Below are 89,840 nucleotides of genomic sequence, written 5' to 3'. Positions count from 1 at the left end.
ACTCTCTTGCTCATTTCGCACTCCTGTTGGTTCAGATTTTACCAAACAGGCGTGTCTACGGAATTCAGGCTACCTCATCATGGTTTATCTCTCCTTCGTCGCAAAGGCTGCAGTTGTTGCTGGCATCCGCTAACTTTCTGCCATCACCATTTTTCTGGCCGCGATGCATCACACACCTGAACCTTGCTTCTGGATTACACAGTACGCCTGTGGCATGCTTATTCCGAAAATTCCCCTAATTTTTTCGAGAACGGTGATGTGGCCCTTTTTTCTCCGATCAAAGACTGTTGACGCATCTGAACAGACAGCCCCCCAGGCACGGCACGCCTTGAGGTTTTCAGAACTACTGGAGGGATTGGGCGACTTTAGCGATCTGGCAACGCACGACATTTCCCTGAAGTTCTGGCTGCCAGAGCCCGCCAAGGAAGCATTGGAAGACCTAGCTGCGCTCAATGGAAATTCAGTCAGTGAAGCGTTGCGGCAGTTTTTTGCTCAGCACTGCTATGGTGTGTATGCCTTCCAACTGATGTGCAATACAGACCCGTCATTGTTCCGCGATCACCATGTCTTGTTTTCAAGAAGTCACCCGGCCTCGCCCCCTGGAAAAAAGCGGATCGACACCTACTGGGTGCCAGAGCTTGGCAAAAACATCATGCCGATAAAGCTCTGGATTCCGTCGCGCATGCGAACGGAACTGCAAATGCTCGCAGACCATGCGGAGATCAAGTTGTCACAGTATGTTCGGGAGATCGTGATTTCCCGACTGCTGGGTCATGGTACTTTGCCCATGCGACCGCAGATGGTCGCAGTCACTCCTCTGCCAGAAGCGGAAGATTGGTGTGACGATCGCGAGGTCCCGATGCGCCAAGTGGATCGGGAAGAATATTATCGAGTCGACGGTGGCGATGTACGCACTGACTGGGTGGATGTTGATCCGAATGAGTAGACCTTGCGCGTTTCCATGACTTGCCATCGCTGTGCACTCCGGAAGACGATCGCTTTTCTTTGTCTTGCCCGGGGATCAATGTTCTCGCCCAAACTCTAATTGGCCTCCCACATGTTTGATGGCATCGAGAGCGTTGAGCTTGGCAATCAAGTCGGCGGGAGGTAGCCAGCCTCTTGTGGCAGCTAATCCACCTGCAATCCCGGCAATGCTGTCACTGTCGCAGTCCACCCCGAAGCAGCAGGCTTCTCGAATCACGCTCAGATAATCCGTTCCGGCCAAGAGCGCACGAATCGCCAAGGCCAGCGCTTCTTCGGCAATCCAGCCCCGCATGGCGTTCAGTGCAGCGTTTCCCTCCAAGGCATAGAAGCAGGATTGGGTGATTTCTTCTGGCACTTTGCCGCGCATAGCTTTCACTGCTTGATGGATGGCGGGAAGGCATTCCTGCCCGTTGAGCAACTGCAGGTAAATCGCGGTTAACTGCGTTGATGCCCCGGCAGCGTTCGGATGCAGATGGGTGACGCGGGCATCGGTCGCTGCCATGGTCAACGCCCATTCATCCGGGAGGCTGAAGCTCTGGGCGACAAAGGCAAACGGCGCGGCCCGCATCACCGTGCCATTACCCTTGGAGTCATTGTGCACTTTCATGCCAGCAACCAAGGCTGCAAGGGATCTCATACAAGTTTTGCCGGGGGCTTCCACCGAATACAGAGACTGAAACTGCAACAGCCCCTCGCCCTGCGGCGTGCGGGAGATCTGTGTCTGATACCAGCGGCGATAACCAGCTTCCAGATCCTGCTCCGTCACTTCGCCGTGGGCTTGTATAGCTGTTAGCAACGCTTCTGCACAGAACAGGGTCATCTGGGTATCGTCGGAGATGCGCAGCACTGGCTGGGTCACGGCATGCTGGAAATCCAGTAGGGTCACGTGATCCTTGAATTCCAGCGGATTGCCAATGGCGTCGGCGACCGCGATCCCGTACAGCGTGTCACGGAAGGAGGGTGTCATGTCTTTTCCTCCTTCCGCTTCTGGATAACAAAACCCTTTTCCAGTACCGCTTGGGTCATGTCATTTTCTTCCTCAGGCTCCGCCGCTCGGCGGTCAGGGCAAGAAGGGTGGGCCTTGTGACGAATCAGATAGTCGCGCAGAGACTCTCCAGGGTTGGGCTTATCAAACATATAAGTCATGATGAAATGCTCCGTTCTGAATGGGCCTGGTATCTCAGTGCTTCGTCACATTCGGCATCTCATCGGCAAATGCCGTTTCCCCGCCAAACTGTTCCTTGAGCAGGCCGTCCACATCATCGGCTACCTGGCAGAAGTGAGTGAAAGCACGGGCAACATGCTCGGTCACATAGGGCGAGGCAGAGATTTCGGTAAAGCACCAAATGGCGCCGTTATGGTGAACAAAGCGAACAAAGGGTTCATCTTCATGGATGGCATTCAGACAGCCCAGCAGATCAGGGCTGCATTCCACATGGCGCACGATCGGGGAGTAGATACGAACCGTCGGCGGATTGGGATTGGCATTCAGCCGGACGAAGGCAACGATGCTGCCATAGCGAATGGCGGCATCCCCCTCCGCATCGAATTTTAAGTCGGGAACATGGGTGATTTCGCAGAGCGTGTTTTTCAACAGCATTCTGAGTTCATCCTGTGACGGCTCATCTTGCACTTGCTTGAAACCGAGGGCAGGGAGGGCAATGCTTGTGCCTTCATCATCAAAAGCCAGGTACTCCAGATAACCCGGATGGGGAATCTGGAAAATCTCAACAAAGGTTTGCACTGTCATCTGTGCCGCGCGGCCAAAGGCGACGGGTGCTGCCATGTCCAGGAAGAAGTTGGGAGAGCCATCAGGATCCTGTTCTGGCGTAGCGGTTTCACTATCTCCGGTCGGAGCGTGCCAGCCTAAGTTGAGCAGGTGAGCGATCTGCTTCTCATCGAGCTGCTCCTGCGGTGGCAAATACGTATTACTGATTGCCTCCATCCGTAAACCGAAAGCGCCTTGTGCCGAAAACTGGACAAACCGATTGTGGTGCTTGACTGACAAAATCAGGAATTGGTCTTCCTTCAGTCCCGCCAAAGTGGCTGACAGTGCGTCGGTGAAAGATGACCAAGCCCGGGAACACGTAGGCTGTTCGGCACCAAAATCGAATCCGGCTTGGAGGGGGAGGGTATTGGGATTGCTGACGTGAGACATGATGTCACTCCTTTTCCAGAGTGCCCCGTTTAGCGGCCTTGTTTAACGTCGTGCGCAAGTAGGGCTAAATTCACGACGAGCAGGAATAAGAAAACCCGCCACAGCTTATCGCGCATGACGGGTTTCCATCTTCGCTTTAGCTGTATGTTTTACGTGCCCGCAAGCTGCTCTATCAAATCGGCACAGTTTCAATCTACTCTGTGATCCGGATGCTGTCAAAGTATGCTGTGGAATCGGCAGATATTCGGTTGGAAAACAGCCTGTGCAGACTAAGATTTGGGCCGATCAAATGGCAAGCTTGGGTATCTAGGTGACCAAGGTCCGTAACTTTGCCATCGCTTCGGCAGGGTTGTGAGGCAATGTGACAAAGCTGATCTTCTTACCACCATCAAGGCTCCACGGGCTGTTCTGCTCTGCGTGGGGCATATCGGGTTTGGATGGGTCGAAGGGATATGCCAAGAGTCCCCAGGTCAACAATCCTGCAGGAGCTTGAAAGCGTCCCAGATAGGCGGCCATCTGGTACAGGTCGTCGCGCTGCGGCCCATTTGGTGAGCTGGCAGACGGATGAAGGGACTTGTACTTGGCGTCAACCACTCCCCTGATGGTGGCCCCTGAGAGCAGGATGGCGTCGGGTATCAATGTGCCCAAGCCTTGGCCTGACACATCGCTGTGGAGAAGCTTCTTGGTGGCTGACTTGTCTCGGGTTCCATGAGTCACGGTAAGTGGTGCAGCGGCCTTGCGCAGGATGCTGAGGACGTACATTTCCCACAGCTCGGCGACGTCAAGCAACACACCCTTCGTTTCCGCGCTGGCATCAATATCGGCGGCCAGCCCCCTTCGGTTTGCAATCTGCCGCGACAACTCAGCGATAGGCGCAAAGCCTGCGGTTATCGGCGTGTAGCGAATCCGATCCAGTTCAGCCTTCGTCGGCACGCGTGGTCGCGCCCCGGTGACAGCCAGCAGATGGGGAAGGAGTTCCTTGGCACGTTTCGGTAGCCATTTTTCGTCCGGCACCCCAAGCCACCGTCGCAGAACTTCGTAGGCAGCAACGATGGCGTCAGATGCTGCGTGATCTAGCGTTCTCTCTGAACGGATGGAAACAACCTGCCCACCGCCAGTAGCGATCAAGCGCAGTGACGCTGGGACATCAAGCCGCCCCCTAACCGTCGCGCCTTTCGTCGCCACTTCGCGGCGAAGCGCAGGCAGCCCATGCCGAGCCGCCTCGACGAAGCCATGGGCCCAAACGGACGCGAGAAGTTGGGCAATGAACGATTCGTCCTCCCGGAGTTTTCCGGGCGCGTCGGTCAACACGACCGACGTTGCTTCAAAAAGCCAATTCCGAAGCGCGGCCAGGCCAAAACGTGGCTCAATGGTCAGGCTGTGCCCCTCGAAGGAAATCGAGCCGACGTACCGGCCTGCCCACCAAGTGCCGTCCCATGCACAGTAGACGATGGGCTCGTCCTCATCCCTCTCGCCCGAGATGGGAACGACAAGATCCGATGCTCGGACATTTGTTACGAGCTTACGGAGCCAGTTAACCTCTGCCGCTGTCGGTTGCGGGACGAGCGGCGAGCAGTCACGCGCGACTAGTTTCACTCGGCCACCGACGGCTTGAGCAGAACCTTGGATAGCCGGTCGAGCTCAGTGTTGCGCGCGGTCGCGTCCAGTCCGGCGAGATACTGCTCGAGCAATGGGCGAAGGGACAGATTCCACACCTGCACGACGGGCTCCAGCGCTTCACCCTTCTTGTTCCAAAGGTAGTTCTGCTTGCGTGTAGGTCGAGCACCGAGGAAATTGCGCAGAAACACGACCGCATCTAGCAGGTAGGTGTGCCCGATCTCGTACTGTGAGCCAAGCAGCGGGCTGTCGTGGATCTGCCTGTTCAACGCCGCCGCTGCTGCAGCCAATTTGCGGACGTCCGGTTCGATGCGACCCCACTCCAGGCCCGATTTCAGATCCTGCCACTTGGATTCCGCGGCCCCCACTAGAGCCTCGGCGTCAAACGGGCAAAGTAGCCACAAGAAACGGCGGCGCAGCGCGAAGTCGATCTGCTCGATGGACTGGTCGATCAGGTTCATGGTGCCGATCACGTACAGATCGTCGGGGATGCGCAGCTTCATTGCCGCCCCGTCACCATTGCGTGCCGGAAGCTCAATCGTCTGATTGCGATCCTCAAGCAAGGAAAAGCACTCGCCGAGCATCCGACTCAGGTCCGTCCGATTCATTTCATCCAGGATCAGGATGTGCGGCAGACGTTCAGCGCGTGGCTTCTGCTCGATGTCCTCAATCAGCTTTGGAAGGTAGCCAGATCGATATTCCGTGCCACCGCCATTCGAAATGTGGAGTGCGCGAATGAAGTCCTCGTAGCTGTAGGCCGGGTGCAGCTGCAGTCGATGCACGTTGTCGCGGATCGCGGATTCGATAGCAGATTGCGACTGGAAGTAGCGAGCCGGGCCCATTTGGCTCAGTGCCGCAGATCGGATGACACGCTCAGCCAGCTTCTTGGCGCGGAAAGTCTTGCCAGTACCCGGCGGTCCATAGAGGACGATCTGCTTCTTGTGCTGGATGATCTCCAGCGGCGCGCCTTCAGATGCGCCCTCGCTGTCGTCGTACCAAGCCTCGACAAGCGGCGACCAGTAAAAGTCCAGCTCCTGGTTGGGAAGCAGCTTTTCGAGCTCCTGGCGAATGGCCAAGATCGCCCGGTCATCATCCTCTGATTCGGCAGTGACCAGTCCCGAGAAAGCCTTGATGACTCTGCGCTTGTGATTGCCACTTGCTATGCGCTCGAAGTGCTCGGGGAACAGGAGATGAAGAAGCATGTGCCGGAGCTGCTTCGACTCTGCATCCTCAATGCTGTCCACGATCTCTTGAAAGAGCCACGGATCGGCGGCCACCTGTGCCTGTTGATCCTTCGGTAACTTCTTCCATGCGATGGCGAGCTCGATCAGAAAGGCGATCTCGAAGGGACGACGGGTGTTGTAGCCCTGGCCGCCACTGCCGATCCCGTTGGCGAAGGCTGCTGACACAGGGTGTGATTCCGGCAGGCTGTCACCGCCCCAGCCGAGCACCTCGTTCACAACCTGCCGCTTGCGCACGCCACCGACACTGGATGGGAACAGGAAGTACACGCTCAAGATCTCTGCTGCAAGGCGTGACACATCCTGCCCGGCCTTGCCCACCTGATCTCTGAACTTGTCGATGAACGTGCGGTCGCCTTCGTCAGGAGTTGCAACGAAGGCCTTGTGGATGCGATCCAGAACGTCAGGCCGCCAAACGGAAGCGTCGGCGAACAGTAGCGAGCCGTCGCTCAGTAGGCAGTTGGTCCGGAATGCATCAGCCGCTTGGTAGATCTTGGTTGTGTCGTGTTCTGAATAACGGGCCATAGCATCCTCAATTGACGTTCATGGACAGAAAGCGCTGACCGATGCACTTCCCAAGCGTTGGTTGCCAAGCTCCATCACCAGCAACAGCCAAGATTGGCCTTGGCTTCCGCCTCCTCTTGATGTAATGTAACATCCATCACATTACATTGTCACGAGTTCCCTATGAGCATCGGCAGCAGCGGCAGGATCGTCATCGAGGTTGAGCCCGAGGTCAAAAGACAGCTCTACTCAACCCTTGCACGGGAAGGTATGACCCTGAAGGACTGGTTCTTGCGTGAAGCGCAAAACTACATGAAAACCACGGCACAAATGCCTCTAGATTTGACTTCCGACGTCAAGTCGGCTGATCAGACGAAGAACACACTGTAGGCATGAAAATGTTTGCTTCGAATTTAAATCAGCTCCTTGAAGCCACCTCGGGAGTGGAAACTACATACAAAGTTGGAAAAAGCCTGGAGCAGCGATTAACTGGCAGGTTCTATACGCATGCCAGAATTGGAAAGGCAATGGCGATTGATGTCGCCAAACGCCTTGAGATGTCTGAAAGCCTAAAGATTATTGACCCGTTTTGTGGTGATGGAAGACTGCTGTGCTGGCTCATTGACGCTCTGTACGAACAAGGAAAAATTCCGTCGAAATCTCTTCAAATCGCCGCCTGGGATTGCGACCAATCGGCGATCAAAACCGCCCAAAAAGCAATCTCACAGAAAATTGAAACCCTTGATATCTCTGTCGCACGCATAGATGCACAAACAATTGATTCATTCGAGCATGCGTTAAAAAATCAGCAGTCCTTTGATATCTGTGTAACAAACCCACCCTGGGAAACGATTAAGCCCGATAGCAGAGAGCTAGCCGAGCTTGAGCAAGAAGACAAAGACGCATACGTTTCACTCTTAAAAGAGAAAGTATTTCGACTCGAAAAGGCTTATCCATACTCCAAGCCAACTAGGAAGTTTTCTGGTTGGGGTGCCAACTTGGCTCGTTGCGGCATCGAAGCTTCTGTGCGGTTGATCGCGCCGGGAGGATACTTTGCGATTGTTGCGCCCGCCACTATTCTCGGTGATCAAATTTCTGCACCTTTGCGTTCTTGGTTATTTTCACAAAATACCGTAGATGCAGTTCATCACTATCCTGCAGAAGCAAGGCTTTTTGAAGGAGTTGACCAGTCAGCAGTATATTTTGTTGGCCACAGGAGCATAGGGCAAAAAGATAAAAGGTCACTCGAGGTGATACAGCACTTTGAGAAAGAGCAGGAGGCGCAGCCACCCGTCTTGGAAATATCGATTTCTTCTCTAGAAGAAAATCACTATGCGATTGGGTTTAGTAGCTCTCCAGAAATCGCAAGAGCGATGCCTTTTCTCGCTGATCTGCCAAAGCTAGGTGACTACGAAACCGGAGCGGATATCCTTTTCAAATTGGGGCGGGAGCTAGACGAAACAGGGATTGCGAGCAAGCTATCGGACACGGGTAGTTATCGATTTGCCAAAGGTAGGCAGATCACTCGCTACTCTCCGGTCGGTGGCGAAGCGGCATTTTTGAAAGGGACGATCACACCTCCATCATCTTCCGATTTGCATCGCCTAGTTTGGAGAGACGTTGCAAGACAAAGCTCAGCTCGTCGAGTAATAGCGACAATCATTCCTCCTGGTGTAGTGACAGGGAACTCACTCAATGTCCTTATACCAAAGCGAATGCCCTATGAAGCGTTGCTTGCTGTCCTTGGCGTATTTAACTCAGTCATATTTGAAGCGCAAGTGCGGGCATCAATCAGCACAAATCACTTATCAGTAGGCGCAATTCGACGGATAAGGGTGCCAGATCTATCATCCAGAACGCATGTAGAACGAGTATCAAAACTGGTCGAGAAACAGCTACGAGAACCCTCCGAGTCCTATTCCGCCGAGATAGATGTTGAGGTGGCGAGCTGGTATGGCTTGCCCGATGACGTCTATTTGGACTTATTGACAATGCTCGAAGAGCACTCCCCCAATGACGTTTCGGAGATTAAAAGAACAATGGCAGTTCGCCAGCAGAAATCAAAAAATGAAGTGATACGCATTGAAAATCATTACGCCGCGACACTTAGTGAGCTTGATTTGCGCATCTGTCGTTCCGTTCCACCCGGAGGGAACTGGAAAGATATCCCTGAGGACATTCCTTCCGAGCGAATAAAGAACATCAGAATCAGTTTCGCCAAAGGAGAAGGAAGCCGATCAACATACTATGGACGATTGCACCCGGATAGGCCTTCGTACACGATCAACACCTATTTCACTAGGCCTGGAAATGGGTGCCATATCCACTACGATTACAGCAACGAACAGCATAGAACCCTTTCTCATAGAGAGGCCGCTCGACTGCAATCCTTTCCTGACAACTTTATCTTCAAAGGCAACAAAGGGTCGGTCACTACGCAAATTGGAAATGCCGTCCCTCCCTTGCTGGCATTTCAGATCGCTCGGCATTTGAACATCGTCGGACAAGCCGTAGACCTTTTTGCTGGTGCTGGCGGACTCGGCTTAGGATTTGGATGGGCAGGATGGAAAACGCTTGTCGGAAATGAGTTAGAGGCGAGTTTCGCCGAAACTTATCGAACGAATGTTCACTCGAACATTGTAGTGGGGGACATCACAGATGACAGCGTTAAAAAGCAGATTCTGCAGGCGGCGAAGGGGGCAAGAAATAAAGATTTGCCTCTTTGTGTTCTTGGAGGTCCGCCATGTCAAGGATTTTCGACCGCAGGTAACAAACGCTCTATGGAGGACGAGAGAAACTGGCTCTTTAGAGATTACTGCGGGCTGCTTGCAGCACTTAAGCCCGATGTTTTTGTATTTGAAAACGTCACAGGCCTACTCAACATGGAGGGCGGGCGCGTCTTCGAAATGGTTAAAGACGAATTGTCGAAGCATGCGAAGAGACTTATTGTGTGGAAACTACACTCCGAAAATTATGCAATTCCACAGCGGCGCAGCAGAGTGATCATCGTTGGTGATAACACTGGAAAAGTTCCTGAGTCTCCCCCGCAAATGATTTCGACTCTGTCTGCAAGAGACTTGATTTGCGATTTGCCGCAGCCACCGTCGGTAAAGGAAGCGCTAGACGATCTGCCCGCCCTTCAGCCCGGACAGGATGGCGGTGACCTTGGTTATCGCCACGAGTCCACCACGCCATATCAGGCACTAATGCGCGGCGAAATTTCAGCCGCGCAATATTTGGAGAAGGTCACTCGATAACTTCGCCAAGAGCCGACCGCACATAACGGTCGGCTCCCCACATGCTGTCTAGTTCCTTGCCAACCTCATGCATACCTTGTGCGAAATGTTCTCGAACCGCCGCAAATGCAGCTTTGTTAGCTGAAAGAATCTCGGGGAGTGAGTTTGCCAACGCCCGAAGATCCGCCTCGGACACCTTGGATTCACCCACGATTTCGGCAATTTTTTTATCGAGATCGTTTGTTAGGGGTTTCAGCCTCTCTAACTCTGCAAACCCTGCCGAGAACTCCGCTTCGGAGCGTTCGTTTGAGATAACAAATGCGCTTCGATTCTCCTTTCTGTGGTAGTCGATTAGAGATGTGAATGCGATGCGAATCCGCCTAGCTTTCTGCTCGGTCGCGTACTTTGTGGTTCGTGGATTTCTTGTTATGGAATTAAAATGCGTGAGGTGATTAATAGCACTTAATCCAACGAATTCAGGGTCGAAATCCGCTGCTTCCAGATGCAAAAGGCTAGCGAGGAATGTGTAATAACCACGATCCAAGAGTTCTTTCAGGAGGGACATATATGTATGGCGGTTGTCCCGAAGTAGTTTGCTGAGGCGAAGCGCCGTTTCAGCATCGCCAACAGAATTCTTTCGGCGATCCCAGATCTCTTTGGCAAACCACGAGATGACACTCTCTCCAGTCGCCTCGACGCCAATCAGCAATCTCACATCACTGGCGTACATACGATTGTTTTTTCCGCTGTTGCAGGTTTTGCACAGAAGTTGAAATTGTGGGCGATGCGTGAATCCGAGTGATATCGGACCGATGTGATCAGCTTGACATGGCTTGGGATGAACGCCGCCTTGCACCGCATTAAAGCAATTTTCTTGCTCGAAAATTGGGTTGGATCTCACTTGACCCATCAGGCGATCTGCAGCAACCCAATCCCCATCCACCCAATATTCAAAAACCCGCCTATCAGTTACATACGACTTTAAATTTTCCTTGGACCGGCCTGTATCAGCTGTAGCGCGACAGCAGCGGTTAAATGAGTGGAATCCGTCGAGCCGGTCAGGAGGGTTTGACATCGCACCAGGGCTGAGCATTCGTGGCTCTTGTGGGATGTACATTTCCCGTAAGAATTTCTCCCAAGCATCAAACGTCTTTGCCAGAGGTGGGATGTTAATAGATGTTGTTGCGAAGAGCTTTGGAAGATCATCGTACAATTTTGACCCAAAGCGCTCATCTAGACGCGCTAAGAGATCACAGACGTGCTCCACTTCAGATAGCTCAAACGTATCGTCTATGTAGGGTAGCTTGCGAATCCTGGCAAATAGGTGCTCATTCGGATATGCGTACGCGATCTGAAGCTCTTTTCCGCAAGTCTTACAGGGCTTCACCCCAAAAGGGTGAATTGCTTTTGCAGTTTTGCTAATCCACGTGCTATCGGTATTCGGATCAATTCCGATGGAAAGTGCTTTTAGCCGCCACCACTCGCGCCGTTTGTGATGGGTGTCTTTGAATTTTCCGGATTTTCGATTTGATGGAGCTTCCCACTGAATTTCGCCGCGCTCGCCAATCGTGTCGGGCATGTCGGCATAATTTGGGTGGTTGACTATTTTTTGCGCATATTCCAAAAATGTTGCGTCGCCATATTTTGGTTTTTTCTTGGCCATATGATCCCGAGCTTGAACAGAAGAAGCCCAGATGGGCTTGACAATCGTTCTTTATACAAGCAGCGTGTCAGATGGTCAATCAAACTGGCCTTCCCGACTAGCATGAAAGCATTAGTGTGATCTCGGCTTTCCTACGCGTGACTAGACCAGGCTGCACCCTCCCTCCGCCATAAACCCACCGGCGCAATTCCTGACTGACCGCATCCCAATCGCGTTGGTTGACCCGCCGCCGCAGTGTGGACGCCTGCAACCGCCCCGCACCAAGGTTGAACGTGAAATCCACGATAGCTGCGAGTCGTCCTGCTGGCTCTGTGGCCAGCACCGGGCAGTAGCGCAGCGTCGCTACCAGTGCTGTTTGCAGATCGCGCGCCAAGTAGGCCTCGGCTTCGGCCTCCGTGATCGGCGGATGTTTCGGGTCGCACAGGTGGCCGTACCCAATCGTCCAAAAGCCTGCCGGGCAGATGTAGGGGACGGCTGTGATCTCGATTCCGCGCTTCACCTTGCGCTCGAATCCTTCGAAGCGCTTGGCCAGCTCGATTGCTGCTTGAGGCACCTCGATCATGGCCGCACCCGGTCGAACACGCGCCCGAGGAACCAAAAATTGAGCACTCCTGCCCACAGCGCCTGATCGGCTTCCGTCCAGGCGTGCGGGATGGCCACACCCCAGCCAGCACCGGCAGTGACCGCCGCTGCGAACGCAGCCGTCTTGGCGACGCAGTACAAGGCCATAAACCAGTAGGTGATGACCGGCCGCACGCTGATCGACAGCGCATCGGCCCATTTCACCCCAGAAGATCGGCCTTGTGCCATGACCGACTCCCGCAGGGCATCGAGTGCACCGGTATTCCACGCCGCATCGGCGTTGGCGCTGATCTCGGCCATACGCTGTGCGCCGCGCAGTTTCTCGAACTCCAGCGCCTTGTCCTGCATCGCCAGTTCGTGACCACGTTCGCCCTTGCGATCGAGCCACTTGAGGATTTCAGGGGCGAGCCGGAAAGCACCGCCCATCAGGCCGCCCAATAGCGTCTCGATCATTGCCCACCTCCAAACAGATCCAGCTTGACGACGGCCCCGGCGATCAAGGCCAGTAGCAGTCCCGTAGTTAACAGACGAATCACGGTTTGCCAGGCGGTGCGGCGCGCCAGTCGGTAAGCATCGAGCAGATCACGTAATTCGCGTACATCGCGCGCGGCATGACCGTTTTCCAGGCCGACCGTCGACAGGGCTGCCCGCGCGCCGCGTTCGGCCGCTTGATCCAGCAGCGCCTCAAAATCTGCTTCCGGCATGGCGATCCAGCCATTCCGTGTCGTGGGTGTTTCCATGACATCTCCTTCCTGGGACACAGACGTAAAAAAACCACCGCGCGGGTGGCTTGCATCGTGATCGGGTTATGGCCGACGGTACGGCTAATCAAAGGTAAGGCTCAGCCCACCGCTCGGGAAATTTGGCGCCAACGCCCCAGCCAATAGGGCTTTGGATGCGGGGAGGGGGAGGGTAAGCAGGGCATTGCCGCCACTGGCCGCATCCCACAACACGGCTGCACTCACGCTGCCCCAATCACTGTCCGGGCTGGGCCAGACCAGGACGGATTGATTGGCAAACGTGCCATCGCCCTCCTGTGGTGCTGTCCACATCGCATCGGCAGGGCCCACCGCCAAGCGGCTGTAGTTGCTGGCGCTGACCTCACTGCCATCACTGTGTTGCAGGCCAAGGTAGAGGTTGGCGGGTTTCTCCCAGCTGCCGCTGCGCAGCAAATGGCTACCAACCTGTTCTGCCAGCCAGGCGCTAAACCCTCCGGTGAAGGTCAATTTCAGATCGCCGATGGCAAACAGCGGCGCCGGATCATTGCCATAGATGTCACGCGGCACCGACATGGGCGCATAGGCCAGCATCAGCCCGCCACTTGCGGCATCAAGCAACGCAAAATGGGTGACACGCCCCCAATCTGCCGTCGGCGCGGTAAAAACAAACTCCACCGCATTGGTAAACTGACCATTGCCCGCGTTCGGCAGATTCCAAACAGCATCATTGGGGCCCGCTGGGACACGGGTGTAACTCCCACCGGCGACTTCGGTTAATTGCCCAGTTTCACCCGGATCCGCGGTCAGCAGGGCCAGATACAGCGAGGTGGGTTTGAGCCAACTGCCACTGCGCAGTAGATGGGTGCCAATACTTTCTTCGATAGGGTTACTGAAGCTCATGCGTGCCTCGCAGACGTTAAAACAGCAGTAAAAAGGCGGCCGTGTTCGATACCGACCCGGCCAAGCGTCCCCGCAGCAGGCCGAGCAAGCGTGCCTGGGTACCCAACTCTTCGCCTTGTTGCAGGTGGGCTGTGCCACGCAACTGTGGCTTTGCTTCTGCGCGCAAGCGCAGCGGGAGGGTGAGGCGTCCTTGCAGTTGCACTGCATTGATGCAGCTGGTCATGGGCAAGGATGTGCCGCAATCCAACTCGGCCCGAGACTGGTGCTGGAGCGTTACCTCGCCGTTCAGGCGCAAGCCCAGATCAAGCTGGGCCTGAGGCTGCAGGCTGACTGTCACCAGGCCCACCAGGCGAGGGTCGCGCCACAACACTTCCACGGCCACCTGTGCCAGATCGCGTCGGGGCGGGTTGGGCAGGCTGAGGGCCTCCAGCGCCAATTGGCTGGTCCGAACCGGGGCACGCGGCAGCGTCAGCACTTCTAGCGCCAGTTGCCCCAATCGGGCTGCCGGCTGGGGCGCAGTCAGAACTTCCAACGGCAACTGCGCCAGGCGCGCGGGTTGGGGTTCCAGCAAGCTGGCGCTGAGCTGGTCGATACGGCCGCCTGATCGAAGCAGTACACCCACCCGACCCGGAGCCGAGAGACTGCTGTCATTGACCTGCAGCCGGGGCGTACCGGCCACCGTGAGGCTGAGCAGGCTGCCAAACACCTCGAAACGCAGGGCAATATCAACATTGAGGCTGTGACTGAGCTGGATGCTAGCCAGATCGGTAGCCACGCCATTGACCACCCGGCGCAGTAACCAATACGTGCCATCGTAAAAGGCGAGATAGCCCGACTCACTGCCGCTGCTGCTGTAGCGGGCGGCCAGGCCAATGCGTTTGCCGGAGGAACTGCTGAAACGCACCACGGCATCAAGGACATAATCGGCGGAATCAGGAATGACCGCGTTGGTATACAGCGCACTGACGGTGCTGGAACTACCGGTGACGCGACCTTCGATGGCGAGTACGGTCGAGGTGGCGGTATACGGTGTGCCATACGCTGTCCAACTGGAGCCAGTTTCGGGCAGATGCGCGGCAAGCGCGGTATCGCTGGCAGCACTAAAACTGTCCAGCAGAAATGGGCTGGCCATGACTCGGCTACTCGCTTACCACGATGCCGGCTTCGAGCGCATTGACGCCTGTCGTGGTCCAGGGCAAGCCGGTGGCCGGATCGGTTTCGTGCAGGGACACACTGTAGACATAGCTGGTCGACAGTGCGACGACCGGCCCCGTGACTTCGTTCTCGCCAGAGCGCAGCAGATTCTGGACCTTAGCCAGCCCGGCATCCGCCTTGGCGACATAGTTATTCAACTGCACGCCCAGCACCGAACCATTGACCGGCAAGTCAGCCAGGCTCAGGGTTTCCTTTTGTCCAGGCGTGATGCCACTTAAATAATCTGCCGTGTTCGGTGAGGTTTCATCGACCAGGACGGCATGGTCGGTCCCGGTCGAAGGGGTCCAGTCCTGATAACTGCCGGGGCCGGTGGGGTAGAGCGTATCGATGCGGATATCGCCAAGGAAATCCGTGTTGCTCGTGCCACTGGTATCGCACAGGTAAAAATCGTCGTAATAGACATTGGCATCATTGGATCCCGTGATGCCGAGACAGACGTAATTGGCGAAGGCATTGCTGGTGTTCTGGGTATCGACGCCGCTGGCGCTAAGCCAGGTAACGCCATTAACGCGCAACTCATAACTGCCCAGGCTGTTGTCGATCGTGGCTTTGAATTCGAGGTACTGCCAACTGCCGAGGGGCAATGGCACATCACTGATCCCCAGCAACGTGCCACCACCACGCAATACGCGTAACTTGGCGGTCGTATCCAGAAATACATACAGCTGCTGGGTGGCGCCATCGCGCAGTTCAAACAAAGGCTGGCCACCGCCGGTATCCGGCATTGTCGGCGCATTGATGGCCACCCCGAGAATCAAGGTGGAACGGGCTGGAATGTTTTTATAAATACCACCGTTGGAGCCCACCATAAATGCACCGCCACCGCGGCGACCACTGGTGGAGCGAATATCGTTGGCATAGTTGGACGTCGAATCGCGTGCAGTCCACTTGCGCGGGATATCGTTGAAACCGTAATGGTCGAAACCATCCATAAAAATCAGGGCCATATTCAGAATCCTCGGGCAAGGGCGACCAGATCGTAGCGGGCACGTGCTGCGCAATAGATAAATCCCAGCCGGTCGGTGCTACCGGGCGTGACAGACAGATCGATGGCGGCCAGATCACTGCCCAAATGCACTTCAGGCCCGAAGCTGGCCAATCGGCCGCCCACCGCGTCTTGGGTCAGTTCCAGAATGCAGCGCTGCCCATCGGCCGCTCCGGTGAGGGCAATGACCGGATGGCCACCAAGGGTGAGACGGATGCTGTCGGCTTGGGCAAAATCCGCGACCAAATTCGCTGCGTAGGTCAAGGTCAGCACGGCCGGGCGATAGGGGCGGGCGCCGACCGAGAGCAACTGGTTGCCATCGTGGTAAACGAAGGTCAGACCGGGTGGCAATTTGAGGCCATTGCCGGAGGTGGTCTTGAGCGTCAATTCACGACCGCCGCTGGTGGCATTCTCGACCAGCCACACCCGCGGCCCGGCGGTGGGTACGCTGACCGCAATCGGGGCGGTCAAGGTGCCGGTCAAACTCAACAGTGCGGCATTGGCCTCGGTCGCGGTCAGGGTCACGTTGAGGCCGCCGGCCACCGACTTCACGGTCCGGCCAGTCTGCGCGCTGCGGGCCAAGGCACCGGCTTGAGCGAGCGTTTCTCCGACTTCCAGGCGTGCATCCAGCCCTTCAAAACTTTGCCCCAGCGCAGAACTGGTCTGCGCGGCCAGTTGATCAGCCGCACCCCAGATCACGGTGGCTAGTCGCGTCAGGCTAGTAAAACTGCTGCCACTCCAAACGATGCGATACAGCGCTTCGCTGGCACTGGTGCTGCGTAGCGGCGCACCATTGCTGTCGACCTGCAAATAATAGGTGCCCGCCGGTTGACCACTGAAACTGAGCGTGACCGTGGCTGTGCTGGCCAACACCAGTCCGAGCGACGGCCGCCAACACCATCCTGGCGTCAAAGTGAGCACGGTACCGCTGCCGCTGGCACGATAGGAATCGGCACCGATTACCGCTACGGCATTACCCAGCAAGGCTTGCAGGGCAGCTCCGATCGAAATCGCGCCGCCGAAACTCGATCCCAGCAGACTGCGCAGGGCTCCCAGTTCAGCTTCCAGTGCGGCAGCATTGGCATTGTGCTTGGCGATGTAATTGGTATCGCCCGCGGCAAAGCGCGACAAACTCAGGCTCATGTCCGGATCTCCCGCAATTGCCCACCTTGAAACAGCCCCGTCGCACCATACGGCGTGGCACCATAACGCCCGAGCGTCGCCAGTTCCCCATATGTGAGCGGCCGCGCTTCGATGCCAAGTTGTTGAATCGCCCCAAACTGCAGCGTGGCCAGATTCAGGGTGAAGCGCTCATAGCGTCCGGGCATTTCCTTGGAAAACCCCACCACTTCGAAGCGACCATTGGTCGTGCGCCGCAGGCGACAGGCATTGCCGGGCTCGGCATACATCAGTTCATGGTTGGCGCGTGCCAGGGGTACATTCTTGAGGATGGCATTGGCCTGGCCGATGTCGACATCCACGGCATAGATCAGGGCGCTGCCGTCGGTAACGAGCAAAGCCGGCCGGGTCAGCACCTTGCCGTCGAGCTCGGTCTGGGCCGCGGTAATCTGCGCCTGGGTAATCGCCGTCAAAAAACTCATACCTGAAATCCTTCCAATGCCAGCACGGCCGGCGACCCAGGTGAACAGTCGCGTTGGTAGCCGGTCACATACAAACGCGTACCATCGGGCAAGGCGACGATATCGCCGGGTTCAAGGCGCGGGTCATCGACGATGCTCACCCCGTAGCTGCTCGCGGCACGCACGCGATAGGCCAACTCGCGTGCCACCATCGCACGGGCATGATCGTCATGCAAAATCAGATCGCTCTCGAGTTCGTCAATTGCTTCGCGCCAGGGCAGCGCTTGGGCATCGACGGCTTCGGTGGTGTTACGGCCATGCACGTAGTCATAAGGGATGCCCCAAACCTCGTACGCCCCGGTCCCGATCGAGGCCAACGTCAGCATCACCGACAATTCCAGCGCGGCATGCACCATCTTGCCGACAGGGCTGGTGGGCCCACCAAACGGCGGGGCGATATCCGGGATGGCCCCGGCTGCTTTGACCAACATAAACGTGCCGACCAGCCCCGGCACCCACACCGCCGTTTCCAGTTCGATCACCCCGCCGGTATGCGCGGTCTGACGAAAATCTTCCGAGCACACCGGCAGGATGCCGCTGTTGGCGCTTTGCTTGATCACCAGCCGTGCTTCCTTGGCGCGCTGGGTACGGTCTTGCGACCAGTACACCTCCTGCTTCTGCTGTACCTGAAAAAATCCCGCGGTAATGTTGGCACTGGCCAAGGACTGATCCTGCTGTGCGACTTCAGTCAATTGTGGATCGAGCCATCGCAATCGCACCGCAGTCGTCGCAGATTGCGCACGGGCCCCGGTGATGGCCAGGATCTGCTCAGACTGCAAGATGACATCGGCCGGACGGGTCAAGTCGCGCGCGCGGGCGCGCAGCCGCCCCAAACCATCGATAAAGGGTGAGAAACCGGCTGGCAGCAGTAGCGTTTCGAGCATGTCCCAGGCGGTGAGATCGGCCAGTTGCAGATTACTGTGCGGGATGGCGTAGTCGAGCGCCGGCAGCAGAATCTCGTGTTCCTCCAGCCCGACGTTGCGTGCCACATCGGTGGCGATCTGATCGAGGCGGGTGCCGAGCGAATACAGATCGGTCACGCGACGACTCGAGCGCCAAGCCGGCAGCGCATCGCGGGAACGGGCCGTGAGGGTGAGACGATGCTCACCCGGCGCCAGGCGGTAGTCACTGAGTGAGGCAATCAGCCCCACCCACGCCAGCAAGTCTGCACGCCACAGGGCCAGAATCTGGCCGGCTTGGGGCATCGTCACGCCATCTAACTGATGGTGCCAGTGCAGCGTGAGCGTTACTTCGCCGGGACGTTGTTGGGCGCTGGCGACATAAGGGCTCAGGTCAAACGGAGCAGGCGCCGCATCGGTGGTGACTGCCGCCAGCGTGGTACTCAAGGGGTAGAGGCCCAGCGTGAATTCGCGCACGCTATCCAAGGTGGGCGCGCTAAAACGGGTGTCCATGGCAATCAGCAGCGATCGATCACGCGCAAGGTCAGCGCCACTGGCGCCGCGACCCAGCCTTGACGGCTCAAGTAGTCGAGCGTGATGCCCTCGCCACTGCCGACCTGCAAAGCGCTGATCACCACGTTAAATCCCAAGGGGCTGGCGTAGCTCGGCCACCACTGGCAGTAGCCGAGGGCCGGATCTGGTGGGTTTTGCCAGAAGGCCAGCAGCAGGCGTAATTGACTCATCGGCATGGCCAGTCCACCTTCACCGCGCCAGCGTTCTATGACGACCCCATCGCGCAGCGTGCCGCGCCACAGCGTATGCACCTGACCGGCCAGGGTCTTGCTGCTCGACCAGATCGGCGGTTGCAGCACATCCTGATCCAACCCGCTCCATTCATCCGGGGCTTGGGCATAATCGAGCGTCCCCAAGGTGGGGTGGCATAAGCGGCCGCGTCCAGGTGTGGCCTCGGCCGGCGGCAAAATGCTCAGGCTCAGCGTTTCGCTGGCAGGACTGCCCGCGCCGATCACAAATTGGCTTGATGCACTCAGGACAGGCATGGGGTCTCCAGCGTGAGGTGGATGGTTTCGTGGCCTTCGGCCAGCCCGGTGATGTGGATGATCGCTTCTCCGCGACCATCGAGACTGAGGGTCTGTTGCGACAGCGCGAGTTGGCTGCTGGCCTGGAACTGGACCGTGCCGCTCAGTCCTTCGCCGCGATCGCCGATGGCTTTGACCAGCACGGGCGTGGGCTGGCCAGCGCGCAGGCGCCGCAGCGGCAGCGGCGCACACAAATGCGTAGCGACCGGACGCAAGGCGTAACCCTGGATGCTGGTGGTATAGGCAAAGCCGCGTGCGGCCGGCGGTTCGACCAGTAGTAGGCGACGATAGCGCGGATCCCAGGCGATGCGGGTCGAGCCCAACCACAACGCCGGGCCTGGGCCGAGTTTGAACGCGCCATAAATGCGGCCGTTGGCATAGTCGAGCAAGAACAACTGGCGCGATTCGGTCAGAACATAGGCGCGGCTACCGCCCTCGTAGCACAGATCGACGGGGCGGAACGGCAGACTGATCGTATGCGACCACGCGCCGCTGGAAAGTCGGTAGACCTGCAAGGACCGGTTGCTGTTGACCGTGGCGATCAACCAATCTTGCGCCAAGTCGATCAAGACCGCGCCGAAACTGATCACGCCAAAGGTTTCAGGCTGGAGGGTTTCGCCGGTGGGTTGCGCATTCGGCCCGAGGCGCTGCAGGGGGCCAGTGATCAATTGCAGCCACAACTCGCCGCCACAGCCTTGGCGTACGTCTTGAGCGTAATAACCACCGGGGGCCGCATCGCGTCCTAAAAACTGGCCACTCTCGGCATCGAACGTCCACCGCCAGCGCGCCCAGCCTGGCCACCAGCGCTGACGGGTCCAGCCGGTGATCACCAGCGTGCCGGAATCGATCAGTTCACCATCGGTGGCGCTGTGGTAGAGACCATCGATGCGATCCAGGCATTCAAAGCCGTCCTCGCCCAGCAAGTCGGCGTTGTAGAGCGCACTGGGCAACAGATGCGAGGTGCCGGCTACTTCCGCCATGGTGCGATAGGGCAAGTCCGCACTGCAAAAGTTTAAGCACAGCATCAGCAGGCCACCTCCACGCGCAGGGTGATCGTCATGCCACTGGCCTCCAGGGGCGCATCGTAATAGGTTCTGGCCCAGCCCTCCGCATCGGTCGTGGTGGCGTTGAGCAATAATTCACCCGGACCTTCCACGGTCCAGCGCACCACTTCATTCGGGCAAGGTTCTTGATGGGCACCGAGCACGCGGGTCTGGCACTGCACGCGATGGCCGGCTTGCAGCGGGGCCAGCAACATCGGCGCGCTCAATTGGGTTGGCTGCACGGTCGGGGCCCAGAGGCGCAGCGCATGCTGACCATCGTTGGTGTGCAAGGACAGATAGACGCCGTGACGGGCGGCGTACCAGAGTCCGCGGCAGGCCATGCCGATGGTGCCGATCGCGCCGACCTGACGCTGGGTGAGCCAGTCGTAATGCACGAACTGACCGGTTTCTGCGCCGATGACCAGATGGGTCGGCTGGGCCCCCCAGGACAGGCTGTTGCCATTGGACAGTCCGGTAAAACTCGTCTCGCGCTGCCAGTCCTGGCTGAAGTCGAGCGGCCGGCAGTCCAGGCGTGAGCCAATCGGATAGAGATAACGATCGTGCAGGCGGGCATAGTTGTGTGATGGGGTGATGATCTGCGCATTGAGCCGAACACCCCGATACAGCGTGAGGGGATCCACGGCCCACTCACCGGGATCGGTGATCAAGGTCTTGGTCATCGCGTAGCCATGGCCGCGATTCAACGGCCCGCCCACGCCGGTCAGCGCGAGCCCATAGACCAGACTGCGATCATCCGCGACCAAATAGGCCGCGCCGTCGAGCTGGACCAAATAGATCCCCTCATTGGTGACCGGCAGCAGCAGTCCTTGGTCATCGAGCCAGATCGGCATGCCGCTCAATGAACTACCGACGGCCTGCCCGCTGACGCAATTGATAATTGGATGGGGACCCGCCAGCAGTTCAAGTGCCATGGCGCACCTCGATCTGAACCGTGCCGCTGCCGCCTTGCGGGTAATACACCGCCCAGGCCCGGCCGTGGCGGTCGGTCGCACCGGCCAAAGCGACAATTCGGCCCGGTCCGATGACGATTGACCAGCGCACCAGCACGCTGGCGGGGCCGTCGAAGGCGAGCAGGGCCGAACCATCCGGGTGCGGGGCCGCAGGGTAAGCCGTGATGGTCATGGGATTTCCTCAACGGTTGGCGTGAATGCGCGCCAATTCGCCTTCGAGCCAGTTGCTCAAGGTCATGTGCAAAGCTTCGGGCGCAACACGCAGATTCAGATTGACCAGTGGATCGGTCGGCGCGGCGGGGGCACTGACCAAGCCTCCGGTCGCAAAAGCGAGCGCGGGCAGTCGCCGTAGCGTCGGGCCATGGCCGAGGCGGTTGATGCCTTCCAGAAACGCCACACCGACCTGGCGCACGGCAGCAGCCCGGACCACGTATTCGCCGTCGGACAGGCGCGCTGGGATCGAATCCGAGGTGGCCGTCCCTGGGCCGGAAACGAAACCGCCTTCCGCCAGCTGTAACCCAAACAGGCTGCCAATCGAACCGAATAGCCCACCCATGCCGCCGCCAGCACTGCCGCCCACCGCACCGAACAGGCTCTCGGTCAGCTTGGAGGCGAGCTTGCGCGAAATCAGATCCAAAAAAGTGTTGAGGATGCTTTTGCCGAATTCAGACACCGCCTGCGAAGCACTCTTGGCACCGCTGAGCAGATCCTTGAACATCCCGGCCATGCCGTTCTGCACCGCCCCTTGCAAGGCAAGCCCGGCTTCATTGGTCACCTGTTTCAGACTGGTGATCTGATTGCCGAATTCAGCCGCCCGATTCACTGCATCCGGACCGATGATGCTGGCCACAGCAGCCATGCGCGGCAGCATCTGATCAAGGGCCGTCGCGGTCTGCCCGTGCAATTGCACGATGCGTTCGCGCGCCTGGGTTTCCGTCAATAACCCAGCCTGGCGCTGCAGATTGATCGACTCCTCGGTGGTGCGCATGCGGGTCAGTGCTGCATTGAAGTCGCGCTCAAAGGCGGCAAGATCGGCACTGGCGGCCTTTACGTCGATTAACTGACCGACCGTGGCGACACCTTGCGAGTTGCCTTCGGCACGTAGCCGTTCCAAAAGCGGTTGATACTGGCGTTCGATCGCCGCGCGGCGGTCTGCAGCGGTTGCGGTACCAGTAAGTTCGCCCAGTTCGTCACGTACCCGGGCCAACTCTTCGCGCAGCGCACGTTCTGCGTCAGCGGCTTTGCGTGCATTCGCCATCTCGACATCCGCGCGCTTATTATTCAATACGATGAGCTCTGCCTCGAGCTTGGCGACCTCGGCTTTAGCCTTGAGTCGGACGGGTTCGTCGCGCCTCGACATAGCCAGTCGCTGCTGTTCCGTCAGTAGGGCTTGCGTGCGGGCAAGCTCGGCCTCAATGGCCTGAGTTTCCAGCAAGGTTTTAGCCGCATAGAAGTCCTTGAGCGAAATGAGCCGATCGTCGAGCGCTTGATCCAGGTTGCGTGTCTGGCGGGCCAGGGCATCTTTGAGCAGCGTGAGTTCCGTATCCGCCTGGGCTTTGGCCAATGCCAAATGACCGCTGCTGGGATCACTGGGACGCTGCCCCGGGGCGCGCAAGCGCTCCAGCAACGCCGGATCTGCTTTGAGTCCTGGCGCACGCACCGTGACGGGCTTGGGATCAAATAAACTGTCCCGAAAAGCCGCCAGTTCATCCAGGCGCTGGATCAAACTGCCTTTGAGTTCGGTGATGATGGCTTTGGCCCCGGCGACATTGCCCGACAGCGCTTCCACGGCTGCGGCCATGCCCGCGCCGATGGCCTCACCCAAGGCGACGAAAGCTTTACCGACCGTGGCGGCACCGAGGGCCAGCACCTTCAGTGCCAGTACGATGCCATCCAGAATCGCGCGCAGCGTGCCACCTTGCTTGGCTGACTCGACCATGCCGTTGGCCATCTCGTTCATGGCCGGCAGGAAGGCTTCGAGAAGGCGGTTGGCGATGGCAGAAACGGCCAATCGTACCTTGGCCAGGGTGTCATTGAAGACTTCGGCCTGCGCCGCCGTGTCACTGCTAAGCTGCACGCCTAATGCTTGCAGTTCCGTGGTCAGGGCCGCGACGCCGTCCCGGCCCTGATTTAAGAACGGGATCATTTCCGCGCCGGATTTACCGAACAATTCGACCGCCAGCGCGGTCTTGGTCGCGCCATCGGGCATCGCCTTGAAGCGATCGGCCAGATCGAGCAAGACCTGATCGGTGGCGCGCAGCGTGCCATCCTGGTTGCGGAAGGTGACGCCGACAGCGGCAAAGCGCCGCGTGGCTTCCTCGGAACCGCTGCTGGCCGCGAGCATTTGCGAGGCCAGTTTGCGCAGCCCGGCCTCGAATTTCTCGGCTGAGACCCCGGCCAGATCGGCGACCGGCATGAGCGTCGATAACGATTCGACCGTGATACCGACCCGTTGCGACAGCTTATTCAAGCTGTCGGCTGAATCAAGCGCCGTCTTGACCATGGCGCCGAGGCTGGCCGCAGACAGAGCGATGCCCAGTCCGCCGAGCAGCCCGTTGAGCGACTTGGCGGCATGGCCCAGATCACCCAGATTGCGCTTGATCGAATCAAAGGCGGTTCGGGTCTGATCGACGGCGGTAATCAGCAGTTGCGCACGATTAGTGGCCATGGATTTTTACCAGTTCCTGTTGAATGGCCGCTGCCAGACGCGGTAGTCCGCGCTCGACCGTGCCGCGCAAATCGAGCCGGCGTTTCAGTGTCACCGCCTTGACCAGTACCGCGATCGGGATTTCCTGGCCGCGCTGCAGCCGTTTCACGCCGCTGCGCTGCCGTTCTGCACGTTTGAACCGAGTCAACGGCGCAGCGTTCTCGCGCAGGTTCTCCGCTATCAGCAACACCTTGCCGTGCTTCTGGATGAAGAAGGCATTGCCCGAGCGCAGTAAAGCTTCGATCACTTGCCGGAAACGTTTCGGACCGATGCGATTCGGCAGCAGTGGAATCAGCAGATTGCCCGATACCGTGCCGCCGGTTTCGTGCAGACCCAACCAGGGGATCTTGCTGCCGATCCACAGCGCCGGCAGGCGATTGGGTTTCTTGTCGATCAGCCGCGAATGCAGAGAGGAGACGAAACCACTGCGTTTCACTGCAAAGGCACTGCGCATTTGCCCCCGAGCCGCATCGCGTAACGCGCGCCCGCCGGATTGCATGCCGCGTGCCACGGCCTGATGGATGGCTTGTCGGTGCGCACTGGACCAGGCTGCAAACTGCTGGGGTTCAAACAGGCCGGCGGTGGTCAGATTCAGTTTCATGATTCAACTCACGCAGCAGGTGCTCGATGGCCCGTTTATCGCCCTGGCTGGCGACTGCGGTGAGGGTCAGGTGCAGGCCGAGCGATTCGCCTTCCCGCACCGACTCGGCGTGCAAGAAGGCTTCGAACTGTGCCAATGTGTAATTCAGGATGTCGGAGAAACGGTGGCCGGCGCGGATGAGGCGGTGGAGGGCGTGGGTCCAGGTTGTACTTGATCTAGGCAGGCGTGGATGCGCTCGCTCGCGGCTTGCACGGCCGGCATCACCCGCTCCACGAAAAAATCGGCATTCACCTCGAACAGCGTCGTGGCCAGGGCAATGGCGGCATCGAGTGGCAAGTCGTCGATCCACGCTTGTGGTCGTCGTGAGGCCAAGGACAGGGTGCGCAGTAGCGCAGTACCGTGGCGGCTCAGGATGGTGAGCCAGTCTGGCTCGGCGCTGGCCAGTTGATCGGCAAACGGCTGGATCGCGGCCAGCAAGGCGGGCACTTCACCGACCCGAATCGGGGTGATCGCCAGCGCCTCGCCGGCAATTTCGATTGAAACCGGTTGCGGCGGAAATGCAGCAAAGTCATTCATGGCAGTCCTCACAACAAGACAATGCGACCAAACTGACCCAATTCCCCATGCGCCGGCTTGAGCGTGTCGGCCAGCACTTGCCCGGATAATTCGAATTTGAGCAGTTCATCGGTGATCAATGACAGCTCCTTGGCGGGATTGATCGCAACCCGATACAGGTCGATCACCACTTCGCGGTTGCTGTCGGCGGTGTTCAAGCCTTCGAACCGCACCCAACGCTCCGGCAGCGGTTGGGTAAAGAGTGAGGTGGTCTGAGCTGCGCCATAGGCATAATCGATGCTGAATGGCTCGAGGTAGGGGCCGCCACTGGTTTTATCCTGAATGAGCAGCGAGCCGTGCTTGGCATTTAGGTTGTATTGCTCGGCTGGCAGCGTTTTAGGCGTGACCGACGCATCCCGTATTTCCACGGCTGAAACATTCTGCCGGGCCAGTAGATAGAGGCTGCCGACCGTCACCGGATTGGGCAGCGCTTCGTCGCTCACCGTGCCACTGGTTTGGGTGCGGGTAGTGCCATACAGCGCCAGCTCCAGATTGCTCGCGATCAGTTCTTCCAGCGTGCAGGAGAATTCGCCTTTCTTGGTTTTGATCAGTTGCAGGTCGGTCAGTCGTTGGCCGCTGCTGGATTCCTGGTGTTCCAGGGTTTCCACCGACAGCGCGACCTTGAGTTCAGGCACGTTGCCGACGTAGCTCAAGCCCAAGGGCTGGCCGTTGTTGTCGCGAGCGCCCAGGTAGACGCGGCCCTGCCCAGAAAAATATGGCATGGTCAGACTCCAAAGAGTGAGTTGAGACGGAGATGAGAAGGGATCAGGCGCGCGTCAGATCGCGCGCGTAGCTGCGGTAGCGGATTTCGTAGCGTGCGGGCAGGGCTACGGCGCCGGCATCGGCGTCTTCGGCCTCCCATTCACAGTCGACTTCGCTGATGCCCAAGGCCAGACCGCCGAGATTGGGGTCTGCCAACAAGGCCTCATGTGCCACAACCAGCATCTGGTCTGCCTGATCAAAAGCTGCTTCGCCGCGACTGAGGACGACCAGGCGCAACAGCAAGGTGCGCTCGACCAGGTCATTGACGTGCGTGTCGATACGATCGCTTTCAGCGAAGAGCAGCAAGGCCGGGCTGGCGTCACGCGTTACCGGTAGCGTGGGTTGCCGCAGCAAGGGGCAGGGCGCCACTGCAGGGGTGAGGCGGCCAACGATCTCGCGCAGAATCCGTTCGCGAATGGAGTTCATGGGTGGAATTTCCTTGGTTTTAGGGGGCGGGTACGTAAAATGGCGCATATTCAATTGCCCGAAATTTCGATCATGGCCGTCGCCCCGCGTAAGAAACATCGTTCAAGCTTTAGCGCCCCTTGCCTCTACACCCTGCACATTGCCCTGTGTCCGGCCGACCTAAAGCCGCTGATCTGGCGCCGCGTGGTGGTGGACGGGCGCATCAGCCTGGCCAAATTGCACCATGTGATTCAGGCCGCCTTTGGTTGGAGCGATGTGCACATGCACGACTTCGAAATCCGCGAGACCCGTTATGCGCTCCCGCGTCCGGACGATGTGATGTGGAACATCCCCACACAGGATTCACGCAAGATGTATCTCAACCGCCTGTTGGCCGAGGGCGACAAGTTGCTCTATCGCTATGACTTTGGCGAGGGCTGGGACCATGTCATTACCGTGCAGCACATTGAGGACTGCGAGGACGATCCGCGCGGTTCAGCCTGGGTGGAGGCAGGCGCACGGGCCTGTCCGCCTGAAGACGTGGGGGGCGTTCCAGGCTATCTGCATTTGGTGGAAACCTTGCGTAACGATCCACACAGCGAAGAAGCGCAAGACCTGCTGCAGTGGTTGGGGGACGATGACTTCGACCCTGAACTGTTTGACCGACGCGCTGCCAATGCCAGCATCATCCGCATGCTGAGTAACGGCTGGGCAGGTAAATAACTCAGGCGCGCGATAGTGTCGCTAGCCGTTCACTGCCGTCGCCGATCGCGCGTACTTCCCGCACCTGAAAAGTTTGACCCGCCACCTCGACCGACTGGCCGGGTGCCAAGGCAGGGAGCCACGCCAGTGGATAGCGGAGGGTGTAGTCCGTCGACAGGGCCAGGCCGTCGAGTACGGTTTCGTCCGGGGCACGGAAAGCGCAATACACCTTATTTCCAGCGGCGATCACGGCCGTCAGCAACCCCGACCGTTGGGCAGCCTCGTAAAATGTCGTGACGTCCATCAGGCCGTCGTCAGTTTGACCAGGACACCCGGGCGGTGACACATCGGCAGCGGATTGGATTGCGTATGCAGGTCTGTGCCGCGATCAAATTTACGCGGCTCCTGTTTGGCATAGAGTGGCTGCCCGAGCGTATTCACCGCTTCATTGAAATCGGCCGGCGCAAAATAGGTCGCGAAGGTATCTACCGTGCCCAGCGGAAACGCATGGGCTTCCCCGTCAGCGATGAAATCCCGAGTCTGGTTGGTGCCCGCACTATCCAGATAACTTGCCTTGCCAACGTACTCTTCAAAAACGATGCCACCAAAAGCAAAACCGTTGCGAACGTCGTCGCGCAGCATGGACCCCTGAGCGTAATTCTCGAAGGCCTTTTCGACCTTGCTGTGACCGGTCAGTTTGGCAAAGAAGGAGGGCGAACATAGACAACGTACTCCAGTCATGAATTCGCCGCGCAGGTTTTCGGTGATGGTGCGAATCACGTCTGCGCATTTGTTGCGCACATTGGTGGCTTCCACATTGAGCTGGAAGTTAACCGCGCCCGGATTGAGCTTGAAGACATCAAAGAGATTGTGTAGCACGCTGCCATCGGCATCGAGAATCACGCCTTTCAAGGCGCCCATACGCAGGTGTTCAAGCGTAATGGCGTGCTTGTTACGCATGGACTCTAAATGTTGGGCCATGACTTGAGCCACCGTTTCCATCTCGGTTTCCGAACCGAACGCCCGCACATCCATGACTTCTTCGGGCAGCACCACGTCTTCCAACGGAATGTGCGGGATAACGAAGGAGTACAACTGGCGTTTGTCATGTTTGTTCTGGGTAGCGGGGCTGCCGAGAGGCAGGCTGGGCAACAGGTTCAGCGTACCGTTGCGTGATTCCACCACGACCGAGCGGGTGCGTACGGGCTTCGCAGGAAAGAGGTTCAATTCTTCCAGGCGGCCGTAGCGGTTGGGGATGAGGTTAATGGCCGCCGTCAGGCTGGCCATCGAAAAGCCGGGGTTTGCAAAAGGATTTTGCATTTGAGATCTCCAGAAATGACAAAACCCGCTGGGCCAGCGGGTTGGAATGGGAGTGAGTAGATCATTAGAACGAATCAGGCAGTATTGCGGACCAGAATGCCCAGGGTTGCCAATTGGGTGATGGCTGCCGCCTGCTGCGGTGCCGTGATGTCGGTTGGCCAGAGCAAGGCATCGCGTGCCACGATGGCGTGCCGGGCGATCAGGATGCCGTCGGTGCGATCCGCCAGTGTGGCGTCGATGTCGTTACCGAGCACGCCGACAGCGATTTCAGAACCATCGGTGGCGGTGGGGTCAAAGGCCTTGAGTTTTGCTGTGGCGGTTTCGCGCCCCAGTACGGTGCCCAACGACAGGATTTGTGGCGTAGCGACAATGGCTTGGTCGCGGGAGTACAAATTCGGTGCTTCATACCGCAATAGGTCGCCGAGATTCATAGGTTGCAAGAGGGTGGGCATGACTTACTCCTTGGGGTTGAGTTTTTTGACGGCGGCGACCACCGGGCTGTTTTCCGGGCGCAGGGAGGTACCGGTGTCAGCCGTGATGCGCGAAGTGATCTCCGGCTGGTCGGCCCGAGCTTCGAGCAGGGCGCGCCGGACTTGTGCTTCGCTCAAACCAGCAGCCAAAAATTCCACGGTACGCTGTGGCTGGCCGGCAATCAGGCACAGCTCAGCGATGGCCTGGGCTTCGATGCGTCCGTTGCTTGCCGACGGCGTGAGCTGTGTACTGGCGGCCATGTCTAGCTGGGGTGTGTCGTTCATATGCGCAGGGTCCTCATTGGGCGTTATGTCAGTCGGCACATCGGTCACTTCACCTACAGGATCGATACCGTCGATATCTTCTTGATCATTCATGGGGTTCTCCGGGTTTGCGTGGATAGAAGGCGTTGCGCTGGCTTGCGTCGCTTGTGGGGAAACCAATCGACGTTTGGTGGCCAGCGCATCGGCGAACTCGGCCAGCACCTGATCAAACGGCATCACCGCATCGGCCAGTCCTGCGGTCACGGCATGCTCCCCGAAATACACGCCAGCCTCCGTGGCACGAATGGCCTCTGAATCGAGCGCACGCATGTGTCCGACTTGGGTGACGAAGATGGTGTAGAGCCGGTCGACTTCCGCCTGCAATGCCGTGGTGGCCTGCGGCGTTAGCGCTTCGTGTGGTGAAAAATTGTTCTTGTGATCGCCAGCGTAGACAGCGGTGTAAATAAGACCATCCTTGGCGTCCTTGATCGCTTGATTGACATGCAGCGCAATCACGCCGATGGAGCCGACACCAGCGGTCTGTGACAGTGTCAGGCGTTCACACGCGGCGGCAATAGCATAGGCAGCGGAATAAGCGGCATCGTTGGCATGCGCCCAGACCGGTTTGATCTGGCTGGCGGTGCGAATGCGCGCTGCCAGTTCGAACACGCCACCCGCTTCACCCCCGGACGAATCCATATCGAGCAGGATGCCGGCGACCTGTGGATCGGCCAGCGCAGCGTCGAGACGCGCGCCGATCTCATCGTAAGACATCAAGCCGGAGGCCGCGTCGATACCCATCACACGTTTGACCAAGGTGCCCACCACGGGAATTACGGCGATACCCGTCGGCGATGACGCGTGCGCAAGTTTCGGCGCTGGCATCGGGAGTGCCATATCCATTTCGGGCAGACCGATCCGCGAACCGAGCACCGACAGGATGACATCGAGTTTCGGACGCGCAATGAGAAGCGGCGTCCCGATGATGCGGGACGCCAGATGGGAAAGCAGCATCGTCGATATTCCTTGGTTGATTCACCACGTTTGTGGCAAATTGAAAGTGGTAAAAATCTTTGTCCGCAGAGAGGCTCACAATGAGCACGTTGACCTCTATTCACATCGAGCAGAAGCTCTACGACCAGGCGCGTAGCGACGCCATGAGCGAGCACCGCACGATCGCCGGGCCGATCGAGTACTGTGCCAAGATCGGGCGTGCGGCGCTGGATAATCCGGATCTGCCGGTGGGTTTCATCGCCGAGTCGCTGGTGGCCCTGTCCGAGCCCCGTGACGAAACGACTGTTTTTATGCCGCGATCGAAACGCCCGTGAGCTACGCACTGCGGCAGGGCCGCACGCGAATTTCTATCGCGACCTCAAGCGTTTGTAGGGGTTGAGTCGTCCGACTTGGCAGAACCCGCCATCTGCATCGGCTGGTCGTGGCGCGGGTCAGAATCGAAGACCAGACCGAGTTCATCCGCACGCTGGTTGTCAGCTGCGATCTCGCGATCGATATCCTCTGCGTCATAACCAAAGGCTGAAATGGCTTCTGAGCGTGACAGGAGTCCTGCACGGATCGCGGTCAGCATCGCATCGAATTCTTTCTTGGGATCGACCCACTGCCAGCCTTGCGGAATCCACTTGGCCGACAGATACTCACGGCGACGACGGCTGAAACCGGGCAGCACCAGTGTTCCCTCGAGGACGGCTTGCTCCATCCAGGCACGCCAAATCGGGCGACACAACTGATGGACGATCACGCCATGCTGGATGGCCTCACACCGGCGCCGGAATTCCAGCAATCCCGCACGGATCGAGGAGTAGTTCACCTGCGTCAGATCTCCGGTCAGCATCTCGTAGGTGATGCCCATCGCCGCAGCCACCGCCCGAAACTGCATGCGCAGGAATTCGGCATAGCTCGCCCCGACGTCGGCGGGTTGGCTGAACTTCACATCTTCCCCAGGTTCCAGGATCTGCATCGTGCCCGGCTCGAGTCCGGCCAATGCCACACCGCTGGCGTCCGCCAGTCCTTCGCCCATCAGATTGTCCTCAGGCGACAGGCGCGTGATAAAGCCAGCGAACATCGCCGCGGTTTTCTTGCGCACGAGTTCGGCATCGTCGTATTGGTCGAGTTCGTTGAGCTTGACCAGCGCCCGGGCGAGCCACGGTTCGCCGCGAATCTGTCCCGGTCGCAAGGGCCGAAACACGTGAATCACTTCAATGGCTGGTACGCGCACCGTGTCGATGCCGCCAGTGCCGGACATCGGTGCCAACGAACCGTCACCAGGATGTGACCGATAGAGGTGATACGCCACACGCCGGCCAAGACGATCAAATTCGATTCCGGCCCGCACCACATTGCCAGAGGCCAATTCATGATTCAGGGTGGCCGGTAGGTGCTCGGGCTCGAGCAACTGCAATTGCAGTCCGACGGCCATTCCATCCTCAGGGCGGCGATAGCGCAGCCGCACCAAACATTCCCCACCTTCGAGCATGGCGCGACAGGCCAGGGCCTGCAGTCCGTAGAAATCGGTCAGTCCTACGGCGTCGGCTTCCTCGCACCAATCCCACCACAGGCTGTGAATGGCCTCGCGCACAGTTTGATCGGCCAGCATGCTCTGCGGCTTGATGCCGGTGCCGATGGCGTTCGAGACGAAGGACTCGACACCCGCCGCCGCCCAGGCATTGCGCCGTACCAGATCGCGACTCTTGGCGCGCAACTCGTTCTGGGTGTACGCCAGCGCGGCGACCGCGCCGGGATTGCCGACTTGCCAGGCAAGTGCCCGGCGTCCGCTACCGATGCCATCATAGGTCGGTGCCGTGCCAAACAGCTCGCGCCGCAACTTGCGAAACCAGCCCATCAGGTTGCCTTTCGTGTGGTGATGCGAATTTGCCGTGCGAGTGGGCTGCCCTGGCCTCGGGCCAACTCCGCTTCGATTGTGCGAATTGCCGCCTGGAGTTCTTCGACGGAACGGTATTCCACGGTCTTGTCGCCAAAGCTCACGCGCCGTTCTCCTGTGGCCAAGGCGCGTTTGAGGGCGTCGAGTTGGGTGAGGGTGTACGTCATCAGGTTCTCATCGGCTCAGCCAACGGCTCTTGATCACGCTCCTGCCTGCAGAGCGAGTGCCAGAAACAACAAGGCCACCGCTAGGGGTGGCCTCACCGCTATTATTAGTACTCGGTATCGTGGGCGGTGGATCTGCTGAGGACGCCATGCCCAGTTGTCGCTCCAGTTCACGCCAATGGCGCTCCTCGAAGCGGTCCAGTCCTGCCGCCGATGCAGCGGCGCGGGCATAGACGTAACAGTCGAGCGCTTCATTGCGTTCACGCATTTTTTGCCACTCGCGCACCGGAAAGCCGTTACGGTCACGGCGGGTAATCAGTTGCTCGGCGCAGAGTTGCTGGATGAACTCGGCATCTACCTTCGGTAGATGGATGAAACCGGTGGGGTAACGGATTGTGACGCCATCGGTTTCGACATCCGCGGTTTTGCGCAGGTTGTTATACAGCTCCAGCTTAGCGATGCCGCCCGCCACTGAGAATACTTTGATGCCGCGGCGCAGTTTCTTGCCGCCTTGGGTCATATCGACTGCCGTCGGAGTCCCAAGCAGTGCCGCACCGCGTGCCACTCCCTTGATCGCCATCACCCGTGGATCTCGGCATCCCCGGACAAAGGCATAAGATTCCTGCGTGGCAAAGCCGGTATCTAGCGCAAAGCGGGCCAGTGGCATCAAGGCGCCTAAGACATGTGTCCAGCGCTCAGCCAGCAACTCGCCGAGACGTTGCCATACGGCATCACGGGCGGTATCGCCCATCAGCACCCGATGTTCGACCAGCCAAGCTTCCTTGCCGCGACCAAAGGCCCAGATCGAAACCTCGATGCGATCCTTCTGTACATCGGCCCCGCCCACCAGCAACAAGCCACCCAACGGCACGGAGCTGATCCGGTAGTCCTCGCGGCGCTCGACCAATCGTTGCCAATCCGGTGCTTCGCCTTCTTCAACCCAGGTTTCACCCAGCTCGGTATTCTTGAAGGTTTTGATGGCCGATGCAGAACCGGTTTCCTTGTTCACGGCACCTTCCCATGCTGCGGCAATGTCACGCCAACTGCGCCACCCCACTGGGCTGTAGAGCGAAGACAAGTGAAACCCTGCTGTCCTCCCCGCATATTCGTTTGCGGTTATTTGCCATTGTCCCTGTTCCAGCATCCAGGTTTTATGGTGCTCAGCAATCGCGGTATTACAAGATTCGCAGATGTAAGCAGCCGTTTCCGGCCGATCTTTATCCCAGCGCAGTTGCTCGAAACGTAGCCACTGGCGATGTGAACAATGGGGGCAGGGCACGAAATAACGGCGTTGATCCGAGGCTTCGTACTCGCGCTCAATCGCCGAAGCACCCGATATGGTGGGCGTAGAAACGATGAAGATTTTGCGCCGCGCGAACGTGCGCGTACGCGCTTCAGCCAGTGTGATGGCATCACCTTCGCCGTCGACGTCCTGCGGATAACCATCTACTTCATCCAGAAATAGATAGCGCACCGGCATCGAGCGTAGGCCAACCGCGCTGTTGGCTCCGGTCATGACCAGCACGCCCCCCCGAAACTCCTTGGCCAGAATGGTGTTGCCAGAATCCCGGGCGCGCGGGGGCGCGATGCGCTCGGACAGTTCTGGCGACTCATCAATCAGCGGGTCGATCCGCTGCTTTGAATTGCGCTTGGCCATCTCGACGGTGGGTGACACCGCCATCATCGGTCCCGGCGCCAACTGGATGACATAGCCGATCCAGTTATTGCCACACTCAGTTCCGCCGACCTGGGCGCCTTTCATGAACACCACTCTCTCGACAGGTGACGTCGGCGATAAACAATCCATGATTTCTTTGAGATACGGGGTGCGGTTGGTGCGCCAACGACCAGGTTCGGACGCGGACTTACCTGACAGGTGGCGATAACGGTCAGCCCATTCTGATACCGTCAGTAATGGATCAGGCTTTAATCCTTCCTGCCATGCGGCTTCGATTTCCTGCGCGCCGTCGTAGGCCATCACGGTTAGGTTACCTCATCAATCAATCCTCGCCTTGATCTCAGCCATTTCATTCAGATGGTCATGAACAGCGCGCTCCAGCGTCACATGCAGCGCATGGGGATCCACCTGTAATTCAGCGGCCATTTGCGCCGACACGCGTGATGGCCAATTGAGCCAGGCATCACGCTCTGACCGCGCCAGCATAAAAACATGGGCGAGCGCCTGCGATCGATCAACCAGTTCGCCCTTGAGTCGGGCCAGCCGCACTTTACCGGTCTGGGCTTTGAGGACTTCATTGGCCGTGCGAGCTTGCAACAGTGTGGTGCCGCCACCCATGGATTGCGGGGTATCACCCAATGTTTCACGCACGGTGGTGATGGCGGTATTGGGCACCAGTCGGTTCTGACTACGCTGTTGTGCCGCATCGGTATTGCGCACCCATTCCCGGTTGGCACGTACGGGATCGATGGTGCCATCGGCCTCTGGCGTGATCCGTCCGGCTTTGATCGCCTTGCGTACCGCGGCATCGGACACCCCGCGTTCGCGGGCGTAGGCCCGGATCGAAATACCCATTCAAAACCCGCAGAAATGATGGAGAAATGACTTGATGATCTTCCGGAATGAAGCGTTCATATAGTCACACCCCGCAATCAAGGAGACACAACATGGCTACCAACCAAACCGCAATCGAAGCTTTTATCGCCAAGGAGAACGAATTCGATGCCTTGGTGCAACGCCTAAAACTGATGAGCGACACGCGTTTCGGAATTGACCCGGACAGAGCGAACTGGAGTCATGTCGGCGACCTCGATCGTTACATCAAGTTAATGCAGCAAGTCACTGATATTTATTTCAAAGAAGGCGAGTTCGCAGAGTAAACACTATGCCTTGGCACGATGCCAGAGCAACTCCTCAAGGAGAATGATTATGACCATTTCAGCTACACAAGCCGCAATATTGATGGCTGCGGCCGAACACCCGCAGGGCCAACTCCATTGGTTTCCGGAAGGGGTAAGAGGCGGCGCCCGTGCCAAGGTGCTGGGCAGCATGAGCAAGGCTGGATTGATTTTCTGGGCATCGCCGGATGCCGTGTTCTGCCTAACTGCACAGGGGTATGCCGCTATCGGCGTAAATGTCTCAGCCCTCCCGGCAGAAACGACCACCGTGCCCGCGACACGTACTCGCAGCAATACCAAGCAGGCCGAGATCATCCGGTTGCTGTCGCGCCCAGAAGGCGCCACGCTCGACGAGCTGACCGCGGCCACCGGTTGGCTCAAACATACCGTGCGTGGCACCTTGAGCCAGATCAGCAAGAAGCTCTGCATCACGATCGTGTCGCACAAATCAGAAGGTGGTAGCCGGGTTTATCATGCTGTTTGAAAACGTGATTGAGATGGTCATATGCTGATCAATTTGGATCAGGCATCATGTGTGCCATCTCAGTTTCCTATACATGCCATTATGTTCAAGGTTGGAGCGCAATACACACGCCAAAATATCTATGACATTTTGGCGATCCCGGAAGCTCAGCGGGGCGGAGACTGGCTGAATGGCTATCATCGGCATGATACGGATTACTTCATTTTTTGCAGCATTGGCATACCTGGTCGGACTGGTCATGATTATGACAATCACTGGGAAGAAGAGCGTCTTGTCTGGCATGGAAAAACACAATCACACTTCGGGCAAGAGGCCATCCAAAATCTGATCTCGCCGAATTATCGAGTTTTTGTGTTTTATCGCGACGAAGATCGGTCTCCGTTTACCTTTGCAGGCATCGGCATACCACACCCGCATCGGGAGATTGAGCAGCCGGTCAGAATCGACTGGACCTTCGCGCCAGACACTAAGACTACCGAGTTTGGCTGTGATTTCATCGATGAAATCCCTGCAAAAGATGGTGCTGAATTTATCGAAGGCACTCGAATGCTGATCTACGTCAACCGGTATGAGCGGGATAAAAAGGCCAGGGATGCCTGCATTGATCACCACGGTACGACATGCAAGGTGTGTGGTTTCAATTTCGCGGTTAAATATGGCGCATTAGGTAAAGGCTTCATTCATGTCCACCATCTAACGCCCATCAGCCAAATCGGTGATGCCTACGAAGTGGATCCGGTTAAAGACTTAGTACCTGTATGTCCAAACTGTCATGCGATGCTGCACCGGCAAAATCCACCTTTGTCGGTTGAGGAACTCAAAAAATTACTGTGATGGACTGGCATCGTTTTGATCGCGGCTATTAGCAATAGCATCGAAAGCCAGTCCATTTGCATGAGAGATAGCTTGCTGACCGCTGTATTCCTGCCAGCGTCGCACGATCACATCGACATACTTCGGATCGAGTTCAATCATCCGGGCGCGACGGTTGGTTTTTTCTGCCGCGATCAGGGTCGTACCTGAGCCGCCAAACAAATCCAACACGATATCGCGCGTCTTGCTGCTGTTGCGAATCGCACGCTCAACCAGTTCCACCGGTTTCATGGTCGGGTGCAAGTCGTTTTTGACCGGCTTGTTCACGAACCAGACATCGCCTTGGTCGCGCGCCCCACACCAGTAGTGATCAGTGCCGTCGCGCCAGCCGTAGAGAATGGGTTCATATTGCCGCTGGTAATCGGCACGACCGAGGGTAAATGTATTCTTGGCCCAGATGATGAAGGTGGACCATTTACCTCCGGCCCCGCGGAAGGCTTGCTGCAAGTTATCGAGTTCGCTCGAACTCATCGCAATGTAAACCGCACCCTTGGTGAAGTTAAGTAAGTTGGCGCAAGCAGCAGACAGGAAACCGGCGAAGTTTTCGCCCAGGTCATCGTTCATGATCGGTCGATGGGTGCCGCGCAATTTATCTTTGGCCGTATTGGCGTAGTTCACGTTGTAGGGCGGATCGGTGAAGGCCATGTCTGCCAACTCGCCAGCCATCAGCAATTCCAGATCGGCTGGGTCCGTGGCATCGCCGCACAACAGGCGATGTTCGCCCAGCAACCAAATATCGCCGCGCTGGCTGATGGGATTGTCGGTGACCTCCGGTACGGCATCGTCATCAGTCAAGCCGACCTGTTCGCCGTCTGCCGGAGACAGCAGATCATCCAATTCATCCGGATCAAAACCAACCAAGCCGAGATCGAAATCAGCCAACTTCAGATCAGCGAGTTCCAGTCGCAGCAGTGCCTCATCCCAACCCGCGTTCTCGGCCAATTTGTTGTCGGCGAGAATATAGGCGCGCTTCTGATTGGGCGTGAGATGGGCGAGTTCGATCACCGGCACTTCGCTGAAACCCAATTGGCGCGCGGCGAGCAAACGTCCATGGCCCGCGATCACGCCATTGCTCCCGTCGACCAGGATCGGATTGGTCCAGCCAAATTCGACCATGCTGGCGGCGATCTGGGCGATTTGCGCCTCGGAGTGGGTGCGCGCATTACGGACGTACGGAAGCAGCACCGCGATCGGGCGCATTTCAATCTGCAGCTGATTCATGAGATTCCAAGATAAGTGCGAACCGGGTGCGAACTGCGAACCCGGATTTCGGGACTGACGCTAGCGAAACCCTGCGCTGCGCCCACCCGTATTGGTTTAGGGCAGGGAAGGACCCGTGAAATTGCCAAGCATGCCGATCAGCCATACAAAAAAGGAAAGGCCGCAGGGGGCTGCAGCCTTCATTCGCTCGTTGCTCGTGAGCATAGCAGGAATATACACCCGAATCGGACAAAATGTTGCACGGCCCCAACGTCTCAAAATGGACAAATGCCCAAACCGAGGACAATGGTGGGAAGTATTACTCTACTTGGTGCTATTTTTTGGGGTGTGGGTAGGATGCAACACGATGTCACACGTGGATACAATGTGCTTGTGCCTGAAACTGACCGTCTGCATAATGGCAAAAAAACACCCGACCAGTTTGCTCAGCAAACCACGATCGGGTCGAGGAGGAGGAGAAGAGGGTTCGTTTTGCCGTTGGACAATTCGAACAGTACCCATGCAGCTGGGTACAGGAGAGAATTTAACAAATTCCGCAAATTCCCTCAATGGAATCCGTAGTAAAACTACCGATTGGCGATGGTTAATTTTCACATGAACTACATGTGAAGGTTTCTGTCGCCAATTTCGTTTACCCGATCCACCCTGTCTTTATAGCATCATTTTTCCGGTCAACCGGCACGATTGAGCTGCTCAACAATGGTCAGTAGTGCCCTCGACCACCAGCGCCATGCCGTCGTGCGATCACAGCCATAACGGCGGCAGACGTCTTTCCAGGGATCTTTCCGCGCGCGTAGCCAAACCAGATGGCGTTGCTCGACTTCCAGCCACAGCATCCAGCGCATGACTTCCTGCATACGTTCGATAGCAAGCGGGGAGGGTGGCGGCCGCCGAAAAGGCATTGGCTCACCCATGGCCTCCCAAGGCTCACGGACCAGCATCGGCCAAACATTGAAGTAACCTGTCACTCGAACCGCGGGTAATCGCTGAGCGGTTTCAGCGGCCTCAATGAGGCGCTCTGCAACCAGATCCAGATTCCAGTTAGCCATGTTTGATCTCCTCTCCGTACAGCCGCTCCCCAATCTGACGGATGAATTCGCGTTCAATCCAATCCAGACGCGGATCCTCGGCTGTGACCACCAGGATGTGCTGATGCCGCCAGCCTTGCTGTTTGACCAATTCCGCATCCATGGCCTGCGGTTGTGCTTTGCCCAGCGGACACTGGTACTGTGATTTTGGCGTCTTCATAGGACATCCTCCTGCTGTTGATTGAGGGCCCAATCCAACAGTGCCAAGGCATCGGCTTCGTTATCGTCGCCTGGCAAAAAACCTTTGCTGCGAGCTGCCGTGATCATGTCTTCCTTCCCGGCATTGCCCCGGCCGGTGGCGTGCTTTTTGATGGTGCCCACCGGTACCCCTTGATAGGGGATCTGGTGATGCTCACACCATGCGGTCAGATGTCCCATAAACCCGCCATAGGCGTGAGCGGCATCGACACCGGCATGACGGCGAACTTCTTCGAAGTACACCGCATCGAGTCCATCGACCGATTGCTTGATTTCATTGAGCCAGCGCTTGAAACGTAGAAAACGCATGCCGCCACCTTCGAAGCGCTGTGGCGTGAAATGCATCGTGCCACTGGTAATGGTGCCGTCCGTGTGCAGCAGTGCCCAACCCGTGTGTGTGCCCAGGTCAAGTGATAGAAGAGTGATGTGCATATCGGCATTCCTTTCGTATCGCTCTGACGCAGTCGACACAGTTTCTCGAAACCCTCTATGAGGCGCGTGTGGCGCGCGCGTGTAGAGAGTTACGTAGAACTGTGTCGACTGTGTCAGACCCGAGATTTTTCATGTGATCAGTTGTCCGCATAGGGGGTGTAGGCGGGCGCCGGCGGAGATTTAAGGCAGATGCCTTGAAATCCGCGGATACCTGCACCGTTGCGCCATTTCTCCAGACCTCGGGTGATGAGCTGGTCAGAAAGGCGTCGTTGTGTCCCGACGTATTCTCCGGTGGTGTCGGCCCATTGTTTCCAGTCATTGAACAGTTCAGTTGTCAAAGACTTGGCCGTGGCCACCCGATCACAGCGCTCGTCCAACCATCGCCCCAGCGCGTCTTCGGCCTCGAAATACTCTTCGGTGGCATCCACAACCTGCTGCGGTGGATCGAGCCTGCCCAGACGTCGCCATTCGAGACAGCCTTGTATGGCCCAGGCGAGGATGCCGTCGCGCTCGGCCAGCAATTTCTGCTGCAGATGTTTGTCACGACGTTCAGCCGGAACCGTGATCGTGAATGGGATCAAGTGCAGCCGTCGCTTCATCGCTTCGTCGATGTTGCGGATCGCCGGTTTGTGGTTGCCCGCCACGAATAACTTGAATTGCGGGAAGAACTCAAAGAAATCCTGGCGCATGAAGCGTGCCGAGATCTTGTCGCCACCCGTGAGGTTTTTGACCTTGGACTCGGCCCAGCGCCGACCTTGTTCCGTTTCGATGGCCGCCACGAAGCGCGCGCCGCGCAATCCCGCCATGTCGGTTGGATGACGATCGGTGCGCGTTTCCATGAAGGTATCCATGGGCGCATTGGTGGCGTAGTCACCGAAGATGGTGGCCAAGGTATTCACGAACACGGATTTGCCATTTGCACCGGTGCCATACAGGAAGAACAAGGCATGTTCACGGGTGGAACCCGTCAAGGCATAGCCCACCATCCGCTGCAAATAGGTTTGCAAGTCCCTGTCACCACCGGTGGCCTCATCCAGAAATTTTTTCCAGGTTGGGCAGTCTCCGCCTGGCGTGGCTGTGGTGATCTTGGTCATGCGGTCAGTGCGCTCGTGTGAACGTTCTCGGCCGGTTTTCAGATCGACCACGCAGCCGGGAGTGTTGAGCAGCCATGGGTCGGCGTCCCATTCTTCGGTGGTGGCGGCATGTCTACGATCTGCGCGCGCTAGTCGCTCGACCCCGCTGACCGTACTTGACGCTGCCAATTTGGTTGCAGTCTTGGGGTTGCTAGCATTGATGGCGGCGTGACGACAGACATGCCGGACCAGGTCGGTGGCCGCCAAAGTGTCTTCCGCTCGCCAGCGTCGACCGTCCCAGACCAGCCAACGGCCCCAAGCCGCAACATAACGCCAATCGCGGTGGTAGCGTCGAGTAAAGGACAGCGCCAGTGCATCTTCGGTGCCCCATACACAACTCTCGTCGCTGTCACAGGTGTTCAAGGCTTCATTCGCAGGGTCATCAGCGAGATGATGCATCTGTAGACGAGGGCCATGAGCAATGAACGCTGTGACATCGAAGCCATCCTGGATTGCATCGGCTGCGTCCCAACTCTCAGGTGCATCATCGGGGGGGTATAGGATGTGACAGGTTTGCGCGCCGGCCAGCAGTAAGGCCTGTGCTGCACGATCTGCGTACTCCCAGCCGGGTCTGTCTTTGTCGGGCCAGATGAGGACAGCCTTGCCGGCTAGTGGTGACCAGTCGGTCTTTTCGACCGGGGCGTTGGCACCGTGCATCGCGGTGGTGGCCACAATGCCCGCATCAATCAGCGCCTGCGCACATTTTTCACCTTCGACCAATACGACCTGTGCGACATCCTTCATTCCTGGCTGGTTGTAGAGCGGGCGTGGATCGGGCGGTGCCATCTTGCGCCGCTTGGCATCCCAAGGTCGGAATTCCTTCTTGCCGCCGGGTGGGTCATAGCGATACACGACCGCGATCAATTTGCCTGCGGCATCGAGGTAATCCCACTTGGCAGTGGCTGGACCCAGTTCATCCACCGGGATGGCTCGCGGCTTGGACTTACGCACGGGCACGGCCCGGGCACGACCGAGAAGGTTAACCGCGGTGTCCAGCACGCGCGGGAAATCGTGCAGTACGTCGAGGCCAAAGTGCCCGCCGATCAGCGTATAGATGTCGCCACCAGAGTTGTCGGCACGATCGGTCCATAATCCCGCCTTGTCGCCGTCGAGCACGACCTCAAGACTGTCACCAGGACTGCCCAGCACATCGCCGATCAGGAACGTACCCCGGCGTTTCTTGCCTGCTGGGAATAATGTGAACAGCACCGATTCCAATCGGGCGAGTAATTCGGCACGAATCTCATCCCGTTCTGCATCGCGGTTGTGCTCACAGGGCGGAAGTGTGTCGTTGAAGTCAATCATTCGACACCCCCACGGTATGATTCCCATCCTTGTTATCACGGTTCTGGACTGCACCACTGCGTGCCGCCCATGCCGACAGCTCAGACAAGCGATAACGCACCAGCCCACCCATGACATAGTGGGGAATCCGGTACTTGGCGCGCATGGACTGGTCGGCAAACCAGTAGTACGGCAGGCAGAATGCTGCCGAGGCCTGTTTGGCATCGATCATGGGCTCGATGTCGCGCGCCAGCTTGGCGTTATGCCAATCAGGCCGAACGTTGTTGATTGCCGTGTGATTCACTTTGTTTGACGGGTTGTCATTCATGATTCGGTACTCCAGCAGCGTTCTTGCCAGGCGCACATGCGGCATTCGAAGTGAGTCGGGTCAACGAAAGCACGAGGCAATAGCTCACCGGCTTCAGTGGCCGTAATGACCTTCACCGCCCGATCCGACATGCGCTGCGCCAAGGCGGCATCAAACGGTACGAACTCGGTGTAGATCTCCATCGTGTCGGCATTGAGCGCCGTGAAAAGCGCCGGATGCACGTGCAGGTCGAGATAGGCTTGGTAGGTCGCCACCTGCGCGGCATACACAGGCTTGGCCTGTGCGAGATGGTTTTTCTCCAGTTCCCGCCAGGACTTCATGCCCAGGCACTTGTTTTCCCAGAGTGCGGGATAGGCGAAGCCCTCGGGGCCATCGACAATGACACCGTCGATATGCCCCTGCAGGCGACCATCGGCCACAGAAAAACCGAACTGTTCACCATCGGCCTTGCGGGTGCGCAGGTCGAACCCGGCATCGCGCAGCCAGGCCACCATACAGTCCTCCATCACATGGCCGCGCGCGAAGATACGCAGTATCCGTCCGGAGAACTCGCGCCCGGGGTCGACGGGGGCTTTGGCGTATTCGAATTGCAGTGCACGCTCGCAGGCCACCCCGAGGCGCGAGGCGCCGAGATACTGGCGCTCGGACTGGCGGGCGTGGGCCTGCTGCATTCCACCGTCGACCAAAGCCGTGACCTGGCCGGAAATGCTCGATGAGGTGTTGAAGTCGATCATGGCTTCGTCTCCCATGGCAGGTCTTCCTTCAGATCGGCGAATGGCTGCCCCAGCGGATCGGACGTGGGTGGCAAGCCCCGCACGGGCGGGAACTTGCTCTGTTCGTGGTGTGTGACCATCGCTTCCGTCCAGCAGGTGACGATGGCATTGATTACCTGCAGCGCCTCGGCTTCGGAATAGTCGCCCAGCGGCTTCGTAAAACCGATCTCGCCTGCAGCCTCGCCGAAGGACTTGAGGCATTGCTTCATCGCGGCCAGTTCGACATCAGACGGATCGATCATGGTGACCTCCTTGATGTCGACGTAGCCCTCCTTGACCCGCAGCCAGTTGCCGTACAACGTGTGAAACGCGTTCTGGCAGCGTTGCGAGCAGAACACCCAGTCGACGGGATAACGTCGGGGATCGCCCGTCTTGTGACGACTGTCCGTGTGGCCGAAACCCCGTGCCTGTCGTTTGCAAACCCAGCATTTCATGGCCCCCCTCACTGTGCCCAGGACGGTTTACCCATCCCTGGTGCACGTTGTGGCGTAGACGACTGATACGCTGGCATTGCCTGTGCCTGTGCCTGTGCCTGTGCCTGTGCCTGTGCGGGTGCACCGGAATTGCCACTGCCGGAATTCGTCTTTGCTGGCACACCCTTCAACCTGGCATAGTCGGGGTGATCGGGTTCGACGGCGACTTTGACCACATTACGGTCCTGACCCTTGCCGTCCTTCTCAATGTCTACGCGGGCCAGGAATTCCAGACCATCCAGTTCGTGGAAGCCCTGGATGCGACGTGCGGCAGCGGCCTGTGGAGTGTTGTCCTGTGGGTGGATGTTGCGAGCACTATTGAGCACGGCGCGAACGAAGCTGCGCCCCATCTGCCCCCAAGTCGGCCCCTTCTTCGAGTGCAGGCCGATGTTGCTCCACATCTTGCGTTTGGCATGCTCGCCTGCCGTGACCACGAATTCTGCGGCCAGATAGATGGAGCCGGTTTCGAATGACTCGGTGGCATAACCGCCACCCCAGCCCTGCGATGGATCGTCATATCCACCAGGTTTGAGGGTCATGCGCACAGGGACGAGGGTGCCTTTGGGAATCAGATCGAAGCCGGATTGCTGCGATTCGGCATCATTGAAGTCGTTCCAGTTATTGCTGGTCATGGTGATTACTCCTGAGATGTGAGCTGTGCGGTGGGCATACCGGCACATTTGGTGATCAGATCGCCAAGGTGTGGAGGTTCCAGCAGGTCAAGACGACCGCTGCGGTCCTTGGCTGGGAAGCCGTAGGGATTGACGGTGTGTGTGACGAAGGCGCGATAGATACTGCCGTCATCAGCCTTGATTTCGGCTAGCGTCACTACCTCGTCGACGATGCCGGGCAGTTCCAGGCTGGTCTTGCTCCCCTCGATCTGAGGCACGAATATCTTGCGGTTGTAGTCATCCAAACGCTCATCGAGGATGGCGACAAACACCACGTTCTTGCCGCGGGCGTGTTGCAAATGGGTCAGGGCACTGACCATTTCCTGGCCGAGCAGCCCGTAAGCGCTGCGCATGTCAGGCTTTCCGGTACGGTCGCTGACCGCGCCAGGCTGTGTCTTGCACCAGGCAAAACACTGGCGAGACAGTTGCGTGATCGAATCCACGAAAAAGGTTTGATAACGATCGAGTTGGGCGGGGTCGCCAAATTTCTCGACGACATGATCGAAATGCGCCTGCGAAAATGCAGCCTCTGTTGGCAATGACGAGTCCGGACCGGCGAGAAACACAAAGAAATCGCGGCATTCCGGCCAAGATGCCGGGCGAATAGTGTCACCCGGCCAATCAGCCACGGCCAAATCACCGGCCTCGATGTCGAGGAACAAGGTGCTGACCGGGTCGAGGTCTTTAAGCCGAGTGGTTTTGCCGATGCCGGGTTTGCCTAACAACAGCAATTTGACACCCTTACGCTCGGCCAGGCGTTGTTGCGCAGAGATGATTGGAAGCGACATCACGCCACCTCCTTCAGTTGTTCTGCAACCGCTGGATTCCAGAGGATCTGGTAGCCGCTGTGGCCATTGCGCGAGTACGGTATGGCCTCTGCCCAGGACTCACCCGTCTCGGTTAGTTCCCACTCATCACGATCGTTACGGAACTGAAGGCCACTGGATGCGAGCAATTGGTTCGTGGCTTTGGCCGACCTGTTCAGCAATTTGCCAAGTTGGGTGGCGTTGAGCGCGCAGATCGGCTCATTGGCCGAAGGCAGTGCGCGGCGTAGCACCTCGGTGGTGATGCCCGTGTTCTCATGAATACAGGTCAGGGTTGCCGCCGCCGCGATACCCGGTTTCACGCCCGGCACCTTGGCGATTGCTTCTCCGATCAGCAGGATTGCGGATACCCGGTCGTAGGTCGGTGCTGGCAAGGCTGCCAGTGTGCCGGGGACAGCATAGCTGCCGGTCTTGCGGATCGCGGGCAGTACCTCATGAGTCACCCAGCGTTTGAAACGTTTGGCCTCCGACTTACGGCTGCCAAGCACGAGTCCAAACAATCCGGGCTCATTGACGGTGGTCATTTCCTGCGAGCCGCCAGGGGTGTGAACTGAACTCACACCCTTTTCGTCATCGTCAAGGCGCTCCAGTGCCTTGCGATCGAGGGTAAGTGTGTTCAAGACATCTGCTGCGACAAACCAAGGCTCTCCGTGTTTATCGGTAACGACACGGACCTGGTGCCCTTCAAAATCAAAAGGAATAAGCTGGAGACTCATGGTCATTGCTCCGTATCGATGGAAAGGGTGATAGATGGCTTGCCGGCATCTACCGTGCGCGCGGTAGCGAACTGCGCTTGCAGCGCTGGTGGCCAGTTCGTATAGCGGGACTCGGAAATAGTCAGTTTGATGTCGAGATAGCTCTCGACCTTTTCGCCCGATCCAGCGATGCGCTTAGCGATTTCGCCCAGCTGGGCCTGGTCCCAGCTGACCTTCTTGGGCAACTCGAACTTGATGTGCAGTGGGCCGTCGCTGATGTGGACGGTGCCGAAATCGCGGCCAGACTCACGCAGTACAGCGCGGGCGTTTTCGCCATAGGACTGATTCAGCGCCGCATCGAATTTGCTGCGGGACTGCTTGAGCCAATCGATGGCGGCGTCGAGATTCCTATCAATCTCGTGCTTGATCTCGGGTGGCAACGCGGCCAGTTGGCTGACTGACATTTCGGCGATGTCGGCGGGGAATAGGGTCAGATCGTTCATGGCCGCCTCCTTACGCATAGGTCCGAGCGAAGGTCGAGTAACGCGATACGCGCCGCTCAAACGCTTCGACTTCCGCGATCAGGTAGGTGACGCGGCTACCAAACTTGCAGAAAACTGGTCCAAGGGATTCTTGGCGCCAACGGCGCAGCGTCTTGACGGACAAGCCCCAGCGTGCAGCTAGTTCATGCTCATTCAGTGCCAGGCGAGGTGCGCTGTCAGGGGAAGACCGGAGAATGTTTCTGCCGGATTGAATAGATGGGACAGGATGTTGCATGTGGGGCACTCCTTTCGTTGAAGTGCCCCTATTTCCTCGCAGATGAGGATGCGATATTCCGCAGTTTTTTCGCAGAAATTACACAGAAATCACACAGCCATGTTTTTTATACGATTTCTTCCTCAAATATATTGGCCGTGGGCAAAGCGATAACGGCATGGGTATCTGGTAGGCCAATATTCAACTCCCAGAGTCGGGGCTTATCTTTGCCATCAGCGCCGCGAATATAGGTATTCCATTCCGGTCCGCCCCGGAATAGCTCAGTGACTGATCTAAATTCGATACCGGAATCAGTGACAAGCTGGGGGCGTGTCAATTTCCGCCTGCCCGATTTCCATGCGTTGACGAAAACCTCGACCACATCAACCCATTCCTTCTTTGTCAGAGACCAAGGCTCAGGCCACGGACCAATGAGTAATGCGCTGCGCCCGTCTGCTTCCTTGATCAAGTTGGGTTCTTGAGTCACTTTGGCGTTACTTTGCCAACGGCGTACTTCACCAGCAACAGGTGACATGTCCAAAATCACTTCACCGTTTTCAAACTTCACCAGGGAATTCACACTCACCACAATGCCTGGACCAAGAAATCGGCGCTGTGGTCCAACAGTAGTGGTTAGAACGATGGTTAAGCCAAGATTTAACTGACGCAGTTCCGTATCCATCTTGTTGGCATGCTTGGTATCCCAGAGGTGAGAAACCAGTGCAACCGGGACTCTCTGGTCGCCGATGCAATAATTGCCAAGCAGAAAGGGCTCATGCTCATCATGATTGATGGGTTGATCTATTAGCTGTGGCTTGAGGAGTTGATCAAGCCGTTCACGTAAGTAAGTCTTATCCACTGCATACCGGCAGAGACTGGCATCTGACAGATCATAGGTTTGTCCGGTCAAATCATCACGAGCGGTGGTGCTGTGACTACTGAACTGTACCTTGATACGGCGATACCCCAGTTGTCCATCCGCATCCTCAACAGGCACAGTGATGTAATCTCCTGGCGTTTTTTTCTTTAGCAGACCTTTGCTAACGAGATCTGCCGCGGACAAGCCAAGGACTGAAAGCACATGGCCATCCACTTCGTCGACAGCAAGATCGAGTAATTTAATTTCGGCATGGAATAAATCCAGATCTGTACCAATGTCCACAGGCCGCACGCGCTTCATGACGCCAAGAGAGATCAGAATATCTTCACCACAGCGACGTAATCTGGGATCAGGCAAGGTAAGTAGATTGCACGAACCACGCTGATCGACGGTGATATCCAGGGCACGCGATTCTTTCTCACCATCGAAACGGATGACGAATGAAAGTTTTACTTCCTGAACGCTGCGGCAGCTAGTTAACGGATTGAGTTCTCCAAAGTGCTGAGTCGAGATGGCCCAAATGCTGTCGCTGTTGGCCAATGCCAAGGTCACACTGTGTCGGCTGTGCCCCAATGTAACGGTTAAGGATGAAATCCACGCATCCTCAATCACGGCACCGCAAACATTGGCATCCTTCAAATTGATCGGATTTTTGAACATAGCTAGCTCGTAGCTGACGGTATCTACCGGTTGTTTGGATAAAGGCTTTTCGAATCCGATCATTGAGAAATGGTTGGCCAGGAGCTTCGCTGTTTTTTGCCGTTCGGAAAGAACATGGACCATGTTTTTCACGGGGTCGTAGACGAGCGTTGCCTCGAGTGCGGGAACAAATGGCAGGAGATCGCGCCGCCGATCTTTCATTTGGCGCAGGAGTTTCATTTTCCCGGGATGGTAGACGACCAGGTAATGCAGGGACCGTTTTGCATCGTCATCACCGTCTTCCATCTCGAAATGAATGACTTCACAACTTGCTTGGGTTTCATCATCCAGCCCAAGAATTTTGCTGACACCATCCTGCAACTTTTGGGCAACATCTTCATTCCAGACGAAGTCGCGGCTATCACCATCCCGTACGGTAAAGCCAAGAAATTTTTTGTGGCCGTGAAAATGATGCGTGAGATAGATGGTCTCAATCTGGTCGAAAATGCGTGGTGCATGCACCCGCATCCAGATCAAGCGAGTCATCGCGTCGGCAGACCGGTCGAAAGTGGTGATTTCCGGATGGTTTTCGAATTCAATCTCGCGATAGGCATGCTCCAACATCTCCTCTGTGCGGAATCGCACTAGCTGCAGTAAACGCACCGCTTCCTGATCTGCGATGGTGATGTCTTCTTGTTTGATTGTGCGGATGGTTTCAAGCAGCTCAGAGCGTGCCTCATGCTCCTGTTTGGCTGTGCTGAGCATGCGAAGGAATGCAAACATATCGACCTGTGCCAGCAGAGCTAAGGCTTGCACGCTTGTTGATTCAATCAGGTCAGCGAGATGTTTACTGTTTTTGAGAGAATTCTTGCCCACTCATTGCCTCCGGGAATTGGCCGGATTCCTGTGTCCAACATCGTTGAGCTTTGTTATCACGGTGAACTTGGGAAACCGAGTCATGGTTTATCAAGAAAATACATTTGAAGTAAGGATGAAAACAGAATTGCACAATTAACCATAATTTAATGTATGGAAAATGCAATGTTTGTGATTGTTTTCTGACCCAATTGCTCTGCGTTACCATCCTGTTCGTACGTTTCGTCGCATGATGAGAGACAGTTTCCACTCCTTGGATCTGTCATGAAAACACTCGAACTTCCTCAGCCCGCGGTGCTCACTGCTGCCGAGCGTGCCGCAGAAATCACCGCCATGCTTGCGGCCGCCATTACCCGGACCTACGTGGCTGAAACACCCGCAGAGCACGAGTTTCAACTTGCTAGTTCCCCGACGAAGAGCGTTCATGTCCTACCTTCCCAAATGGAGAAATGGTCATGAACGAGCCTACCCAATCGGTCTCTGCCCAGATTGCGGCCCTGTCGACATTGCCGATGACAGAGCTTTGGAATTTGTGGGATCAATATTTTCCGCATCGGCCACAAAACCCGAATCGCAGCTATATCGAATCCCGGGTGGCTTACAAAGTGCAGGAAGCGGTTTTCGGTGGACTGTCTGCCGACACTCGCAAGCGGTTGATCAACATCGGCATCAAACATTCCAAAATCAAATCACGTCAGCAATATCCTGAAATCCATCTGGCGCCAGGCACGATCCTGGTGCGGGAATGGGCGGATCGCGATCACAAAGTCACGGTCACCGCAGAAGGAACTTTCGAGTATGAAGGGCTGCATTTCAAAAGCCTTTCAGCGGTTGCCCGGCATATTGCCGGTACGCGGTGGTCGGGCCCCGCCTTTTTTGGATTACGCAATAATGGTGGGGATCGGTCATGAGTGAAATCGCCCAAGCCAAATCACGTAAGCGTTGCGCCGTATATAGCCGTGTATCCAGCGATGAACGATTGGACCAGGAATTCAACTCCATCGATGCCCAGAAAGAGGCGGGCCATGCCTATGTTGCCAGTCAACGCGCAGAAGGTTGGATACCTGTCGCGGATGATTATGATGATCCGGGTTTTTCTGGAGGAAATACCGAACGTCCGGCGCTCAAACGCCTGATGACCGACATCGAACGGGGCCAGATCGACATCGTCGTGGTGTACAAGATCGACCGTCTGACGCGCAGCCTTGCCGATTTCTCCAAGATGGTCGAGGTGTTCGAACGTCATGGCGTATCGTTCGTCTCGGTCACTCAGCAGTTCAACACCACCACCTCGATGGGTCGGCTGATGCTCAACGTCCTGCTGTCCTTCGCCCAGTTTGAGCGCGAGGTCACCGGTGAACGCATCCGCGACAAGATCGCCGCCGCCAAACGCAAAGGCATGTGGATGGGCGGCGTCCCGCCCCTGGGCTACGACGTCGACAACCGCTTGCTGGTCATCAATGATGCCGAGGCGGCGGTGGTGCGCCGCATTTTCGAGGAGATGCTTACCATTGGTTCGCCGACGCAGATCGCCGCCAACCTGACAGCGGAGGGCATTACGACCAAAGCCTGGCTGACCAAGGAGGGTCAGATGCGCAGCGGCGCACGCATAGACAAGAAATACCTGCATAAGCTACTACGCAACCGCATCTACCTCGGGGAATTGTCGCACAAGGGCAACTGGTACCAGGGCGCTCATACGGCAATCATTGATCACGCCTTGTGGGGACGGGTCCACGAGATATTGGCCAAGGATTCCCATGCTCGATCGGTAGAAACCAAAATCCGATCGCGCACGGATGCCTTACTGCGAGGGCTGCTATACACCCCTGACGGCGAGCGCATGTACCCAACGTACACCAGTAAAAAGGGCCACAAGTACTGCTATTACGTATCTAAGTCGGAAATTCGTTTTGGCGCCAATGGCAAAACCCATGAGCGCATCCCTGCAGATGAAGTCGAGGCTGCTGCGATTGCCCAGATCAAAACGGTATTGTCGAGTCCGGAAGCAATTGCAGCGGTATGTCAATTTATCCAGAAAAACGGAGCGCATATTGATGAACCAACAACGGTTATGGCGATGCACCGGCTGGGAGATATTTGGGAACGACTGTATCCCATCGAACGTCACCGCATTGTCAATCTGATGATCGAGCGTGTTGACCTGGTTCAAGGGGGACTGAGAATTAAATGGCGGGCCTTGGGCTGGCGTGCGCTGATCGGCGAATTTACGCCGGAAGGTATTGGCGTGGAACTGCTGGAAACAGAGGCCTTGCCATGAATGCCCAACTGGAAAGTTTCGTGCCGTTGACCCGCAAGAAACGCGGCGTGCAGAGCCTGGGCACTACTGTGGCGCCGGTCTATGACACCACGTTTTTGGAGGGATTGGGGCGTGCCTTTTACTGGCAGCATTTGCTCGATACCCACGTCATGAAGAGCGGGTCAGAAATCGCCATCCATGAGGGTTTGCATCATTCCACCGTCAATGAGCTACTGAGATTGACGCTATTGGCGCCCGATATTATCGAACAATTGATGAACGGTCGGCAGCCGCGCGGATTGATGCTGATGTGGTTCCAGCGTAATCGTTTGCCTGTGGAATGGCCTGCGCAGCGCGAGATCATTGCAAGTTTTTGCTAGGAGGGCGGAATGGCCAAGTATGGGAGAGGGGTGCAAAACGGTGATCCTGTGACATTTGAGACGCTCAGTCCAGCAGGCGAGGTCCAAATGGAAACGTTCATTCCCTTGACGTTGGTCCGGCGCGGGATACGGCGGAAAATCATTACGCCTCTGGATGCACCACAGGAGTTTTTGACTGAGGCCAGTCGTGATAGGAAAGCATGGAGGGCAGGGCAGGATAGCGCACTGATACGAGCGCTCGGCCTGGCACATTTCTGGCAATGCTTACTGGATGAGGGGCGATTCAGTTCTATGACAGAGATTGCTGCCGCCGAGGGTATCGATCTTGGACAAGCCAGCAAGATCTGTCGATTGGTTCAGCTTGCGCCAGATGTGGTCGAAGATGTCGTCCATGGGCATAGGCACACAAATTTAAATCAGCTGTTACGTAGCCGATTGCCTATCATCTGGGCAAAGCAGCACGAGACCACGATGGTAGGTGTTCGTGAATCATCACTGGCATAGTCAAAATGACTTCTCGTTCTTCAGCCAATGCTTTAATGCTGCGCCATCGGAAAACGTCACCCGCTGACCCGTAATGATGGCCGTCACTGCACGCTGAATCGCACGCGCCTGCTCCAACTTGCATTCCTGCGCGCAATACCGGCTGGTAGATTTGGCACTGTGTGCCGCCACCAGCTGAAATTGCTCTTGTGCGGTCTGCAATTGTTTTTCGGCCAGGCGGGCATAGTACTTAGGTTCTGCTCGGATCGGGTTCAGCATAGTGGCATTCATGTTTGATCTCTCAATATAATTACATTTATATTATTATTAACTTTCCATGTGTGAAAATTATTTTGATGCCCTAGCGGGGATACCTATCGCCTTCACTAACGCACCACCGGCAGATCCTCCCAACGGGTTGTCCAGGATGGCGAGAGATTGTTCTGCTTCATCTTCCAACCCTGATTGAAACCGGCACTGGCCAATCGCACGGTGCCACGTCCCCATTGCCGGTTGATCTGATCCATGACGCTATTGAGTTGGGCACGTTTGAACGGATCGGCGCTTTGCAGAAACAGGTGCCCCTGGATGGCAGTGTTCGGCTGCAACTCCAGCAGCATCACGCCGGCCTTGGCGTAGGCGTATCCCGGTTGGTAAATGCGCTGCAAAATCCAAAGCGCCGCTTTGGTCAGTTGCAGGGTATCGTCACTAGGCAGAGACAGCGGTACGGCCACATGTTTGCTGTACTGGGGATCTCGCTCCCGAAACGGATTGGTGCGAATGAACACCGCCAAAGTGCCGGCAGCGGATTGTTGCCTGCGGAGTTTTTCGGCAGCACGGGCAACGTAGGTACTGATTGCTTCGGCGAGTTCCTGCTCGGTGCAGATCGGTTGGCCAAAACTGCGCGAACACAGAATCTGTTGTTTATCCGGTGCCGAATCTTCCAGATCGATACACGGCTGACCGCGCAATTCCAGTACCGTGCGTTGCAAGACCACGCTGTAACGACTGCGAATGGTTTCCGGATCAGCTTGGGCTAGATCGGCCACGGTGAAGATACCTTGCTGATTGAGCCGGGCTGAGAGCTTTCGGCCTACGCCCCACACTTCGTCAATGGTGACTTCCTGCATCACACGTCGTCGGTCTGCCATGCTAAGTTTCGCCCATTCACACACCCCGCCAAACTGCGGACGTTTCTTGGCCAGATGGTTGCAGAACTTGGCCAGCGTCTTGGTCGGCGCAATGCCGACGCAGACCGGCAAGCCAGTCCATTGCAGCACCGTCTGCCGAATCTCGCGTCCCAGTTCCGTGTGATCGCGCAGGATGCCATCCAGACCAAGAAAGCACTCATCGATGCTGTAGATCTCCTGCTGCGGACTGAAGCGGCTCAGGATACTCATCACCCGATTGCTCATGTCGGCATACAGGGCATAGTTGCTGCTGTAGGCAATGATGCCGTGCTGCCGGGCCAGGTCGCGCATCTGATACCAGGGTTTGGCCATGCCTATCCCCAATGCCTTGACCTCATTGCTGCGTGCCACGGCACAGCCATCGTTGTTGGATAGCACCACCACGGGTTTGCCTTCGAGCCTGGGTTCAAACACCCGCTGGCAGGAGACATAGAAGTTGTTCACATCGACCAGCGCGATCATGGCGGCTCCATGATCCAGGCTGTCACCACGCCCCAGATAGCCAGCTCTTGCTCTTCGTTCAGGACGATCGGCGCATAGGCGGGATTCTCGGCAATCAATGCCAGACGCTTACCTCTTCGGTAGAGGCGCTTGACCGTGAATTCGTCATCCAGGATGGCCACCACGATGTCATCGTGTTTCGCCTCGCGCGAGCGATCCACGATCAGCGTCGCGTTGTTGGGAATGGAGCGTTCCGGTTGCGGGCTGACCATGCTGTCACCGCAGACCCGAAAAAAGAACGTGGCTTCCGGATGCACAATAAAGCGCCGATTCAGATCGACCCGATCTTCTACCCAGTCTTCGGCGGGAGAAGGAAAACCTGCCGAAACCGAACTGCCCATGGCCGCAATCCACACCTCAGGAGGATCGGGCAAGGCAGGAACAGGCCCAAGCAACAAGACAGACATAAACAGTACCAAAAATGAAATCAGGCTGTTATTATAGAACGAACGTTCTGCATTGATGTGTTTGTACCGATAACTGGAAAGTGGGCAAAAACCTGCTTGCCGCCTGTTGCTGGATAACCTTCAAGGAGCCTGTCATGTCCGCATTGATCCGCCAGAATCTGTCTTCCCCCGACTATCCGGTTGTACTGGTTTGCCTGCTGCTTATTCCAATTCTGTTGTTGATTGTCTGAGCGACAGCACGCTCATCCACAATTTCTGTGGATAACGATGGGCATAGAGTTGTCATCCTGCTGATTTCAAACGGCTTGTCTGTGCTGCCTGATTTTGCAGCGCATGCAAAGCAGCGCAAACGCATCCGTAGCGGTATCCTGAAAGCATCCGTCAATGCCCCCGGTCTGCTATGTGCGTCAATTACATCCCTGTCCCGAAACGGGTACTGCAGGACTTCTTCAAGGTACTCCCACCCGATGACGATTGGGCGGGCGAGGTGTGGCAGGACTATGCGGCCCCGATCATCGTCGGCCATGAACAATCGCGTGTTGCTGTGTTGGCCAACTATGGTTTTCTGCCCAAGCGCAAGCTGCCGCCTGGGGTGCGCTACAGTACGATGAATGCGCGAGCCGAAACACTCGGACAACTGAAAAGCTACCGCCAAGCCTGGCAGCATGGCCAGCTTTGCCTGGTGCCGATGCAGGGCTTCTTTGAACCTTGCTATGAAACAGGCAAGGCTGAACGCTACCGCATCAGCCTGACCCATGAAGAACCCTTTGCCGTGGCGGGTCTATGGCGTAGCTGGCAGGAAGAGGAGGGCGGCCTGAGTTATTCCTTTACCCAGATCACCATCAACGCCGATGACCACCCCTTGATGAAACGCATGCACAAGCCAGGCGATGAAAAGCGCAATCTCGTGATCGTGCCGGCCTCCGACTATGACGCCTGGCTGAGTTGTAACGATACCGAGTTGGCGCGAACCTACCTGCACAACTATCCTGCTGAACGCATGCAGGCCACTCCTGCTCCAAGGAAACCGGTAAAGCCGGCATCTGATACCTTGCTTTAAACGCTAGTGCAGCCGAACTGCCTGACTTCGTAAAACTCAACAAACCAACCCAAACCAAAATTCCAATAATGCGACATACCGTTTTCTTGCTCGGAGCCTTACTTGTTGGCTGCGATAACCATCAAGTTTCGAAATTTGCTCACTCTCCCGGCGTTAAATTCTTGGCCAATGTTGGGGAGACCGTCTTGGCCAAGGCCGACACCCTTGCATCTACGGCCACGAACCCGACTACCACTTACCAGGGCGGCAGCATTGAACTGGTGTCCGGGAAGCGTGCCGTGGGGCATCGTAACTTTGCCAATGCCAAGAAAGTACTGCCTGCGATATTTGCAGGAGAGGAAGAAGATTTTTACTGCGGCTGCAAATACACAGGCAATAAAGTGGACTTTGAGAGCTGTGGTTATGAACCACGCAAGAATGAAAACCGAGCCAGCAGGATTGAATGGGAGCATGTTGTACCGGCATGGTCTATCGGTCATCAGCGTCAGTGTTGGCAGGCTGGTGGCCGAAAAAACTGTACTGAATCCGACCCTGTCTTTCAGGCGGCAGAAGGCGACTTGAACAACCTGGTGCCAGCTGTGGGAGAAGTGAATGGAGATCGCAGCAACTTTGCCTATGGTGCCTGGACCCGAAACCCTGAACCCATGTATGGCCAATGCAAAACCATTGTCGATTTCAAAGGCAAACGTACCCAGCCGCGTGAAGAAGTGCGTGGTCGTGCAGCGCGCATCAGTCTGTACATGCACACGCGCTATAACCTCAGCATAAGCAATCAAGACCGGAAACTCTGGTGTGCCTGGGCCAAGACCTACCCGGTGGATGCGTGGGAAAAGACGCGCAATGCCCGAATCATGAAAATCCAGGGTGAGGGTAATTCACTGATTTCCAGCCCCGAAACCCTCAATCAGGTCTGCAACGGATGACTCGGCAAACCAAGCAGTGGTGCTTGTATTTGTTGGAATGCCGCAATGGTGCCTATTACGCGGGTATCACCAACGATCTGGAGATCCGCTATGAAGCGCATTGCAATGGCAAAGGTGCCCGGTTTACGCGAGCCAACCCGCCTGTCCGCATTCTTGCATCCTGCAACTTTCCGGACCGATCTTCGGCATCACGTGCTGAATGGGCGATCAAACAGTTACCGCGTGAGCAGAAGCTGAGTTTTATGGATTCGCTCTGTACGGAATCCTGTGGGCAATGAACATCCATGGCTGCAATAAAGTAGGGCAGCTGGCAGGCATGATTACGAGTATTGGCACTGGTGAACTCACACTTTGTGCCCAAACCCGCCATTGTCAGAAATGGAAGCTGCCGTTCACCAATTTGACCGAAAAAGTAAAAGCGGCCATTTAGTTTGCAGAGCCAGGTCGCTGGCGTGAATGGCAGCAATGCTTTGCGCATTCAAGCCTAGTTGTAGGATGCGCAGTGAAGCACTTCGGCACCCAGTTTTAGCCCAGGAAACATCCTTGGATTTCAAATCCGCTTGCGGCATTTTCGAGGTGCCTTGGTGTCGATCAAGCGGCCATGTTCTTGATAGCGTAATGCACCAATTCAGCCGTATTACTCAAATGCAGTTTCTTCAAGATACGGGCACGATAGGTGCCAACGGTCTTGGAACTAAGCGAGAGTTCCTCGGCAATACGGCTGACAGGTTTGCCAGCAGCGATCTGCATCAGGATCTGCAATTCGCGATTGGATAGCGATGCGTGCAGGGTTTCCGGTGTTTCATCGCCCAGACTTTCGGCAAGCAGCTCCGCAATCGTTGGGCTGATGTATTTCTTGCCGGATGCCACTCTTCGAATGGCTTGGACCAGCTGTTCGTAATCGCTCTCTTTAGTCAGATAGCCACTCGCGCCCAACTTGAACATCCGGATTGCATACTGGTCCTCGGAATACATGCTGAGCACTAATACGGGGAGTTGCGGAAACTCCTGCTGGATCTGTTTCAGCGTGCTGATGCCATCGCGCCCCGGCATGGCGATATCCAGTAGCAATACGTCACATTGGCCATTGCGCAGGAAGTTGAGGCACTCAACGCCGTTGGCCGCCTCTCCTGCAATCGACATATCGGTTTCGTCGTCAATGACGCGCTTGAGCCCATCCCGCATGATGACATGGTCATCGGTGATAAAGACACGGATCATGCTGGCGTACCTGATAAGGGAATCCGAACTTGAAGCTGAGTTCCCTTGGTGGGATGGCGCTGCACGCTGAAAGATCCACCAATCATGCGCATCCTTTCATCCATACCCCGAATGCCGTGAGATGTCGGTTTGCGAGCCATGTCGGGATCAATGCCCCCGCCGTCGTCGCTAATTTCTAGAATCAGGACATCGGCCTCGAAGATCAAAGACACATCGACTCGATTTGCCTGTGCATGCCGAGCAATATTAGTTAGCGCTTCCTGAAGGACTCGAAATATCGCTAGGTTGCTGGGTTTGTCGAGCTCGGATACCTCGCCTACTATTTCGATATGGCATTTTAGGCCGGACCGCAGGCCGAATTCGCGTAGTTGCCAATTCAGCGCCGGTAGTAAACCCATGTCGTCCAGTATGGTGGGGTTGAGTTGCGACACCAATCGGCGCGTGGTTTGCACTCCGTGATCGAGCATGGCCAGCATTTCATTGGTGATCGATTGCAGGCTGGTCAGGTCGGTGGGCGGCTTCTTCTGCATGCGCGAAATATCCAGGCGCAGGGCACTCAGTATACAACCCAACTCATCGTGCAGTTCTCTTGCAATGGCGCGTTTTTCTTCTTCCCGCACGGTTTGAAGGTGAGAGGATAATTCACGCAGTTGCTCGCGGGAATTTAGCAGATCCTGCCTGTCTTGCCACTGGCTGGAGATGTCGTGCAGGGATGATCGGCTCATCACGAAATGGCCATTGGCATTTATCAATGCTGTGGCGTTGAGCAGCACTGGCACGGTATGTCCGTCTTTGCATTGCACCATCAATTCCAGATCATGCACGCTGCCCCCCAATAAAAGCTGAGAAAAACCCAGCATGAACACATTCCGACTTTCTGGGGTGAGCAAGTCCGCGAATCTGATCTTGCCGACCAATTCTTGATGCGAATAGCCCAGCAAATCCTGTTCGGTTGCATTGATGCGCAGATAGAAACCATCCTCGTCCAGTGAGTGATAGCCACAGGGCGCACGATGGTATAGGTCATAGATCTCCATGGCATAACGCTGTAATGCCGCAGCGGAGGGCGGTTCAGCGAGGATGCTGGGGAAATCTTGGTAAGGCATGGCAAAGGGCCCTTCACGGCTAATGCGGAGGCCATTTTAGATTTTGTTTTAATGGATGACAAAGTCGGGGCAAGTTGTGATGTGCCATGAATCCTGAATAAGAAACCCGATGAAATGAATGGAAAATATGTTTTATTTCAATGATATTTTGTAATTTTCAAACAAACTCCATGGCAGGGTAAAGCGTGTTTGTAGGTAAAATGATTACAAAAAATACCGCAAAATACCTACATAGTTTTCATCCTAACCTGTAATGGCTTTGGTTACACCGTGTGCAACAATTTTTCAGGACATGTTCTGATGGAGTTGTTGCGCAATGGCCAAAAAAATTCTCACCGTTGACGATTCAGCCTCTATTCGTCAGATGGTGTCATTTGTTCTGAAAAGTGCCGGATACACCGTTGTGGAAGCCGCAGACGGGGAATCCGGCGTCAGCAAGGCACTGGCAGATCAGTACGACATGATCTTTACCGACCAGAACATGCCCAAGATGGATGGGCTGACGCTGATCCGTACGCTGCGTGCCCATCCCAAATACCAGAGTGTTCCCATCATGATGCTGACAACCGAGAGCGGTGACAGCATGAAGGTGCAAGGACGCGAGGCGGGTGCCACGGGCTGGCTGCTCAAGCCGTTTGATCCGGCCAAGTTACTCCAGGTGGTGAAAAAGGTGCTGGGATGAGCTACGACCTCGGCCAGTTTCACCAGACCTTCTTCGAGGAAACGCGCGAGCATCTCGAAGAAATGGAGCGGTTGTTGCTGGCGCTGGATGTTGCATCGCCAGAATCGGAAGATCTCGACGCCATTTTTCGTGCCGCGCATTCTATCAAGGGCGGGAGTGGTACCTTTGGTTTCACCGATATGGCCGAAGTTACGCATGTGCTGGAAACACTACTTGATCTGGTGCGCAAGCAACAGTTGGGATTGTGTCCAGAGATCGTGGATGCCTCGCTGCAGGCTGGCGATGTGTTGCGTGCACAGCTTCGTAGTCATCGTGATGGGGGAGATTACGATCTGCAAGAAGCCGAACAGATTGTGGCGCAGATGGAGCAACTAACTTCCGGCCGAGTATCGGAGCCTTCCTTTGAAACCTCTGCTGTTGGTTCATTGGCGGACACAACCCAAGTGTCTACCTTCGATATCTACTACACCTTGTCGGATGAATCACCAGAAACCCTGCAAGCCATGCAATCCGAGCTGGAGCGATTGGGGGGGCTGCAGATGCTGGAGGCGTTGCCGGGCAAATGGTCTCGTCGCCTGACCTGCTCTGGCGGAATTCAAGCCATCGAAGATGTGCTGTCATTTGTGGCCCAAGCAGATCGCTATCACATCGTACCCGTGCCTGGTGAAGCGCCCGAGATGTGGGCGGATGAGGCCAACGAGGAAGAAGGATTTGGTTTCTTCATTGATCCCGTCAGTCCGCAAAATCCCAACGATGATCAAGACGATCAGGGGTATGGTTTTTTCACAGAATTGCCCCCACCCGAGGCTAACGCATCTGCAGCACTTGTCGCGGCGGCTGCCGCGCCCATCGAAATACCCCGTCGTCGCGCCTCGGATCGTGAGCCCGAAACTTCGATTCGCGTCAGCGTCGAAAAAGTCGATCAGTTGATCAATCTGGTCGGCGAACTGGTCATCACCAACGCCATGCTAGCGCAGACCGTTTCGCAATTGGATCCTGTGCTGCATCAGAACCTGTTCAACGGCATGGGCCAGCTTGATCGCAACAGCCGCGATCTGCAGGAAGCCGTGATGTCGATCCGCATGTTGCCGATTGGCTCGGTATTCAGCCGCTTCCCGCGGCTGGTGCGCGATCTGGCCGGTAAATTCGGCAAGCAGGTCGAATTGAAAATGGTGGGCGAGAGTACCGAGCTCGACAAAGGTCTAATCGAGCGACTGGCCGATCCGCTGACTCATCTGGTACGCAACAGCCTAGACCATGGCATCGAGATGCCTGAAGTACGTCTGCAAGAAGGTAAGCCGGCCAAGGGATTACTCACCCTGCAGGCGTTCCATCAGGGCGGCAATATTGTTGTCGAGGTACTCGATGACGGGGCTGGCCTCAGCCGGGAGCGCATTCTGGCCAAGGCACGCGAGCGCGGCATTGCCATTGACGACGATGCGCCGGATCAGGAGGTCTGGCAACTCATCTTTGCCCCCGGATTTTCCACGGCTGCGCAAATTACCGATGTCTCGGGCCGGGGCGTGGGCATGGATGTGGTCAAGCGCAATATCGAAGGCATGGGTGGGCGCGTCGAGATCAGTTCGCAGGAAGGAGTTGGCGCCCGCATTACCACGCGCCTGCCGCTCACTCTGGCCATTTTGGATGGCATGTCCATTGGGGTGGGAACAGAAGTCTTCATTGTTCCACTCAACATGATCGTCGAATCGCTCCAGCCCAAACCTGAAGATATTTCCGGCATTTCTGGCAAGGGTCGTGTCGTGCATGTGCGTGGCGAATATTTGCCGCTGGTTGCACTGCATGATGTTTTCGATATCTCGCCACGTACGGTCGATCCGTGTACGGGCATTCTGGTGATTCTGGAACTCGAAGGCGGCAAGGTGGCATTGTTTGTCGATGAATTGCTCGGCCAGCACCAGGTGGTGATCAAGAGTCTGGAAACCAATTACCGCAAGGTGCGTGGCGTATCGGGCGCCACCATCATGGGCGATGGCCGAGTGGCGCTTATTCTGGATGTGGCGGCGCTGGTGCAGCTTAGCCGCGATGCACAACTTAACGTTTTGGAGAGGCTTTGATGTCAACCATGCAAGAAACCGGCCACGGCGCAATCGATGCTACGACACTGAGCGATGCTGCAGCGCAGTACCTAACTTTCACGCTGGGTGCCGAGGAATACGCCGTGGATATTCTCAAGGTGCAGGAGATCCGGGGTTACGACGCGGTGACTGCTATTGCCAAAGCACCGACGTTCATCAAGGGCGTGATCAACCTGCGTGGGGTGATCGTGCCGATTGTGGATATGCGCATCAAGTTCCACGTCGGCGAGGCTACTTACAACGAGTTCACGGTTGTGATCATCCTGAACGTGCTCAATCGGGTGGTCGGTATCGTGGTGGACGGGGTGTCGGATGTTATCACCTTGCCGACGGAGCAAATGAAGGCTGCACCGGAATTCGGCGCGGCACTGGATACGAAATATATCAAGGGACTGGGGACGATTGACGAACGCATGATCATCCTGGTGGATATCGAGAAACTGATGAGCAGCCGGGATATGGAGCTCATGGATGAAGTATTGGCCTGATTGCCTGGTTCCAGACAGGGCAAACATATAAATGGCCTGTCTGCCTGCCGTTCTGATTTTTTAGGAGATACGCATGAAACTCACTGTCGCAAAGAAGATGGCCCTGTTAGCCGGCTCAGCCCTGCTGGGCATCGTCTTATTGGCCGGCTTGGCCTTGCAGCAAATGAACAAGGTCTATGAGGCCGCGAATTTCGCGAACGCCAAGGCTGTGCCTTCGCTGGTAGCGCTCGATCAGATGCGAGGAAACTTCCTGATCATCCGGGTTCGTATATTGAGTCATCTCATCACCCATGACGCCGCCAAGAAGGCGGAGCTTGAGACCGTAATAAAGAGCAATCGAGCATCTTTGGAGAAAGCTCTCAAGGACTATGAGGCCACTCTGGTGGATGAGAAGGACAAGGCACTCTTCGGTCAAGAGACGAAATTGTGGGGCGAATACCATGCCCAGATCGAGCCACTCTTGGCTGCATCGCGGGCTCAACAGGATGAAAAGGTCCTTGATATCATGCAATCAGTTGCCGGTGCCGGTAATGAACTGAGCAATGTGCTCGACGAGCATCTCAACTATAACGTTGCCATGAGCAAGAAGGGGTCAGAAGACGCTGTCGCTACCAAGAGCAGCGCCGTAACCCTGTCGCTGATTATTGCCGCATTGACACTGTCATTAGTGGGCATCCTCAGCTACATCATCACTCGCACGCTTCTGCGTCAGTTGGGTGGCGAGCCCGATTATGCCTCTGAGGTTGCCAAAACCATTGCGGCTGGGGATCTGACCCAGAACGTGGTCACCAAGGCTGGCGATACCACCAGTCTGCTGGCTGCGATGAAAACGATGCAGGAAAACCTGAAGCAGACAATTGCGCAGATCAGGGAATCCGTTGAAACGATCAATACCGCCTCGCAGGAAATTGCCGCAGGAAATTCCGATCTGTCCCAGCGTACCGAAGAGCAGGCTTCCAGCCTGGAAGAAACGGCTGCTAGCATCGAAGAACTGACGTCCACCGTGAAGCAGAATGCCGAGAATGCCGGGCATGCCAACAAGCTGGCGCGGAATGCCTCCGAGATCGCCATTAAGGGTGGCGAGGTGGTGGGTAACGTAGTCGGCACCATGAACGGTATCAACGACGCTTCGCGCAAGATCGTGGACATCATTTCCGTCATCGACGGCATTGCCTTCCAAACCAACATTCTGGCGCTCAATGCAGCGGTGGAGGCTGCCCGTGCGGGTGAGCAGGGCCGTGGTTTTGCCGTGGTGGCCGGCGAAGTGCGCAATCTGGCGCAACGCTCAGCCGCAGCAGCCAAGGAAATCAAGGGCCTGATCAATGATTCGGTCGAGCGGGTCGAAGATGGCACCAAGCAGGTGGAGGAAGCCGGCCAGACCATGTCCGAGATCGTGGACTCGGTAAAGCGAGTATCTGAAATCATTGCTGAAATTTCCAATGCATCGATCGAACAAAGCACAGGTATCGAGCAGGTGAACCAGGCCATCGCTCAGATGGATCAGGTTACCCAGCAGAACGCTGCATTGGTGGAGGAGGCGGCTGCCGCAGCCGAGTCGCTAGAAGACCAAGCGGAGAACCTTTCTGAGGCCGTTTCAGTATTCAAGATGGATTATGCGCTGGCCCAGCAGGCCATTGTTTCGGCCCGCTCCATGGCGCGCAAAACATCGTCTGCGACACCACCTGTCGTCAGCAAGTCCAACAAGCTGGTCAACGTCAAGCGGCCGATCAATACAGCCAAGCCCCGTGCGTTGCCGGTCGGCGCTGATGAGGACGAGTGGAAAGAGTTTTGATTCCTTGATCCGTCACGCAGGCGCAGGCTGGTTTCCCGCCACGAAGCCACTTCAAACCACTTGGCCCCGGCTTTTGCCGGGGCGACGAGTTAAAACATCACAAAGGCGAGCCTATAAAACTTCATTGGCTTGATAAATGAAGATGCATGTCGAAACGCGCATTACCAGATCAATGAAAGAGCCGGGACCTTCTCCTGCCAAGCAAGCGGGTGAGAGAAATCCGGGCTTAAATTGCATACCGGGCATGCCCCTGGAGGCCCGTTCTTTCGATTACACCGTGCAGGATTTCCTGCGAGTGCGCAGTTTGATGCGTAGCTGGATGGGTATCTCGATTAATGATTCCAAGCGATCGCTGGTCTATAACCGGCTGGCGCGCCGCTTGCGTGAGCGGGGCTTGGCACGCTTTGAGGAATATCTCGATCTGGCCGAAGCAGATGAGGGTGAGCGGGAGCGCTTCATCAATGCACTGACCACCAACCTGACCTCGTTTTTCCGGGAGCAGCACCATTTTCCAACTTTGGCGGCACATTTGCAGAGTCTGTCGAACCAGCGGGAGATCCAAATTTGGTGTTCGGCGGCCTCCTCCGGCGAGGAGCCTTATTCCATTGCCATGACAGCCATCGAGGCGCTAGGCGAACGTGCGGCCAAGAAGGTGCGCATTGTTGCCAGTGATTTGGATACCCAAGTACTGGCTCGAGGCCAGGCAGGGATATACCGCATGGGGCAGGTGGAAAATCTGGAGCGCGAGCGCCTGGAACGCTTTTTTCTCAAGGGCAGTGGCACGCAGGAAGGTCTCGTCAAGGTGAAACCGGTGCTGCAATCGCTGATTAATTTTCAGCAGATCAATCTGCTCGATGCACAGTGGCCAGTGAAGGCGCCGCTGGATGTGATTTTTTGCCGGAACGTGATGATCTATTTCGATAAAGCCATGCAATTGTCGGTACTTGAACGGTTTGCCCCCCTCCTACATCCGCAGGGGTTGCTGTTTATCGGGCATTCCGAAAGTCTGACGCATGCTACGCACTTGTTCCGGTCGTGCGGGAAAACGGTTTATCGCCCGGCCATGAGACAAAGGTGATGGATCCGGAATCACACTATGCGCAGCATCTGGGGCCCGAGCACTATTACGACCAACACTTCGAAACGGATGCGGTCAAGATCAAGCCGGGTGAGTACTTCGCCACCCAGCGAGATGTGATGATCGTGACGGTGTTGGGTTCGTGCGTTTCGGCATGTATTCGGGATCGGATCAGTGGCATTGGCGGCATGAATCATTTCATGTTGCCCGGTGAGGATGGCCAGAGCCTGCTTTCCGCCTCGGCCCGCTACGGAGGGTATGCCATGGAAGTCTTGATCAATCACCTGCTAAAAATGGGTGCAAAACGGCAGAACCTGGAAGCCAAAGTGTTTGGCGGGGGCGAAGTGTTGCGAGGGTTTACTACGCGCACAGTGGGGACATCGAATGCGGAATTCGTGCGGGAATATCTGAAAACGGAATGTATTCGGATCACGGCAGAAGACCTGCTCGATATCTACCCTCGCAAGGTTTATTTTTTTCCGGCGACCGGCCGGGTGTTAGTCCGCAAATTGAAAACGGTGCACAACAACACGATTTTGTTGCGCGAACGGGAATATGAGCACCGTTTGCGCATGACAAAACTGGATAGCAAAGTGGAATTTTTCTAATGGCAAAGAAAATCCGGGTTCTGGTAGTGGACGATTCTGCGCTGGTGCGTCATCTGCTGACCGATATCATCAATCGTCACGCTGACCTTGAAGTGATCGGCGCTGCGTCCAATCCGCTGATTGCGCGCGAAATGATCCGCAATCTGAATCCGGATGTGCTGACGTTGGATGTAGAAATGCCCAAGATGGACGGGCTGGATTTTCTGGAAAGGCTGATGCGCTTGCGCCCGATGCCGGTGGTGATGATTTCAACGCTGACCGAGTTCGGTTCCGAAGTGACACTTCGGGCGCTGGAGCTGGGCGCGGTAGATTTCATCGCCAAACCGCGCAAGGATGTGCAAGGCGGGCTGGAAGTTTATGCCGATTTGATCGGCGAAAAAATCCGTGTTGCGGCCTCGGCCCGCATCAAGCGGGCCTCTCTGAAAACTAGCGTGCCGGAGAAGTATTCTACCGATGCCATTTTGCCGGCTGTTGCCCGCTTGCCTGGCATGGCGCTAGAGCGTCTCATCGTTATCGGCGCGTCCACCGGCGGCACGGAGGCTATCCGCGAAGTGCTGATGAAAATGCCGCCTTCCACACCGGGGATTCTCATCACCCAGCACATGCCGGAAGGCTTTACCAAGACCTTTGCCCAGCGGCTCGACAAGCTTTGCCATATCCATGTCAAAGAGGCCGAGGACGGCGAGCCGGTCAAGCCGGGCTGTGCCTATATTGCCCCTGGCGGTATCACGCACATGATGGTCAAGCGCATCGGTGGCCATTACGTCATTGAATTGAGTCAGGACTTGCCTGTCAACCGGCATCGTCCTTCGGTTGACGTCTTGTTCCGCTCCGCCGCCCAGTGCGCGGGCAAGAAGGCCATTGGCATCATTCTGACTGGCATGGGAAACGATGGTGCGCATGGCATGCGCGAAATGCATGATGCCGGCATCTATACGCTGGCGCAGAGTCAGGAAACCTGCGTGGTGTTTGGCATGCCCAGAGAAGCCATTGCTGCTGGCGGCGTGGACGAAATTTGTCCGCTGGAAATGATCGCCGAGCGTGTCATGGTTGCACTGGAACGCAAGCGCTAACACGGCGTGTAGCACACCAACAATGCTGAAAGGAACTTAACGTGCCGCTCAGAGAGATGTCTTCATTTGTCCTTTCTCGCCGGCTAGGGCCGATGGGCATTGCCCTGCTGTATGCTTTTTTTGCCGCGGCATGGATTATCACCTCTGACTATCTGCTGGACATCACCGTTGCCGACACGGAGGTTGCCGCGCGAGTCGAGGTTGCCAAGGGTATTTTTTTTGTTGGGATGACCAGCGGTTTGCTCTTTGTGTTATTGAAAACCCGATTTAACCCTGACGCCGAAAAAATCCTCACCAATCATCTTCCGCATCGCATTTACCGCTGGATCATTCCCTCTTTTGTCGCATTGTTTTTACTGGTGCCACTATTGGCTTGGCTGGTATTTGCATCCTATGGCCCACGTGCCACGAAGGCGGCTGAGGCCAATTTGCGGGCCGTTGCCAATCTCACGGCAAACAACATTGAATACTGGCTGTCTGAGCGCTTGGAACTTGTTCGGGAAGTTATGTATCGGGAAGACCTTGTCCTGTCGATATTGGACTTGCAGCAAACAGGTAATTCGTTTGCTGCGGAGCGTCTGAAAAATCAATTACAAGTGCTTATATCGAAAATCAATAACGACACAGCCGTACTGGTCGATCCGGCGGGACACGTGCTGCTGGCACAAGGCCCGCAGGTGCAATTCAGCCCAGCCGATGTCGCCACGATCAGCACTGCTCTGTCCACGAAGCGAGTTCAATTTGGTAGGCAGAAGATAGATGCCAATGGCGATTTACATGTGAAATTTGTTGTACCACTGATGGATACAACCCTAGAGCATGAAAAGCCGATTGCAGCGCTAGTGCTGGTATTTAAGGCGAAAGATTTTCCTTTTCCTTATATGCGTGGCTGGCCGTGGCAAAGCAACAGTGGTGAAATCTATCTTGTGCGGCGCGAAGGAAATTCTGTTCTTTATCTAAGCCCTTTTCGTCATCACGGCGATCTGCCAGACAATATACGCCAGGATGCCAATGATCTGACGCTTCCTGCTGCCAAGGCTATCCACGATGATAAACCGGGGGTGATGTCAGGACTAGATAATCTAGGTCAGCCGGTACTGGCAGCGTACGAGCCTGTTGCCGGAACGGATTGGCATGTTGTGGCCAAGATGGATAAGCACGAAGTGCTGACAGGTGTACGCCAGATGGCCACTTGGCTAGGGGCGATAGTGTTGCTTGCCGAAGTCGTGGTTTTCATGCTGTTGTTTTTTCTCTGGCAGCAAATACGGCAATCGTTAATGCTCAAATCGCGTGTGTTGCAGCATGAAAAGCAACAAGAAGCCACGGCAGCCTTGCAGCGCACATCTGAGTTGTTGAATGCCTCCCAAACGATGGCACATGTAGGCGGATGGGTGCTTGATCTGACGAGCCGAGAGCTGTACTGGACGGAAGAGACCTACCGTATCCACGAGCTTGACCCGGCCACATACACGCCCACACTCAAGGCCGTTATGGATTTATATGTGCCCGAATCCCGCATGAAAATGATCGCGGCCATGGATAAAGCCATCAATGACAGTACGGATTTTGATCTGGAACTGGAAGCCATCACCGCCAACGGCCATCACCGTCAGGTGCATATCAATGCCCACGTGCTTATGGAAGCAGGGAGACCAGTCAAAATCATAGGTGTTAAGCAGGACATTACACATTACAAGAAAATTGAAAATGATCTGCGCCTGTATAAGGAGCAGTTGGAAGAGCGTGTAGATCAGCGCACACTGGAATTGGTGTTAGCACGCGATGCCGCAGAGCGAGCCTCATTGGCCAAGAGCGAATTCCTGGCCAACATGAGCCATGAAATCCGCACGCCTATCAACGCAGTCATTGGCATGACACACTTGGCATTGCTGACTGCCCTTTCAGAGCGTCAGCGCGACTATCTCAACAAGATCAAAATCTCTTCCGATCTATTGCATGGTCTGATCAACGATATTCTGGATTTCTCTAAAATCGAAGCCGGTAAGCTGGAACTTGGCGCAGAGGGGTTCTTGCTCGACGATGTGCTGGAGAAAATCAGCGCCTTGGCATGCCAGCAGATTCAGAATAAGAATCTGGAATTTCTGTTGCAGGTTTCACCCGATATCCCCGCCTCCTTGATCGGGGACTCAAAGCGCTTGAGCCAGATACTGATCAACTTGTGCACCAATGCCATCAAGTTCACGGAATCCGGCGAGATACTACTTTCTGTGAAATGCCAGCCGGTTTCGCACAACGAAGAGGTGGTACTACTTTTTTCCGTTACGGATACCGGTATCGGCATCAGCCAGAGCCAGATCGACCGGCTCTTCCAGCCGTTCTCGCAAGTGGATGCGTCTAATACTCGCCGTTTTGGCGGAACAGGGCTGGGACTGGCGATCTGCAAACAATTAGTCGAATTGATGGGTGGAAACATCTGGGTTGAAAGTCAACTTGGCAAGGGCAGCCAGTTCAGTTTTACCGTCAGTTTTAGTGCATCGGAGCAACTGCCTGCCAGTGGCCCAGTGTTACCGGAGTTCTTGCGTGATTTGAATGTGTTGGTGGTGGACGATAGCCCGCGTGGCTGCGCCATCATCGAGGAAATGCTAAAGCATTGGGGGTATCGCGTCACGCTGGCGGATTCTCTGGCCAAAGCAGGCGAGCTACTGCAGCGCGCCGATCAGGATCCTTTCCAACTGGTGATGCTGGATCACGGACTGGTCGTTGCGAATTCAGAGTTAGCAGCGAAACTGCTGACGGATGTGGAATTGGCCGGTCTTCGCGTGATTCTGTTATCTGCCTTGAGCGACTGCGCAGCACCGGTCGGGGAGCACGTACACGCTTCTTTACACAAGCCAGTGACCTCATCCAACCTGTTTGATGCCATCTCCACAGTATTTGGCCAGAGACCTGCCATACCGAGCCATGATGCACAGCGAAAAATCAGAACCAACCAGCTTCAGTCAGTATTAGCAGGTAAACGTGTTTTGGTGGTGGAGGACAATGATTTCAACCAGCAGGTGGCGCATGAGCTGCTGGAAAACATGGGTATGGTGGCGACGATTGCCGAAAACGGGCGAGTTGCTGTAGAGAAAGTGCGCAACCAGCATTTTGATCTGGTGTTGATGGATATCCAGATGCCAGTGATGGATGGATATGAAGCGACACGAGTCATACGTTCCTACCCAGATTTCGATGTGATTCCCATTTTAGCCATGACGGCCCATGCCCTGGTCGATGAACAGCACCAATGCCAACAGGTGGGCATGAATGATTTCATCAGCAAACCGGTTGATCCGGACGAACTGTATGCCAAGTTGGCCAAGTGGGCGGGGAGGAACAGTAAAGTATCTGAACCTGCACCCGTGTCGACTCAATCCTCTGTGGTGCGATCAGACACGTCGGGGTTGCCTTCACATATCGCCAGCATTGATCTTGCTGTCGGTCTGCGCTACTCGGGCGGGAAGGCGGATTTTTACCTAAAAATGCTGAACAAGTTTCTTGCCAGCAAGGCGCATATTGCTATGGAGTTACGCGATCAACTGGCGGCAGGCAACCGTGAAGATGCCCGCAGAAATGCCCATTCCGTGAAATCGATTGCCGGCCATATCGGCGCACAAACCCTGGCTAATGCTGCGACAGAGCTAGAAAAATCCATCAAGTCCGGCGTGACAGGGGACGACCTGACATCCCGTCTTGAAATCTTCATGGCCCGATTCGGTGAGGTGATTGACGGCTTGCGCACGGCACTGGGGGAGCAACAGACATCGGCGTCTCCCCCGCAGAAGTATGTTGATAGTCACTGCGGTACGTTGGCATTGCTCGACACGATGCAATCCGTGCTGAAACACGATGTTGGCAGGGCGCTGGCGTTACAAAAACAAGTTCATTTAGCCCTCAACAGCGGGCCAGCCGAAGAGCTCCTGAATCGCCTGGAGCAGCATCTTGAGTCTTTCGATATTGACTCTGCTTTCCAGGATTTACGAATGATCAAGGTACTGCTTACTGAGGAGCAGAAGACATGAATGTCCTTGATCGACCCACCCTGTTGATTGTTGAAGACTCTCCCGAATTCGCACGGATTTTGGTCGAAAACTTGAGTGATCAATATGCCACCAAAGTGGCGACCAGTGGCGAAAGGGCTTTGCGACTATCGTTGGATTCGCCGTTGCCGGATCTGATTTTGCTAGATGTGGTGATGCCCGGGATGGATGGCTATGAAGTATGTCGTCGCCTGAAATCCGATCCTAAAACCCGCGATATCCCGATCATCTTCACGACCGGGTTGAGCGATGATCAGAATGAGGAACAAGGGCTGGATTTGGGCGCATCCGATTACATTACCAAACCATTTCGCCCTGCGCTGGTCAAGGCGCGAATACGCAACCAGCTTGAACTCAAGCGTAACCGGGATCAGCTGGCAAAAACGGTACTGGCAAGAAGCCGGGAATTGGCATTGACACAGGATGCGGCCATTTACGGTTTAGGTATCCTGGCAGAATTCCGGGATACGGAAACGGGCATGCATATCCGCCGTACCCAAGCTTATGTTGAGTTGTTGGCCCGGCATCTGGGAAATCATCCGCGTTTTCGGGGGTATTTTGACGAAAAGAACCTGCATTTCCTGGTTCAATCCGCTCCCTTGCACGATATCGGCAAGGTGGGCATTCCAGACAGCATTCTGCGCAAACCCACGGCACTGAGTGCCGATGAATTCAGCATCATCAAGAACCATACCCTATATGGTCGCAAGGTACTGGAACGTATTGAATCCGGCATGCATGACCAGATGGCGTCCTCTTTTTTGAGGTTTGCCAAGGAAGTGACCTTTACTCATCACGAAAACTGGGATGGTTCGGGCTATCACAGCTTTCGGGGGGAAGAAATCCCCGTGTCCGGCCGATTGATGTTGGTGGCGGATGTGTACGATGCATTGTCCAGTGCGCGTAGCTACAAATCCGCCATGTCACATGAAATGGCCTGCAAGGTCATGCTGGAAGGCGATGGCCGTACCCGGCCGGAACATTTTGATCCGGATGTGTTGCAGGCGTTTGTCGAACTTTCGAATGGCTTCAGGATGATTTCTGAACAATGGCAGGATTGATGCAGTAGCCGCAGGGCGCTTTATATATGGTTTTGCATGATGAACAATTGACCGAGACGAGAAATGGATACGTTCGATGATTGGGCTGGTGAGAACCAGCCTCACGTGCTTCTGATTGACGATGAGACCTTTGCGCACGATCTGGTTCAGGAGGCTTTGTCAGGCTACTGTACGGTGATACCGGTTGAATCCGGCGAGGATGCCCTGATGGCCGCAGAGATCTGCATGCCAGACATCATCCTGGTCGACGTGGAAATGCCAGGGATGGATGGCTATGAAACCTGCCGACGCCTCAAGAGCATGGATTCAATAGCGGATGTTCCTGTTCTTTTTCTATCCGGCCATGACCGGATAGAGGATCGCCTGAAAGGTTATGAGGCGGGCGGGGTTGATTACATTATCAAACCATTCGAGTTGCTTGAGCTTCGTGCCAAAGTGTTGCACCTTCTCAGCCAGGTATCAGGTCGAAGCGAGCTGAAATCGATGGCCGATTTTGCCTCCAGCGCAGCCATGACTGCCATGACCAGCATGAGCGAAATGGGAAGCCTGCTTGAATCGCTGAAAGAGTTCAATGCTTGTGAGGACGAGCAGCAACTGGCACAAGCTGTGATTCAAGGTGTCAAGGCGTTTGATTTGCATGCAGTAGTGCGTATTGCGACGCCAGATATCAAGTTAACATTGAGTGACCACGGCCCGGCTACACCATTGGAGCAATCAGTGATTGAACATATGGTTGGCATGGAGCGCATTGTCCAGTTTAAAACACGGATGTCGATCCACTATGAATATGTTGCCCTGTTGATCAGCAATATGCCAGTCGAGGATGAAGAGCGTTGCGGCCGCCTCCGAGACCATCTGGCCATGCTGGTCGAGGCCGCGAATGTCAGGGCCAAAGGACTGATATCCATGCAGCAAGCGCGTCTGCGGGGTGTGGCCATTGAACGCACGGTGGCGCAAATCACCGATACCCTACGCGATATCGATATTGATCAGCGCAAGATTCGCTTGAACGCCAATCAGGCCATCAACGAAATGACCGATCAGGTGGATAGGGCGTTGCTGACCATCGCGTTGACAGAGGCACAAGAGGACTATCTAGCAGGGATGATTCGCCAAGGGATCGAGGGCGTCACGGATAACCTGACTGCGGAAATCGATCTGCAGAATCGACTGAGTTCAATTATCAATGAACTTAAAAATACCCTGTCAAAATGAAAGCATCTTACATGCCACTTTCCCAATGGTCGGAGGCCCTGGAGTTGGGTAATCCGACGATGGATGCAGATCACCAACAATTATTCAATTTGGTAAATGATTTTTCTCGACAATCTGCAGATTCACCCCAAGGTGTGATTGTGGAGAAGATGGATGTCATCATCAGGTATACGGCTCAGCATTTTTACCGAGAAGAATCTGCTATGCGTGCCATTCAATACCGAAACTACATAGCGCACAAAGCGGAACATCAGCGATTGCTGCTAGAAGTCGAATCGCTGCGTATCAGGCTTCAGGACGGCTCGATAGTTTTCTCAAAGGCTTTGGTGAATATGTTGTCAGACTGGTTTGTCGTGCATTTGATGGAGCAAGACCGGCTTTTTGTGGAGTCTCAGGGGCTTAAAAGCGTAAATGAGTTTACTCCAGAAAAGTGATCAAACCATATCGCTGCAATCCGACCTATCAAAGAGGAATGTGGTCGCTATTGTCTAAATTGTTATTTTGGAGTGGTATCAATCATTTTGAATTAATACCGCCCTGAAATTGCAAGTGCGTTATATGAATGACAAGAAAAATTTATACAAATACAGGAACAGTACCGTGATTGAGCGTCGGTCAGAAATTGGCTTCCCAAGTGTATTCAAGAAACTTGGAGTAATGACTTCTTTGCGAGATACCTTTCTGGTGGAGCAAAGTCTGCTACGTACACTCGGATCGATACTCGCGATAGAAAGTACTGTTTTCTACCGTGTCAACGACCAAGATGACGTTGTCAGAGCACTTTATTACACTAATTGCATCGTGACCAATGACGCCACACGTAGCGTCAAGGAGCATATCGAAGAGGTTATTAACGAACAGAACGTGCCTGAAATTCGGCGTACGCTTTTCCGGAGCGTTAGGCTGCTAGGCAAACCCTGCCGAAAGCAAGTCGGAAAAAACTGGTTGTATGCCTATCCTGTCTATTGCAAAGGAATTCTTCTTGGTTATTTTATTTTCGAGCGGGAGAAGGAGATTTCTGCAGTAGAGGATCCCATCGTCCAAGGCGTGCTTGAGGTGTTCACGAACTACTTCGACTTGCTGGATGCCAGTCAGCGTGATCAATTGACTGGATTGCTCAATCGATATGCGCTTGAATCAAACCTTGACCGACTCTGGAGCCTGATTACAGCCAAGTACAGTGATCAAGAACCCCATAGCCAGCGTAAGCACGATCCAGAAACATTCTGGCTCGGTGTTCTGGACGTCGACCATTTCAAGAGGATCAACGATATTCACGGCCATATCATTGGTGATGAAGTCCTGATAATCGTTACTCGAATTTTGCAGTCGTCGATTCGCGAATATGACCTGCTTTACCGGTATGGCGGCGAGGAATTCGTACTAGTGGTAGCGGCAAATGAACACCATGACGCGGCCCGTGCATTCGAGCGGGTACGCGAGAATATTGAGGCCTTTGAGTTCCCGCAGGTAGGGCATGTGACGATTAGTGGCGGATTTACCCGTACCGATTCCGCGCTCCTCCCAAATGAGATTATCAATCGGGCAGATCGGGCACTGTATGCAGCCAAGGATGCCGGACGTAACCGGATGTTTTTCTATGAGGACTTGATCAATAGTGGCATATTGAAGGATACGCAGTATGGCACCGTGGATTTTTTCTGAGGGAAATGCGTTGTCCAGTTGGTTTTGGCAAGGACAGCACTTGAAATTCCAAGTTGTAGGCAAGTCACAACAATTTCAGCCATGAATCCATGAATGTAACGTAACCTCTGTGCGCGTAGGCTGCCTGAACTTTTATAAGGAACATGACTGTGGCACTCCTGCCTGTCAGGGGGAAATCCGAGCACTGCGATGCCAATAGCTGCTTTGGAGTAGAGCGCAGGATCTATGTCCGCAATGGGGCATAATGACGGATGGCCGGTTGTGGCCGTAAGTGAAGCTTCACATGATGGCTTCATGTGGTCGATTGATATTTGACCCTACGCCATCTCGTCCATGCATATTTCGCGTACTATCGAACGCAGCCAGATATGTGCAGGGTCAGCATCAAGCCTGGGATGCCAGAGCATGGAGAGCGTTATCTCTGGCATGGTTACCGGCAAGGTAAATGTGACCATATCGGTACGCAAATATCGCGTATGCCGCTCAGGCACAGTAGCCACCAGATCGGTATTGCGTGCCAGTGCCAATGCTACGGCGAACCCTGCCACTGAAGTTACGATATACCGCCGCACGTCCTGTGCTCCCAACACTATATCTATCGGGTTGTTGCCAATGCCATGGCGCGAATCAGCCACGTGGCCACAATCAGCATAGCGAGTTAGGGTGATGTCGTCCGTCAGTAGCGGGTGTCCTTGTCGAACCACGCCCACAAAATGATCACGAAATAGTGCACGAGCATGTAGATCCTGTGCCGTGACTTTACCTATTACGCCAGTTTCCAGATCGGCTGTGCCCTCGCGCAGATAACTGTTATCGCGTCTGATCTTGGGTATGAAGCTGAGGTGAATGCCAGGCGCCTCACTCGCGATGCGTGTCAGTAATCGTGGTCCGAAGTTTTCAACAAAACCATCACTGCACAGCAAAGTGAAGTTTCTATTCACCTTACCAAGATCAAGCGATGGACTGGGGCTTAGCACTTGTAGTGCCTGTTGCACCAACCCGCCGACCTGCTCGCGCAATTCCATCGCCCGTGGTGTCGGCACCAGACCGCGACCAGACCGCACCAGTAGCGGGTCACCAGTGCTATCCCGTAACCGCTGCAGGGCGCGGCTCATTGCTGATGGGCTCAGACGAAGGCGTCGCGCAGCTTGTGCAACGCTACCTTCACTTAGCAGTGCTTCCAGCGTTATCAACAGATTCAAATCAGGTGCGCTCATACCAACCCTCGCTGCTTGCAGCAATAACTGCGTTACATGCATGTATATAGTGCAAATCATGCGTCTTCCGCCATGTTATACCCAGGCATAAGCTACTGAATACCCACTTCAGGAGCTAATGCCATGAACACAGGACAAGACAACGTAACACCGCATAACCTGCAGGCTAGTACGACGCCATGCAAGCCTTGGCACATGCAGACCTCCGGCGAGCGCCGCGCTCTACTGAGCTTGTCAATGTCGATGTTGTTGTCATCGCTGGGCACCAGCATCGCCAATGTGGCGCTGCCCACCTTGACCGAGGTGTTCTCGGCATCGTTTCAGCAGGTGCAGTGGGTCGTACTTTCCTACCTGCTTACCATCACCACCCTGATTGTTAGTGCCGGCAGGTTAGGCGACATGTTTGGTCGTCGTCCGTTACTGCTGGGCGGGGTAGGGGTATGACCGGGATGAAGGGAAAATTTCCACATTTGACCACCTAACATATTGATATATATAGAATTCAACTTCCTTTTGGGAGGCGGGGTCGGGATGAGGCAAAATGTTATACATATCGCTCGTAACACGATGATATGCATACATATTTTACCCCGCTGGAAATAGATCTTTCGTAATTGTGTCTTTACCATCAGTCACGTCGGAATTTTCTGGCTGATGACTGGCCAAACGTATCCTCAGGAGCTGCAAAGCTTCATCGCGAGCAGCCATGGTCTGCTGCATACGTTCAGTGAGTGTCGCCTTGGTTGCTTCAAGAGTACTGACTTGGAGTAGTAGCGCCCCGCGTTCTTGGTCAATCTTCGCGTTTTCCAACTCAACTCGCCGCAATTCGGTCCGTATGGCCATCAGTTCAGCTGATATTCGGCCGGTTTCCTGATGGAGTTGCGTCAGTTCATGTTGCTTCACGATCAGCGTCTGATTCAAAGTCCGGACTTCGGCTTGTAGTTGCTGCACCTGTTGTTCGTGCCGGCGTTGCTCCTGTTCTCGCTGTTCCTTTGCGGCTTGCCGATAGTGTTCAAGCGCTTCCCGTGCGTGTTGATGTTTTTCTTCCAGGGATTGGCGGTGAGCATCATTCTCAGCCAGGTGATCCTTCAAGTCGGAGACTTGTTGATCCAGTTGTGCCTTCGTGACGGTCAGCGTTTGAAGCGTTTGCCGGGCTGTTTCATGTGCGACCCGTTCAGTATGTAATGTTGATTCTGTGTGCTGCAGTTTGATTCCAATTTCTTCGATTTCTCGTTTCAGTGCTGCAATTGTTTCGTCGCGATTGGCGATTTGCCTGGTGTATTCATCGCGTACTTCTAAAATACGCTCCTCTGCCTCTTCATGCAGTCGCGCAGCAAGTCGATCCACGAGATCTTGCAAGGCTTCACTGACCGCAACTTTCTTGCCAAATCCCGCACCTTCCTCTTCCTCGAGTTCACGCAAGTAGCGGTGGATTGTGGTTTTCGAGCCGGTGTCGCCCAGTTCGGTGCGCACTGCATCGATTGAGGGATGTCTGCCTTGTGCGAGCAGTGCATCACGTGCTTTTTTTACTTCTGACTTGTAGATACCGGCGCGGGCCATGATGGGTGTCCGTTAAATTTGATACGTACTACATGCTATGTATATACATACTATTTATCAAATAAAAATTACGGCATAACATACAAAAATAAGGCGTGATAATCTCGAATTATCACGCCTTATCCGCCTTGAGCAGGGAAATCAGTATTTACATGGTATGTATGCGCCACAACTTCACCATTTTGAACCTATCCAGAATGTCGTGATCATTGATGGCCTGTGGGTCGTTGCGTCGTCACAGGCGGTGTGAATGGCGCCCGTCATTTTTTTTCCGGGCGTGATGCGTTGGATGTGGAAATAATGGAGCAGTATCTATTATTTCAAAATGGGTAAATAGGCTGCCGCCTCGGCGTCAGATACACTAACAAGAATATCCGTGTATTCCGTACAAAGGAGGTTATGTGGAATTCCTGTTACTCCTTGCCGTGGTTGGGCTGATCGTACTCTTCGTACAGCGAAATGGTGCTCGAAAGCGCTCAAAGCAACTGGAAGGCGATCTTCAAGCGCTGAATACGCAACTAGAGAATGAGCGAAGGCAATCAGCCCAATCCTTTCAAAAACTCCAGCAAGAAATCGACTCCCTCTCCCAGTTCAAAGATATTCGTGACGCAACGACTGCAGCAAACAACATTCGCATGGTCGCAGCCGAAGTTAAGGCCTCTGCAGAGCGCGAATCCGAGCGAATACTGAGGGTCGCCGAAACAGAAGCCACCGCAATCAAAGAAGCTGCCATGCAGGAAGCGACGGAAATTCGCAGCAAATCCAACCTCGATGCGAAAACAAAACGGGATCGCATTGAAGAACTCCTTGCCAATGCCAACCGCCAAGCAGATCAGATCATTCAAGAGGCTAATCAACGCGCCGAAGAAATTGCCGGCGATGCCTACCGCGCGCTGAAAGAAGTTGATCAACTATCCGAGACCGCCACGGCGATGCGCAACGTCATAGAAGGATATGGCGACCGCTACTTGAAGCCCACATACAGTCTGCTGGATGAACTGGCGGAAACCTACGGGTTTGACGAAGCTGGACAGCAGTTGAAACAGGCCAGAGAGCGCAGCAAGCTGATGGTCGAATCAGGCAGGGCCGCCACCTGCGAATATGTGGAAAGGAACCGCAGAGAAACGGCCATACGCTTTGTCATTGATGCGTTTAATGGCAAGGTTGACTCCATCCTCACGCGCACAAAATCAGACAACTATGGCACGCTGGAGCGGCAAATTCAGGATGCCTGCGCCCTGGTCAACAACAATGGCAGTGCTTTCCGCGATGCCAAAATCACCGAAGAATACCTGCAGGCACGTCTTACTGAACTTCGCTGGGCATGTTCTGTGATCGCCATTCGCGAACGCGAGAAAGAGGAACAACGGGCGATCCGTGAACAAATTCGCGAGGAGGAACGCGCCCGCAAGGAAATTGAACGCGCCTTGCGCGATGCCGCAAAAGAAGAAGAAACCCTGCAACGTGCAATGGAGAAAGTACGCGCTCAAGTAGCCAAAGCAAACGATGAGCAGAAAGCGAAATTTGAAGCAGAGTTGGCCGCATTACAGGAAAAACTGCAGCAAGCCGAAGAGCGAAACCAGCGTGCACAGTCCATGGCGCAGCAGACTCGGGCGGGTCATGTTTACGTCATTTCAAACGTTGGTTCACTAGGGGATAACGTCTACAAGGTCGGGATGACACGCCGGCTTGAGCCATTGGATCGTGTGCGTGAACTGGGTGACGCCAGTGTGCCATTTGCATTCGATGTCCATGCCATGATCTGGAGTGAGGATGCACCAGGCTTAGAGCGTGCCTTGCACAAGGAATTTGTGCGGGCCCAAGTCAACAAAGTAAATCCGCGCAAAGAGTTCTTCCGGATTGGATTGAGCGACCTTCGCCAAGCCATCGAGTCACGTGGCATCGAAACCAGTTGGACAATGGCTGCCTTGGCTCAGGAGTATCGTGAAAGCCTCACCATCGAACAACGTCTGCAGGACAACCCGGCCATGGCAGAGGATTGGCTACGCCATCAAGAGGACTTTGAGCCGATAGCACTTGAAGAGCAGGCGGAAGAAGAAGCGGCATAATGTGGTTGGTTGGTGCAACGCCCTTTATGGCTTGTTTGAGCATTACATGGTTCGCGGTTAAACGGCTTGAGTTAAATTGATGGGTTCAGGAGAGACAGTCAGGTGCGTGCTCCGTTGGCATCCGGTAGATTTGTGAGCGGACTGGCAACTGGCAATGCATTGGTCAAATATCCGAAATCATTTTGAACCTGTCACTGACACCGAAAAGTGCTCATGACCGTTAGTAATGTCGGCAATGGGAAGCCTTGCTGTCGTTCAGGTTTTCAGGTCGTACGGCAAAAGCGTGCCCAAACTCGCCATTGTCAGAAACGGAAGCTGCCGTTCACCATTTTGATCAGAATAGTAAAAAGCAGCCATTCAGGTTGCGGAACAAGGCTTCTGGTTTGAATGGCAGCAATGCTTCCAGGTCCGGCCATTGGATGCAACTACTGGCGTTTCGGCACTCGGCCATGACCCGTCAGTCAGTTTTTTCCTCCTTTGCGGACGGTGATCCCACGCCCTGCTCCAAAGCGGCCATTGGCACCACACATTCAGATTTTCCACTGACAGGCAGGTGCGCAGCGATAGCTGTCATTGGTAGAGTGCAAATGACGGGGGTTGTGCGGCAGCTTATTGATAAGGAACAGTCATACAGCGTGGCGACTGGCTGAGAACCCCTTGGCCTAGAGGCGGCTCCGGAAAGCTGGAAGATAGCAGCCGACAATTTCGGCAACAGCCGTGAGGGCAAAGAGAAATGCAATCTTGATGAGATCTGACATGAAGGATGCTCACATAGGCATGGATCGGTTATGAACCACATGTTTCATGACCAGCGTGGAAGTCAGGCGCTGCACCCCAGGTAACGCGGAGAGTCGTTCATCGTACAGCTGCTGGAATGCGGTCAGGTCGCAAGTCATGACATGCAGCAGGTAATCCGGATCGCCGAATAGTCGCTGCGCATCGACGACTTGCGAAATATTCAGTACGGCCAGTTCAAACGCATCCAGCGTACGGCGATCACCTTCACGCATCGTGACAAACACAATCGCTGAAAAACTCAAGTCCAATGCGCCGGGTTCGATGTCTGCACGATAGCCCCGGATCACCCCCGATTGCTCCAGCGCCCGGACTCGACGGTGGCAAGGCGACAGGCTGAGTCCCACCCGTTGGGCCAGCTCGGTAACGGAAAGTCGCCCATCCGCTTGCAGCTCGGCAAGAATCTTTCTGTCAATCTTATCCACTTGAGAGAAGTTACCTTTTTATTAATTTATACGGCAAGAATTTTAGAGCACATTCTAACGCCTGAAGCATATTATCTCGATCAGACTTTTCGGATTGGAAGCTTCTCCTAATTAGGCAGAATCCTGCACGATGGGTGAAACGCCCTCCGGTTCATGAGCGATCAAGAGGTAGCAATATGGCATTGAGTGTATTCGCGGCGTTCTGGGCCGTATCGATTCTGTTCATCATTACCCCCGGCGTGGATTGGGCTTATGCCATCTCGGCGGGGATTCGCGGCACGGTTGTGGTGCCGGCGGTGGCCGGCATGCTGTTCGGTCACTTGATGGCCACGCTGATCGTGGCGGCCGGAGTCGGTACCTTGCTGGCCAGTTCACCGATGGCACTGACGATGCTCACCACCCTCGGAGCAGGCTATTTACTGTGGCTGGGCATCCAGATGCTGGTTCATCCCGCGCAGCCACAAGCCAGTAGTATCAGCGAATCAACCTCTTGGCCGCATTGGATGCTCAAAGGCGCTTGCGTGAGCGGTTTGAATCCCAAAGTTTTCCTGCTGTTCCTGGCATTGCTGCCGCAATTCACTGATCCGTCCGCGGCATGGTCGGTGCCGAAGCAGATCCTTGCACTGGGTCTGATCCATGCGTACCATAAATAGATGAATCCAGTCCGACAGCCCCAATCCACTCGTGCACAATCCGTGCATATTGGCGTGTCGAGACATGAGGTGAAGCCGTTACCCGACTCGGGAAAAGGTACTGATACCTACTAGGGCCGGGACAGTCCAATCCTCATCGCCATCCGCAGCAACAAGGACTGGACCTTCAACCCCTGCTCGACCAAAACCTGCAGCCAGGTCAGACGATGATCGCAATGGCAACGCTTAAGGGACGCAGTGTGTTGAGGAACATGCTCAAGGCGTGACGAAAAACGCTGGCGGTCCGGCAATCAACTTCTCAACCGCTCATGCAGTTAAAGCAACGAATCCGCCCATCGATATGAGCGCAGCAATCGTGCTCAGCGCCACTGAGGATGCGACCTCGCCTTCCATGGTCTTGAATTTCATGGCTACGACCAAAGCAATTGAGCCTGTCGGAATTGCCATGGTCAGCACGATTTCTCTGATCATCGTTGGGGTAGCCCCAAAGGCTTGAAGCCCCAGATAGCAGAGACCCGGGATGAGCACATTTTTTACCAAAACCGGATAGATGGTGTCGCGGGTCAGCATGATTTTTCGTGATTGAAGCACCACGCCCGCGGAAAAAATGGCGAGTCCACCTGTTGCTTGGCCAAGCAGTTGTCCTGATTGGTTTAGCAATTCAGGCGGCCTGATATCGTAAAAAATCATCAACATCGAAAGCGCTGGAACCAATACGATGGGGTGAGTTGCAACGGTTTTTAGATGTACCAGAAATGATGCTTTGTATTCGCTTGAATGTGTGGCCAATGACATGAGGACCAGACTCGCCGGTAATACAAACAGGTTCTGGATCAGGCCCGAGACCACGACCAAAAGAGTCGTAGGTGCATGCCCCAGCAGTGGTGTGAGGATCGGGAAACCGATAAACAAGATGCTCGGAGTTCCCATGACCATGGCTTGCAATGTACTTTCCGCGAGGCTGCGGCGAAGCAGAAAGCGCATGACGAACCAAGGCAGGCAACATGCGAGAGCAAGTACCAGCATCAGCACAAAAGACCGGGGCCCCATGCTGACAAGTACCTCTCTTGGTGTATGCATCACTCCGAAAAACAGGCCCAGCGGCAAGGTATAGAGCAGAATAAGGCGATTCATCCTTTCTGCATCAGTTTCCGAGAAATGCTTCAACTTCCCAGCAAAAATTCCAAGTGCAAAAGTAATTAAAACCGGAAAGATTGAACTCAGAATAAGAGACAAGATGGGAGTGCTCATTAAATAAATACCTGGCTTGTGATGGCGGTAAGATTGAAAAATATTTGCCTGGGAATGCAAAAGGAATTCAGGGTGCCAGTGCCTGGCACCCCGCGTTCCCGCTTTATCAAAAAGGCTTTCTTGAATTAAAAGACCGTCAGGAACCGTAGATTCACTCTGTTGTCCTCATTGAATCCGTTCCGGACCTTGATGGACTGTCCATACTGAACCTGGAACTGTGTGCTGGCGGTGATGAAATTGGCGTATGTCAGCAGCCAGCGACTGTTATTCATTTTGTCGCCTTGCTTCACGCCATTCAGGCTCGTTTCGCCCCCAAAATCATGGTAGTACGACAAGCCAACATGGCTTTGTGGTGTGAGGGCGTACTTTGTGTGAAGCATCAGGCTTTGTGCATTCGCTTGTGACTTCTTCAGACCACTGACGAGGAATTCGTCGTTGTCTCCATACTTGGTCACTTCTGCCACGACATCAACGCTGACCGCTTGGGTGATGGCGCGTGAATAACCGATGTGCCCAATGTATTTCCAGCGATTTTCGCCGATGTTGATGGGGCCACTTTCCATTTCATAACTTCCGGCTGGAATTGAGAGAAAACCGGTTATTTCAATCGACTCCTTGTTTTCCGGCCTTTGCCAGACCCAGACAGAGCCGCCAACCAGTGGGTCGCCAACTCCCGTCTCTTTTTTTGAATTGAATGGAAGACCCAGGCTGTTGCTCTTCAGGTTGGCAGACCCGAACGGCAATACGATCTGTGGATTGGCAAGAAATCCACCGATGTTCATGAAATGGACGACTCTCAGCAGGCCAATATCTGTATCCAACTTGTTGGAGCCGTCAAGTTTGTTGCCATTGACATGGTAAGCATCACGGGTCGTGTGCTGGTAATAAACAATGCCCAGGTTGGTGCCTTCGGGCAGCGGCGAAATATCCCCCGGATCGGTTGCGACCTCGGCACCAAAGACATTTACAGACAGGAGCATGGTTGCGCAGGACAGCGCTAAAGATGGTTTTTTCATCGTTGAATCTCTCATGAATTATTTGCTGTCGTTAAGATGCTGGCCTTGACGGAAGCTCAAGGCCAACGTCATTCATTTACAGCTCAGTCTGCGGTCTCCTCGGAGGCGCTGGTCTCCGTGAACTCGGGATCGAAGGCGTGGACGTGCGAATGAGGTTTCCTGTTCAGCAGCAAGCGCACAACATCCGGGCGGGAATAGTGCCCACAGGGGTCATAAGCGGCTTTGGCAACACCGATGAATCCGAGGTCTACATCCGCATACAGAATGCCTTCTTCGGTCTCCGGGATCGGCTCACACAAGGGGCGGCCGTCCGGGCCAAAAATCTGCGCAAAGCCTCCGCCCTCCAGCAGGAGTTGGCGTTTATTGGGTGTGTCAGCCAGCATGTCGAGCATTTCCTTTGACACAACGCCGCAAGGCGCCAGCACATACGTGCCGCCTTCGAGTGCGTAAACTTGGCTGGCAGCCAGATTGGCTTCTGCACTGAGCTGGAAAGCTGCGCCACGGTAGACCGAGAAGCTCGGCCAGGCAGCAACGTGTATCTGCTCATTCTGGGAATACATTGCGTACTTGGAGAGGGGCTGAATATGCTCGGCGCATGACAAGGCGCCCATCCGGCCAAGTTTCGTGTCATGCACGGCGAGATCACTGCCGTCCCCTTCGCCATACACGGTTCGCTCCGCGTGTGTCGGTTTGAGCTTGCGGCGCGTCGAAATCAGCTTGCCACTATCGTCAATGATCGCTTGCGCAATGTACAGAGAGCTACCGGCACGCTCGCAAAAGCCCAACACCACGAAGATGCCGTTTTCTGCCGCTGCATCACACAGACGCTGCCATTGCTCACTGCCAACAACCAGTGCATTTTCGTAGTGCTGTTGCACAAACTGCATGCCCCAGGCTGGTGCGTCGAGCCAGATCCACCACGGATAACCGGGCAGCCAGACCTCCGGAAAGGCGATCAGCTTGGCACCCGCTGCTGCGGCTTCCTCGATCAGATGGATGGCTTTTGCAATACCTTTTTCCAGGTTCATGAACTCGGGGGCTGCTTGCACTGCGGCGACTTTGTACTTGCTGTGGATTGATTTGCTCATGGGGGTTCTCCTAGTTGGGAAGTGAGTCGAGGGTTGCTCGATGTGTGAATACTCAGCCTTCCTCATGCGCCCTGCTGTGCAATATCCGAACAAAAAATACACAGCCTGAAAATCCGGTACAAATCTTGCATGTCTTTGTTGCAAAAAATTTTTTTGTTTTTATTGCGCCAAAACCATGCATGCCAACCACCTCTTCCGTCCTTCAGCTGTTCGCCACGTCCACGCGAATACCGCACAGCTCCAGCCAGGGGAGAGGATGCAGTACTGGAATGATGTCGTGCGTGAGCACATCGTCGAACTTGACTGCCGAGCAGAGTCAGCGAGCAATTTTCTGTGTGCGATGAAGGGTTATTCATCTACCTATGGCGCGGCAACACACATCCAAGTGCAAAGAACGCTAAACGTGCAGCGGCATCGCGCAACTGCAAACAGAGAGGTGCCTGATGCGGTGATTCTCAATTTGATGCTGCAAGGTGAAATGCGTGTGGCCCAGACTGATCGGCACTGCGCGATGCAAGCAGGAGAGTTCTCCATCTGCGTGACGGATCAACCTTATAGTCTGTACATCCCGCAAGAGATGCAGGTAGCCAGCTTTCGCCTGCCGGTTGATGCCTTGGGTTGTAGTTCGACGCTTTTGAGGCGACTGGTTGCTCAGCCTTTGGGGAGTGGCAACAGCATGGCTTCGTTACTGTGCGCTTATGCCAATGAACTGCATCGAAAACGCTTTGAAGTTGCCGAATGCAGTGCAGACCTGGCCTTGAAGAATTTGTCGACCCTGCTGGGGGCAGTTCTTCAGGAGGCCATGCAAGTACAGCCCGTGCAACGCACGGATCACCGTGAACGGTTAATTTTCTTGACCAAGCAGTATGCCAATCAGCACATCAACCGTGATAATCTCAGTGTTGCCGAGATTGCCGCTAACCTGCGCGTGTCGACGCGTTATCTTCAGCAGCTATGGGCAAGCGAAGAGCAAACCTTGCAGGAATACATTGCATCCAAGCGCTTGGATGCCATCCTCGAAAGCCTGGTCAACCCGGCACGCAAACCCGAGTCAATCACGCAGATTGCCATGTCTCATGGCTTTGTGAATATGAGCCATTTTTCGCGTTTCTTTAGAAGCAAGGTCGGTGTATCGCCCAGCGTTTACAGAAACTCTCGTCTCACCCCTCCTTTCGCAAGATGAGTCCACGAATTAGGGGCGGGAGTGTGAATTCGTCGAATCTGAAAAGAACCCATTGGCATGGTTTCGATATTAGCCTCAGGCTATCTGCACTTTTCCGCCAGATATAGTCAGAGGCCCAAGGTCAATAATTGGCCGACAGCCGGCGTAGATAACTCCTCCTCTCGGCAAGGCTTTACTGTCAGATCAAGTCTGAACTTCTACAAATAATTATTTCCATGGCCGGTTATACGCACCGAGCGTCTGCTGTTGCCCCTCGGATACTTTATTCAATACCTCTGACCATGCCGGTTTGACAGCGTAATCTGCATACCTTGTCGAATCGATGGCAGCACGCAAAATTTGCGTGACCTCTGCAACATAGGCGGGGCTGCGTTGACGACCTTCAACCTTGATTGAACGAACACCAATTCTGAATAATTCCGGCAAAATCGACAGCACATTCAAGCTCGTAGGTTCCTCAAGCGCATAATAATTTTCGCCCTGAACATTGAACCGCCCTTTGCAGAGTGTTGGGTAACCTGCATTTTCACCCTTTTCGAATCTGTCGATCAGGATGCCATTGAGGCGTGCATCCATGCGGCCTGCATCTTGTTCCCAGCGTACAAAAGCCGCAGGAGAGCATACCCCGTGTGTATTGGGCGATTGCCCGGTGGCATAAGAGGAAAGAATACAACGTCCTTCCACCATGACGCACAAGCTACCGAAACCGAAAACCTCAATTTCAACGGCAGTATTCTGAATCGTGGCCTCGATCTGCGGAATCGTTAGCACACGGGGCAAGACTGCGCGTTTGATCCCAAAAGATTCATGCGCAAAATTGATTGCTTCGTAATTCGTAGCGGAGCCTTGCACGGAAAGATGGAGCGTCAAATCAGGATGTCTGGCTGCTGCATAAGCTAGCAAACCGATATCTGCCAACAGAACCGCATCCGCCCCCATCTCCGCTGCTTTATCGATACTGGCGCGCCACTCGCTGACTCTGCCGGCCTGAGCAAAAGTATTGATTGCAATGTGGACATGGCGATTTCGGCTATGCGCGTATTCAATGCCCGATGCCAATTGCGCATCCGTAAAATTCAGCCCAACAAAATTTCGCGCATTGGTCGAACTCTTGAAACCGACATATACCGCATCAGCGCCATTGTCTATCGCAGCTTTGAGCGCAGCAAGATTGCCTGCAGGACATAGCAGTTCTGGTACTTGCAGCGATTCCATCGCGCCACCTGTTCCTTGCAACGTGCGGCGGCCGCTCTGGATTCTTGCTGGGGTGATGCACCCAAAAACCAGCGGCCGACCGACTCGATTCCAGTTAAATGTGTTTCTCTTCGAATTCCTGCATAAAGGCCACCAGTGCCTTCACGCCTTCAACCGGCATGGCGTTGTAGATCGAGGCGCGCATACCGCCGACCGAGCGGTGACCGGCCAGGTTAACCAGGCCATTGGCTTCGGCTTCCTTCACAAACTTCTTGTTGATGGCTTCCGCTGCTTCGGCATCGGCTACGCGGGTGATGAACGGTACGTTCATCAGCGAACGCACGCTCTTTTCCACCGGGCTGTAGAAGTAGCTCGAGCTGTCGAGGAAGTCATACAAAATGGCAGCCTTTTCTGCATTCTGGGCGAAGAGGTTTTCACGACCCATTTCCTTCACCCACTCCAGTATCAGCTTCATGATGTAGATTGCGTAGCACGGCGGGGTGTTGTACATCGACTTGGCTTCGATATGGGTACGGAAGTCGAGCATGATCGGCAGGCCGGCCGGGATGCGGTCGACCATGTCCTTGCGGATGATCACCAGCGTCACGCCGGACGGGCCGAGGTTCTTTTGCGCACCTGCGTACAGCACGGCAAACTTGCTCACGTCCATCGGGGCTGAGAGGGCACAGGAGGAAATATCGCCGATCAGCGGCACATCACCGACGTTCGGGATCGCGTGGTACTGGGTGCCTTCGATGGTGTTGTTGTTGCAGATGTGGAAGTAATCCGCCTCCGTGTCCGCACCAGTGATTTCCGGCAGATAGGACCACTTCTTGTCCTTGGACGAACCGACGATGTTCACTGTGCCGAGCTTGCTCGCGGCCTCCACAGCTTTCTGCGCCCATTGGCCGGTCAGGGTGAAGTCGGCGCGTTTGTTGATGGTCATGAAGTTCAGCGGCAGCATGTGGAACTGGAGGCTGGCGCCGCCTTGCAGGAACAGCACATGGTAATCGTCGGAAACGCCGAGCACTTCACGCACCAGCGCTTCGCAGCCGTTGATGATGGCTTCGTACGGCTTGGAGCGGTGCGACATTTCCATCACGGATTGACCAGTGCCCTGATAGTCGAGCATCTCAGCGGCGGCTTTTTGCAGAATTGCTTCCGGCAATACCGAAGGGCCAGCGGAGAAGTTATAAACACGGGACATGGCGTGAGACTCCTGGTTTGAAATTTGTGTTGCGACTGCCACGGCAGTAACGCGTGGCAGTCGCTGTATTTAATTTGTGGTTTTCAAAAAATGCATGCCCAGCTTGATCAAACCGGCCATGCATCCCATTCCAATCAATCCGGCCAGCCATAGGCCAACAAACCAGATTGCCTTTTGCCAACGGCCTGGCGCCGGATTCATTTCCTTTTGCATCAGTGATACCCCGCATCATTGGCGCGGACTTTGCCGCGAAATACCCAGTAGCCCCAGGCGGTGTAGGCCAGAATCAGGGGCAGGATCAACACCGCGCCCACCAGTGTAAATTTCAGACTGCTTTCCGGCGCGGCCGCGGCCCACAGGCTGATCCCGGGCGGAATCAGGTTGGGCCAGATGCTGATCAGAAAGCCGGCATAGCCGAGGGTGATCAGCACCAGGGCCAGCAAATACGGCAGCACCTCGGCCCTGCGCTGTACCGCTTTCAGCATGCCCCAGCCACAGCCCAATACCGCGAGCGGAACCGGCCACAACCAGATCAACGCCGGGCCAAACCAGCGTGCCGCCACGGCTGGCTGCGAAAGCGGCGTCCACAGGCTGACGCCCGCGATCACGACAAGCAGCGCCAGGGTCAGCACCGGCATGGCGCGGAACATGCGCCGCTGCAGCTCGCCTTCGGTCTTCATGATCAGCCAGCCACAGCCCAGCATGGCGTAGGTCACCAGCAAGCCCAGTCCGGTAAACAGACTGAAGGCAGAGAGCCAGTCAAACGCGCCACCGGCAAATTCGCGATTTACAACCGGGATGCCCTGAATAAAAGCGCCAAGCGCCACGCCCTGGCAAAAGGTGGCCAGCGCTGAACCCAGCATGAAGGCCAGATCCCAGATCGGGCGGGTTCGGTGCGATTTGGCGCGGATTTCAAATGCCACACCACGCAAGATCAGCCCGACAAGCATGAACAGCAAGGGCAAGTACAACGCGGAAAGCACGGCGGAATACACCACTGGAAAGGCCGCGAACAGCCCCGCACCACCCAGTACCATCCAGGTTTCATTGCCATCCCAGACCGGGGCGACCGAATTCATCATCACCTGGCGATCTTCATCGGCCGGGAAAAACGGAAACAGGATGCCGATGCCCAGATCGAAACCATCCAGCACCACGTAAATCCACACCCCAAGGGCAATGATGGCTGCCCATACCAAGGCCAGATCAAGCATCCTTGCCTCCTTCCTGCGTATCAATCGAAAGCGCTGCGCCTTGCAGTGGGTGCCGTCCGGCCTGCGCGGCGTGCACCGTATCCAGCAGAGGATCATGGTCTGGCTGGGGGCCATTTCGCAGCAGCTTGAGCAGGTAATAGATGCCGGTACCAAAGACCAGGCAATACACCACGACAAAGATAAACAGCGAGGTGCTGACCTGCTGGTGCGTAACCGGTGAGACCGCATCGACCGTGCGCATCAGCCCATACACCACCCAGGGCTGCCGGCCGACTTCGGTGGTCACCCAGCCGGCAAGCAGGGCAATGAAACCGGATGGCCCCATGGCGACAGCAAAGCGCAGGTAAGGGCGCGATTCGTACAGGCGGCCACGCCAATAGAGCCATGCCCCAAGCCCGGCCAGCAGAATCATCAGCCCACCCAGCCCGACCATGATCCGGAAGCTCCAGAAGACGATCAGGGCATTCGGGCGATCTTCGGGCGGGAAGCTTTTCAGCCCGCGCACCTCGCCGTCCCAGCTGTGGGTCAGGATCAGGCTGCCCAAGTGCGGAATCTGCACGGCGTAGCGGGTGGTCTCGGCTTTCATGTCGGGAATGCCGAACAGGTTGAGCGGCGTGCCACCCTGATGGGTTTCCCACAGCCCTTCCATCGCGGCGAGTTTGGCCGGCTGGTGTTTCAGGGTATTCAAGCCATGCGCGTCACCTACCAGCGCCTGCAACGGCGCGACCACCAGCAGGCAAGCCAGTGCCATGGTGAGCGAGATGCGCATCGGGCGGTTATTGCGCTGCTTGAGCA

At 55.6% G+C, this 89,840-nt stretch carries 94 protein-coding genes and 1 riboswitch; of the genes, 32 read left to right on the top strand and 62 right to left on the bottom strand.

Annotation, left to right across the window (positions count from 1 at the left end; all coding sequences use genetic code 11):
* The first annotated feature begins 328 nt into the window (after positions 1-328).
* The gene (locus tag AC0KVQ_RS10115) at positions 329-946 is read left to right on the top strand and encodes a hypothetical protein (protein ID WP_473421035.1); all 618 of its coding nucleotides are present in this window, start codon (positions 329-331) and stop codon (positions 944-946) included.
* 75 nt (positions 947-1,021) lie between these two features.
* Here the strand turns inward: AC0KVQ_RS10115 and AC0KVQ_RS10110 are convergent, their stop codons facing one another.
* The 5 genes from AC0KVQ_RS10110 to AC0KVQ_RS10090 all read right to left on the bottom strand — a co-directional run bounded on the left by AC0KVQ_RS10110 (position 1,022) and on the right by AC0KVQ_RS10090 (position 6,525).
* Positions 1,022-1,951, bottom strand: coding sequence for an ADP-ribosylglycohydrolase family protein (locus AC0KVQ_RS10110; RefSeq protein ID WP_473421034.1), 930 nt, complete (start codon positions 1,949-1,951; stop codon positions 1,022-1,024).
* The gene (locus AC0KVQ_RS10105) at positions 1,948-2,130 is read right to left on the bottom strand and encodes a hypothetical protein (RefSeq protein ID WP_473421033.1); all 183 of its coding nucleotides are present in this window, start codon (positions 2,128-2,130) and stop codon (positions 1,948-1,950) included. The genes AC0KVQ_RS10110 and AC0KVQ_RS10105 overlap by 4 nt, the downstream gene beginning before the upstream one ends.
* Positions 2,131-2,164: 34 nt before the next feature.
* Positions 2,165-3,142 (bottom strand): T3SS (YopN, CesT) and YbjN peptide-binding chaperone 1, encoded by a 978-nt coding sequence (locus AC0KVQ_RS10100; RefSeq protein WP_473421032.1) that lies wholly within the window; start codon positions 3,140-3,142, stop codon positions 2,165-2,167.
* Between the two features lie 115 nt (positions 3,143-3,257).
* Positions 3,258-3,336: riboswitch (SAM riboswitch) on the bottom strand.
* Between the two features lie 112 nt (positions 3,337-3,448).
* Positions 3,449-4,738 carry a 5-methylcytosine restriction system specificity protein McrC gene (locus tag AC0KVQ_RS10095; RefSeq protein ID WP_473421031.1) on the bottom strand — a complete coding sequence of 430 codons (1,290 nt, stop codon included), beginning with the start codon at positions 4,736-4,738 and terminating at the stop codon, positions 3,449-3,451.
* A complete protein-coding gene (locus AC0KVQ_RS10090; RefSeq protein ID WP_473421030.1) occupies positions 4,735-6,525 on the bottom strand; it encodes an AAA family ATPase in 1,791 nt (596 codons plus the stop codon). The genes AC0KVQ_RS10095 and AC0KVQ_RS10090 overlap by 4 nt, the downstream gene beginning before the upstream one ends.
* A 162-nt stretch (positions 6,526-6,687) precedes the next feature.
* On the opposite strand from AC0KVQ_RS10090, the gene AC0KVQ_RS10085 reads away from it, so the two are divergent.
* Complete coding sequence (locus AC0KVQ_RS10085) at positions 6,688-6,894, top strand: hypothetical protein (RefSeq protein WP_120967007.1); 207 nt, start codon at positions 6,688-6,690, stop codon at positions 6,892-6,894.
* Between the two features lie 2 nt (positions 6,895-6,896).
* Positions 6,897-9,761, top strand: coding sequence for an Alw26I/Eco31I/Esp3I family type II restriction adenine-specific DNA-methyltransferase (locus tag AC0KVQ_RS10080; protein WP_473421029.1), 2,865 nt, complete (start codon positions 6,897-6,899; stop codon positions 9,759-9,761).
* On the opposite strand, the gene AC0KVQ_RS10075 is transcribed toward AC0KVQ_RS10080, so the two are convergent.
* The 20 genes from AC0KVQ_RS10075 to AC0KVQ_RS09980 all read right to left on the bottom strand — a co-directional run bounded on the left by AC0KVQ_RS10075 (position 9,751) and on the right by AC0KVQ_RS09980 (position 26,565).
* Complete coding sequence (locus tag AC0KVQ_RS10075) at positions 9,751-11,403, bottom strand: Alw26I/Eco31I/Esp3I family type II restriction endonuclease (RefSeq protein WP_473421028.1); 1,653 nt, start codon at positions 11,401-11,403, stop codon at positions 9,751-9,753. The genes AC0KVQ_RS10080 and AC0KVQ_RS10075 overlap by 11 nt on opposite strands.
* A gap of 97 nt (positions 11,404-11,500) precedes the next feature.
* Positions 11,501-11,965 (bottom strand): lysozyme, encoded by a 465-nt coding sequence (locus AC0KVQ_RS10070; RefSeq protein ID WP_473421027.1) that lies wholly within the window; start codon positions 11,963-11,965, stop codon positions 11,501-11,503.
* Positions 11,962-12,438 (bottom strand): hypothetical protein, encoded by a 477-nt coding sequence (locus tag AC0KVQ_RS10065; protein WP_473421026.1) that lies wholly within the window; start codon positions 12,436-12,438, stop codon positions 11,962-11,964. The genes AC0KVQ_RS10070 and AC0KVQ_RS10065 overlap by 4 nt, the downstream gene beginning before the upstream one ends.
* The gene (locus AC0KVQ_RS10060) at positions 12,435-12,725 is read right to left on the bottom strand and encodes a DUF6127 family protein (protein ID WP_473421025.1); all 291 of its coding nucleotides are present in this window, start codon (positions 12,723-12,725) and stop codon (positions 12,435-12,437) included. The genes AC0KVQ_RS10065 and AC0KVQ_RS10060 overlap by 4 nt, the downstream gene beginning before the upstream one ends.
* Before the next feature lie 84 nt (positions 12,726-12,809).
* Entirely contained in the window at positions 12,810-13,604 is a 795-nt protein-coding gene (locus tag AC0KVQ_RS10055) for a phage tail fiber protein (RefSeq protein ID WP_473421024.1), read from the bottom strand.
* A gap of 16 nt (positions 13,605-13,620) precedes the next feature.
* Entirely contained in the window at positions 13,621-14,736 is a 1,116-nt protein-coding gene (locus tag AC0KVQ_RS10050; RefSeq protein WP_473421023.1) for a hypothetical protein, read from the bottom strand.
* Positions 14,737-14,743: 7 nt separating this feature from the next.
* Positions 14,744-15,766 carry a hypothetical protein gene (locus AC0KVQ_RS10045; RefSeq protein WP_473421022.1) on the bottom strand — a complete coding sequence of 341 codons (1,023 nt, stop codon included), beginning with the start codon at positions 15,764-15,766 and terminating at the stop codon, positions 14,744-14,746.
* A gap of 2 nt (positions 15,767-15,768) precedes the next feature.
* Entirely contained in the window at positions 15,769-16,947 is a 1,179-nt protein-coding gene (locus AC0KVQ_RS10040; protein ID WP_473421021.1) for a hypothetical protein, read from the bottom strand.
* Positions 16,944-17,405 carry a hypothetical protein gene (locus AC0KVQ_RS10035; RefSeq protein ID WP_473421020.1) on the bottom strand — a complete coding sequence of 154 codons (462 nt, stop codon included), beginning with the start codon at positions 17,403-17,405 and terminating at the stop codon, positions 16,944-16,946. Before AC0KVQ_RS10035 ends, AC0KVQ_RS10040 begins: the two co-directional genes overlap by 4 nt.
* The gene (locus AC0KVQ_RS10030; protein WP_473421019.1) at positions 17,402-18,856 is read right to left on the bottom strand and encodes a hypothetical protein; all 1,455 of its coding nucleotides are present in this window, start codon (positions 18,854-18,856) and stop codon (positions 17,402-17,404) included. The genes AC0KVQ_RS10035 and AC0KVQ_RS10030 overlap by 4 nt, the downstream gene beginning before the upstream one ends.
* 5 nt (positions 18,857-18,861) lie before the next feature.
* The gene (locus tag AC0KVQ_RS10025; protein ID WP_473421018.1) at positions 18,862-19,401 is read right to left on the bottom strand and encodes a hypothetical protein; all 540 of its coding nucleotides are present in this window, start codon (positions 19,399-19,401) and stop codon (positions 18,862-18,864) included.
* On the bottom strand, positions 19,389-20,465 hold the full coding sequence (locus AC0KVQ_RS10020) for a YncE family protein (RefSeq protein WP_473421017.1): 1,077 nt from the start codon (positions 20,463-20,465) through the stop codon (positions 19,389-19,391). Before AC0KVQ_RS10020 ends, AC0KVQ_RS10025 begins: the two co-directional genes overlap by 13 nt.
* Entirely contained in the window at positions 20,465-21,274 is an 810-nt protein-coding gene (locus AC0KVQ_RS10015) for a hypothetical protein (protein WP_473421016.1), read from the bottom strand. Before AC0KVQ_RS10015 ends, AC0KVQ_RS10020 begins: the two co-directional genes overlap by 1 nt.
* A 130-nt stretch (positions 21,275-21,404) precedes the next feature.
* Positions 21,405-21,626, bottom strand: a complete 222-nt coding sequence (locus AC0KVQ_RS10010; protein ID WP_473421015.1) for a hypothetical protein — start codon at positions 21,624-21,626, stop codon at positions 21,405-21,407.
* A gap of 9 nt (positions 21,627-21,635) precedes the next feature.
* Entirely contained in the window at positions 21,636-24,122 is a 2,487-nt protein-coding gene (locus tag AC0KVQ_RS10005) for a hypothetical protein (protein ID WP_473421014.1), read from the bottom strand.
* A complete protein-coding gene (locus tag AC0KVQ_RS10000; RefSeq protein WP_473421013.1) occupies positions 24,112-24,762 on the bottom strand; it encodes a DUF6441 family protein in 651 nt (216 codons plus the stop codon). The genes AC0KVQ_RS10005 and AC0KVQ_RS10000 overlap by 11 nt, the downstream gene beginning before the upstream one ends.
* Positions 24,728-24,898, bottom strand: coding sequence for a hypothetical protein (locus AC0KVQ_RS09995; protein WP_473421012.1), 171 nt, complete (start codon positions 24,896-24,898; stop codon positions 24,728-24,730). The genes AC0KVQ_RS10000 and AC0KVQ_RS09995 overlap by 35 nt, the downstream gene beginning before the upstream one ends.
* Before the next feature lie 8 nt (positions 24,899-24,906).
* Positions 24,907-25,338 carry a DUF6631 family protein gene (locus AC0KVQ_RS09990; protein ID WP_473421011.1) on the bottom strand — a complete coding sequence of 144 codons (432 nt, stop codon included), beginning with the start codon at positions 25,336-25,338 and terminating at the stop codon, positions 24,907-24,909.
* Between the two features lie 8 nt (positions 25,339-25,346).
* The gene (locus AC0KVQ_RS09985; protein ID WP_473421010.1) at positions 25,347-26,099 is read right to left on the bottom strand and encodes a phage tail tube protein; all 753 of its coding nucleotides are present in this window, start codon (positions 26,097-26,099) and stop codon (positions 25,347-25,349) included.
* Between the two features lie 43 nt (positions 26,100-26,142).
* The gene (locus tag AC0KVQ_RS09980) at positions 26,143-26,565 is read right to left on the bottom strand and encodes a hypothetical protein (protein ID WP_473421009.1); all 423 of its coding nucleotides are present in this window, start codon (positions 26,563-26,565) and stop codon (positions 26,143-26,145) included.
* Between the two features lie 39 nt (positions 26,566-26,604).
* On the opposite strand from AC0KVQ_RS09980, the gene AC0KVQ_RS09975 reads away from it, so the two are divergent.
* Complete coding sequence (locus AC0KVQ_RS09975; RefSeq protein ID WP_473421008.1) at positions 26,605-27,267, top strand: plasmid pRiA4b ORF-3 family protein; 663 nt, start codon at positions 26,605-26,607, stop codon at positions 27,265-27,267.
* Position 27,268: 1 nt separating this feature from the next.
* Here the strand turns inward: AC0KVQ_RS09975 and AC0KVQ_RS09970 are convergent, their stop codons facing one another.
* From AC0KVQ_RS09970 to AC0KVQ_RS09955, 4 genes are all read right to left on the bottom strand, one after another.
* Positions 27,269-27,550: a head-tail joining protein gene (locus tag AC0KVQ_RS09970; RefSeq protein WP_473421007.1), complete on the bottom strand. Its 282-nt coding sequence runs from the start codon at positions 27,548-27,550 to the stop codon at positions 27,269-27,271.
* Entirely contained in the window at positions 27,550-28,566 is a 1,017-nt protein-coding gene (locus AC0KVQ_RS09965; RefSeq protein WP_473421006.1) for a major capsid protein, read from the bottom strand. Before AC0KVQ_RS09965 ends, AC0KVQ_RS09970 begins: the two co-directional genes overlap by 1 nt.
* A 74-nt stretch (positions 28,567-28,640) precedes the next feature.
* Positions 28,641-29,018 (bottom strand): head decoration protein, encoded by a 378-nt coding sequence (locus tag AC0KVQ_RS09960; RefSeq protein ID WP_473421005.1) that lies wholly within the window; start codon positions 29,016-29,018, stop codon positions 28,641-28,643.
* 3 nt (positions 29,019-29,021) lie between these two features.
* The gene (locus AC0KVQ_RS09955) at positions 29,022-30,314 is read right to left on the bottom strand and encodes a S49 family peptidase (protein WP_473421004.1); all 1,293 of its coding nucleotides are present in this window, start codon (positions 30,312-30,314) and stop codon (positions 29,022-29,024) included.
* Positions 30,315-30,403: 89 nt separating this feature from the next.
* On the opposite strand from AC0KVQ_RS09955, the gene AC0KVQ_RS09950 reads away from it, so the two are divergent.
* On the top strand, positions 30,404-30,628 hold the full coding sequence (locus AC0KVQ_RS09950) for a TA system antitoxin ParD family protein (protein ID WP_473421003.1): 225 nt from the start codon (positions 30,404-30,406) through the stop codon (positions 30,626-30,628).
* A gap of 44 nt (positions 30,629-30,672) precedes the next feature.
* On the opposite strand, the gene AC0KVQ_RS09945 is transcribed toward AC0KVQ_RS09950, so the two are convergent.
* From AC0KVQ_RS09945 to AC0KVQ_RS09930, 4 genes are read right to left on the bottom strand one after another with little or no spacing between them, the layout of a single operon-like run.
* Positions 30,673-32,157 (bottom strand): phage portal protein, encoded by a 1,485-nt coding sequence (locus AC0KVQ_RS09945; RefSeq protein WP_473421002.1) that lies wholly within the window; start codon positions 32,155-32,157, stop codon positions 30,673-30,675.
* The gene (locus AC0KVQ_RS09940) at positions 32,157-32,363 is read right to left on the bottom strand and encodes a phage head-tail joining protein (RefSeq protein WP_473421001.1); all 207 of its coding nucleotides are present in this window, start codon (positions 32,361-32,363) and stop codon (positions 32,157-32,159) included. Before AC0KVQ_RS09940 ends, AC0KVQ_RS09945 begins: the two co-directional genes overlap by 1 nt.
* A gap of 7 nt (positions 32,364-32,370) precedes the next feature.
* Positions 32,371-34,338 (bottom strand): phage terminase large subunit family protein, encoded by a 1,968-nt coding sequence (locus tag AC0KVQ_RS09935; RefSeq protein WP_473421036.1) that lies wholly within the window; start codon positions 34,336-34,338, stop codon positions 32,371-32,373.
* A gap of 18 nt (positions 34,339-34,356) precedes the next feature.
* On the bottom strand, positions 34,357-34,893 hold the full coding sequence (locus AC0KVQ_RS09930) for a hypothetical protein (protein ID WP_473421000.1): 537 nt from the start codon (positions 34,891-34,893) through the stop codon (positions 34,357-34,359).
* A gap of 92 nt (positions 34,894-34,985) precedes the next feature.
* Between AC0KVQ_RS09930 and AC0KVQ_RS09925 the strand changes: the two genes are divergently transcribed.
* Genes AC0KVQ_RS09925 through AC0KVQ_RS09915 form a run of 3 tightly spaced genes read left to right on the top strand, consistent with a single transcriptional unit; the run spans position 34,986 to position 36,534 of the window.
* Positions 34,986-35,198 (top strand): hypothetical protein, encoded by a 213-nt coding sequence (locus AC0KVQ_RS09925; RefSeq protein ID WP_473420999.1) that lies wholly within the window; start codon positions 34,986-34,988, stop codon positions 35,196-35,198.
* Between the two features lie 49 nt (positions 35,199-35,247).
* Entirely contained in the window at positions 35,248-35,700 is a 453-nt protein-coding gene (locus tag AC0KVQ_RS09920) for a DUF3489 domain-containing protein (protein ID WP_473420998.1), read from the top strand.
* Positions 35,701-35,721: 21 nt separating this feature from the next.
* Positions 35,722-36,534 (top strand): HNH endonuclease, encoded by an 813-nt coding sequence (locus AC0KVQ_RS09915; RefSeq protein ID WP_473420997.1) that lies wholly within the window; start codon positions 35,722-35,724, stop codon positions 36,532-36,534.
* Here the strand turns inward: AC0KVQ_RS09915 and AC0KVQ_RS09910 are convergent.
* From AC0KVQ_RS09910 to AC0KVQ_RS09845, 14 genes are all read right to left on the bottom strand, one after another.
* Positions 36,526-37,794, bottom strand: coding sequence for a site-specific DNA-methyltransferase (locus AC0KVQ_RS09910; RefSeq protein WP_473420996.1), 1,269 nt, complete (start codon positions 37,792-37,794; stop codon positions 36,526-36,528). The genes AC0KVQ_RS09915 and AC0KVQ_RS09910 overlap by 9 nt on opposite strands.
* Before the next feature lie 671 nt (positions 37,795-38,465).
* Positions 38,466-38,843, bottom strand: a complete 378-nt coding sequence (locus AC0KVQ_RS09905; protein ID WP_473420995.1) for a DUF6362 family protein — start codon at positions 38,841-38,843, stop codon at positions 38,466-38,468.
* Positions 38,836-39,042 carry a hypothetical protein gene (locus tag AC0KVQ_RS09900; protein WP_473420994.1) on the bottom strand — a complete coding sequence of 69 codons (207 nt, stop codon included), beginning with the start codon at positions 39,040-39,042 and terminating at the stop codon, positions 38,836-38,838. The genes AC0KVQ_RS09905 and AC0KVQ_RS09900 overlap by 8 nt, the downstream gene beginning before the upstream one ends.
* Positions 39,039-39,512: a crossover junction endodeoxyribonuclease RuvC gene (locus AC0KVQ_RS09895; protein ID WP_473420993.1), complete on the bottom strand. Its 474-nt coding sequence runs from the start codon at positions 39,510-39,512 to the stop codon at positions 39,039-39,041. The genes AC0KVQ_RS09900 and AC0KVQ_RS09895 overlap by 4 nt, the downstream gene beginning before the upstream one ends.
* A gap of 137 nt (positions 39,513-39,649) precedes the next feature.
* Entirely contained in the window at positions 39,650-41,950 is a 2,301-nt protein-coding gene (locus AC0KVQ_RS09890; RefSeq protein ID WP_473420992.1) for a phage/plasmid primase, P4 family, read from the bottom strand.
* On the bottom strand, positions 41,943-42,257 hold the full coding sequence (locus AC0KVQ_RS09885) for a hypothetical protein (protein WP_473420991.1): 315 nt from the start codon (positions 42,255-42,257) through the stop codon (positions 41,943-41,945). Before AC0KVQ_RS09885 ends, AC0KVQ_RS09890 begins: the two co-directional genes overlap by 8 nt.
* Complete coding sequence (locus AC0KVQ_RS09880; RefSeq protein ID WP_473420990.1) at positions 42,254-43,006, bottom strand: hypothetical protein; 753 nt, start codon at positions 43,004-43,006, stop codon at positions 42,254-42,256. The genes AC0KVQ_RS09885 and AC0KVQ_RS09880 overlap by 4 nt, the downstream gene beginning before the upstream one ends.
* The gene (locus tag AC0KVQ_RS09875; RefSeq protein WP_473420989.1) at positions 42,988-43,464 is read right to left on the bottom strand and encodes a DUF6511 domain-containing protein; all 477 of its coding nucleotides are present in this window, start codon (positions 43,462-43,464) and stop codon (positions 42,988-42,990) included. Before AC0KVQ_RS09875 ends, AC0KVQ_RS09880 begins: the two co-directional genes overlap by 19 nt.
* An 8-nt stretch (positions 43,465-43,472) precedes the next feature.
* Positions 43,473-44,135, bottom strand: coding sequence for a hypothetical protein (locus tag AC0KVQ_RS09870; RefSeq protein ID WP_473420988.1), 663 nt, complete (start codon positions 44,133-44,135; stop codon positions 43,473-43,475).
* A gap of 5 nt (positions 44,136-44,140) precedes the next feature.
* Complete coding sequence (locus AC0KVQ_RS09865; protein WP_473420987.1) at positions 44,141-44,962, bottom strand: ATP-binding protein; 822 nt, start codon at positions 44,960-44,962, stop codon at positions 44,141-44,143.
* Positions 44,962-45,714, bottom strand: coding sequence for a BRO-N domain-containing protein (locus AC0KVQ_RS09860; RefSeq protein ID WP_473420986.1), 753 nt, complete (start codon positions 45,712-45,714; stop codon positions 44,962-44,964). Before AC0KVQ_RS09860 ends, AC0KVQ_RS09865 begins: the two co-directional genes overlap by 1 nt.
* A 2-nt stretch (positions 45,715-45,716) precedes the next feature.
* Positions 45,717-46,196, bottom strand: coding sequence for a hypothetical protein (locus tag AC0KVQ_RS09855; protein ID WP_473420985.1), 480 nt, complete (start codon positions 46,194-46,196; stop codon positions 45,717-45,719).
* Positions 46,197-46,206: 10 nt separating this feature from the next.
* Complete coding sequence (locus AC0KVQ_RS09850) at positions 46,207-46,470, bottom strand: hypothetical protein (protein ID WP_473420984.1); 264 nt, start codon at positions 46,468-46,470, stop codon at positions 46,207-46,209.
* A 106-nt stretch (positions 46,471-46,576) separates the two neighbouring features.
* Entirely contained in the window at positions 46,577-48,844 is a 2,268-nt protein-coding gene (locus AC0KVQ_RS09845) for a hypothetical protein (RefSeq protein ID WP_473420983.1), read from the bottom strand.
* A 264-nt stretch (positions 48,845-49,108) separates the two neighbouring features.
* Between AC0KVQ_RS09845 and AC0KVQ_RS09840 the strand changes: the two genes are divergently transcribed.
* Genes AC0KVQ_RS09840 through AC0KVQ_RS09820 form a run of 5 tightly spaced genes read left to right on the top strand, consistent with a single transcriptional unit; the run spans position 49,109 to position 51,988 of the window.
* Positions 49,109-49,303: a hypothetical protein gene (locus AC0KVQ_RS09840; RefSeq protein ID WP_473420982.1), complete on the top strand. Its 195-nt coding sequence runs from the start codon at positions 49,109-49,111 to the stop codon at positions 49,301-49,303.
* Positions 49,300-49,755 (top strand): DUF2924 domain-containing protein, encoded by a 456-nt coding sequence (locus tag AC0KVQ_RS09835; protein WP_473420981.1) that lies wholly within the window; start codon positions 49,300-49,302, stop codon positions 49,753-49,755. Before AC0KVQ_RS09840 ends, AC0KVQ_RS09835 begins: the two co-directional genes overlap by 4 nt.
* The gene (locus AC0KVQ_RS09830) at positions 49,752-51,125 is read left to right on the top strand and encodes a recombinase family protein (RefSeq protein WP_473420980.1); all 1,374 of its coding nucleotides are present in this window, start codon (positions 49,752-49,754) and stop codon (positions 51,123-51,125) included. The genes AC0KVQ_RS09835 and AC0KVQ_RS09830 overlap by 4 nt, the downstream gene beginning before the upstream one ends.
* Positions 51,122-51,484: a hypothetical protein gene (locus AC0KVQ_RS09825; protein ID WP_473420979.1), complete on the top strand. Its 363-nt coding sequence runs from the start codon at positions 51,122-51,124 to the stop codon at positions 51,482-51,484. The genes AC0KVQ_RS09830 and AC0KVQ_RS09825 overlap by 4 nt, the downstream gene beginning before the upstream one ends.
* Positions 51,485-51,493: 9 nt before the next feature.
* Positions 51,494-51,988 carry a hypothetical protein gene (locus AC0KVQ_RS09820; protein WP_473420978.1) on the top strand — a complete coding sequence of 165 codons (495 nt, stop codon included), beginning with the start codon at positions 51,494-51,496 and terminating at the stop codon, positions 51,986-51,988.
* On the opposite strand, the gene AC0KVQ_RS09815 is transcribed toward AC0KVQ_RS09820, so the two are convergent.
* The 3 genes from AC0KVQ_RS09815 to AC0KVQ_RS09805 form a co-directional block, all read right to left on the bottom strand.
* Complete coding sequence (locus tag AC0KVQ_RS09815) at positions 51,989-52,246, bottom strand: hypothetical protein (RefSeq protein ID WP_473420977.1); 258 nt, start codon at positions 52,244-52,246, stop codon at positions 51,989-51,991.
* Positions 52,247-52,353: 107 nt separating this feature from the next.
* Complete coding sequence (locus AC0KVQ_RS09810; protein ID WP_473420976.1) at positions 52,354-53,619, bottom strand: Y-family DNA polymerase; 1,266 nt, start codon at positions 53,617-53,619, stop codon at positions 52,354-52,356.
* The gene (locus AC0KVQ_RS09805) at positions 53,616-54,065 is read right to left on the bottom strand and encodes a LexA family protein (RefSeq protein ID WP_473420975.1); all 450 of its coding nucleotides are present in this window, start codon (positions 54,063-54,065) and stop codon (positions 53,616-53,618) included. The genes AC0KVQ_RS09810 and AC0KVQ_RS09805 overlap by 4 nt, the downstream gene beginning before the upstream one ends.
* A gap of 400 nt (positions 54,066-54,465) precedes the next feature.
* On the opposite strand from AC0KVQ_RS09805, the gene AC0KVQ_RS09800 reads away from it, so the two are divergent.
* The 3 genes from AC0KVQ_RS09800 (at position 54,466) to AC0KVQ_RS09790 (ending at position 56,326) form a co-directional block, all read left to right on the top strand.
* Positions 54,466-55,125, top strand: a complete 660-nt coding sequence (locus AC0KVQ_RS09800; RefSeq protein WP_473420974.1) for an SOS response-associated peptidase — start codon at positions 54,466-54,468, stop codon at positions 55,123-55,125.
* Between the two features lie 185 nt (positions 55,126-55,310).
* A complete protein-coding gene (locus AC0KVQ_RS09795; RefSeq protein ID WP_473420973.1) occupies positions 55,311-56,048 on the top strand; it encodes an endonuclease in 738 nt (245 codons plus the stop codon).
* On the top strand, positions 56,045-56,326 hold the full coding sequence (locus AC0KVQ_RS09790) for a GIY-YIG nuclease family protein (protein WP_473420972.1): 282 nt from the start codon (positions 56,045-56,047) through the stop codon (positions 56,324-56,326). Before AC0KVQ_RS09795 ends, AC0KVQ_RS09790 begins: the two co-directional genes overlap by 4 nt.
* Positions 56,327-56,639: 313 nt before the next feature.
* Here the strand turns inward: AC0KVQ_RS09790 and AC0KVQ_RS09785 are convergent, their stop codons facing one another.
* Both AC0KVQ_RS09785 and AC0KVQ_RS09780 read right to left on the bottom strand, forming a co-directional pair.
* Positions 56,640-57,269, bottom strand: a complete 630-nt coding sequence (locus tag AC0KVQ_RS09785; RefSeq protein WP_473420971.1) for a response regulator — start codon at positions 57,267-57,269, stop codon at positions 56,640-56,642.
* Complete coding sequence (locus AC0KVQ_RS09780) at positions 57,266-58,375, bottom strand: PAS domain-containing sensor histidine kinase (RefSeq protein WP_473420970.1); 1,110 nt, start codon at positions 58,373-58,375, stop codon at positions 57,266-57,268. Before AC0KVQ_RS09780 ends, AC0KVQ_RS09785 begins: the two co-directional genes overlap by 4 nt.
* A 316-nt stretch (positions 58,376-58,691) precedes the next feature.
* On the opposite strand from AC0KVQ_RS09780, the gene AC0KVQ_RS09775 reads away from it, so the two are divergent.
* The 12 genes from AC0KVQ_RS09775 to AC0KVQ_RS09720 all read left to right on the top strand — a co-directional run bounded on the left by AC0KVQ_RS09775 (position 58,692) and on the right by AC0KVQ_RS09720 (position 74,173).
* Positions 58,692-59,057, top strand: a complete 366-nt coding sequence (locus AC0KVQ_RS09775) for a response regulator (protein ID WP_473420969.1) — start codon at positions 58,692-58,694, stop codon at positions 59,055-59,057.
* Positions 59,054-61,132, top strand: coding sequence for a chemotaxis protein CheW (locus AC0KVQ_RS09770; protein ID WP_473420968.1), 2,079 nt, complete (start codon positions 59,054-59,056; stop codon positions 61,130-61,132). The genes AC0KVQ_RS09775 and AC0KVQ_RS09770 overlap by 4 nt, the downstream gene beginning before the upstream one ends.
* Positions 61,132-61,641 (top strand): chemotaxis protein CheW, encoded by a 510-nt coding sequence (locus AC0KVQ_RS09765; protein WP_473420967.1) that lies wholly within the window; start codon positions 61,132-61,134, stop codon positions 61,639-61,641. The genes AC0KVQ_RS09770 and AC0KVQ_RS09765 overlap by 1 nt, the downstream gene beginning before the upstream one ends.
* 73 nt (positions 61,642-61,714) lie before the next feature.
* Positions 61,715-63,433 (top strand): methyl-accepting chemotaxis protein, encoded by a 1,719-nt coding sequence (locus tag AC0KVQ_RS09760; RefSeq protein ID WP_473420966.1) that lies wholly within the window; start codon positions 61,715-61,717, stop codon positions 63,431-63,433.
* A gap of 136 nt (positions 63,434-63,569) precedes the next feature.
* Positions 63,570-64,511 (top strand): CheR family methyltransferase, encoded by a 942-nt coding sequence (locus tag AC0KVQ_RS09755; protein WP_473420965.1) that lies wholly within the window; start codon positions 63,570-63,572, stop codon positions 64,509-64,511.
* Positions 64,511-65,119 (top strand): chemoreceptor glutamine deamidase CheD, encoded by a 609-nt coding sequence (gene cheD, locus AC0KVQ_RS09750; RefSeq protein WP_473420964.1) that lies wholly within the window; start codon positions 64,511-64,513, stop codon positions 65,117-65,119. The genes AC0KVQ_RS09755 and cheD overlap by 1 nt, the downstream gene beginning before the upstream one ends.
* A complete protein-coding gene (locus AC0KVQ_RS09745) occupies positions 65,119-66,192 on the top strand; it encodes a protein-glutamate methylesterase/protein-glutamine glutaminase (RefSeq protein WP_473420962.1) in 1,074 nt (357 codons plus the stop codon). The genes cheD and AC0KVQ_RS09745 overlap by 1 nt, the downstream gene beginning before the upstream one ends.
* Positions 66,193-66,284: 92 nt before the next feature.
* Positions 66,285-70,214, top strand: a complete 3,930-nt coding sequence (locus AC0KVQ_RS09740; RefSeq protein ID WP_473420961.1) for a response regulator — start codon at positions 66,285-66,287, stop codon at positions 70,212-70,214.
* Positions 70,211-71,293, top strand: coding sequence for a response regulator (locus AC0KVQ_RS09735; protein ID WP_473420960.1), 1,083 nt, complete (start codon positions 70,211-70,213; stop codon positions 71,291-71,293). The genes AC0KVQ_RS09740 and AC0KVQ_RS09735 overlap by 4 nt, the downstream gene beginning before the upstream one ends.
* A gap of 63 nt (positions 71,294-71,356) precedes the next feature.
* On the top strand, positions 71,357-72,508 hold the full coding sequence (locus AC0KVQ_RS09730; protein ID WP_473420959.1) for a response regulator: 1,152 nt from the start codon (positions 71,357-71,359) through the stop codon (positions 72,506-72,508).
* Positions 72,509-72,519: 11 nt separating this feature from the next.
* On the top strand, positions 72,520-72,942 hold the full coding sequence (locus AC0KVQ_RS09725; RefSeq protein WP_473420958.1) for a bacteriohemerythrin: 423 nt from the start codon (positions 72,520-72,522) through the stop codon (positions 72,940-72,942).
* 124 nt (positions 72,943-73,066) lie between these two features.
* The gene (locus AC0KVQ_RS09720) at positions 73,067-74,173 is read left to right on the top strand and encodes a GGDEF domain-containing protein (RefSeq protein ID WP_473420957.1); all 1,107 of its coding nucleotides are present in this window, start codon (positions 73,067-73,069) and stop codon (positions 74,171-74,173) included.
* A 317-nt stretch (positions 74,174-74,490) separates the two neighbouring features.
* On the opposite strand, the gene AC0KVQ_RS09715 is transcribed toward AC0KVQ_RS09720, so the two are convergent.
* Positions 74,491-75,390 carry a LysR family transcriptional regulator gene (locus AC0KVQ_RS09715; protein WP_473420956.1) on the bottom strand — a complete coding sequence of 300 codons (900 nt, stop codon included), beginning with the start codon at positions 75,388-75,390 and terminating at the stop codon, positions 74,491-74,493.
* 123 nt (positions 75,391-75,513) lie between these two features.
* Between AC0KVQ_RS09715 and AC0KVQ_RS09710 the strand changes: the two genes are divergently transcribed.
* Positions 75,514-75,834 carry an MFS transporter gene (locus AC0KVQ_RS09710; protein ID WP_473420955.1) on the top strand — a complete coding sequence of 107 codons (321 nt, stop codon included), beginning with the start codon at positions 75,514-75,516 and terminating at the stop codon, positions 75,832-75,834.
* Between the two features lie 141 nt (positions 75,835-75,975).
* On the opposite strand, the gene AC0KVQ_RS09705 is transcribed toward AC0KVQ_RS09710, so the two are convergent.
* Positions 75,976-76,950: a DNA-binding protein gene (locus tag AC0KVQ_RS09705; protein ID WP_473420954.1), complete on the bottom strand. Its 975-nt coding sequence runs from the start codon at positions 76,948-76,950 to the stop codon at positions 75,976-75,978.
* Positions 76,951-77,351: 401 nt separating this feature from the next.
* Here AC0KVQ_RS09705 and AC0KVQ_RS09700 point away from each other — a divergent pair, with 401 nt between their 5' ends.
* Positions 77,352-79,019: an SNIPE associated domain-containing protein gene (locus tag AC0KVQ_RS09700; RefSeq protein ID WP_473420953.1), complete on the top strand. Its 1,668-nt coding sequence runs from the start codon at positions 77,352-77,354 to the stop codon at positions 79,017-79,019.
* Between the two features lie 767 nt (positions 79,020-79,786).
* On the opposite strand, the gene AC0KVQ_RS09695 is transcribed toward AC0KVQ_RS09700, so the two are convergent.
* Positions 79,787-80,239: an Lrp/AsnC family transcriptional regulator gene (locus tag AC0KVQ_RS09695; RefSeq protein WP_473420952.1), complete on the bottom strand. Its 453-nt coding sequence runs from the start codon at positions 80,237-80,239 to the stop codon at positions 79,787-79,789.
* Between the two features lie 176 nt (positions 80,240-80,415).
* On the opposite strand from AC0KVQ_RS09695, the gene AC0KVQ_RS09690 reads away from it, so the two are divergent.
* A complete protein-coding gene (locus tag AC0KVQ_RS09690) occupies positions 80,416-80,892 on the top strand; it encodes a LysE family translocator (protein ID WP_473420951.1) in 477 nt (158 codons plus the stop codon).
* A 306-nt stretch (positions 80,893-81,198) separates the two neighbouring features.
* Here AC0KVQ_RS09690 and AC0KVQ_RS09685 read toward each other — a convergent pair whose 3' ends face one another.
* The 3 genes from AC0KVQ_RS09685 to AC0KVQ_RS09675 form a co-directional block, all read right to left on the bottom strand.
* A complete protein-coding gene (locus tag AC0KVQ_RS09685; protein WP_473420950.1) occupies positions 81,199-82,143 on the bottom strand; it encodes an AEC family transporter in 945 nt (314 codons plus the stop codon).
* A gap of 125 nt (positions 82,144-82,268) precedes the next feature.
* Entirely contained in the window at positions 82,269-83,159 is an 891-nt protein-coding gene (locus AC0KVQ_RS09680; protein WP_473420949.1) for a transporter, read from the bottom strand.
* Positions 83,160-83,242: 83 nt separating this feature from the next.
* The gene (locus AC0KVQ_RS09675) at positions 83,243-84,247 is read right to left on the bottom strand and encodes a carbon-nitrogen hydrolase family protein (protein ID WP_473420948.1); all 1,005 of its coding nucleotides are present in this window, start codon (positions 84,245-84,247) and stop codon (positions 83,243-83,245) included.
* Positions 84,248-84,503: 256 nt separating this feature from the next.
* Here AC0KVQ_RS09675 and AC0KVQ_RS09670 point away from each other — a divergent pair, with 256 nt between their 5' ends.
* Positions 84,504-85,430, top strand: coding sequence for a helix-turn-helix domain-containing protein (locus tag AC0KVQ_RS09670; RefSeq protein ID WP_473420947.1), 927 nt, complete (start codon positions 84,504-84,506; stop codon positions 85,428-85,430).
* A gap of 207 nt (positions 85,431-85,637) precedes the next feature.
* Here the strand turns inward: AC0KVQ_RS09670 and ubiU are convergent, their stop codons facing one another.
* From ubiU to AC0KVQ_RS09650, 4 genes are all read right to left on the bottom strand, one after another.
* A complete protein-coding gene (gene ubiU / locus AC0KVQ_RS09665) occupies positions 85,638-86,645 on the bottom strand; it encodes a ubiquinone anaerobic biosynthesis protein UbiU (RefSeq protein ID WP_473420946.1) in 1,008 nt (335 codons plus the stop codon).
* A gap of 94 nt (positions 86,646-86,739) precedes the next feature.
* Positions 86,740-87,831 carry a 3-phosphoserine/phosphohydroxythreonine transaminase gene (serC, locus tag AC0KVQ_RS09660; protein ID WP_473420945.1) on the bottom strand — a complete coding sequence of 364 codons (1,092 nt, stop codon included), beginning with the start codon at positions 87,829-87,831 and terminating at the stop codon, positions 86,740-86,742.
* Positions 87,832-88,043: 212 nt separating this feature from the next.
* On the bottom strand, positions 88,044-89,045 hold the full coding sequence (gene cydB / locus AC0KVQ_RS09655; protein WP_473420944.1) for a cytochrome d ubiquinol oxidase subunit II: 1,002 nt from the start codon (positions 89,043-89,045) through the stop codon (positions 88,044-88,046).
* Positions 89,038-89,840 (bottom strand): cytochrome ubiquinol oxidase subunit I (locus AC0KVQ_RS09650; protein WP_473420943.1); only part of this gene is annotated, 803 nt, incomplete at its 5' end. The genes AC0KVQ_RS09650 and cydB, both read right to left, overlap by 8 nt.

Source organism: Formivibrio sp. oc-25, assembly GCF_055810895.1.
This window is presented reverse-complemented; position numbering and strand designations above follow the sequence as displayed.

Coding starts and splice junctions, on each gene's coding strand:
- AC0KVQ_RS10010 (WP_473421015.1), bottom strand. CDS start 21,626: ATGACCATCACGGCTTACCCTGCGGCCCCGCACCCGGATGGTTCGGCC.
- AC0KVQ_RS09690 (WP_473420951.1), top strand. CDS start 80,416: ATGGCATTGAGTGTATTCGCGGCGTTCTGGGCCGTATCGATTCTGTTC.
- AC0KVQ_RS09775 (WP_473420969.1), top strand. CDS start 58,692: ATGGCCAAAAAAATTCTCACCGTTGACGATTCAGCCTCTATTCGTCAG.
- AC0KVQ_RS09955 (WP_473421004.1), bottom strand. CDS start 30,314: ATGCTGCTTTCCCATCTGGCGTCCCGCATCATCGGGACGCCGCTTCTC.
- AC0KVQ_RS10040 (WP_473421021.1), bottom strand. CDS start 16,947: ATGAGCCTGAGTTTGTCGCGCTTTGCCGCGGGCGATACCAATTACATC.
- serC (WP_473420945.1), bottom strand. CDS start 87,831: ATGTCCCGTGTTTATAACTTCTCCGCTGGCCCTTCGGTATTGCCGGAA.
- AC0KVQ_RS09740 (WP_473420961.1), top strand. CDS start 66,285: ATGGGCATTGCCCTGCTGTATGCTTTTTTTGCCGCGGCATGGATTATC.
- AC0KVQ_RS09800 (WP_473420974.1), top strand. CDS start 54,466: ATGTGCGTCAATTACATCCCTGTCCCGAAACGGGTACTGCAGGACTTC.
- AC0KVQ_RS09990 (WP_473421011.1), bottom strand. CDS start 25,338: ATGAATGACTTTGCTGCATTTCCGCCGCAACCGGTTTCAATCGAAATT.
- AC0KVQ_RS09850 (WP_473420984.1), bottom strand. CDS start 46,470: ATGCAACATCCTGTCCCATCTATTCAATCCGGCAGAAACATTCTCCGG.
- AC0KVQ_RS10070 (WP_473421027.1), bottom strand. CDS start 11,965: ATGATCGAGGTGCCTCAAGCAGCAATCGAGCTGGCCAAGCGCTTCGAA.
- AC0KVQ_RS09885 (WP_473420991.1), bottom strand. CDS start 42,257: ATGAATGACAACCCGTCAAACAAAGTGAATCACACGGCAATCAACAAC.
- AC0KVQ_RS10075 (WP_473421028.1), bottom strand. CDS start 11,403: ATGGCCAAGAAAAAACCAAAATATGGCGACGCAACATTTTTGGAATAT.
- AC0KVQ_RS09785 (WP_473420971.1), bottom strand. CDS start 57,269: ATGATCCGTGTCTTTATCACCGATGACCATGTCATCATGCGGGATGGG.
- AC0KVQ_RS09815 (WP_473420977.1), bottom strand. CDS start 52,246: ATGCTGAACCCGATCCGAGCAGAACCTAAGTACTATGCCCGCCTGGCC.
- AC0KVQ_RS09875 (WP_473420989.1), bottom strand. CDS start 43,464: ATGAAATGCTGGGTTTGCAAACGACAGGCACGGGGTTTCGGCCACACG.
- AC0KVQ_RS09945 (WP_473421002.1), bottom strand. CDS start 32,157: ATGGGCTGGTTTCGCAAGTTGCGGCGCGAGCTGTTTGGCACGGCACCG.
- AC0KVQ_RS09780 (WP_473420970.1), bottom strand. CDS start 58,375: ATGCCTTACCAAGATTTCCCCAGCATCCTCGCTGAACCGCCCTCCGCT.
- AC0KVQ_RS09685 (WP_473420950.1), bottom strand. CDS start 82,143: ATGAGCACTCCCATCTTGTCTCTTATTCTGAGTTCAATCTTTCCGGTT.
- AC0KVQ_RS09855 (WP_473420985.1), bottom strand. CDS start 46,196: ATGAACGATCTGACCCTATTCCCCGCCGACATCGCCGAAATGTCAGTC.
- AC0KVQ_RS09980 (WP_473421009.1), bottom strand. CDS start 26,565: ATGAACTCCATTCGCGAACGGATTCTGCGCGAGATCGTTGGCCGCCTC.
- AC0KVQ_RS09765 (WP_473420967.1), top strand. CDS start 61,132: ATGTCAACCATGCAAGAAACCGGCCACGGCGCAATCGATGCTACGACA.
- AC0KVQ_RS10085 (WP_120967007.1), top strand. CDS start 6,688: ATGAGCATCGGCAGCAGCGGCAGGATCGTCATCGAGGTTGAGCCCGAG.
- AC0KVQ_RS09930 (WP_473421000.1), bottom strand. CDS start 34,893: ATGGGTATTTCGATCCGGGCCTACGCCCGCGAACGCGGGGTGTCCGAT.
- AC0KVQ_RS09865 (WP_473420987.1), bottom strand. CDS start 44,962: ATGTCGCTTCCAATCATCTCTGCGCAACAACGCCTGGCCGAGCGTAAG.
- AC0KVQ_RS09790 (WP_473420972.1), top strand. CDS start 56,045: ATGACTCGGCAAACCAAGCAGTGGTGCTTGTATTTGTTGGAATGCCGC.
- AC0KVQ_RS10065 (WP_473421026.1), bottom strand. CDS start 12,438: ATGATCGAGACGCTATTGGGCGGCCTGATGGGCGGTGCTTTCCGGCTC.
- AC0KVQ_RS09745 (WP_473420962.1), top strand. CDS start 65,119: ATGGCAAAGAAAATCCGGGTTCTGGTAGTGGACGATTCTGCGCTGGTG.
- AC0KVQ_RS10110 (WP_473421034.1), bottom strand. CDS start 1,951: ATGACACCCTCCTTCCGTGACACGCTGTACGGGATCGCGGTCGCCGAC.
- AC0KVQ_RS10035 (WP_473421020.1), bottom strand. CDS start 17,405: ATGAGTTTTTTGACGGCGATTACCCAGGCGCAGATTACCGCGGCCCAG.
- AC0KVQ_RS09770 (WP_473420968.1), top strand. CDS start 59,054: ATGAGCTACGACCTCGGCCAGTTTCACCAGACCTTCTTCGAGGAAACG.
- AC0KVQ_RS09840 (WP_473420982.1), top strand. CDS start 49,109: ATGAAAACACTCGAACTTCCTCAGCCCGCGGTGCTCACTGCTGCCGAG.
- AC0KVQ_RS09820 (WP_473420978.1), top strand. CDS start 51,494: ATGGCCAAGTATGGGAGAGGGGTGCAAAACGGTGATCCTGTGACATTT.
- AC0KVQ_RS09720 (WP_473420957.1), top strand. CDS start 73,067: ATGAATGACAAGAAAAATTTATACAAATACAGGAACAGTACCGTGATT.
- cheD (WP_473420964.1), top strand. CDS start 64,511: ATGGATCCGGAATCACACTATGCGCAGCATCTGGGGCCCGAGCACTAT.
- AC0KVQ_RS09920 (WP_473420998.1), top strand. CDS start 35,248: ATGACCATTTCAGCTACACAAGCCGCAATATTGATGGCTGCGGCCGAA.
- AC0KVQ_RS09705 (WP_473420954.1), bottom strand. CDS start 76,950: ATGGCCCGCGCCGGTATCTACAAGTCAGAAGTAAAAAAAGCACGTGAT.
- AC0KVQ_RS10105 (WP_473421033.1), bottom strand. CDS start 2,130: ATGACTTATATGTTTGATAAGCCCAACCCTGGAGAGTCTCTGCGCGAC.
- AC0KVQ_RS10005 (WP_473421014.1), bottom strand. CDS start 24,122: ATGGCCACTAATCGTGCGCAACTGCTGATTACCGCCGTCGATCAGACC.
- AC0KVQ_RS09960 (WP_473421005.1), bottom strand. CDS start 29,018: ATGCCCACCCTCTTGCAACCTATGAATCTCGGCGACCTATTGCGGTAT.
- AC0KVQ_RS10045 (WP_473421022.1), bottom strand. CDS start 15,766: ATGGCCCTGATTTTTATGGATGGTTTCGACCATTACGGTTTCAACGAT.
- AC0KVQ_RS09935 (WP_473421036.1), bottom strand. CDS start 34,338: ATGGCCTACGACGGCGCGCAGGAAATCGAAGCCGCATGGCAGGAAGGA.
- AC0KVQ_RS09965 (WP_473421006.1), bottom strand. CDS start 28,566: ATGCAAAATCCTTTTGCAAACCCCGGCTTTTCGATGGCCAGCCTGACG.
- AC0KVQ_RS09675 (WP_473420948.1), bottom strand. CDS start 84,247: ATGAGCAAATCAATCCACAGCAAGTACAAAGTCGCCGCAGTGCAAGCA.
- AC0KVQ_RS09710 (WP_473420955.1), top strand. CDS start 75,514: ATGAACACAGGACAAGACAACGTAACACCGCATAACCTGCAGGCTAGT.
- AC0KVQ_RS09860 (WP_473420986.1), bottom strand. CDS start 45,714: ATGAGTCTCCAGCTTATTCCTTTTGATTTTGAAGGGCACCAGGTCCGT.
- cydB (WP_473420944.1), bottom strand. CDS start 89,045: ATGCTTGATCTGGCCTTGGTATGGGCAGCCATCATTGCCCTTGGGGTG.
- AC0KVQ_RS09760 (WP_473420966.1), top strand. CDS start 61,715: ATGAAACTCACTGTCGCAAAGAAGATGGCCCTGTTAGCCGGCTCAGCC.
- AC0KVQ_RS09870 (WP_473420988.1), bottom strand. CDS start 44,135: ATGACCAGCAATAACTGGAACGACTTCAATGATGCCGAATCGCAGCAA.
- AC0KVQ_RS09670 (WP_473420947.1), top strand. CDS start 84,504: ATGCAGTACTGGAATGATGTCGTGCGTGAGCACATCGTCGAACTTGAC.
- AC0KVQ_RS09880 (WP_473420990.1), bottom strand. CDS start 43,006: ATGGGAGACGAAGCCATGATCGACTTCAACACCTCATCGAGCATTTCC.
- AC0KVQ_RS09755 (WP_473420965.1), top strand. CDS start 63,570: ATGAAGATGCATGTCGAAACGCGCATTACCAGATCAATGAAAGAGCCG.
- AC0KVQ_RS09890 (WP_473420992.1), bottom strand. CDS start 41,950: ATGATTGACTTCAACGACACACTTCCGCCCTGTGAGCACAACCGCGAT.
- AC0KVQ_RS09895 (WP_473420993.1), bottom strand. CDS start 39,512: ATGCACATCACTCTTCTATCACTTGACCTGGGCACACACACGGGTTGG.
- AC0KVQ_RS10100 (WP_473421032.1), bottom strand. CDS start 3,142: ATGTCTCACGTCAGCAATCCCAATACCCTCCCCCTCCAAGCCGGATTC.
- AC0KVQ_RS09985 (WP_473421010.1), bottom strand. CDS start 26,099: ATGCCATATTTTTCTGGGCAGGGCCGCGTCTACCTGGGCGCTCGCGAC.
- AC0KVQ_RS09835 (WP_473420981.1), top strand. CDS start 49,300: ATGAACGAGCCTACCCAATCGGTCTCTGCCCAGATTGCGGCCCTGTCG.
- ubiU (WP_473420946.1), bottom strand. CDS start 86,645: ATGGAATCGCTGCAAGTACCAGAACTGCTATGTCCTGCAGGCAATCTT.
- AC0KVQ_RS09925 (WP_473420999.1), top strand. CDS start 34,986: ATGGCTACCAACCAAACCGCAATCGAAGCTTTTATCGCCAAGGAGAAC.
- AC0KVQ_RS10000 (WP_473421013.1), bottom strand. CDS start 24,762: ATGAAACTGAATCTGACCACCGCCGGCCTGTTTGAACCCCAGCAGTTT.
- AC0KVQ_RS09905 (WP_473420995.1), bottom strand. CDS start 38,843: ATGGCTAACTGGAATCTGGATCTGGTTGCAGAGCGCCTCATTGAGGCC.
- AC0KVQ_RS10090 (WP_473421030.1), bottom strand. CDS start 6,525: ATGGCCCGTTATTCAGAACACGACACAACCAAGATCTACCAAGCGGCT.
- AC0KVQ_RS09830 (WP_473420980.1), top strand. CDS start 49,752: ATGAGTGAAATCGCCCAAGCCAAATCACGTAAGCGTTGCGCCGTATAT.
- AC0KVQ_RS10020 (WP_473421017.1), bottom strand. CDS start 20,465: ATGCTGTGCTTAAACTTTTGCAGTGCGGACTTGCCCTATCGCACCATG.
- AC0KVQ_RS09825 (WP_473420979.1), top strand. CDS start 51,122: ATGAATGCCCAACTGGAAAGTTTCGTGCCGTTGACCCGCAAGAAACGC.
- AC0KVQ_RS10080 (WP_473421029.1), top strand. CDS start 6,897: ATGAAAATGTTTGCTTCGAATTTAAATCAGCTCCTTGAAGCCACCTCG.
- AC0KVQ_RS09975 (WP_473421008.1), top strand. CDS start 26,605: ATGGCGCATATTCAATTGCCCGAAATTTCGATCATGGCCGTCGCCCCG.
- AC0KVQ_RS09900 (WP_473420994.1), bottom strand. CDS start 39,042: ATGAAGACGCCAAAATCACAGTACCAGTGTCCGCTGGGCAAAGCACAA.
- AC0KVQ_RS10060 (WP_473421025.1), bottom strand. CDS start 12,725: ATGGAAACACCCACGACACGGAATGGCTGGATCGCCATGCCGGAAGCA.
- AC0KVQ_RS09680 (WP_473420949.1), bottom strand. CDS start 83,159: ATGAAAAAACCATCTTTAGCGCTGTCCTGCGCAACCATGCTCCTGTCT.
- AC0KVQ_RS09915 (WP_473420997.1), top strand. CDS start 35,722: ATGCTGATCAATTTGGATCAGGCATCATGTGTGCCATCTCAGTTTCCT.
- AC0KVQ_RS09725 (WP_473420958.1), top strand. CDS start 72,520: ATGCCACTTTCCCAATGGTCGGAGGCCCTGGAGTTGGGTAATCCGACG.
- AC0KVQ_RS10050 (WP_473421023.1), bottom strand. CDS start 14,736: ATGGCCAGCCCATTTCTGCTGGACAGTTTTAGTGCTGCCAGCGATACC.
- AC0KVQ_RS09715 (WP_473420956.1), bottom strand. CDS start 75,390: ATGAGCGCACCTGATTTGAATCTGTTGATAACGCTGGAAGCACTGCTA.
- AC0KVQ_RS09910 (WP_473420996.1), bottom strand. CDS start 37,794: ATGAATCAGCTGCAGATTGAAATGCGCCCGATCGCGGTGCTGCTTCCG.
- AC0KVQ_RS10030 (WP_473421019.1), bottom strand. CDS start 18,856: ATGGACACCCGTTTTAGCGCGCCCACCTTGGATAGCGTGCGCGAATTC.
- AC0KVQ_RS10055 (WP_473421024.1), bottom strand. CDS start 13,604: ATGAGCTTCAGTAACCCTATCGAAGAAAGTATTGGCACCCATCTACTG.
- AC0KVQ_RS09805 (WP_473420975.1), bottom strand. CDS start 54,065: ATGTCTGTCTTGTTGCTTGGGCCTGTTCCTGCCTTGCCCGATCCTCCT.
- AC0KVQ_RS10025 (WP_473421018.1), bottom strand. CDS start 19,401: ATGCCTGTCCTGAGTGCATCAAGCCAATTTGTGATCGGCGCGGGCAGT.
- AC0KVQ_RS09970 (WP_473421007.1), bottom strand. CDS start 27,550: ATGGACGTCACGACATTTTACGAGGCTGCCCAACGGTCGGGGTTGCTG.
- AC0KVQ_RS09730 (WP_473420959.1), top strand. CDS start 71,357: ATGGATACGTTCGATGATTGGGCTGGTGAGAACCAGCCTCACGTGCTT.
- AC0KVQ_RS09735 (WP_473420960.1), top strand. CDS start 70,211: ATGAATGTCCTTGATCGACCCACCCTGTTGATTGTTGAAGACTCTCCC.
- AC0KVQ_RS09940 (WP_473421001.1), bottom strand. CDS start 32,363: ATGACGTACACCCTCACCCAACTCGACGCCCTCAAACGCGCCTTGGCC.
- AC0KVQ_RS09810 (WP_473420976.1), bottom strand. CDS start 53,619: ATGATCGCGCTGGTCGATGTGAACAACTTCTATGTCTCCTGCCAGCGG.